Origin of the sequence: Bradyrhizobium sp. SZCCHNR1015 (assembly GCF_032489875.1) — a bacterium.
GTDB lineage: Bacteria > Pseudomonadota > Alphaproteobacteria > Rhizobiales > Xanthobacteraceae > Bradyrhizobium.
Genome location: NZ_JAUEYW010000001.1, coordinates 56402 through 171744, shown reverse-complemented (window position 1 = coordinate 171744; position 115343 = coordinate 56402). Strand labels below are relative to the sequence as shown.

Sequence of the window (115343 nt, the reverse complement as noted above, 5' to 3'; positions counted from 1 at the left end):
CAGGATCTCGCTGCCGAGCAGCGTCACCTCCTCCTGCGTGAGGATGCTCGCGACCGCGTGCACCGACCCCCAACCGCCAGCCGGAGATTTGTAGTCCTGGATTTTTGCCTTCTCGCTCACGACGCATCTCCGCGGCCTGGTCAAAAGCGGCAAACCCGGGATGAGCAGCGAAGTTCCGATTCCTCACTGAACCTTGCGAGGCTATCATCGACGTCACGCGGGCGAAGGGCCGAACATAGGAATTAGGAACGACCCAGCCCGCCGCGAGTCATGTCCGTGCCTCTGGCGGCGTTCCCCCATCTCGCTGGAGGCACTCCGTGTGGACTGCGGCCCAGCGTTCGACCCCTCGGGCGCTGGGCCTGTCCCTCCTGAGGTAGCCGGGATTTCTCCCGGCTTCCGATCTCAGCTTCAAGCCGCGCTGCGCTTGAGATGGCGGCCTTCCCTGACCTCCTCGATGATCTTGGCGCTGAAGGCTTCCAGATCGCCGGGATTGCGCGAGGTGATCACGCCTTGATCGACGACGACCTCCGCGTCCTGCCACTGCGCGCCGGCATTGGCAACGTCCGTCTTGATCGATTTGTACGACGTCATCTTGCGCCCCTTGGCGATGCCGGTCTCGATCAGGAGCCACGGCGCATGACAGACCGCCGCGACGATCTTCTTGGCTTCGAAGATCTCCTTGATGAACCGCAGCGCCTTCGGCTCGAGCCGCAACAGATCCGGATTGATCTGGCCGCCCGGCAGCACGACGGCGTCGTAGTCCGCAGCAGAAGCCTGGTCCAACGTCTTGTCGACCTTGACGGGCCGTCCCCAATCCTTCTCATTCCATCCCTTGATCTCGCCCAGCGCGAGCGAGACGATCTCGACGGTCGCGCCCGCCTGCTTGAGGCGATCGCGGGGCACTTCGAGCTCGGATTGCTCGAACCCGTTGGTTGCGAGGATCGCGATCTTCTTTCCCTTGATATCCATTGAACTCTCCTGGCCATTCGCACCGCGGGCAACCTCGCGCTGGCGTCCATGTTCCGCCTGAGCGGCCGGGCGCATCGTCACATCTGGTCGATCGGGTTCAGCACTCGCCTGAGTGGAACCAGCCTGCCCACAGCGCCGTTTGTCTGCACGTCCCTGCCTTGAATGGATGGGCGGCGTCGGGCGGCACGGCATCGCTGCGTCGGCGGATCGCAATCTGGAGGCGCTCGTGCCCTACGCATTGTTTGAGAATGACGAACAGATGACCCGCCCGTTTCGCACCGAGCGCGAGGTCTGGGAGGCTGCGGAGCAGGCCGATCTGATCACGCTCGGCACGCATGGCGAGAAGATCCTGGACAACAATTTCGAGATCAAATCATGCGAGGCCACTCCGGAAGAGCTGACGGCCGTACCGCCGGACATCGTATTGCCCGAAGCTCACACGCCCCATGTTGGCGAGCGGCACGGGACCGCCGACCCACCTTTGCCCTCGCTGCCCAAGCCAAGGACGCGGACCTCCTCATAACCGGGCGCGGACCCGCGATGGCCGTCTCGGCGAGCTGAATACCGACGAGCAGCGGATCGCTCGACCTTGTCGCCGGAATGTCATGCGTGCCGGGCCCCTCTCTGCCTGGGAGGCAGCCTGCTCGCCTCTTCCAGCTTGAGTTGCTCGCGTTGTTGCCGCAGTCCCTCGAGCGTTCCCAACATCCGCTGCAACAGCGCTTCGGCCGCCGCCGCCGGCACGCCGGCCCGCCGCAGTTGCACGATTTCGCGACGCTGCCGCCCGACCTGAAGGCGCAGACGGTCGATTTCGGCTCGAACCAGATCGAGATCGCGCATGGAGCCCCCCTCAGACGATGATCATTACACCATAGAACAAAATGGGAACATTCTGCAAGCTGGCGCATTGAGCCCGCCAAGACCGGCAGAGCCCCATGGCTGAACGGCTGCAGAAAGAATCCGAGGACTGGGGTTCCGGAGCCGATCCGATGACCGATGCCCAGGCGTCCTGCTTGAAGACGCTCAGCGAGCAGGCCGGTCGCCCTGCCCCCACGCAAGCGGAGATGACGAAGGCTGAAGCGTCCGAACTGATCGATGAGATGAGACGCGCCGCGAGGTTGGATTGAGCTGGCCAAGTTCAAGTCATCGAGACGATGATTCGGCAGATCGGTATTCCGATGTTGCCGATGCCGGGCCTAGGCTGTCGCGAATCAGAAATCGGTCGTTTAGTCTTCGCGGCATTTCGCGGGAGTCCACCATGGTTGCGGACAGTGACAGCAAGGTTGCCTGGCATCGCGCCCAGCTCAAAAAGAATCGTACTGCCTTGAAGCAGATTGAGACGGCGCGGTTCACGGTGGGCGAGAGCGCCGATGCGAAGGCGCTCGAACACACCAAGCGGCAGGTCGCGGAACTCCAGCTCAAGATACGCGAGTCCGAGCACCTCATTGCCCAGCACGACAAACAAGTACGACGCCCGCTGGCGACCGACCTGAGAAGCCTCTCGAACGTCGCCTGGCGCAACTGGACCGGCAACGGCCCGCGCTGAGGACTCGCGCTGTCCTGCCCTTCAGTCGACGATTTTCTGATGCTCGGCTCCAGTCTCTTGCAGAACCGTGGACACATTCGACGGCTCTGATCTGTCAACCGCCGGCGCCCAGCGCTTCAGCCGCTCATCGCTTCGGCTGAGGGCATCGAGGTCGATGCGTCCTTGCGCCAGAGCCTCCTTGGCGCAGGCCAGCACGCGATGAAACTGGGTGCCGTCATAGGCCACCAGCAACAGGTCGGCACCGCCGTTCAGAGCCTCCACGACAGCTTTGCAGAGATCGCGGCCGTAGATCGCCCCCATCACGAGATCATCCGTCACAATCACACCCTGATAGTTCCAGTGGCCGCGAATGAGTCCCTCGAGCACGGCTTTGGAATGTGAGGCAGGCCGCTCCGGATCGACCGCATCGACCGTCACGTGACCGACCATCATCGCCGCGTGCGAGCCCTGCAGCACCTGTCGAAATGGCCGCCAATCCGACCGTTCCAGGACATCTGCCGGTGTGCCGAGCTGTGCCGAGAAATGATGCGTATCGGCTGCGACGCGACCCAGACCAGGGAAATGCTTGATGGCCGCGCGGACACCGCTAGCTTCCAGGCCACGGACGTAGCCGAGCGCAATGTCGCCAACCACCGCGGGATCGTTGGAGATCGCGCGGCGGCCGATCAAGGTGTGAAAGTCCAGTCGGTTGCGTGTCCAGCTCGGGCGAAGGTCGACGACAGGCGCCAGGTTGAAGGTGATGCCGGCAGCCGCGAGCGCCTCACCTTGGGCGCGCCCCATCGCGAACGCATCCTGCGCGCGCCGCGAGGCCGGCAGATCGGCCAGCGTGGCGAGGCCGGGCATGTTCGGCAGTGTCGGAGACAGGTGCGCGACGGCGCCTCCCTCCTGATCCGCCGCGACCAGCAGGGACGGCAGCCCGGCACTCCGGCGCGCGTCCTGCAACCGCGCGATCTCGGCACGGAGTTGCGGCTCGGTCCGGCCACGGACGTTGTGGTGAGTAATATAGACGCCCGCGATCAACCCCTGCCGCGCCAACGCGGCTGCGTCGCCCACGGCCGTGTAGCCGACGATGAAATGCCGGCCGAGCAGACGCGCCACGTCGGGGGGCGTGCGGAACGTCTCGTACTTGCGCCAGGCAAACATGAACTGCGTCGACGTCAGCATGATCAGCGGAACGCACCATGCCAGCACGAGCGCGCGTCCGGCGGCCCCCTGCCGCCACCGGCCGCCGAGCATCAGCAGCAGCGGGACAGCAAGCCCGATGAGGAGCAGGGCCACATGGCCGCTGCCCCGCAGCCGAACCAGATAGGGCTCGTTGCTGTTCAGCGTGACGAAAATGAAGAGCAGAGCAAGGATCCAGAGAACCGCGGTCCTGATACGTCCAAGCATGTGTGCAGCCGATCATCCCAGGGGAAAGACGGCCATTGCGTAACAATCACGTTTCGCCCGCGCCAGCAGCAGAATCGCGTCTGCACCAAATCTGCAAACAAATCCTGAAATGCTGCAGATCCCCTCGTGAGCCGCTGCATGGGCAGGCGTCATGCTGGGCTCATCGGCTTGTGCCTTCCGGCCCGAGCGATGACCCAAACCAAGGATTCCTCCATGACCACCCTTGCCGAGCCGATGGCTGCACCCGTCGCGCCCGATTCCATGTGGCTCAAATTCGCCCTCGCTGCAGGCCTCGTCGGCCTCGCCGATCCGCTGCTGTACGACGGCCGGCCGATTGGCCTGGCATTCCCGCTGTTTTTCGCCGCGCTCGCCTCCGCCAGCGTTCTTGCCAACCTCGCCAAGACCAATCGAGGCCGTCTGGTCGGAGCCGCAGTTCTCTTCGGTGCCGGCCTGGCTCCCGCCATCGAGGAACTGAACCTGCTTTCTTTTCCTGTCCTGCTGCTCACGACGCTGTCGGCCGTCGCGCTGGCGACCAACCGATCCGCGCGCGGCTTCCGGCTTCCGCTGACCGCCGCACGGCAATTGCTGCTCATCGGACCGTTTCGGCTGATACCGGATGCGATCGTGACGCTACGCACGAACATGGTCATGCGAACTCTCCTTGTCTGGAGCATCCCGCTGGCACTCGGTTGCGTGTTCCTGGCTCTGTTCGCGGCAGCCAATCCGGTCATTGAGCGCTGGTTCGCCGTTCTCAGTCCCGAGCAGGTCGCTTCACAACTCACGATGGGGCGCGCGATCTTCTGGCTCGTCACGTTGTCCATGGTCTGGCCGTTCATCAATCTTCGCTGGCGCGAGCGGACCAAGACTTGGAGCCCGCCGATCGAAAGCGAACCCGATCAGCCGTCACTCCTGGCGACCGTGCTCGGCCCTGAAACGGTGCTTCGGGCGCTGATCCTGTTCAACATCCTGTTTGCTCTCCAGACGGCGCTCGACGGCGCCTATCTGTGGGGACATGCCGCGCTTCCGGACGGCATGACCTATGCGGCCTATGCGCACCGGGGCGCCTATCCCTTGATCGTCACAGCGCTGCTCGCGGCGGCCTTCGTCATCGTCGCCGTCCGCTCCGAGACCACGGCAAACGAGTCGCGATTGGTCCGGCCGCTGGTCTATCTCTGGGTGGCACAGAACGTGATGCTGGTCGTATCCTCGATCCAACGGCTTCACATGTATATCGAGACTTATGCTCTGACCTATTGGCGGATCGCGGCCTTGATATGGATGATCCTGGTTGCGATCGGCCTGATCCTCATCGTGCTCAGGATCGCTCTCGCCAAGTCCAACGCGTGGCTCGTCCGCATGAACATGCTGGTGCTCTCGGCGACCATTTACGGCTGTGCACTGATCAATTTCGACCGGCCGATCGCAGACTTCAATGTCTCCCATAGTCGTGAGGCGGGGCAGAGCGGCCCTCTCATCGACGGCTCCTATCTCGTCTGGCTCGGGCCAGAGGCGCTGCCGGCCATCGAGCGGGCGATGCTGTTGCGACCGACGGACCGGGGACTGGCGAGCGACCGCGATCGGCTCCTCGCGCAACAGCAAAGCAGCATGGCGTCCTGGCGATCCTGGAGTTTTCGCGGCTGGCGCCTGCAGCGCTATCTCGATACACATCCCGTGTCGCAGAAACCAAGCTGATGCCTCGCCGCGGAAGAAAGCACGTGTCTCCCCGAATCCTCATCGTCGACGACGACCCGCATATCCGCGAGGTCCTGCGCGTGGCCTTGAGCAAGGCCGGCATGGCGGTGAAGGAAGCCGCCGACGGCCGCGCCGCGCTGGCCAGGTTCGCCGAAGACCGTCCGGACCTGATCGTGCTCGACGTCGGCATGCCGGAGTACGACGGCCTCGAGGTCTGCCGGCGGATTCGCCGGACCTCGCAGGTGCCGATCCTGTTCCTGTCGGCGCGCGACGAGGAGATCGACCGTATTCTCGGGCTCGAGATCGGCGGCGACGACTACGTGACCAAGCCGTTCAGTCCGCGCGAGCTCGTCGCCCGCGTCAACGTCATTCTCCGCAGGGTCTCATCCGGTGGGGCGGATCGTGCGCCCGAACCGGAGGAGCTGGCGCATGGCAGGCTTCGTCTCGACCCGCAGCAGCATCTGGCGCGCTTCGGCGACGCGCCGCTGACACTTACCGCCCTGGAATTCAGCATCCTGCGCACGCTGATGACGCGCCCTGCCGTCGTGTTCAGCCGCGAGCAGATCATGAGCGCCGCCTATCAGCTCAACATCCAGGTTTCCGACCGCACCATCGACAGCCACATCCGCAACATCAGGGCCAAGCTGGCAGCCGCGCATTGCGAGGACGCCATCGAGACGGTGCATGGCGTCGGCTTCCGGCTCGGCCGCTGCGGCGCCCCATGATCGCGCCCAAGCCCAAGGCAAAATGGCGGCCGTCGCTGGGACAGATCGTCTTCGGCGTTCTGGCGCTGGTCGGCACCTTGCCGCTGGTCGGGCTGTTCTTCTTTCGCATCTATGACAACCAGCTGATCCGCCAGACCCAGGCGGAGCTGATCGCGCAGAGCCGCGTGCTGGCGGCGGTCTTTGCCGAGGAGGTTTCCGCGCGCCTTGCCGCCGGCGTGCCGCTCGGCGCCGAGATCCCGCCCGAGTCACGTCCGGATGCCTCCGACGAGGTGACGCCGATTCGCCCCCTGCTCGATCTCCTGGCCAACGATCTGTTCGTCCGCCGGCCCGACGCACGCGATGCGGTCCATCCAGCGGATCCGGCCTACGTCGCGATCGGCGCGCGCCTGCTGCCGATCGTCAGGGAGACGCAGAAGGTCACCTTGGCCGGGTATCGCGTACTCGATCCCCAGGGCGTCGTGATCGCCGGCCGCGACGAGATGGGCAAATCCCTCGCCCATATCGACGAGGTGGCCGCCGCCCTGAAGGGACGCTACAGCGCCGCGCTCCGCATCCGCATTCCCGACAAGGCCCCGCCACCGATCTATTCGATCAGCCGCGGCGTCGGCGTCCATGTGTTCTCGGCGATGCCCGTGATCGTCGACGATCACGTCGCCGGGGTCATCTATACCTCGCGCACGCCGCGCAACATCTTCGAGCATCTCTATCAGGAGCGCGGCAAGTTCATCGCGGCCGGCTCCACCATTGTCCTCACGACGCTGCTGGTCGGCCTCATCGTGGCGCGCACGATCACGCGCCCGATGCGCGAGCTGGTCGATCGCGCCGGCCGGATCGGACGCAACGATCCCGCAGGCTTCCGTCCGCTCGCCCATTACGGCACCCGCGACTTCGCGGAGCTCGCCGAGCACTTCTTCGCCATGGCCGAGCAACTGGCGCAACGCTCCAACTACATCAGGAGCTTTTCCGCGCATCTGACCCACGAACTCAAATCACCGCTCACCTCGATCAAGGGCGCAGCCGAGCTGCTGCTCGACTCTCTGGCCAGCCCTTCTGAGACCTTGACGCGCGCCGAGCAGGAGACGTTCCTCACCAACATCCTTGGCGACGCCGACCGCCTCGCGGCACTGGCCCAGCGCTTGCGCGAGCTGGCACGGGCGGAGACGGTGTCGGCGGTCGAGGCCGGTAGCATCGCCGAGGCCGTCGGCACGCTGCGATCGCGTTTCCCGTCGGTTGTCATCGAGACATCAGGGCCCGTCGAACGTAGCACGACATTGCCGAACGAAACCGTGCTCATCGTGCTCACGCATCTCGTCGACAACGCCGTCCGGCATGGCGCCCGGCGCATCCGCCTCGAGGCCGAGGAGAGCAAGGAGATGCTGATCGTCATCGCCAGCAATGACGGCGATCCGATCTCGCCTGACAACCGCGACCGCATCTTCGACGCCTTCTTCACGACCCGGCGCGACAGCGGCGGTACCGGCATGGGGCTGGCGATCGTGCGCGCCATCATGGCAAACCATGGCGGCGAGATCTCGCTGCGGCCGAGCCAGACCGGTGTCGCATTCGTGCTGCGGCTACCGATCGAATGCAGACGCGGGACGCCGACTTAAGATAGCGTGCTCTCTGCGGCGCCACGTCAAAGTTGCTTCCGGTCGCTCAATCGCCGCCGGCAATCCCCACCACATTCAGGGCCTTGTCGACGAAGGTCTTCTCCCATTCGTTCGTATACGAGCAATGTATGCCACGGTGCCGCCGGCTGCATGGGCCACACGAGAATGCCGCAGAACTGCATGGCAATTCGCAAATGACTTGGACCCGCGATCCGCGTAATCTTCGCCCCGATTGCACCATCGGCCAGCGTCCCGCTTGGCCTTCGGGAGACCTTGATGAATTCGAGCCGTTTCGAGATCAGCCGCCGGACCGCCCTCCTGACCTCCGCTGCCATCGCAGCGAACGTGGTCAATCCATTCCGCGCCTTCGCCCAGGAGACGCCGCGCAAGGGTGGCGTGTTCAACGTTCACTACGGCGCCGAGCAGCGCCAGCTCAATCCGAGCCTCCAGGCTTCGACCGGTGTCTACATCATCGGCGGCAAGATCCAGGAGAACCTCGTCGACCTCGACGCCAATGGCCAGCCGGTCGGCGTGCTGGCCGAGAGCTGGGAGGCGACGCCGGACGGCAAGACCGTCACTTTCAAGCTGCGCAAGGGCATCACCTGGCATGACGGCAAGCCGTTCACGTCGGAGGACGTTGCCTTCACCGCGATGAACATGTGGAAGAAGATCCTCAACTACGGATCGACCCTGCAGTTGTTCCTGACTGCGGTCGACACGCCAGATCCGCAAACCGCGATCTTCCGCTACGAGCGGCCGATGCCGCTCAACCTGCTGCTGCGCGCCCTGCCCGATCTCGGCTACGTCTCGGCCAAGCACATCTACGAGAGCGGCGACATCAGGCAGAACCCCGCCAACCTCGCCCCCATCGGCACTGGTCCGTTCAAATTCGTGAAGTACGAGCGCGGCCAGTATATCATCGCCGAGCGCAATGCCGACTACTGGCGGCCGAACGCACCCTATCTCGACCGCATCGTGTGGAAGGTGATTACCGACCGGGCCGCGGCGGCGGCGCAGATGGAGGCCGGCGAGCTGCACTACAGCCCGTTCTCGGGCCTGACGATCTCCGACATGGCGCGGCTCGGCAAGGACAAGCGTTTCATCGTGTCCACCAAGGGCAATGAGGGCAACGCGCGCACCAACACGCTCGAGTTCAACGTTCGCCGCAAGGAGCTGGCGGACGTGAAGGTCCGCCGTGCCATCGCGCATGCGATCAACGTTCCCTTCTTCATCGAGAACTTCCTCGGCGATTTCGCCAAGCTGGGCACCGGTCCGATCCCGTCGACCTCGACCGACTTCTACCCCGGCGCCAATACGCCGCAATATCCCTACGACAAGGCCAAGGCGGCGGCGCTCCTGGACGAAGCCGGCTACAAGCCCGGCGCCGGCGGAACCCGCTTCTCGCTGCGGCTGCTGCCTGCGCCGTGGGGTGAGGACATCTCGCTGTGGTCGACCTTCCTTCAGCAATCGCTGGGCGAGGTCGGCATCGCGATCGAGATCGTGCGCAACGATGGCGGCGGCTTTCTCAAGCAGGTCTATGACGAGCACGCCTTCGATCTCGCGACCGGCTGGCACCAGTACCGCAACGACCCCGCGGTTTCGACCACGGTCTGGTATCGCTCCGGCCAGCCCAAGGGCGCGCCGTGGACCAACCAGTGGGGTTGGGACGATCCCAAGATCGACAAGATCATTGATGACGCGGCGACCGAGGTCGATCCGGCCAAGCGCAAGGCGCTCTATGCCGATTTCGTGCGCGAGGCCAATACCGAGCTGCCGGTGTGGATGCCGATCGAGCAGATCTTCGTCACCGTGATCACGGCCAAGGCGCGCAACCACTCGAACACGCCGCGCTGGGGATCGTCGAGCTGGCACGATCTGTGGCTTTCCGCCTGAGCCGGAATCCGTCAGGATGAGGCCATGCGCATCTTGAGCCTTGCGGGGCGGCGGCTCGCCGCCTCGATCCCCACCCTGTTCCTGATCCTGATCGGCGTCTTCCTGCTGCTGCAACTCGCGCCCGGCGATACGGTCGACGCGATGATGGCGCAGATGGGCGGCGGCGATGCCGCCACCGCTCGCGAGTTGCGTCGCTTCTATGGACTGGACCTGTCGGTCCCGATGCAGCTCGCCAATTATCTGTGGCGGCTGGTGCGTCTCGATCTCGGGTTCTCCGCGATCTACGGCAAGCCCGTCGCTGCCGTGATCCTGGAGCGGCTGCCACCGACGCTGCTGCTGATGACATCGGCGCTGTCCTTTGCCTTCTTCTTCGGTCTTGTTTTCGGGGTGATCGCCGCGCGCGGCGTCAACCGCTGGCCGGATACGCTGATCTCCACGGTGGGCCTGATCTTCTATGCCACCCCGTCGTTCTGGTTCGGACTGATGGCCATCGTCGTGTTCTCGATCTACCTGCAGTGGCTGCCCGCCGGCGGCTTCGAGGATATCGGCGCGGTCACGACCGGCGTCTGGCGCGTGCTCGATATCGCACGACACTTGGTGTTGCCGTCCTTGACACTCGGCCTGATCTTCCTCGCCATCTATCTCCGCATCATGCGCGCCTCCATGCTCGAGGTCCTGAACCTCGATTTCGTCCGCACCGCGCGCGCCAAGGGCCTCGACGAGACCCACATCGTCACCCGCCACGTGCTGCGCAACGCGCTGCTGCCGATGGTGACGCTGATCGGACTCCAGGCCGGCACGATGCTCGGCGGCTCCGTGGTGGTCGAGACGGTGTTCTCGCTGCCCGGCCTCGGACGTCTCGCTTATGAGTCGGTCGTCCAGCGCGACCTCAACACCCTGCTCGGCATCGTCTTCGTCTCGGCGCTGCTCGTGATCGCCGTCAACTTCGTGACCGATCTGCTTTACGCGCGGCTCGATCCGCGCATCACGGCGGAGAGCTAGCGCATGGACGCGGTCAAACGCTATTTCCGCAGTCCCGCTGCCGTCCTGGGCCTCGTGCTCCTGCTGATCGTCATCGGCATGGCGCTCAGCGCCGGCTATTTCTATCCACGCGATCCGCTCGCGCTCGCCGGCCGGCCCCTGATCTGGCCGCTCGCCAATCCGCGCTTCCTGCTCGGCACCGACAATTCCGGCCGCGACATCGCCGCCCAGATCTTCTACGGCGCCCGCATCTCGCTCCTGATCGGCGGCGTCGCCACGCTCATTGCCGTGGCGATCGGCGTGTTGGTCGGTGCGCTCGCGGGCTACTACGGCGGCTGGGTCGACAACATCCTGATGCGCATCACCGAAGCCTTCCAGACGCTGCCGAACTTCGTCCTGCTGCTGGTCCTGGTCGCGGTGTTCGGCTCGACTTTGACGACGGTGACGATTGCCGTCGGCATCGTCTCCTGGCCGGCACCGGCCCGGCTGACACGGGCGGAGTTCCTGTCGCTGCGCAGCCGCGAATTCGTCCAGGCCGGCCGCACCCTTGGCATGCGCGACACCCAGCTGATCCTGCGCGAGATCCTGCCGAACGCGCTGCCGCCGGTGATCGTCTATGCCGGTGTCGTGATGGCGGTCGCGATCCTCTTGGAGAGCGCGCTCGCCTTCCTACGGCTGTCCGACGCCAATGTCGCCTCCTGGGGCAACCTGATCGGGCTCGGGCGCGACGTGCTGCGCGTGCAGTGGTACGTCTCCGCGATCCCGGGCGTCGCCATTCTCGTCACTGTGCTCGCGGTGTCGCTGGTCGGCCAGGGGCTCAATGACGCACTGAATCCCCGGCTGAAACAGCGATGAGTCCCGCACAGCCCATTCTGACCGTCGACCGCCTCAGCGTGCGTTTGCCGAAGGGCGCCGACCGCACGCATGCGATCTCCGAGGTCTCGCTTTCGGTCGCCGAGAACGAAATCGTCTGCATCGTCGGAGAATCCGGCTCCGGCAAGTCGATGATGGCCAATGCCGTCATGCGGCTGCTGCCCGACGGTGTGGGCACCGACGGCGGGCGCATCCTGTTTGCCGGGCGCGATCTCTGCACCGCCGCGGCGGCCGAGATGCGCAGCATTCGCGGCGCCGAGATCGCAATGGTGTTCCAGGAGCCGATGACCGCGCTCAATCCGTTGCGCACGATCGGCGACCAGATCGGCGAGGTCCTGGACATCCATACCGATCTCTCCAAGGCCGAGATCAGGTCGCGCGTGCTATCCCTGCTGTCCGACGTCAACATTCCCGATCCGCCGCGCGCGGCGAAGGCCTATCCGCACGAGCTGTCCGGCGGCCAACGCCAGCGCGCCATGATCGCGATGGCCTTGGCGCTTGATCCGAAGCTGCTGATCGCCGACGAGCCGACGACGGCGCTCGACGTCACGACGCAGGCCCAGATCCTCAAGCTTATCCGTGAGATGCAGCAGCGCCGCAGGACTGCGGTGCTGTTCATCACGCATGACTTCGGGGTCGTCGCCGAGATCGCCGACCGTGTCGTCGTGATGCAGCATGGCCGCGTGGTCGAACAGGGCGCGGCGGCGGATGTCCTGCAACGGCCGCAGCATGACTACACGAAGCAATTGATCGCCGCGGTGCCGCCGGTAGCGGCGCCCCCGTCACGCAAGCTGTCGGACCAGTTGATTCTCGCCATCTCCGGTGTCTCGAAGACCTATCGCACCGGCGGCTTCCTCGGGCGCGGCGAGCGCATTACCCATGCTGTCAGGGACGTCTCGCTTTCACTACCGAAGGGAGCAACGCTCGGCATCGTCGGCGAGTCCGGCTCCGGGAAATCCACCCTCGCCCGCTGCATCATTCGCCTGATCGATCCCGACAGAGGAACGATCCTGCTCGACGGCGAGGACTGGGCAAACCTCTCGCGCAGCGAGGTCAGAAACCGAACCCAGCAGATGCAGATGGTGTTTCAGGACCCGTTCGCCTCGTTGAATCCGCGGCGCAAGGCGGTCGAGCTGGTGGCGCAGGGACCGATCGTGCATGGCACTGCGCGAGACCAGGCGCTGACCGAGGCCCGCGAGCTGTTCAGCCTGGTGGGGCTCGACCCGTCGGCCGCCGATCGCTTCCCGCATGAGTTCTCCGGAGGTCAGCGTCAGCGCATCGGGCTGGCGCGCGCGCTGGCGCTGAAGCCCAAGGTGCTGGTCGCGGACGAGCCGGTGTCCGCGCTCGACGTCTCCGTTCAGGCGCAGGTGTTGAAGCTGCTGACCAGCCTGCGCGAACGGCTCGACCTGTCGATCATCTTCATCACGCACGACCTGCGGGTCGCAGCCCAGATCTGCGATCTGGTCGCGGTCATGAAGGACGGCGTCGTCGTCGAGCATGGGCCCACGCACGACGTGTTCGGCAACCCGCAGCATGCCTATACGCAGGCGCTGCTGGAGGCCATTCCGGGCGGCGACTTCGCCCGGACCCAACATCCCACGTCTTAGCCGATCTCGCGCGCGTCGCGGTACCGGTACAGGAGCAGCATCAGTGGCGCGAATGGACGCAGCAGGGCGTGCGCCGGAATGGTGACCGGCTCCGTGAACGGCAAGGCCAGCTCGTTCGCGGGCACGCCGCGCACCGCCTTCGCAAGCTCCGCACCGAGGGGGATCGTCAGTGCGACTGCCCGGCCGTTGCAACCGGTCCAGCCATAGGCATCGGGACCGAGGCGGTGAATTCGCGGCATGTAGTCCGTGGTCATGCCGACATAGCCATTCCAGACATAGTCGAACCGGACCTCGCCGATCTGCGGCCACAGGCGCTGCAGGCGCTCGGCGACCCTCGCCTTCAGCCGCTCGGACTTGTTGCCGGGACCGATCACGGCGCCGCCCGTTACCAGGCGGTTGCGCGCATCGTAGCGGGCGAAATAGAGCTCACCATGAGTATCGGACATCGCCTGCCGCGCCGGGATGATGGTCTTCCGCACATTGTCCGACAGCGGCTGCGTCGCCATCTGCCAGGACAGCACCGGCATCACCTCATGCGCGATCTCGGGTGCGAGAGCCTTGGAGAACTCGCCGCTATAGGCATTGCTCGCCAGCACCAGCGCGCGCGCCGACACCTCGCCTTGCGCGGTGCGGACGATCCAACGATTCCCGCGCCGCTCGAAATCGATCGCCGGCGAGCGCGCATAGATGCGGCCCCCCAGGCTCAGCACGGTTCGCGCCAGCCCGCGCGCGAGCGCCAGCGGATTGATGTGACCGCCGGTCCTGTTCCAGAAGCCCCCATACCATGCATCCGAGCCGAGCATGTCGCGCGTCTGGTCGCGTGACAGCAGCTCGACTTCCGCGCCGAACTTCGACCACTGCTTGAACCTGCGCTCGGCGATCTTGATGCGGCCGGGCGTATGCACCGGCTGGACCCAGCCGGCCTGCTCATGCTCGGCGTCGATGCCGTAGCGCCTGACGGTCTCGAACAGCGCTGAGGCACTGTCGCGCAGCATCGCAACGAAGCGCTCGCCGGCGGCGCCGTGACGGGCGATGAGATCCTCGGGATCCGGGCGCGACAGTGTCGGGATCACCTGGCCGTTGTTCCGACCCGAGGCGCCCCAGCCCGGCTCCATGGCTTCGACGATCGCGACATCGACACCGGCCTCGCGCAGATGCAGCGCCGTCGACAATCCGGTGAAGCCGCCGCCGATGATCACGACATCGGCCTGCACACTGCCCTGAAGCTCGGACAGGTCAGGTCCAGACGGGGTCTGCGCAGCCCACAAGGACGGCGGCCATTGAACGTTTTCCATCGTCATGCTCATCGTGAACAGCTCATCCCTGCTGATCAACCGCCCTCCAGGAAGACGGTCTTGCCTTGCGCCGAGCGCCCATCCGCGCCGGTTGCGGCGCATAGGTCGATTGGGCATAGTTCGGCCGCCAATATGCCAACTTCGCTGCAAGGAGACAAACGCGTGGCCCTCAAGAATGTCATCGGTATCGATCACGCGGTCGTCGTGGTGAAGGATCTCGACGCCGCGGCGGAGACCTGGAGGCGGCTGGGCTTCACGCTGTCTCCGCGCGGCACGCACAGCGCCAAGATGGGGTCCGGCAATTACACCATCATGCTCGATCCTGATTACATCGAGCTGCTCGGCATCCTCGCCGAGACCGACCACAACGTTCCGACCCGCAATTTCCTCGCCCAGCGCGGCGAAGGCATCGAGCGCATCGCCTTCACCGCGATCGACTCGGCGGCCGGCGCCGAAGAAATCCGCGCCAAGGGTTTTGAGCCGATTGGCCCGATCGATTTCGAACGGCCGGTGCCCCTGCCCGACGGCTCCATCTCGGCAGCGAAATTCCGGGTGTTTCAATGGCCGGTCGCGGAGGCTCCGGGCGGCCTGCGCATCTTCGCATGCCAGCACAAGACGCGCGAAACAGTCTGGATTCCTGAATTGATGCGCCATGCCAACGCCGCCAAGCAGCTGAAGCAGGCCCTGATCGTGACGCCGGATCCGACCAAGGACGCAGCCCATCTGTCGCGCCTGATCGATCGCGACGGGCGAGCCGAGGCCGACGGCGCCGTGACCGTGACCTCGGGCGGCGATCGCGCCGATTTCGTGTTCTTGACCCGGGAGCAGCTCGCAGCGCGTTATCCCGGCGTGTCGCTCGCCGGCCTGCCGGAGCGCGGCGGCGCCGGCCTGGTGCTGGCTTCACTTGATCTCGCAACGACGGAAAAGGCGCTTGGCGCGGCGGCGGTGCGCAGCGGCGCGAGCCTCGTTGTTCCGCCGGCGTCAGCGACGGGCACCCTGCTCAGCTTCGTGGCCGGCTAGACTTTCGCGCGGCGGCCACGGGCCGTGGCTGCCTCGATGTCATTCGGCCGGCTGGAACATCGCCGGCCGGCCGCGCTGGCTGTCGAGCCATCCGGCGAGACGATCCATGAGTCCGCCGCGGGTCTCCGAAGGTTGCGCCGACGACACGAACGGATCGCAATGACACTTCGCGCCGGCCGCGCGCGACATCTTCGCGACCGCCTCAGTCATGGCCGGCGCGCCGCAGGTATAGACGACGTCGTTGGGCGTGAGCTCCGGCATGTGTTCGGTCGGCCGGCCGCTGCGAATCGCGGGCGAGACGTTCTGCGGCTCCGACACGATCGGAATGATCTTCACGTTCGGGAAGCGCGCCAGGCGGCACAACGCCTGATGCATGTAGAACGACTGCAAGGTGCGCGACACGACGATGAAGACGATCTCGCGCTTCGGATTCTCGGTGATGGCGGCGACAGCGATCGCCCACATCGGCGCGAAGCCGGTGCCGCTCGCCACCAGGATGATCCGGCCGCGATGCTTCTGCCGGAAGAACGCGGTGCCCAGCGGCGCCGTCAGCTTGACGCGATGGCCGACCTGGATGTCGCGGCCGAGCGCCGACGACACCAGGCCATCCTTCAGGATGCGGATGTGCAGATACAGCAAATGGCTGTCGGGCGCGCCGACCATCGGATAGGTCGGGCTGTAGCAGCGCGTCGGAAAACCGCGGTACTGGACCTTGGCGTATTGCCCGGGGAAGAATCGCAGCGGCTTCGGCATCTCGAGGGTGACGCCGACGACGTCGGGCGCGAGCCGCACGAGATCGCCCACCTCGCAATTCATCGTCACCGTATCCGGCACGGGCTCGGTGATGATCTTGAGGTCGGACACGACACGCGCCTGGCACGCATGCGCCATGTCGCCTTCCATCCCGCCGAACAGCTTGCCGTCGACGACCGTTACCTTGCAGGAGCCGCAGATTCCGCTGCGGCAGTCATGGGGCAGATCCACGCCACTGTTGATGGCGCCGTCGAGCAGGATATCGCCCACATTCGCGTAGAACGTTTCCCTGTTGTACTGGATTTTGCAAATCTTACCCATCACTGCACCTCAAGTCGCATCGGCCGGATCTGCCTCGTATGTCGGATCTGGGTGTGGTCGAACGCAGCGACTCGCATGAAGACACCGTTCTTGATCGGGACGTCGTACTTGCTTTTCGTGTCCATTTTGCGGGCAATTTCGAGCGTCCAGTGGCCCGCGGCCCAACGCGCTGCGCAACGGATGTCCGCGCGATCGCCGGTGAACTCGCCGCTGACGAGCACACCGGGCACGACGGTCCCGATCGGCGTCTGGGCATCCGCCTCGGCCGAATACGGCACCGATTCGGCCTCGGTCATGAACCAGCGTGCGCCTTCGCTCTCGCCGATGTTCGGATCGAGATTGATCTCGCCCATCGCCGCGGTCATCGCGGCGACGTCCTTCGGAAGGCGCTTCGGTCTCACGCCCCGATTCCCCAGTCTTGCGGCCTCCCTGTCGATCACGAAATTGTCGGAATAGTTCGCGGTCCCCGGATCCGGTGCGAACCCGCCCTTGTAGGGCGTGAGTCCCTTGACCTGATCCGGCGTGGGTTCTGCAGGCGGACCGAAATGATCATCATCCATCCATCCGGTCGGGCCGCCGCTCGTCGCCTTCCACAGCCAGGCGTCGGCATAGAGATTCGGCGCCGGCGTGTAGTGGATGCCGCGACCCGACAGCGTCGGCGGCTTGTCCGGCATCGGCTGCGAACTCATGTGAAAGGTTCGGTCCGCGGCCAGGGTGATCGGCAGCGTCGTGAACAACAGCGAGAACTTGTCCTCGTTGAAGTCGTTCTCGTCGCCCTTGTCGAATCCGTTCTGCAGGAGATGCCAGCCGTCGGCCTTCTTGATCAGCGGCAACTGCTTCAGCGACCGCGTCGGGTCCTCCCAGATGACGAGGAAATACACCCACGTGCCGTCATGCGCGGCCTTGATCCAGACGCGCGATTCGCCGGTACCGTCGAAATTGTCGCCCTGGTTGGTCGTCACCATGTGCGGCTGGATGTTGCGCCAGACACGATCCGACGAATCGCCGTCAAGCGTCGGCGCATCCGATGTCGCGATTCGGTACACCGTGACGGTGTCCTCGGCGTAGTAGTCGGCGGCGAACATCGCCGAGCCGATCACGATGGCCGCGGCGATCGCGACCATGAACGGGTTGGACTGGAAGCTCGGATTGCGGCGACGGGAGTTGCCCTTGGCAGGTGCCGGCGGAGGACGCATGCGGCCTGGCGGCACCCGCGGTTCGGAGCGCGCCCGCAGCGGCTCCTCCATGCGCCGCGGCGCCGGCATCGGCTCACGCGCTGCAGGCCGCGCGGCCGGCGCAGGCCGCTTCGGAGGCGCCTCCGCCTCCTCCAGCTTTTCCGACTGCTCGACCAGCATCGTGAGCAGTTCGACGGGATCGAGCTTCGGCGGCGGCGGCGGCAAGGGCGCCGGTCGGAACACGCGATAGAGCTGCATCTTTCCGCCGATGCTGAAGTGAACCAGGACGTGCAGCACCACGAAGGCCGGGATCACCCACGTCGCGTACCAGTGGATCATCATGGTGACGTAGCCGGAGGCCACGCCGAAGAAGAGCATGCCTCCGGTGACGATCAGGATCGCCATGGAGATGAAAAGCACCCAGTGCAGCATCACACTGATCGAGCCCAGCCGCGCCGGCCGGCGGCCGAGCAGGCCCTTGAAGCGCATCTTGTCGATGGTGACGCGGCGACCGAGCCCCGACTTCGAGATATAGATCATGTAGGCGACGGCGACGCTCGCGAGCACGACCCCAGCCGGCATGTGCCAGGTCCAGGTCCGGTGCCGGGGCAGCAGCCAGTCGAGATTGTTGGCGATCCACGCGTGTCCAGGCGCTTCGGTCGCCATGCGAAGCCCCGTCAAGAACGCGATCACAGTGGCCCCAACCAGGGTCCAGTGCAGGATGATCGTTCCATAGTCGGTCTTGCGGATCTTCATGCGTGCGCCTCCAGAGCTGCGCGCACGCGATCGGCGCGATTTACCGCCGACCTGGCGACCGTATTTCGTCTCAGCGGACCGATCCGGCGCAGGATGATGAAGTATTCACTCCTGCGGGCCGCCCCTCGACCCGAATCCATTCCCGCATCACGCGTCTCGATGGTGATGTCGTTCAGCAACTTTGTCGTCCCCCGGATACGCTTTACTAAGTGAGCAACTTCGTCCGACTTCGGCGTTACGGCGCCGTTCTGCACCCAATCGTTGCCCCGCTACGCTTGAGCGTGACCGGTTGGATCACGCCTATGGTTGATCAACTGCCGTGACCCGAGCCGGTGACGAGTTGCTCGGATTGCACGCGGACTGATCTGCTTGGTCCTCCCTGGAGCTGATGTTGATCTCGTGCGCCCGATGCTTGACGGGTCACTGGTTCCACAGCGGCCGCACGTTCGATGATAGAACACATCGTCGGCCGCCATGCCTAGCCGAGCTGATTGCACGTCCTGGATTGGTGCGCGGGGCCGCATGTCCTTGTGTTGCCGCCGCCATCATGATCGTTCTCCGCACCATCATCGAATACCGCATGATCGAGATGACAACGCCTGTGCGTTGCACCGCAGGAAGATTTATTCGGCTTCGTGGCGTCATTCGGCCCGGACCGCGACCAATGAGTACGGAACCAAGGTGATAGACGGACGAATGTGTGACGCGCGTCGCGTGCCGATGGCTGTTATCACGCTGCAACCATCGACGATCGCGGACAGATTTCGCACAGACCCGATCGCTCCGAACGACGCGACACCTTTTCAGAGCCGACCCGGCGCATTGCGTCTCGCGCCGGTCGTGTGCCCGCGACGCTGCGACGGAATTGCCCACATGTCCAATTGTTGCCGGAAAATCGTCGGTATCGACTGTCAATAGCGCGGAGTGAAGCACTGTGTTTTGGGAGACGCGCCTGGATGAGTCTGGCTCAAGAGCGCCCGAGAACGAAAGCCGCGGCTGCCCTCAACGACCTTCTCTCGGGAAGCGACGATCCGGTGACGCGCGGGTTGCGCCAGGCTGTGAAGCGCATGGCCGGCATCGGCGTGTTCAGCGGCGTCATCAACATCCTGATGCTCTCGGGCTCGGTTTATATGATGCAGGTCAATGATCGCGTCGTTCCGAGCAAAAATCTCGCCACGCTCGTCGGCCTGTCGGTGATGATTCTGGCCGTCTATCTGATTCAGGGCTATTTCGACGCGTTGCGCACCCGCATGCTGTGCCGGGTGGCGACCGTGTTCGACGCGAGCCTGCAGGACGCGATTCATCACGCTCTGGCCACCCTGCCCCTGCGCGGCACCAAGCCGATGCTGATGCAGCAGCCGCTGCGCGATCTCGACCAGCTGCGCGCCTTCATGTCGAGCATGGGACCAACCGCCTTTCTCGACATGCCATGGATACCGATCTTCCTGATCGGGATGTTTCTGTTTCATCCGCTGATCGGCATCACGGCCGTCATCGGCACGGCCGGAATCATCTCGATGACGCTGGTGACCGACCGGTTGTCGCGTCAGGCGAGCAAATCCGCCAGCGACACGAGCGCCGCGCGGCAGGTTCTCGCCGATGCCACCCAGCGCAATGCCGAGGTGATTCGCGCGCTCGGAATGCTGGATCGCTTCTCGGCACGCTGGAACGCCGTCAACGAGCGCTATCTGAAGGACAATATTCGCGCCAGCGATGTCTACGCCAATCTCGGGGCCGCCGCGAAAGTGCTGCGCTTCATCCTGCAGTCGGGCATGCTCGGTATCGGCGCGGCGCTCGTCGTCTCCGAACAGGCGTCCGGCGGCGTGATGATGGCCTCGTCGATCCTGATGGGCCGCGCGCTCGCCCCGATCGAGATCGCACTTGGCAGCTGGAAACAGCTGGTCGCCGCGCGCCAGGGCATCGCGCGTTTGCGTGATATCTGCAAGGCCACGGCCAGGCCGGAAGCGCCGCCGGTCGCGTTGCCCCGCCCATTCCGCGAGCTGACCGTACAGGAGCTGACGGTCACCGCGCCGGGCACCGATCGGCCGATCGTTCAAAACGTGTCGTTCTCGATCAAGGCAGGCACGGGTCTGGCGCTGCTCGGCGCGAGTGCCTCCGGGAAGACCTCGCTCTCGAAGGCGCTGGTCGGCATCTGGCCTGCACAGCATGGATCCGTCCGCCTCGACGGCGCAGCGCTCGACCAATGGAGCAACGAGGATCTCGGCCGCCATATCGGCTACCTGCCGCAGGACGTTGCCCTGTTCGATGGCAGCATCGCCGACAACATCTGCCGCTTCGACGAGAATGCGAGCTCGGATGCGATCCTGAAGGCGGCGCAGATCGCCGGCGTGCACGACATCATCCTGCGGCTGCCGGAGGGCTATTCGACGCGAATCGGCCAAGGCGGCATGTCGCTGTCGGCCGGTCAGCGGCAGCGCGTCGGTCTGGCCCGCGCGGTGTATGGCGATCCGTTTCTCATCGTCCTCGACGAGCCGAATGCCAATCTGGACACCGACGGGGAGAACGCGCTCAGCCGCGCCATTCAGATCATGCGGCAGCAGAACCAGAGCATCGTGATCGTGATTTCGCACCGTCCCAGCGCGCTGAATGCGCTCAACATGGCGCTGGTGCTGTACGAGGGCAAGGCGATCGCATTCGGTCCCTGCCAGGAGATCTTTGCCCGAGTCGCCGGGGCCAACAAGGCCGCGGGACCTGCCGTCGCGCATGCCCCCGCTCCGCCCAGGGTTGCTGCTCCCGCAGCGGCGCCAAATCCGAACGCCCGCTCGCTTCGTCGCGCCGCCCCAGCAGAAAGCGCTTGATCAATGAAACACATCAACGACTTCAGGCCGTTCGACGACGACGACTATGTACGACCGAAGACTCGCGCGGTCGGTCCGCAGGGCGACGCATTGATCCTCGAGCTGCAGCGGCTGCAGGGCGCATTCGACGACGGCTCCGACGAGGACCCGCGACAACGCCGCGGTGCACGTGACGGCGGCAAGAAGCGCCGGCGTCCGCCGCCGTCGCAGGGCAGGCCGAAGCCGCGCTCGAAGAAAAAGGGCAGCACCATGGGCCGCGCCCTCGGTGCGTCGCTGTCGCTGTTCGGTCTCGGTGCCCAGGCGCCCCGGGCACGCCGCGGTGAAGGCATCCGCGAGATGGACTGGCAGCAGCCCGCACCGATGCGTGGCTACGAGCCGGAGCTATCGCCGCCGCCGCGCCATCCGCCTGCACGCGTGGCGGGCGGCAATTCGGCGCCCGTGCTCGACCTGCAGGATGCGCGGCGCGACGGCAATTTCGGCGTCGGTGCGCCGCGACCGATGGGACAGCAGAACCTCCCTGCCCGCCTGGCGCATGCGCCCGTCGTTCCGCAAACCCGGGTCGGTCGCCTGGTCGGCACCGCCGGCACGGCCTTGACCACCGGCATGACCTTCATTGCGACGCAAGGAACGGCGGCTGATCTCGACGACGGCTCGGACGAATCGCTGGTGCCGCGCGTCAGCCGCATGTTCGAGAACGAGCTGCGTCTCGGCTTGCGGGTGCTGCTTGTCGCCGCCGTTCTCGGCGGCGGCTGGCTGACCCTCGTGCCGCTCGCCGGCGCGATCGTGGTCCCCGGCAATCTCGTGGTGCAATCCAACGTGAAGGCCATTCAGCATCCGACAGGCGGCATTGTCGCGGAAATCAAGGTCGACAACGGCACGCGCGTCGCGGCGGGCGATCTGCTCGTGCGGCTCGACGCCACGCAGAGCCAAGCCCAGCTCCAGGCGATCACCAAGCAATTGAACGAGCAGCGCGCCAAGATTGCACGGCTCTCGGCCGAGCGTGACGGTCTCGATCAGCCGGACTATCCGTCCACTCTGACCTCACGTCAGGACGATCCGAATGTCCGCACCGTGATCGCGTCGGAGAACGCGCTGTTCAAGGCCCGTGCCACGACCCGCAAGAGCCAGAAGGAGCTGCTGCAGGGCCGCATCGTCCAGCTGAACAACGAGATCAGCGGCATGGAGTCCCAGCTCGAATCCAAGAACAAGCAGATCGAGTTGATCAAGGGCGAGCTGGCCGGCGTGCAGGAGCTCTATGACAAGCGGCTCGTTCCACTGACGCGACTGACCACGCTGCAGCGGGAAGCCGCTCGAATCGACGGTGAACGCGGCCAATTGGTGTCCAGCGTGGCGGAGACGAGGTCCAAGATCAGCGAAGCCGAGCTCCAGACCGTCAAGATCGATCAGGATTTCCGCAGCGAGGTGGTCAAGGATCTCAGCGAGTCACAGGCCAAGGAAGGCGATCTGGTCGAGAAGGGCGTCGCCGCGCGCGACCAGCTCGATCGCATCGAGATGCGCGCGCCGAACTCCGGCACCATCCACCAGCTCGCGATCCACACCATCGGCGGCGTCATCAAGCCGGGTGAGACCGTCATGGAGCTGGTCCCCGATTCGGACGAACTGCAGGTCGAAGGGCACGTCCAGCCCAAGGACATCGATCACGTCCACACCGGGCAGGATGCGATGGTCCACTTCAACGCCTTCAACCAGCGCACCACGCCGAAATTGAGCGGCCAAGTCTCGTTCGTGTCGCCTGACATCACCAATGACCCAAGAACCGGCTCTACCTTCTACACGGTCAGGATCACGCTGTCCGACGAGGAGCGCAAGCGGCTCGGCAACGTCAACCTGATGCCCGGCATGCAGGCCGAAGTCTACGTTCAAACCGGCAGCCGGACGATGCTCAGCTATCTGATGAAGCCGGTTCTCGATCAGTGGCGCCGCGCCTTCGTGGAGTAACAAGACCGAACAGCCGCGGTCGGCGCCATCGCTCACGAATGAACGCAGACCGCGTCGGCACCTCAACATGAACGTTGCAAATTTTCCCCGCACCTCGGACCCGGCGATGGTGCCGACGAGTGCGTTACCGTCCGCCCAGCCCGGCGCCCGCACCGAGGCGTCTGATCAGGCACGCAAGCCGCGACTGCCACCGCCAGCGGCCATGCCGACCCAGGAGGGTCCCCAAGGGCTGCGCTTCGATTTCAACGACGGCTGTCGTGTCATGCTGCCCGACACCGGACACGCCTGGCGCGTCCGGTTGAGCGATCTCGAGACCGCCAACGTCCTGTTCGACATCGACCTGCGCTCTGGGCACGTCAACAGCAGCAAGCGCTACTTCGTCCCGTTCAGGCTGGAAGTGTGGTCAGGGCCCGAGCTGCTGCTGTGCCACGACTATGACGCCACCGACCGCGACGTCCTGATCCAATTCCCGGTCGGCACGATCGGCGACATCATCGGATGGATGAGCTATGTGGTGAAGTTCAGGGACCTGCATCGATGCCGCCTGAGCTGTGCGATAGGCGAGCCGCTGATCCCGCTGTTCCGCGCCGCCTACCCAGACATCACGTTCCTCAGCCACGACACGGTCCAGGCGGAGCGATACTACGCGACCTACTCGGTCGCGCTGTTCTTCGACGATGCCGAGTTCGTGCATCATCCCTGTGATTTCCGGCAGGTCGGTCTGCATCGGACAGCAGCTCATATTCTCGGCGTCGATCCGGCCGAGCAGCCGCCACGCGTCGCGTTGAGCGAAGAGAGCCGTCCCATCGAGGACCCCTATGTCTGCATCGCCGTGCAGGCGACGACCGCATGCAAGCACTGGAACAATCCGGAGGGCTGGCAGAGCGTCGTGGCCTTCCTGCGCGCGACCGGCTATCGCGTGATCTGCGTCGATCAGACCGCGGAGCGCAGCCACGGCGCTTTCCGAACGCAGATTCCTGCCGAAGCCGAGGATCAGACCGGCGACCGGCCGCTGCCCGAGCGCGCCCGCTGGCTCAAGCACGCCGCGTTCTTCATCGGCCTTTCCTCGGGGCTGTCATGGCTGGCCTGGGCGGTCGGCACTCCGGTCGTGCTGATCAGCGGCTTCACCCACCCGACCAACGAGTTTGCGACCCCCTATCGGGTCATCAACCATCACGCCTGCAACAGTTGCTGGAATGATGCCCGTCATCGCTTCGACCATGAGGACTTTCTGTGGTGCCCGCGATGGCAGGGCACGTCCCGGCAGTTCGAATGCACGCGCCTGATCACGGCCGCGCAGGTCGAGGGCATGTTGCGCCGAATTCCCGGCTTCGGACGGGGATTGCGTCCGCAACCGCGCGCCTCTCAGCAGCAGGCGCCGCCTGCGCCCTTTGATCGGGATCGAGCCTCGAGAGCAGAGTCTGCGCCGGAATCCGTGGAGAGCGACGAGCCAGTCGCGCTCGCCGCGCTGCTGGAACGCCCGCGCGGCGATGTCGCCCGCGGGGGCCTTGCGGTCGGCGTCACGGTCGCCGCCGGCAGGCTGCTGGATCAGGCTGCCGCCGGGATCGCGGAAGGCGATCGCGCAGCCACCGCCAGCGATCTCATGGACGCGTTGCAGAACTACAAGCAGAGCATCGCCATCGTCAGGTACCTGACCGCAGCCAATCCGGACGACGCCGGGTTTCAACGCAACCTCTCGGTCGCCTTGAACCGCATCGGCGCCGTGTTGTTCGTTCAGCGAAACCTCGAGGCTGCGCATGCCGCCTATTCCGCCAGCCTCGCCATCATCCGGAAGCTGACCGCGGCCCATCGCGGCAATCTCAGCTTTCAGCGCGACCTCGCCTGGTGCCACGCTCTGCTGGCGGATGTGCTCACCGCCCAGGGCCGCCATGCCGAAGCCTTCGAGCAGCGTCGCGCCAACACCGCGCTGATCACCCATCTCGCCAACACGATCGCCAACGACCCGTCGCTGCAGCAGGCGCTTGCAAATTCCTATCAGAGTCTGGGCGATGCCTTCCTTCCGCTCGGCAACATCGACGGCGCCCTCGCCGTCTACCGGATCAGCCTGGGCCTGACCAAGCAAGGGCTCGACGCGAACGGGCAGAATGACCCGGCCTGGAATCAGCTCTACACCATACTGCTGCAGAAGATCAGGACTGCGCTCCTGGCGCAGCGCCAGGCCGCGCCGCCGTCCTGAACGGCGCACGGCGAGGTCGGCCGACACGCCCAGGCGCCTTTGCCTCTAACTCCCCCGACAGACAATCCATCGTGGCGTTTTTCCAGCGATGGCGCTGCGACAATGCCGCGCGCCCGCGTCGCCGGGCAGCCTTGACAGCATCAGACCAACCCTGCGTCTGATCGCTGGAGACCGGCCACTCACCGGCGAGATGCAGGCAGCATCTTGACGACAAGATGCAATTCGCGCCCGGTCGCCGCACCGCGCAGTTGCTGCTTGCCGCCAGAAATCAATCACTTGGCACGCGATCGCGGCGCATCTGTCACAGATCCGCGATGTCCCGAGAACAACATATTTGCGGACTCCCCCACGCCTTTTTTGGCCCGATTGCTCCGAGCATATAGCGAGGTGCGACAAAGTAGCGCGCGTCAGAAGAACGCGCGACACAGCGGCGCACGGGCGTGAGGCGCGGCGCATCACGTCCGACGCAGGGCCGATGCGCTTCCGCATCGTCCGGCCAGTTTCGGTACGGGGCCCTGCCGGGCGTCGGATGAACTTGGGGAGAGATGATCTATGGCGAATAACACCTTCAACCCGACGGCGCTGGCCAACGGAACGTCGAACCTGCTGGTGCGCGCCTCAGCGCTCAACATGTCGACCGACCTCGTCCAAGCCGGCGTGGTGTTCAACGATGCGGTGCGCGCCTCGCTCGGCCTGTTCTCGCAGGCCGGCAGCGGCAACTCGAACCCGTTCCTCGGCAGCTACACGACCGATCTCCACGCCGTGCAGAACGACATCGCGGCGATGCTCGCAAATCCCGGCCAGGTGACCCTGGGCGGCCAGGCCTTCACGCTGAACGCGACCGACACCGCCGTTCTCACCAACGTGCAGGCGCAGATCTCGACGCTGCTTACGGCCGCACCGCAGACCACGAATGCTGCGACGATCACAGCCGCGGATCAGACGCTGCACGCGGTCCAGCAGGAGATCCTGCAGGAGATCAACGGCGACGCGCATCTGTCCGGCGCGCTCAACAAGGTCAACTTCCTCGCCAACACCGGCGGCCAGGACGTCGGCTTCCAGAACACGCCGGCCGGTGCCGATGATGCGGCGACCCTGGCCGCAGCGACCGCAGGCAACACGCTGAAGGATGTCGGCCTCGTCTTCAACAAGGTCGTCGACCTCGCCTCCGGCGGCATCCACACCGGCAATCTTCAGGAGGTCACGACCGACCTCACCGCGATCTCGCAAGGTCTGACCAACATTCTCAACAACAAGACCCAGCTCGCACAGATCGAGAACGGCGAAACGGCGAACGCGGCCGCGCTCACGACCATCCATCTGCAGACGGTGCTCGGACAGGTCAACCTCGAGCTCAACCAGTATGCCAAGGCGGAAACGACCGGCAATCAGGCTGCGTTGCGCGGCACGGCCGACAACCTGCTCGACAGCATCGACATCATCCAGGGCGACGCCAACCTGAACATGGCAGCCGGCGGCAACGGCATGCCGGGCCATGCCGGAGGCTTCGCGGAGGATCCCGGCGGATTGACCGGCACGGTCACCAAGTTCCAGGACAATCAGGCGCAGACCAATTTCTGGGCCGCGTTCCTGGCCGAAGCGAACACCATCAACGCAACCCTGCAGAAGATCTCGACGGGCGGCGCGCAAGCCAGCGCGGCATTGATCACGCAGATCCAGAACTACCAGCAGTTCGGCGCCAATTTCGACGCCGCCCAGGGCAATGTCTTCCGTGGCCGCTTCGACAACGAGCTGCTCAGCGGCACGCTGGAAGCCGACTCGGCGGCCGCCGTGAAAGGCTTGCAGGGCATCCTGAACGGCGACACCGGCGCGGCTCTCGCGGCGGACAAGGCGGCGATCAACGCCGCCGGACAGGGCTTCGCCGCTGACGCCATGGACGTCTCCGGCAACAACATCGCGATTGGCGGCGCGACCTATGTCGGCACGGCCACCACGGTCTCGACGGCGACCTCGGTGCACGGCCTCGCCCACGGCACGATCCCGGTGACGGCGACCCCGAACATCGCCAACGGCACCGGCGGCACCACTTCGACGCCGCCGAGCAGCGGCGGTGGTGCCACGCCAGTCAACTTCAGTCCGACCGCGCTCGCCAACGGCACGTCGAACCTGCTGACTCGCGCCACTGCTATTCAGCATTCGACCGATCTGGTGCAGGCCGGCGTCGTCTTCAACGATGCGGTCCGCGCTTCGCTCGGCCTGTTCAGCCTCGCCAACAGCGGCAACTCGCCGACGTTCCTGAGCAGCTATCAGGCCGACATCACGGCGGTGCAGACCGATATCGCCGCCATGCTGGCCAATCCAGGTCAGGTCACGCTCGGCGGACACACCTTCGCACTGAACGCCACTGACACGGCAGTCCTCACCAACGTCGAGGGTCAGCTGGGGACGCTGCTGCAGGCGGCGGGGCAGTTCGCGAACGCCACCACCCAGGCTGCCGCCAGCCAGACCATTCATGCGCTCCAGCAGGAGATCCTGGGCGAGATCCACAACGACGCCCATCTGGCGAACGCGCTGAACAATGTGCCCTTCCTCGCCAACACAGGCGGCCAGGACATCGCCTTCCAGACCTCGCCCGCCGGCGCGGACGATCCGGCGAGCCTTGCTGCGGCGACCGCTGGCGCCAGCCTCAAGGACGTCGGCCTCGTCTTCAACAAGGTGGTCGAGCTCGCCTCCGGCGGCATCGACGCGGCGCACCTGCAGGAGGTCAACACCGATCTGACTGCGGTCTCGCAGGGCCTGACGGCCATCCTCAACAACAAGACTCAACTCGCGCAGATCGAGGCCGGCGAGACCGCCAACGCGGCGGCGCTGACAACGATCCACCTGCAGACCGCGCTCGGTCAGATCAACCTGCAGCTCAACAAATACGACGCGGCGGCGACCACGGGAAATCAGGCGGCGCTGCGCGGCACGGCCGACAATCTGCTCGACATCATCGACATCGTCCAGGGTGACACCAACCTCAACATGGCCGCGGGCGGCAACGGCAATGCCGGCCATTCCGGCGGCTTCGCCGAAGATCCGGGTGGACTGACCGGCACGGTCACCAAATTCCAGGACAATCAGGCGCAGACGAATTTCTGGGCTGCATTCCTGGCCGAGGCCAACACCATCAACGCGACCTTGCAGAAGATCTCGACCGGCGGTGCGCAGGCGAGCGCGGCCCTGATCACGCAGATCCAGAACTACCAGCAGTTCGGCGCCAATTTCGACGCCGCGCAGGGGGCCGTATTCCAGGGTCGGTTCGACAACGAGCTGCTCAGCGGCACGCTCGAAGCTGACACTGCCCATGCCGTCAAGGGCCTGCAAGGCATCCTCAACGGCGACACCGGCGCAGCACTTGCGGCAGACAAGGCGATGATCGCCGCGGCAGGCCAAGGCTTCGCGGCGGACGCCATGGACGTCTCAGGCAACAACATTCCCGTCAATGGCGGCACCTATGTCGGGACGGCCACGACGGTCTCGACGGCAACCTCCATCAAGGGCACCGCGCACGGCACCATTCCGGTCACCGCGACACCGAACCTGGCCAACGGCACTGGCGGCACAGCTGCGGCAGGAACCACCGCCGGCGGTGGCGCGGCAGCCGGTGGCACCGCGGCGAACGGAGGCACGTCGACCGGCGGAGCGGCGGCTGGCGGCACGTCGACAGGTACCACGGCCAACAACGGCAGCAACGCCGCGCATCACAGCGATCATCACCATCATCACGATCACAGCCAGGGCGCGCATACGAACCAGGCCGCGGCTGCCGGTCCCGACATGTCGCATCTCCACGCGATGCATCACATGTGGGGTTGATGAGGCAGCCGCAGCAGCTGCTGCGGATCGGATACCCGGGAGCAAGCAGATGAGGTCAACTCACGCAGTGCTCCCGGGGGAAATGAGAAGGACGATGAGCCGGGCGAGACGACACGCGTTGAAGAAAGGAAGCCTCTGAAGATCAGCAAAGATGCATGTTCCGTTCCGCACTGTGAACCCTCGTTACGCTGGAACTTTTCTAAGGAGAGATCGGCGACCAGCCGCAAGATCGGGGCAACTTCTTGTCTGGACCGTGCATCGAAGCTTCGCTGAGCGGTGATGTTGCAAGGATGCCACGACGGAATTCAAGGAGTTAGTACGCTTCCGAGCGCGGCCGTGACCCGGCTGCGACAATCGTCGTTTGCCCGAACAACATCATATTTGAGGACTCCGCGGCGCTTCTTTTGGCCCCATTGGAGCAAATAATTCCCAGGTGCTCTGAGGCTGCGACATTTCGCCCGCTCCGCGAGGAGGTGAACGAGATGTCTCAGCCCGATCAACGCCCGCGTGCTGCCGAACCGCCAAGCAGCAGACGCCGGGTTGAAACTTGGGGAGATGATCAATGGCAGCCAATACCTTCAACCCGACGGCGCTGGCGAATGGCACGTCCAACCTGCTGGTTCGCGCCTCGGCGCTCAACCTGTCGACCGACCTCGTGCAGGCCGGCGTCGTTTTCAACGACGCCGTTCGCATCTCGACCGGCCTGTGGTCGACGCCGCAGAACAGCGGCAACTCGAACCCGTTCCTCGGCAGCTACACCACCGACCTGCATGCCGTGCAGAACGACATCAACGCGATGCTGGCCAATCCCGGAGACGTCACGATCGGCGGCAAGGCCTTTACGCTCAACGCGACCGACACCGCGGTGCTCACCCAGGTCTCGAACGAGATCACGACGCTGATCAACGCGGCGCCGAACACAACCAATCCGGCGACCCTCGCCGAAGCCGACCAGACCATCCACAACGTGCAGATGCAGATCCTGGCGCAGATCCAGGGTGACGCGCATCTCTCGGCCGCGCTCAACAACGTTCCCTTCCTGGCCAACACGGGTGCCATGGATGTGGCGTTCCAGAGCCTTCCCGCCGGCAACGACAGCGCCACCAATCTCGCTGCAGCGGCCGCGGGCGACCTGACCGCCATCGGAACGGTGTTCAATGCCGTCGCTGACCTTTCGCTGGGCGGCATGAGCGCCAACAATATCAACCAGGTCCAAGCCGACTTCACGGCCGTGGCGCAGGGCCTCCAAGCGATCCTGAACGATCCCGCGAAGCTCGCTGCGATTGAAGCAGGTCAAACCGCTGTCGATGCCCAGACGACGACGCTGCATCTGATGACGCTGCTCAGCCAGGCAAACCTTCAAATCAACAACTACAACGTCGCCGAAACGATGGCCAGCCCGACGGCGCTGCGCGGCTCCGCCGACAACATCGTCGACATGATCGACGTGTTCCAGAACGACGCGGCCCTCAACGCCGCGGCGGGCGGCACCGGCATGCCGGGACACGGCGGCGGCTTCTCGGAGATGCCCGGCGGCCTGACCGGCACGGTCACGAAGTTCCAGGACAATCAGGCGCAGACCAATTTCTGGGCCAACTTCCTCGCCGAGGGCAACACGCTGGGTGCGAAGCTGGTTGCGGTCGCCAATGGAACGGGGACGGCGTCGCAGGCCCTGATCGACCAGATCACCAACTACCAGAACTTCGGTGCGGCATTCGATGCGGCGCAGGGCGCGGTGTTCAAGGGACGCTTCGACGACGAGCTCGCCGCCGGCGCTCTGCAGTCCGACACCACCATGGCCACGAAGGCCCTGATGGGCATCATGAACGGTGACACCGGTGCCGCCCTGGCGACCGATCAGGCGATGTTGAAGGCTGCCGCCGCGAACTACATCGGCAATGCCGGAGACATCGCGGGCAACAATATCGCGATCGGCGGATCGGCCTACGTCACGTCCGCGACGAGCTTCGTGACGGCGACGGCGGTCAATGGCATTGCCCAGGGCACCGGTATGCCGGCGGGCGCCACGCCGAACATCGCCAACGGCACGGGCGGAACGCCTGCGAGCACGACCACGCCCGGCGGCGGCATGGGCGGAGGTGGCACGACAGGTGGCGGCACCACCGGAGGCGGCACTGCCGGCGGAGGCACCACGGGTGGCGGGACGACCGGAGGCGGCACGACGGGCGGTGGAACGGCCGGCGGAGGAACCACCGGCGGCGACAACAACACCACCACGACCCATCACTGCGGCGGCCACCACAGCCATCACAGCAGCCACCACACGGCGGCGGCCGCGGCGGCGCCAGCCGCAACCGCTGCAGCCGCATCGAGCGGTCCGGACATGTCCCACCACCACGCGATGCATCACATGTGGGGCTGACGCCCTCGGCAACCTGACCAACATTGGCCGGCGCAGACCCTTGGGTCTACGCCGGCTCGTTGCGTTGTGGCAGCACCGGCCATCGACGCTGCACGTGGCCGGACAAATTCCATGCACTGCTCGAAGGGTTCTAGCCGACCGCTTGCGATCGGCCTCGTCTAAGCCTCCGTTTCGCTTCAATCCGCCTCGACAACGGCATTCGTCGAACATTCAGCAAGTTGCCATCATGAACGAGCACGCCGTCGCCTTCCGCCCCCGCCTCGTCCCCACAGCGTCGGACGGCGGACAGCCGTCGGCGGCCGCGCTCAGCGATCAAGCCTTGCGCATCGCTGAGCAGGCCTACCGGAAAGTTCTTTCGCTTCAGCCCCGTCATTTCCGCACCCTGTGCAGCCTCGCCGCGGTCCGCCTGCAGCTTGGCGATGCGCATGAGGCACGCGCCCTGCTCGACCAGGCCGCAGAGGAAGCCGGTGATGCCGCGGATCTGCACCTGTCGCTCGGCAAGACCTTCGCAGGCCTCGGCGATCTCGCCAAAGCGAGCGCGCATCTGCAGCGCGCCGTCGCGCTCGACGAGACCTCGACCGACGCCCGGCTGCTGCTCGGCAGCGTGCTCACCAGCCTTGGCGACCCCGGCGGCGCGGTTCGGCATCTGGAGCTGGTGCTGGCCGCGGACGCGACCAGCGCCGACGCGCACCAGGCGCTCGGCTTTGCCTTGCAGCGCCTCGACCAGTACGAGCGCGCGCTCGCGCATCACGAGGCCGCGCTCGACGCGCGGCCGGATTTCGCCGCGGCCGCCGCCAGCCTCGGCGACGCCTGCCGCATGCTCGGGCGGCATTCGGAAGCCATTGTCCATTACACGCGCGCGCTCGCGATCCAGCCCAATGCGCCGGTCGTGCTGCTCAACATCGGCGGCTGCCAGCAGGCCGCCGGCGAGCTCGATGCCGCGATCCGCACCTATCAGCAGGCCCTTGCCCTGAGCCCGCATCTCGCCGAGGCGCACTACAATCTCGGCAATCTGCACCTGGAGATGAAGAGCGTCCCTGCCGCCATCTTCCATTATGAGCGCGCCATCGCCGAACGGCCGGACTTCCCGGAGGCCCATAACAATCTCGCCAATGCCCTGCAATCGCGCGGCAAGCACGACCTGGCGCTCGCGCATTACGCCGAGGCGGTGCGCCGGCGCCCCGACTATGCCGTCGCCCACCGCAACCGCGGCGATGCGCTGCGCGACGTCAAGCGCTACGAGGACGCCGTCGCAAGCTATCGAACGGCCCTCGCCCACGATCCCCGCGACGCGACGACGATGAACCATCTCGCCGGCGTGCTGATGATCCTGGGACGGCTCGACGAGGCGGCGCTCGCGTATGAATCCGCCCTGGCTGTCAACCCGCGCAGTATCGGCACGCACCTCAACTACGGCGTGGTCAAGCCGTTCGCGGTCGACGACGCGCGCTGGGCGCCCTTGCAGGATCTGACCGCGAACTCGGAGACGCTCACCGAGGATGCGCGCATCGCCCTGCACTTCACCCTCGGGCGGGCTTATGCCGACATCAAGGACGGCGAACGGTCGCTGGTCCACCTCAACGCCGGCAATGCTCTCGAGCGCCGCCGCATCAACTATGACGAGAACCAGACGCTGCGCCAGATCGAGCGCATCCGCGCGGTGTTCTCCAAGGACATGCTGCAGGCGCGCGCCGGCCATGGCGATCCATCGCCGGCGCCGGTGTTCGTCATCGGCATGCCCCGGTCCGGCACCAGCCTGGTCGAGCAGCTCCTCGCCAGCCATTCCGCCGTGCACGGCGCCGGCGAGGTCAACTATTTCGCGGCCGCCGCGGGACTGTTCACCGACCGTGCCCGCGGCGACTATCCGGAGATGCTCGCCAAGCTGTCCGACGCCGACATTGAGGCCCTCGCGCGCGCCTATCTCGAGCGGTTCACCGACCTGCCGGCGGACACCAAGCGCATCGTCGACAAGATGCCGTCGAACTTCCTGTTCGCCGGGCTGATCCATCTCGCGCTACCGAATGCGCGCATCATTCACGTCCGGCGCAATCCGATCGACACCTGCCTGTCTTGCTACACGCAGCTGTTCGCCGAGCCGCAGCCCTTCGCCTACGACCTCGCCGAGCTCGGCCGCTACTACCGCGCCTACGATGCCCTGATGGGTCATTGGCGCAAGGTGCTGCCGGACGGCGTCATGCTGGAGGTGGCGTATGAGGACGTGGTGCGTGACTTCGATGCGCATGCGCGCAAGATCGTGGCGCATTGCGGGCTCGACTGGGATGACGCCTGCCTGTCGTTCCACGAGAACGAGCGTCCGGTGAACACGGCCAGCCTGGTCCAGGTCCGCAAGCCGCTGTTCTCCGGATCGGTCGGCCGCTGGCGGATGTATGGCGACCGGCTGAAGCCGCTGCTCGATGCGCTCGGCAGCGAAGCCGTGCGGCCGACCATTGCCGAGGCGATCGCGGGCGCCAAGCCGCCCCAGCCCGTGAACGTGGCCCCGCCCGTGGTGACGCCGACGACAGCATCGCTTTCCTTCGCTTCGCAGCAGGCCGGATCGTTGCAGACGTTGGTCGAAGGCGCCGCTGCCGTGGCAAAGAGGCTGCAAGGCCGCGGCGACTCCAAGGATGCCGAGACGATCTACAACCTGATCCTGGCGAGGCAGCCGAACCAGTTCGACGCGCTGGTCGGACTCGGCATGATCTGCACCACCGCCAACCGGCTCGACGAGGCCAAGGACTTCTTCGTGCGCGCGGTCGCGGTGAACGACAAATCCGCCGAGGCCCATGGCAGCATCGGAGCCGTCGAGGCCTCCGCCGGCCACTATGAGACGGCCGTACAGCATTACGAGACGGCACTCGCGCTGGCGCCGAGCCACCCCGGCATCCTCTACGCCTTCGCCATGGTTCGCCAGAACCAGGGGCTGATCGACGAGGCGATGGCCCTGCTCCGGCGGGCGATCGACAACAAGCCGCAGCACCTCGATGCGCATTTCGCACTCGGCAACCTGCTCTACACGACAGGAAAAGACATCGAGGCAGCGAAACACTACCTCAAGGTCCTCGACTTCAGCCCGGAGCATGCCGAGACCCACAACAACATCGCCAACGTGCTGCTGCGCCAGGGCCATCGCGAGCGCGCCATCGAGCACTACAAGCGGGCGATCGCGAGCCGGCCCGACTATGCCGACGCCTATGGCAATCTCGGCAACGCCTTCCTCGAGCTCAACCGGCTCGAGGAATCGATCGAGCAGAACCTGCTGGCCATCAAGATCAAGCCGGAACGCTTCGGCTCCTACAACAATCTCGGCGTCGCCTACCAGGCGCTCGGCCGTTTCGAGGAGGCAACGGCAGCGTTCCAGAAGGCCCTGGAGCTGGCGCCGGACGACGCGCCGATCCACCTCAATCTCGCGAACATGTCGAAGTTCAAGCCGGACGACAGCCGGCTTCCTGGTCTGCGGCAGCTGATCGAACGCGTCGACCAGCTCGATCAGGAGAAGCAGATCGCAGCCCATTTCGCGTTTGGCAAGGCGTTGTCCGACCTGAAGGACTACGACCTGGCCTTCTCGCATCTGCACAAGGCCAACACCCTCAAGCGCAAGACCTTCGACTACGACTCCGAGCAGCGGCTCGGCATGATGAAAAACGTCGCGACGCGCTTCACGCCCGAGTTCTTTCGCATGGTTGCAGGGCACGGCGACGATTCCTGGGCCCCGATCTTCATCGTTGGCATGCCGCGCTCCGGAACCACCCTGATGGAGCAGGTGCTGGCCAGCCATTCCAAGGTCTTCGGCGCGGGCGAGCTCGAGACCTTCAAGGATCTCGTCGGCGAATGCGCCAACCGCCAGAAGGTCGTTCCGGCGTATCCCGATCTGATCACGCTGCTGCCACCCGAGGAAATGACGAAGATCGGTCAGGAGTACACCGCCCGCGTTCGGACGCTAGCGCCCGAAGCCGAGCGCATCGTCGACAAGATGCCGCTGAACTTCCTGTTCGTCGGGATGATCCATGCGGCGTTCCCGCGCGCCAGGATCATCAACGCGCGGCGCGACCCGCTCGACAATTGCATTTCCTGCTACTCGCTGCTGTTCACAGGCTCACAGCCATTCGCCTACGACCTGACCGAACTCGGCCACTACTACCGGGGTTATGAGGGCGTGATGGAACACTGGCACAAGGTGCTACCGCCCGGCATCCTGATGGACGTTCAATACGAGGATCTGGTCGACGACCTCGACGGCGTGTCGCGCCGCGTGCTCGCCCATTGCGGGCTCGACTGGGAGGATGCCTGCCTCGACTTCCATCGCACCGAGCGCATGGTGCGCACGGCGAGCCTGATGCAGGTGCGCGAGCCGATCTACCGCCGCTCGATCGGAAGCTGGCGCCGCTACGAGAAACATCTTGGGCCGCTGTGCGCGGCGCTCGGCATCGACCTTCCGCCGCCGGAAACCACATGACCGCCGGCAAATAACCGGGTGCTGTTGCCCAGGGATCGGTGACAGGCGCGGCACCCGGCTATCCGGCCGCGCGGCGGAGCGGCTCGAGCATTGTGCTCCTGGGGCTTTAAGAAATTATATTCGTCATACGCAGAAGCGTCAGTTTTACTACGCAGACGCGCCAACTGATAACACAACCAGAAGTTAGATGACCTCTTCAGCCATGGGTCCAGTAAATTGCGTTCGAAGACCGACCAGATCGCGCCCGTTGAGCCGACAGGAGCGGCATCTTCGGTTGTCCTCATCAGTACAGTTGATAGCTCGGCGCCTTTAGTTGAGCTGTGTCGAGCAATATGCCGTGATGCAGCACCGGTCTATACACAACCTATAGGCGAATTTCCGGCACCTGTCCTGACGTCCCGGTTCATCTGAGGCCGCCGTCGGTACCGACGAGGGCGTGTCATCCGCCACGGTCGTCTCGGCCTGCATCTTGATGGCGGCCAGGTTGATGGCGACCATGGCGATCGGCGCGCCAATAGGCGTGAGGGGCCCCGCCAACTCCGGCTCGGAGCGGCCTTCCCCTTTCCCGTTTGGGTCCCACAGCGCCTCCGGCGGCCGGACGAAGCCAGACTGTGACGACGGCCCAGCAGGCGCTTGACCTGGAGGCCAAGGCTTGGTTTGACCCGTTTCGCCCGGTCAGAGCCTCCGACCGGATCCAGCCCCCAACCGTGGAAGATCCCTGGCCATGCGCATCACTCTCGTCGGCTCCCGCCATTTCGGTGTCGCCACACTGAACATGCTGCGCGAGAGAGGAATCGAGATCGCGCGGGTCGTCGTTCATGATGGCGAGGACCGGCTTGCAGCCGCGGCGCGGGCGGCCGGGATCGAGGTCGTGGTCCAGGCCAATCCGAAGGTCGTGCCCGCCGGCGAGATCGCCCCCGGCACGGACCTGATCGTCACGGCGCATAGCCACGCCCGCGTCACTCACGAGGCGGTGGCAGCCGCCCGGCTCGGCGGCATCGGCTACCATCCGTCGCTGCTGCCGCGTCACCGGGGCATCGCTGCGGTGGAGTGGACCATCAAGGAAGGCGATCCGATCGCCGGCGGCACCATCTATCACCTCGCCGACCGCATGGATGCGGGCGCCATCGCCGCCCAGGAATGGTGCTTCGTCAAGAAGGGAGAGACCGCGCGCGAGCTGTGGGAGCGCGCTCTCGCACCGCTCGGGCTCAAGCTGCTCGGCGATGTCGTCGAATCGGCCAAGGCGACCGGCGCGATTCCGGCCAAGCCGCAGGACGAGCAGTTCGCGACCAAGGCGCCCAGCCTCACCCCGCACTGACCATCTGATCGCATCGCCCTGATAAGTTGTGGACATCCTCCCCGCTGGCGCCCTCGCGGTGCCCTGCGAACGGCAGCATGGGCGGTCAGCGGAAAGATGTGGGCGTTCGCCCGCTTATGCCGTGGGCGAAGGCGCAGTTTGCGCACAATGCCGCCCGAATGCCTCCAAGCCGGGTTCCGCATTAATCGTTAATGGACTGAAATTGCTCGATAAAAATCCGTTGTGGCGCTGCGGCAAATTTTCGTCACAATTCTTCCAAATAAGGTCGTGATCAACGACATTTGAGGGACAACGATTCATGCGTCTCGACCGCATTGGAATGGCTTTCGCCGCGTCGATCCTGGTGGGCAGCTCGGCCGCCCCCGCATTCGCCCAGTCGCCCTATGACGGGCAGTGGCAGGTGACGATCGTCACCAACAGTGGCAGCTGCGAGCCCACGGCCAGCTCGACCTTGATCGTCGCAGACGGTAAGATTTCTGCGGCTGGCGCCAATGTGTCGGGTTCGATTGGACGCGAAGGCCTCGTCAAGGTCTCCATCAATGGCGCATATGCGAATGGGCAGCTCAACGGCAATTCTGGCTCGGGCAAGTGGAACGGCGCCTCGGCAGGCATCCCCTGCAGCGGCCGCTGGCAGGCTTCGCGCCTGTAACGGCGCGCACACGCTCCTGAAGATGGTGCGGCGGGTCGCGGCCACCGCCGTTGTTTTGACGGCGGGCGTGACCGCCTCGCCGGGGCATGCCGACCCTGGTCCCTTCACGGGCATGGCCGGAACATGGGGCGGCAGCGGCACGGTTGCCCTCGAGGACGGCTCAACCGAGCGCATCCGGTGCCGGGCCAATTACGGCGTCTCGGGACCGCGGATGACGCTCGTCCTGACCTGCGCCAGCGATGCCTACAAGTTCGGGCTGCAGGCCGAGGTGATCGCTGAGGGCTCGGCCATCTCGGGAACCTGGAGTGAGACCAGCCGCGGCATCAATGGCGTGCTGCAGGGCCGTGGCGGCGGCGGCAACTTCCAGCTGCTCGCGACCACCGCCGGCTTCAACGCCAACATCGCGCTCGCCACCCGCGGCAAGAGGCAGTCCGTGTCGATCCGGGCCGACAGCCAGTTCCGCGCAGCCAACATTTCACTGTCGCGGTGATCCCGATCAACTGCCGCGCCTGGCGCCGGGGACCGCACCTGCGGACGGCGGCGGAGCAAGCTGCGCGGCGGTGCGCTTGATGGTCTTGGCGACCAGCAGCGCCTGCTCCCGCGTCATGGCGAAGTCCTGAACACCTTTATGGGTGGTCAGCGACAGCACCATGAGATGAGGCTCCCGCTCCGGCCAGCCAGTGGCAAAGGCGGTCACGAAGTCGGCTGAAGCGGCGCGTTCGGTCATGTCTTGTCTCTGGCTGCCTTAGACTGTGTTGTGCTGTTCGCGGGCTGTATCGCGGCGGTCGCTTTAGGACGAAACACAGCCACACTCCACGTTTTTCTCGATGACGCGCGTCCGTCGCGAGCAAAGCCTGCAGCGGCGTTGGTGCGCTGCACCGTTGATTTCGTTTGCATTGCTCTGCGCGCGAGGTGATACAGCCCGCCTTCGCCGCCGTCCTCGCTCTCCCCGCCACCGCATGAATCGTCCCGCTTCGAAACTGATTGCCGCACTGTGGATGACGGGCTGGCTCAGCCTGATGCTGGTGATGGCGGTGGCCGGACGCGAAGCGATGCGCGAGCTCAACGTGTTCGAGCTGATGGAGCTGCGCTGCCTGATCGGCCTGGTGATGCTCTCGCCGGTCATCGCCCTCAGCGGAGGCTTTGCCACCTTGCGCACCTCGCGGCTCAAGCAGCACGCGGCGCGCAACCTCGTCCATTACGGCGCGCAGCTCGGCTGGTTCTTCGCGCTCACCTTGATCCCGATCGGCCAGGTGGTGGCGATCGAGTTCACGATGCCGATCTGGACGGCACTGCTGGCGGCGGCCTTCCTCGGCGAACGCATCACCCTGTTCAAGCTGGCGGCGATCGGGCTCGGCCTCGTCGGCGTCGTCGTGATCGTCCGCCCGGATACCGGGGCGATCAATCCGGGACAGCTCATCGCGCTGGCCGCCGCGGTCGGCTTCGGTATCTCGATCGCACTGGTCAAGCTGCTGACGCGCACCGAGCCCACCGTGTCGATCATCTTCTGGATGCTGGTGGTGCAATCCGTCGCCGGCCTCATCCCTTCGCTCGTATTCTGGACGGCGCCATCGGCCACCGCCTGGGGCTGGATCCTGCTCGTCGCCCTCTGCGGCACCTTCTCGCATTTCTGCATGGCGCGCGCGCTGCTCTACGCCGACGCCACCATCGTGGTGCCCATGGATTTCCTCCGCGTTCCGCTGACCGCCACTGTCGGCTGGCTGGTCTATGCGGAGCGTCTCGACGGATTGACCGTGGTCGGCGCGGCGTTGATTCTCGCCGGAAACCTGCTGAACCTGCGTCCGCCGCAGCCTCGGCCGGTGCCGATGGGCAGTTCGGCAGGGACCTGAGGCGCCGAGCATCCCCTCAAGCGGCGTGACCCGGATCACGGAACCGCCGCGCTACACGCGATCGTCGTGGATCTGGCGCAACACCCGCGAACTGGTTTATGGCGGAAGCGTGATTTTTTGACCGGGAACAAGACTTTTGGCGCCGATCCGCGACAAATGCTGCAGTGAACGCTTCGCTTGATCGTTGGGGGATCTCCTGATGCGCTATCTCACCGTCGCCCTGTCCCTGCTCTGCGTGGTGCTGACCGCTGAAGCCGCCAAGGCCGACCGCCGGGTCGCCTTTGTCGTTGGAAACGGCGCCTATAAGAGCGTGGCCCAACTGCCGAACCCGCCGGTCGATGCCAAGGCCATGGCGGCCACCCTGCGCAACGTCGGCTTCGACGTCGTCGAGGGCACCAATCTCACCCGTGACAAGATGACCGAGAAGCTGCTCGATTTCGGTCGCAAGGCGCAGGGCGCCGATATCGCGGTGTTCTATTACGCCGGACACGGCATTGCGATCGCCGGCACCAACTACCTGCTGCCGGTCGACGCCGACCTGAAATCGGAGATGGACGTCAAGCTGGGCTCGGCCATCAACATCGACGTGACGCTCGACCAGACGATGGGCGACGCCAAGGTCAAGCTCGTCTTCCTCGATGCCTGCCGCGACAATCCGTTCGCCGCCAAGATCAAGTCGAACTCGCCGACCCGCAGCGTGTCGGTGCAGACCGGCCTGGCCGAGATGAAGTCCGGCGAGGGTACGCTGATCGCGTTCGCCACCGGCCCGGGCCAGACCGCCCTCGACGGCGAGGCCGGCGCCAACAGCCCGTTCACCCGCGCGCTGATCTCGCACATCGCCCAGCCCGGCATCGAGATCCAGCAGGCCATGACCGCCGTGCGGGCCCAGGTCAATGAGGAGACCAGCAAGGGCCAATTGCCCTGGGGGCATACCAACCTGATCGGCGCCGTCTACCTCAACCCGGCGGCGGCCCCTGCTGCAACGGCCGCCACGGCCGGGACGACGCCGGCCGTCGCGACGGCCACCGTGACCGCAGGCGAAGCCGAGCTCGAATTCTGGCGCTCGGTGAAGGACTCCAACAAGCCGGAAGAGCTGAACGCCTATCTCTCGACCTACCCGAACGGGCAGTTCAAGTCGCTGGCGATGGCGCGCATCGCCGCGATCGAGAGCGGCGCCATCAACACCGCCACTCGCAACGTCGCCAAGGGCGTCGATCCCGCCACCTACACCGAGGAAGGCACTCAGGTCAGCGAGGATCAGATCGGCCTCGACAAGACCAAGCGCCGCGACGTGCAGCGGCGGCTGACCGGTCTTGGCTTCGACACCAGGATGACCGGCGTGTTCGACGACCAGACCCGCGGTGTCATGAAGCGCTGGCAGGCGGCCCGAGGCTATCCATCGACTGGATTCCTGACCAAGCTGCAGCACAAGGCGCTGCTGGCAGAGCCGCAGCCCGCGCCGGCGACCGCCGCAGTCGGCGACGAGGCCAGGCCGCGCCGTGCCAAGCCGGCCGGCAACGTGGCTGCCGGCGGCCCGCCGCCTCAGGGTGCGCCGGTCTATCGCAATCCGCCGCCGCAGGACAATTCGGGCAACGCCGCCGGCGCCGCCTTCATCGGTGGCATGATGGGCGGTGTGCTCGGCAGCGCGCTGCGCCGGTAAGCGACTTCGTCTTTCCCCCGTAAAAAAGCCCGGAGCACGAGCTCCGGGCTTGTTCGTTAGAATGCAGCCGCCCCTCAGAGCCCTGCCGCCTTGCGTAGCGCCGCGTTGATGCGGTCCTGCCAGCCCGGCCCTTGAGACTGAAAGTGCTCGAGAACGTCCTGGTCGATCCGCAACGTCACCTGCTCGCGCACACCAGGAACCGCCGCCTTCTTCGGCGGCGCCTCCACCGGCTTGGTGGTCACCTTCTTGAACGCGGCCTCGGCCTCGGTACGGGCGTCAGCGAGCGTGCGCGGACGCCGCGGCTGGTCGGCCATGATCAGATCCCCTCGAACAGCGCGGTGGACAGATAGCGCTCCGAGAACGACGGCACGATCGCCAGGATCGTCTTGCCCGCGCTCTCCGGCCGCTTGCCGATCTCGATCGCGGCTGCAATCGCCGCGCCCGAGGAGATCCCGCCGGGAATGCCCTCGGTGCGGGCCAACGCGCGCGAGGTCTCGATGGCGGTGGTGCTGTTGATCTTGACGATCTCGTCGATCACCGAGCGGTCGAGAATGTCCGGCACGAAGCCGGCGCCGATGCCCTGGATCTTGTGCGGCGAGTGCTGGCCGCCCGACAGCACCGGGCTCTCCTCCGGCTCGACCGCGACGACCTTGAGACCGGGCTTGCGCGACTTCAGCACCTGGCCGACGCCGGTGATGGTGCCGCCGGTGCCGACGCCGGCGACGAACACGTCGATATTGCCCGCCGTGTCGTTCCAGATCTCCTCGGCCGTGGTGCGGCGATGGATGTCCGGGTTTGCGAGGTTCTTGAACTGCTGGGGCATCACCGAGTTCGGCGTCGTCTGCAACAGCTCCTCGGCGGTGGCGATGGCGCCTTTCATGCCCTGCGACGCCGGCGTCAGCACGATCTCAGCACCGAGAAAGGCGAGCATCTTGCGCCGCTCCACCGACATCGATTCCGGCATCACCAGTTTGAGCTTGTAGCCACGCGCCGCCGCGACGAAGGCCAGCGCGATGCCGGTATTGCCCGAGGTCGGCTCGATCAGCACGGTGTCGGGCTTGATCACGCCGGCCTGCTCCATCGCCAGGATCATGCCGACGCCGATCCGATCCTTCACGCTCGCGGCGGGATTGAAGTATTCCAGCTTGGCGAGGATGGTCGCCTTGACTCCATGTTGCGCCGGCAGCTTTCGCAACCGCACAATCGGCGTATTGCCGAACGCGTCGACAATTGAATCAAATACGCGCCCGCGTCCGGGACGCTGTGCTGACGACTCCATGAAATCACTCCTCTGCGCGCCCCGCGCGACGTCGACAACGCTTCTGACCATCTTCAGCGAGCCTGTTGCGCTGCGCAAGCACGTTTGCGCGATCTTAGGACGATCGCGGCGCACAACAAGTCGTGGCTAAATTGCGAAAAACCAACGCATTTGTGTTGCGACAAGGTCAATAAACTCGGTGTATGCTTGATTTCAGCCGGATGAAGATTCACGGTGCAGGTCGACTGCAACCCGGGCGGACATCAGCAAGATGTCATCTTCGGAGTGATACAATCGGGGCGTTCGTGCCACACGACAGCGCCGTTGTAGAATAGATATAAGAACAGACCACCCAGACAAAACTCTTTGTGTGACGGATTTGATATCCGCGAAAGTTGGACTCGTCGGAAATAGACCCGTTCGAACGCGACTTGTTCGAAATCGACCCTTTTCGAAATTGACGTCGTTCAAGCAGAGATCGCCAACAAAGAGATCGTCCAGGAGGTCAATATGTCAGCACTCGCTGATCTCGTGTCGACCGCAACCGCCCGCCCGAATCCCCGCGGCTGCGATCTGCCGACATGCCCGGTCTGCGCCGACTCCATGATTGCCGCGGAGGCGTCGGCATATTTGGCTGACAATGCGATCAGCTATCTCTGGACCTGCGACACCTGCGGCTATGGCTTCGTGACCAAGCACTCCGTGAAAAGCCGCTTCGTCTGCAACTGAACGGCCCCAGGGCGAGAGAGTTCCGCGACGTGATGTCACGGCCGTTCGATGGCCGAGGATAACGCAACCGTCGGCCATCGAGCCGGTCGGCAGTGCATGATCAGCACAATTTCATGAGGGCCGGCGCACAGGGCCGGGCTCACAACAAGCTGACGGCCTTCACCTGAAGCGGCCGTCAGCCGGCGCGCGAGGCGATGTCGCCGCGCGCCCAATCGGCCTTGGTGCGCTCGTAGAATTCCGTGAACTGCCCCTGTGCAATCGCCTCGCGCATCCCGGCCATCAATTGCTGGAAATAGGCAATGTTGATTTCCGACAGCAGCGTCGCGCCGAGTGCCTCGCCCGCCTTGATCAGATGATGCAGATAGGCGCGGGCATAGCTGCGCGCCGCCGGCCACGGGCTCTCCTCATCCAGCGGCCTGTCATCGTCGGCATGACGCGCGTTGCGCAGGTTCACCGGCCCGAAGCGCGTGTAGGCGACGCCGTGGCGGCCGTTGCGGGTCGGCAGCACGCAGTCGAACATGTCGATGCCGCGCCGGACCGACTCCAGGAGATCGTCAGGCGTGCCGACGCCCATCAGGTAGCGCGGACGGTCGGCCGGCAGCGCCGGCGCGGTCGCCTCGATCATCTCGAGCATGACCGCCTGCGGCTCGCCGACGGCCAGGCCACCGATCGCATAGCCGTGGAATCCGATCTCGACCAGCGCCTGCGCGCTGGCGACGCGCAATGCGGGCACATCGCCGCCCTGCACGATGCCGAACAGCATGTAGCCTGCCGGCGCCTTCTCGAAGGCGCGGCGGCAGCGTTCGGCCCAGCGCAGCGACAGCCGCATCGCGCGCTCGATATCGTCGCGCTCGGCCGGCAGCCGCACGCATTCGTCGAGCTGCATCGCGATGTCGGAGTTGAGCAGGCGCTGCACCTCGATGGCGCGCTCCGGTGACAGCTCGATCTTCGCGCCGTCGATGTGCGAGCGGAACGTCACCGCCTGCTCGGTCACCTTGCGCAAGCCCGACAGCGACATCACCTGGAAGCCGCCGGAATCGGTCAGCATCGGACCGCCCCAGCCGGTGAAGCGCTGCAGGCCGCCAAGGGCGGCGATGCGCTCTGCCGTTGGCCGCAGCATCAGGTGATAGGTGTTGCCCAGCACGATGTCGGCGCCGGCCTCGCGGACGTCGCGCCAGTGGATGCCCTTCATGGCGCCGGCGGTGCCGACCGGCATGAAGGCCGGGGTGCGCACCACGCCGTGCGGAGTCATCAGCCGGCCGGTACGGGCCGCGCCGTCTGTGCCGAGCAGTTCGAAATGGTTGGGAAGGTCGCTGACCGAGGAGCTCATGGCCGGCTTATTGCGTCAGGACCGCCCCCGATTCAACCGCGATGGCGCTGTTTTGGTGCCTTTCGGCCGTTGACGGCGGTTCCGGCCGCCCCTATGGTCCGGCGCCATGTCGACCTCGACCAAACGCACGACGAAAACCACCAAGCCCTTGCGGGCCTCGGGAGGCGTGCGCGCGTAGTCGAACTCGATTGCGACCATCTTCGAACCGAAGCCCCGCCTGATGAAGGTCCGGGGCTTTTTTTATGTCCAGATTCCAACCGGAGACTTGAAGACGTGCCTCACGATCCCACCATTGCCATCGTCGGCGTCACCGGCGCCGTCGGCGCCGAGTTCATCGCCACCCTGGACCGCCGTAATGTCCGCGTCGGCAAGCTCAAGGCGCTGGCAAGCGCCCGCTCGGCCGGGCAGACCCTCACCTTCCGTGGCCAGACGATCGTGATCGAGGAGCTCAACGAGCGCTCGTTCGAAGGCGTCGACATCGCGCTGTTCTCGGCCGGCAGCGGCATCTCCAAGAAGTTTGCGCCGATTGCGGTCCGCTCCGGTGCCGTGGTGGTCGACAACTCCTCGGCCTTCCGGATGGACCCGAACGTTCCGCTGGTCATCCCGGAGATCAACGCCCGCCGCATCCGCGACCACAAGGGTATCATTGCCAACCCGAACTGCGCGGCCATCACGGCGCTGGTGCCGCTGTGGCCGATCCACCAGAAGAACCGCATCAAGCGCATGATCATCTCGACCTACCAGGCCGCCAGCGGCGCCGGTGCGGCGGCGATGGACGAGCTGGTGCAGTCGACCCGCGCGAGCCTCAACGGCCAGGTCTATGCGCCCAAGGTGATGCCGCACCCGTTCGCCTTCAACCTGTTCAGCCACAACACCGCCATCGATCCCGACACCGGCTACAACGACGAAGAGACCAAGGTCATCAACGAGACCCGCAAGATCTTCGAGGATGAAGGGATCGCCGTCGGCGTCACCTGCGTCCGCGTGCCGGTGCTGCGCGCGCATTGCGAGGCGATCACCTTCGAATGCGAGAAGCCGATCACCGAGGACGACGTCCGCCGCATCCTGGCGACCGCGCCCGGCGTGCGCGTGGTCGACGACCGCGCGAAGAACTACTTCCCGATGCCGGTCGACGCCTCCGGCCAGGACGACGTGCTGGTGGGCCGCATCAGGACGGATCTGTCCGATCCGTCAGGTCACTCGATCGCGATGTTCGTCGCGGCCGATCAGCTGCTCAAGGGCGCTGCGCTGAATGCGGTGCAGATCGCCGAGCTCTTGCCGGAGCAGGCCATGGCGTGAGGCGGCCACGCACCCTCCTCACCAACACTGTCATCACCCGCGAAAGCGGGTGATAGACGGTGGGCACGCATCGCCTTCGGCGCCGCTTTGCCCACCCTACGTTTCTGCGCTCTACGGCTCGACGACCCGCTCGTCCGGCTGGCGGAACAGCAGACACGCATCGCCGTAGGAATAGAACCGGTAGCCGCTTTGAATCGCATGCGCGTAAGCCGCCTGCATCGTCTCGAGCCCGGCGAAGGCCGAGACCAGCATGAACAGGGTCGAGCGCGGCAGATGGAAGTTGGTCATCAGGATGTCGACCGCGCGAAAGCGATAGCCGGGCGTGATGAAGATCGACGTCTCCGCCTCGAATGGTGCGATCGTGCCGTCGGGCTGCGCCGCGCTCTCGAGCAGCCGCAGCGACGTCGTTCCGACCGCGACGATGCGGCCGCCTTGGGCGCGGGCCTGGTTCAGTGCAGCGGCGGTCTCAGGCGTCAGACTGCCCCACTCCGCATGCATGCGGTGGCCTTCGGTGTCATCGGCCTTCACGGGCAGGAACGTGCCGGCGCCGACATGCAGGGTGACGCGCTGCAGCCCGACGCCGCGCTCGCGCAGCCGCCGTTCCAGCGTCGGCGTGAAATGCAGTCCGGCGGTGGGGGCCGCCACCGCGCCCTCCTTGGCCGCGAACATGGTCTGATAATCGGTCGCGTCCTGCTCGTCTGCGGGCCGCCTGCCGGCGATGTAGGGCGGCAGCGGCGGCCGGCCGAGATCGGCGATCGCCTGGTCGAGCGCGGGCCCATGAAACACAAAGGACAGCGTCAGCTCGCCCTCCTCGCCCTTGGCTTCGACGGTGGCGTCGAGATGGCCGAGCAGGCAGACCTTGCCCTCGTTGCCGAAACGGATCGTATCGCCTGGCGCGAGCTTCTTGGCGGGCCGCACCAGCGCCTGCCAGCGCGAGCCGTCGAGCCGCTTGATCAGGGTCGCCTCGATCTTCGCCTCGGTCTCGCGGCTGATGCGGCGTCCTGAGAGCTGAGCGGCGATGACCTTGGTGTCGTTGACGACGAGCTGATCGCCCGGCTCCAGCCAGTCCGGCAGGTCGGCGACCGTGCGGTCGCGCAGCACGCCATCGCCCTGCACCACCAGCATGCGCGCGGATTCACGCGGGCTCGCCGGCCGCAGCGCGATGTTTTCGGGGGGCAACTGAAAGTCGAAGAGGTCTGTGCGCATCGTCGTTCTGGAACGACCGTCGAAAACCTCATCCTGAGGAGCGCGTCAGCGCGTCTCGAAGGATGAGGCCCGACTGTGGCCTCATGGTTCGAGACGCGTGCTGCGCACGCTCCTCACCATGAGGGTCAAAAGCCGAGGGCGGTACTGCACACCGACCATGAACACGCCGAGAGGCGTGTTCATGGAGAGGGTCGTTGGTTACGCCGCGTCGGCGGCCATGTAGGCCTTCACGATCTTGTCCGGGTTCTGCACCGGCTCGCCGCGCTTGATCTTGTCGACGTTCTCCATGCCCTCGGTGACCTTGCCCCAGACCGTGTACTGCTTGTCCAGGAAGCGGGCGTCGTCGAAGCAGATGAAGAACTGGCTGTCGCCTGAATCTGGATTGGCCGCACGCGCCATCGAGGCGGTGCCGCGAACATGCGGCTCGGCGTTGAACTCGGCCTTCAGCTTCTTGCCGGAGCCGCCGGTGCCGGTGCCCTGCGGGCAGCCGGTCTGCGCCATGAAGCCGTCGATGACGCGGTGGAAGACGATGCCGTCGTAGAAGCCCTCGCGGACGAGCTCCTTGATGCGCGCGACATGGCCGGGCGCGAGATCGGGACGCATCTCGATGGTGACGGGGCCCTGGGTGGTCTCGAGGATCAAGGTATTTTCGGTCACAGCCATGCTGGTCTCTCGGTTTTGGTAGAATTGACGGGGGTCAGGACAAAGCAAATCCTGGGTCTGAAATGTCGCGGCGCCTTCCCATGTGCGGCCGTCACCCCTCCTGACGGCAATCCGAGCACGACGAGGCCCGCGATGCTGGTCCAGAATAGACCCAATGCGTTTAAAGCTGAAGCCACCGGCCCTGTCGATGTGGCGGGCCGGCAGAATCGGCATGCCGCCGCGACGTGGCAAAAGGTTCCTTAGGGCCCGAGGGAACCGGGCGCGAGACCCGGGTGTCCCCCTGCTCTGCCTCTACTTGATGTCCGAGGCGACCTGAACCTTCACCATCTTGTCCGGATCGGTGACGGCACCGCCCGAGGAGCCCGGAGGCGCCTTCTTGAGCTTGTCGACGACGTCCATGCCCTGCACGACCTCGCCAATCACGGTGTATTGGCCGTTGAGGAAGGAGGCATCGCCGAAGCAGATGAAGAACTGCGAGTTGGCGGAATCGACGCTATCGCCCCGGCGCGCCATGCCGACGGTGCCGCGCTTGAACGGCGTTGACGAAAACTCCTGCTTCAGGTTCGGGTACTTCGAGCCGCCGGTGCCATTGAAGTTCTGGCCGTCACCGGTCTGCGCCATGAAGCCGTCCATGACGCGGTGGAACGGCACGTTGTTGTAGAAGCCTTCGCGCGCCAGCGTCTTCAGCCGCTCGGCATGCTGTGGCGCCAGATCGGTGCGCAGCTTGATGATGATGCGGCCCTTGGTGGTGTCGATGACCAGGGCATTCTGCTTGTCGAGGCCGGCAGGCAGCGACTGGGCCAGCGCCGGCAATGCGAAGACGAGAGCGAAGACGAAAGCGAGCGCGCGGATCATGGCAACTCCGATGACATGAGACGATGTGGAGAGGAAGGCACCGCCGGAAGCGGCCGGTGCCTGAAGGATCACTTGAACTTGGCCTTGAGACTTTCGACCACCGACGGCGGCACGAAATGCGAGATCTCGCCGCCCATGGCGGCGATCTGGCGAACCAGCGTGGCTGCGATCGGACGGACACCCACCGAGGCTGGAACGAACACCGTCTGGACCTGCGGTGCCATGGTCTGGTTCATGCCGGCCAACTGCATCTCGTAGTCGAAATCGGTGCCGTCGCGCAGGCCCCGGATCATCATGATCGCACCGGCCTTCTGCGCGGCCGTGACCGTCAGATTGTCGTAGGTCGAAGCCTCGAAGCTGCAGCCCGCCGCGGCTGCCACGGGGCCGAAGATCTCATGCGCCATCGCCAGCCGCTCCTCGGTCGAGAACAGCGGCTTCTTGCCGTGATGCACGCCGACCGCGACGATCAGGCGGTCGCAGAGGTGGACGGCCTGCCGGACCACATCGAGATGGCCGTTGGTGACGGGATCAAACGAGCCCGGATAGAGCGCAATGCGTTGCATGCGCTCGTCCTATACCGCCCGGAACAGGCCGGCAAGCCGCCGTCAGGCGCGCTGGCGTGGCTGTGATGGGCAAAGAGCGGCCGAGAGACTGCATTGCGATGGAACGAGGTGCGACGCCGGTGGGCCGGAACCGTGGTCGGCTACCGCGATTGTTTCGTCGGAACATCCGACATGAAACACGCTCGCGCCGAGACGAAACCAATTCGCCCGTCCCGCGAAGACGTCTCGAAACCCGACCTGGTTATCAAATCGTTAACGAACACGGGCCGAACGGCCCAGACAGGGGACCGTCATGATCAAAGCGCTATCTGCAGTCGCAGCAGCCGGCTTGGTGGCTGCCGGCATCACCCTCCTGCCCGGCTTCGCTCCCCAGGTCGAAGCCAGCGTGCCGCGTCCGCTGGCCAAGGCGGACCGCCTGGACATCCGCCCGATCGGCCGCGACTGCTCGCAGCAGGCCTGGCCCAACTTCGAGGCGGGCTGCCTGCGCAGCGCCGGAACCCGGGGAACCATCCGCGAGGCCAGGATGGTCTCGGTCGAGCGGACGCAGTGAGGCGAACAGCGAAAGACCTGCGTCGTCCGCTATTCGCTACGCCCTATTCGCCATTCGCCTGGTCAGCGTTCCCGTTGCCGTTCTCGGCCTCCTCGCCGATATGCTCCACCGAAACGACGTGCTCATCATCGGCGGTGTCGAACACGATGACGCCCTGCGTCGAGCGTCCCGCGATGCGGATGCCGTCGACGGGGCAACGGATCAACTGCCCCTTGTCCGTCACCAGCATGATCTGATCGCCATCCTCGACCGGGAATGAGGCGACGAGCTTGCCGTTGCGGTTGTTGACCGACATCGCGACGATGCCTTTGCCGCCGCGGCCGGTGGTGCGGTACTCGTAGGACGAGGTGCGCTTGCCGTAGCCGTTGACCGAGACGGTCAGCACCACCTGCTCCTGCGCCGACATCTCGACATAGCGTTCCTGCGACAACTGGATCGCGCCAGCGGCCGCCTCCTCGCCCTCGGCCTCGACCGGCTCCTCGGTGGCAGCATCGCCCGACATCGCCCGGCGCATCTTCAAGTACGCCGTACGCTCGTCCGAGGTCGTCTCGACATGGCGCAGGATCGACAGCGAGATCACCTTGTCGCCGCCGGCGAGCGCGATGCCGCGCACGCCCATCGAGGTCCGACCGGTGAAGACGCGCACGTCGGTGACGGGGAAGCGGATGCACTGCCCGCCCGACGCCGTGAGCAGGACGTCGTCGCGCTCGGTGCAGATCTGAACGTTGACGATCTCTTCGCCCTCGTCGAGCTTCATCGCGATGATGCCGGAGCGGCGCACGTCGACGAAATCCGACAGCTTGTTGCGGCGGACGTTGCCGCCGGTGGTCGCGAACATCACGTCGAGATTGGCCCAGGAGGATTCATCCTCCGGCAGCGGCATGATGGTGGTGATGCGCTCGCCCTGCTCCAGCGGCAGGATGTTGATCAGCGCCTTGCCACGCCCGTTGGGCGCCGCGATCGGCAGCCGCCAGACCTTCTCCTTGTAGACCTGGCCGCGCGACGAGAAGAACAGCACCGGCGTGTGCGTGGAGGCCACGAACAGCCGGCTGACGAAATCCTCCTCGCGGGTCTGCATGCCCGAGCGGCCCTTGCCGCCGCGGCGCTGCGCCCGATACGCCGACAGCGGCACGCGCTTGGTGTAGCCGGCATGCGACACGGTCACGACCATGTCCTCGCGCTGGATCAGGTCCTCGTCCTCGACCTCGCCTTCCTGCTCGGCGATCACGGTGCGGCGCGGCGTGCCGAACTCCGCCTTAACAGCGGCGAGCTCGTCCTTGATGATCCCCTGTACCCGCGCCCGCGAGCGCAGGATGTCGAGATAGTCGTTGATCTCGACCTTGAGCTTGTCGAGCTCGTCGGAAATCTCCTCACGGCCGAGCGCGGTCAGGCGCTGCAGGCGCAGGTCGAGAATCGCCTTGGCCTGCTCGAACGACAGCCGGATGGTGCCGTCCTCGGAAAGACGGTGGCGCGGATCGTCGATCAGCGTGATGATGGCCTCGACGTCGCGCGCCGGCCAGTCGCGCGACATCAACGCCTCGCGCGCGGTCGCAGGATCGGGCGACGTCCTGATGACCCGGATGACCTCGTCGATATTGGCGACGGCCACGGCAAGGCCGACCAGGATATGAGCGCGGTCGCGCGCCTTGTTGAGCAGGAACTTGGTCCTGCGCGTGACGACACGCTCGCGGAACGCGACGAAGATCGTCAGCAGGTCCTTCAACGTCATCGTCTGCGGGCGGCCGCCGTCGAGCGCCAGCATGTTGGCGGCGAAGCTCGTCTGCAGCGGCGTGAACTTGTAGAGCTGGTTGAGCACGACGTCCGGCACGGCGTCGCGCTTCAGCTCGACGACGACGCGGTAGCCGTCGCGGTCGCTTTCGTCGCGCAGGTCGGCGACGCCTTCGATCTTCTTCTCGCGCACCAGTTCGGCGATGCGCTCGACCATCGTCGCCTTGTTCACCTGGTAGGGAATCTCGGAGATGATGATCGCCTCGCGATCCTTGCGGATCGTGTCGATCGTCACCTTGCCGCGCATCATGATCGAGCCGCGGCCCAGATGATAGGCCGAGCGGACGCCGGCGCGGCCGAGGATGATGCCGCCGGTGGGGAAATCCGGCCCCGGAATGATGTTGATGAGGTCGTCGATCGTGAGCGCGGGATTGTCGATCAGCGCGATGCAGGCATCGATCACCTCGCCGAGATTGTGCGGCGGGATGTTGGTGGCCATGCCGACCGCGATGCCGCCGGCGCCATTGACCAGCAGGTTCGGATATTTGGCCGGAAGAACCGACGGTTCCTTGTCGGAATTGTCGTAGTTGGCCTGGAAGTCGACGGTGTCCTTGTCGATGTCGTCGAGCAGCGGAATCGCCGACTTGGCGAGCTTCGCTTCGGTGTATCGATAGGCCGCGGGGGGATCGCCGTCGACGGAGCCGAAATTGCCCTGGCCGTCGATCAGCGGCACGCGCATCGAGAAGTCCTGCGCCATGCGCACCATGGCGTCGTAGATCGACTGGTCGCCATGCGGATGGTATTTACCGATGACGTCGCCGACCACGCGCGCGGACTTGACGTACTTCTTGTCGGGCGTGTGCCCCTGCTCGTACATCGAATACAGGATGCGCCGGTGCACGGGCTTGAGGCCGTCGCGCGCATCGGGCAGCGCTCGCGACACGATCACGCTCATCGCGTAATCGAGGTAGGAGCGCTTCATCTCGTCGAGGATGGAAACGGGACGAATGTCGGAAGGTCCGCCCGGCTCGCCGGGCTTCTCATCTTCTTTATCGGACAAAGGGGATACCGGTCGGTTTTGACACGCGAAAATCGCTTGGAATCATATAGCGCATGGCGCTGCCGCTAGCCACCCCCAAGGGGGTTCGGAGCGCGCTTTTTCTGCTCGCCTTTCCAGGGACTTAACCGGTTGCCGCGGCCGCCCATGGCAGGCTCCGGGAACCCTGTTTGGCTATGGGCCGAAGACCACCTTGTGCATGATCCGTCCAGGCATGAGCGTGAACAGTCCGGCAATCACGAGGGCGCCGGAGAACAGCGTGATCATGGCCCGGCGATGGGGCCCCACCCGATGGCGGTGCGCAGCCCACACCGCAACCGGCAGCACGGCCAGCGTATAGAGCGACAGCAGGTGAATCGGGCTGAAGGGACCGACCAGCCGGATGGTGTGAATCCAGAACGAGCTGGCCGCAACGGCGGCCATGAGAGTGACCCAGATCCAGCCGAGCGTTCGATGCGGCAAGGTCCCTTTCGGGGCTGCGAACTGGACCAGCCCCAGTGCGAACGCCGTCATCGCGGCGACAGCGTGCAGCAGGACGGCGGGCTCGGCGGCGAGCAGCGGTGCGAAGCTCATGCAACACCCCGGTGGTCAGGTTACGCACTGCTCAAGCGAACGAAACGTCAGACGCGCGCGATCGCCTGCAATGCGAGACCCGAGGTGATCGCCCCGGCTCCCGTCCCGACACGGACGGAAGCCACCTTGTATCGACCGAGGACGCAGGCGGCTCAGAACGGAATGTCGTCGTCCATGTCGCTGTTGCGTCCGCCACCGCCGGCCGAAGCGACCGCGCGGCGCGGCGGCGCCATCGACGGACCGCTGCTGCCGAAATCGCCGCCACCCATGTCATCGGAGAAGCTGCCGCCCCCGCCACCACGGCCATCGAGCATCGTCAGGGTCGAGTTGAAGCCCTGCAGGACGACCTCGGTCGAGTACTTCTCGACGCCGCTCTGGTCGGTCCATTTGCGGGTCTGCAGCGCGCCCTCGATGTAAACCTTGGCGCCCTTCTTCAGATACTGCTCGGCGACCTTGCAGAGACCTTCATTGAAGATCACCACACGGTGCCATTCGGTCTTTTCCTTGCGCTCGCCGGTCGCCTTGTCGCGCCACGTTTCCGACGTCGCAATGCTCAGATTGGCGATCGGCCGCCCATCCTGCGTACGCCGGATCTCGGGGTCCTTGCCGAGATTGCCGACCAGAATCACCTTGTTCACACTACCCGCCATCACCACTCTCCCGCGGTTCTCGATCATCGGACCGGCCGTCCACACCGGCCTCACGGCGTCCGGTGGCTAACCCTTCCTCTCGCGGCGGACCCTATACGGTTGCCGCGCGGTCCACCCGCCTCGTCCATTGTTTATCCACATATAGCAGGCGGACGGCCATTGTTCCAGTTTTGTTCGCGCGCCTGTGTCTACAACCGTGCGTCGAGTTCCAAGGAACCCGATGGAACCCGATGGAACCGCGAAAAAGTTCCGTCAATCACGAAAAAGCGATTAACTTTCATCAGCTTACATTGCCCCACTTCCTCCCCGCCTGTGGCTTTTGGGAGACGGTATCCAGGGTTGAATCGCGTATATTTGAGGACGGATTGGGGCCGCAAGCGTGGTCGCACCAACTTCACAGACGTGCGTCTCCGGGGACCATTTTGGAGACGCCCAAAGCGGGAGACTTGGGATGAAAAGAATTTTTCTTGGAGCTGTCAGCTTGATGGTTTTGGGGGCGCTGACGCCGGCGGGAGCCGCCGATCTCGCCGCCCGCCCGTACACGAAGGCCCCGGTGATGGCGCCCGCTCCGCTTCCGACCTGGGCCGGCTTCTATCTCGGTCTGCAGGGCGGTGGCGGCTGGGGCCGCAGCGATGAGACCTTCTTCGGTGCGCCGAATACGGCGATCTTTGCCGGCACGCAGCGTTACGACATCACCGGCGGCTTCGCCGGCGGCGTGATCGGCTACAATTGGCAGGTCGACAACATCGTGTTCGGCCTCGAGGGCGACTATCACTGGGCGGACATCGACGGCCGCTCGGCCGTGATCAACGCCGGCGTCGGTGACACCTACTTCACCAAGCTGCGCGGCTTCGGCGACATCAAGGGCCGGCTCGGCTGGGCCACGGGTCCGGCACTGCTCTTCGTCAGCGGCGGTGCCACGGTCGGCGATCTGCAGCACCGCTACGATGGCGTTCCCGGCAACGTGTTCGTGCAGAACGACTGGCGCTGGGGTTGGACGATCGGCGCCGGTGCCGAGTACATGTTCGCTCCGAACTGGTCGGCCAAGGTCGAGTACAACTATCTCGATTTCGGCAAGAGCTCGATCCAGTACTCCCCGGTCGCGACCAACCGCTCGGAGTGGAGCGACACCGTCCATACCGTCAAGGCCGGCATCTCCTACCACTTCGGTGGTCCGGGCATGTCGCGCTACTGATCGCACGCCAAAAGCGAATATGTCGAAAGGCCGGCCTCGCGCCGGCCTTTTTTTGCGTGCCAGAACCGGTACTTGCCGAGCCGTTGTGTCCTTTGGGTGACGGCTTTTTACGGCGGAAGGGGCTATCAAGGTCCGGCGGGTGGGCGTTGGTGAGAGCGTGCGTGCGGGCGTCGGACTTGGTTTGGGGAATGCGATGAGAAGGCTGTTGCTGGGGGCGACAACTTCGCTGGCGCTGGGGATTGCGCCGGCCATCGCTGCCGATCTGCCCGCGCGCACCTTCACCAAAGCGCCTGCGATGATCACAACGATCTATGATTGGAGTGGTTTCTATGTCGGCCTGAACGCCGGCGGCGCATCCTCCCGCACCTGCTGGACCAACAAGGTCAGCTTCGCAGGTGTCGCTGCGACCAACGCCGAGGGTTGCCACGATGCGACCGGCGCGCTGGCGGGCGGCCAGATCGGCTATCGCTGGCAGGCTGGCGGCTGGGTATTCGGCGTCGAAGGTCAGGGCAACTGGGCCAACCTCAAGGGCAGCAACACCAGCCAGTTCGCCCCGGCCGTGACCAACCAGACCAAGATCAACGGCATCGGCGTGTTCACGGGCCAGGTCGGCTATTCCTGGAACAACGTGCTCTGGTACGTCAAGGGCGGCGCCGCGGTCGCAAGCGAGAAGTACAACGGTCTCGCCACGGCAACGGGCGCGGCTCTCGACCAGTCCAGCGCCACGCGCTGGGGGGCTGCGGTCGGCACCGGTGTCGAGGTCGGCTTCGCCAAGAACTGGTCGGTCGCAGCCGAATACGAGCACCTGTTCATGGGCAACCGCACCCTGGGCTTCTCCGGTGTTCCCGGCGGAGCCGCGGGCCGGACCGATGCGGTCGGCCAGGACGTCGACATGGCGACGGTCCGCGTCAACTATCGCTGGGGCGGTCCCGTCGTCTCCAAGCACTGACCCTCGAGGACAGGCACTCGAAGACTGGCGCGCTCGAAGACTGGCACTCGAGGCCTGACGCGCCAGGCGCTCACCATGCGTGCCCTCGGGACAGCTCCACGATCGGCGCGACGGCCGCGATCTTTACCCGCGCTTAAGCACGTTCGACACATCCCGCCGCACGCCCGCTGCCGATCACGAGTTTAGAAAGCAGTCTCTCCTACAACCAGCCACAGGCCACCTTCGCGTGGGCCCGGATCGGAGGGATCCGGTGCGAGGACAGTTATGGGACTGGGGAGAGACGAATGCAGAAGACGACCTTGATCTTGACCGCTGGAGCCGCGGCGCTGGGACTGGCGCCGGCCTCCGCGGCCGACTTCGCGACGCGCCCTTACAGCAAGGCGCCGCCGCCGGCCTATGTCACGCCGCTGCCGAGCTGGGCCGGGTTCTACCTCGGCGTCAATGGCGGCGCCGACTGGAGCCACAACTGCTGGACGCTCAATCGCGTCGGCGGCGTGCCGGTCGTACCGACCCAGTCCGAAGGCTGCCACAATGCCTCGAGCGGACTCATCGGCGGCCAGGTCGGCTATCGCTGGCAGGCGGCGAGCTGGGTGTTCGGCGTCGAGGCCCAGGGCGACTGGACCGACCTGAAGTCGTCGAACGCGAGCACGGCTGCGCTGGCTGCAGGCATCACCAACACCACCAAGACCGATGCGATCGGCCTGTTCACCGGCCAGGTCGGCTATGCCTGGGGCAACGTGCTCTGGTACGTGAAGGGCGGCGCCGCCGTCACCCACAACAAATACACCGGCACGGCGAATGCGGCTGCGCCCTTCCCGGTCGGCACGCTGCTGGATTCCGCCAGCGAGACCCGCTGGGGCGGCACCGTCGGCACCGGCGTCGAGTTCGGCTTCGCGCCGAACTGGTCGGTCGCCGTCGAGTACGACCACCTGTTCATGGGCTCGCGCGACATCAGCTTCCCGGCCACCGCCACCGTGCTGTCGCGCGTCGACACCATCAAGCAGGACATCGACATGGCGACCGTCCGAGTGAACTATCGATTCGGAGCGCCGATGGGCACCCGCTACTGAAAAAAGCCGCCACTCGCACGCATTCGGAAAGGCCGGCCTCCACGCCGGCCTTTTTCGTGTCAACAGCCCGGCAGCGCCGCGGCGTTTTTGTGCTAAATATATGATTTATAACGCTTTTTCGTTTCTGTGGCGGGCGCGTTACAGCGTCTCCGGGATGCCCTGTGTATGACTTGCCCATCGCTTGTCATTCCAACCTCCCGGGGGAGAATTTGATGAAGAAGTTGCTTGTGATCACGACGGCCCTCGCCGGCGTCGCGGCCGCCACGTCTGCGTCGGCGGCCGACATGGCGGCACGGCCCTACACCAAGGCGCCGCCCATGGTCGCGCAGATCCTGAGCTGGTCGGGCCTCTACGCCGGCATCCAGGGCGGCGGCGGCTGGGGCACCAGCAAGGAAACCTTCCTTGGCCGCTTCAATGCGCCGGGCTTCCTGGGCACCCAGAACTACAACACCAATGGCGGCTTCGTCGGCGGCGTGCTCGGCTACAATTGGCAGGTCGACAACGTCGTGTTCGGCCTCGAAGGCGACTATCACTGGGCCGACATCAACGGCCGCTCCGCAGTGGTCAATGCCGGCGTGGGCGACACCTTCTTCACCAAGCTGACCAGCTTCGGCGACATCAAGGGCCGCCTCGGCTACGCCGCAGGTCCCGCTCTGTTCTTCGTGAGCGGCGGTGCCGCCGTGGGCCAACTGCAGCACCGCTACGACGGCGTGCCGGGCAACGTCTTCAGCCAGACCACCACCCGCTGGGGCTACACGGTCGGCGCCGGCGCGGAATACATGTTCGCCCCGAACTGGTCGGCCAAGCTCGAGTACAACTATCTCGACTTCGGCAAGAGCGCGATCCAGTACAGCGCTTTCGCGACCAACCGCTCCGAGTGGAAGGACACCGTCCACACCGTCAAGGTCGGCCTCAGCTACCATTTCGGCGGCCCGGTCATTGCCAAATACTGATACCTGCAACCGACAGGTTCCGAGAAAGGCCGGCGAAAGCCGGCCTTTTTTGTTGCATCGATACCACCGTGCCGGCTCGCCACACACGGAACCAAGCAATTGAGTAACATAGGCTTTCTGGAACTGGGCCGTAAAAACGCGGTTTGGCCGCGAGTGTGTCTTCAGGGTGACGGTAATCCGTACGGAACCGGGCTATAGGAACCTCGTCAACTTGAACGGGTGAGTCTGTTTCGTGCGTAAGCTTATCGGTGCGATGCGGACTTCGAGGAATAAACTGGAGACTGGAATGAAGAAGATCTTGCTCGCGACCGTGGCCCTGGCCGCCCTGGCCGCTCCCGCTGCCGCCGCTGATCTCGCCGCACGCCCGACCTACACCAAGGCCCCGGTTCTCGCGCCGGTGCAGACCTGGACCGGTTTCTACATCGGTGCGATGGGTGGCTACGCCAATGAGGATGCTGACTTTGCGGCCATGAAGGGCGGCTTCGCCGGTGGCACCGTCGGCTACAACTGGCAGCAGGGTGCTGTCGTGTTCGGCCTCGAGGCCGATGCTGCCTGGGCTGACATCAATGCCTCCGTCGGCGCGCTTGGCGTGACCGCCGAATCGAAGATCCGTGACTGGGGCACCGTCCGTGGCCGCATCGGTTACGCCTTCGGCCCGACCCTGCTGTACGCCACCGGCGGTTACGCCTGGGCGGACAACCGCATCTCGCTGACGGCTCCGGGCGTGGCCGTTTCGGACAGCAAGATCCACTCGGGCTGGACCGTCGGCGCAGGCGTCGAGTACATGTTCGCCCCGAACTGGTCGCTGAAGGGCGAGTACCTCTACAAGAGCTTCGGTGGCGAGAGCTACACCTTCACCGGCCTCGGCACGCTCGCGACCGGCACGCTCAACGTGCATTCCGGTCAGGTCGGCATCAACTACCACTTCTAAGAACGTCGCCTCCGGGCCAACGCACACAGCCTCCGCTCTGCCAGAGCGGAGGCTTTTTCTTTGCGGGATCGCGCACAGGGCCGGACGGAACCGGCAGCCTCCTGCCATTCGCTGCCATTCCCTGAGCGCATTGTTGATGATTCGCTGACGGTACTGGAAATCCGGCCACGTTCTTCCTACGTTCCGACGATACCTTTTCCCTCTGGCGTCCGATGGCCGGCTCCCGGCAGAACGCGCCTGCAACAATGGCGCGGTCTCGCGCCGTGGGACGATCGTCATGGATGAAGTGCTCAAGGCCAAGCAGCGCGCGCAAGCCAACCAGTCGAGCCTGCGGGCCATCACCATCCGCGGCGCCCGCGAGCACAATCTGAAAAACATCGACGTCGAGATCCCGCGCGACAGGCTGGTGGTGTTCACCGGGCTGTCCGGCTCCGGCAAATCCTCGCTCGCCTTCGACACCATCTATGCCGAGGGCCAGCGCCGCTACGTCGAATCGCTGTCGGCCTATGCACGCCAGTTCCTGGAGATGATGCAGAAGCCGGATGTCGACCAGATCGACGGCCTGTCGCCGGCGATCTCGATCGAGCAGAAGACGACCTCGAAGAATCCGCGCTCGACGGTGGGCACCGTCACCGAGATCTACGACTACATGCGCCTGCTGTGGGCGCGCGTCGGCGTGCCCTACTCGCCGGCGACCGGCCTGCCGATCGAAAGCCAGACCGTGTCGCAGATGGTCGACCGCGTGCTGGCGCTGCCCGAAGGCACCCGCCTCTATCTGCTGGCGCCGGTCGTGCGCGGCCGCAAGGGCGAGTACAAGAAGGAGCTCGCGGAATATCTCAAGAAGGGCTTTCAGCGCGTCAAGATCGACGGCACCTTCCATGAGCTGGCCGAGGCGCCCACGCTCGACAAGAAGTTCCCGCACGACATCGATGTCGTCGTCGACCGTATCGTCGTGCGCCCCGATATCGGCCAGCGCCTGGCGGAGAGCTTCGAGACCGCGCTGAAGCTCGCCGAGGGCTTGGCCGTGATCGAGTTCGCGGATGCAGCCCCTTCCCCGTCATCACCGGGCCGCGCCGAAGGCGCGAGACCCGGTGATCCATCCTCTTCGAAGGAGATGGATGGCCGGGTCAAGCCCGGCCATGACGAGAAGAAGAAGGTGGCCAAGATCCACGACAAGAGCGGGCCCGAGCGCATCCTGTTCTCCGAGAAGTTCGCCTGCCCGGTGTCCGGCTTCACCATCCCCGAGATCGAGCCGCGGCTGTTCTCGTTCAACAACCCCTATGGCGCGTGCCCCGAATGCGGCGGCCTCGGCGTCGAGCAGCACGTCGATGCCGACCTCGTGATCCCCGACAAGGACGTCACGCTGCGCAAGGGCGCGATCGCGCCCTGGGCCAAGTCGTCATCGCCCTACTACCTGCAGACGCTGACCGCGCTCGGCAAGTTCTACAAGTTCACGCTCGACACCAAGTGGAAGGATCTGCCGAAGAAGACGCAGAACGCGCTGCTGCACGGCTCCGGCGACGACGAGATCAAGTTCACCTATGAGGACGGCGTTCGCGCCTACGACACCAAGAAGCCGTTCGAGGGCGTGATCACCAACATCGAGCGCCGCTTCCGCGAGACCGAGAGCGAATGGGCGCGCGAGGAGCTCGGCAAGTACTTCAACGACGTGCCCTGCGCCGGCTGCAAAGGCTTCCGGCTGAAGCCCGAGGCGCTGTGCGTCAAGGTCGGCGGCAAGCACATCGGCGAAATCAGCGATCTCTCCGTCAAGGCTGCCGGCGAATGGTTTGCCGAGGTGCCGAAGGCCCTGAACGCGCAGCAGACCGAGATCGCCACCCGCATCCTCAAGGAGATCCGCGACCGCCTGACCTTCCTGCTCGACGTCGGCCTGAACTACCTGACCCTGGCGCGCTCCTCCGGCACCTTGTCCGGCGGCGAGAGCCAGCGCATCCGCCTGGCCTCGCAGATCGGCTCGGGGCTGACCGGTGTGCTCTACGTGCTGGACGAGCCGTCGATCGGCCTGCACCAGCGCGACAATGCCCGCCTGCTCGATACGCTGAAGCGGCTGCGCGACCTCGGCAACACCGTGATCGTCGTCGAGCATGACGAGGATGCCATTCGCCTCGCCGACTACGTGCTCGACATCGGCCCCGGCGCCGGCACCCATGGCGGCAACATCGTCGCCGAGGGCACGCCGGCCGAGATCATGCGCAATCCGGCGTCGCTGACCGGCAAATATCTCACCGGCGAGCTCGAGGTCGAGGTACCCGAGCGGCGGCCACCGAACCATCGCCGCACCATCAAGGTCGTCAACGCCCGCGGCAACAATCTGAAGAACGTCTCGGCCGAGATTCCGCTCGGCCTGTTCACGGCGATCACCGGCGTGTCCGGCGGCGGCAAGTCGACGCTGCTGATCGACACGCTGTACAAGGCGATCGCGCGCAAGCTCAACGGCGCCAACGAGGCGGCCGCGCCGCACGACCGCATCGAGGGCCTGGAGCATATCGACAAGATCATCGACATCGACCAGTCGCCGATCGGCCGCACGCCGCGCTCCAACCCCGCGACCTATACCGGCGCGTTCACGCCGATCCGCGAATGGTTCGCCGGCCTGCCGGAATCGAAGGCGCGCGGCTACGAGCCCGGCCGCTTCTCCTTCAACGTCAAGGGCGGCCGCTGCGAGGCCTGCCAGGGCGACGGCGTCATTAAGATCGAGATGCACTTTTTGCCCGACGTCTACGTCACCTGCGACGTCTGCAAGGGCAAGCGCTACAACCGCGAGACGCTCGACGTGCTGTTCAAGGGCAAGTCGATCGCCGACGTGCTCGACATGACCGTCGAGGAGGCCGCCGAATTCTTCAAGGCGGTGCCGCGCGTGCGCGACACGTTCGAGACGCTCCGCCGCGTCGGCCTCGATTACATCCATGTCGGCCAGCAGGCCACCACGCTGTCCGGCGGCGAGGCCCAGCGCGTCAAGCTCGCCAAGGAATTGTCCAAGCGCGCCACCGGCCGCACGCTCTACATCCTGGATGAGCCGACCACCGGCCTGCACTTCCACGACGTCAAGAAGCTTTTGGAGGTGCTGCACGAGCTGGTCGCGCAGGGCAACACGGTCGTCGTCATCGAGCACAATCTCGAGGTCATCAAGACCGCCGACTGGGTCATCGACCTCGGCCCCGAAGGCGGCGACGGCGGCGGCGAGATCGTCGCCTGGGGTCCGCCGGAGGACATCGTGAAAGCGTCGCGCAGCTACACCGGGCAGTTCCTGAAGCCGGTGCTGGAGAAGTCGGCCAAGCCGAAGAAGCGCAGCCGCGGCGCCGCGAGCGAGGCGGCGGAGTAGTTCCGTCGCGCCGTCATTGCGAGCGAAGCGAAGCAATCCAGGGCCGGGCGCGAGACTCTGGATCGCTTCGTCGCTCCGCTCCTCGCGATGACGGTCGGGACGACGGGCTCGTGCGCCATGCGAGAGGTCGCTGCTTGCACGGACCCTAGATCGTACATCAGTTCGACTGAACGAACGACTCCGACGCGTAGCAATCGAAGCACAGGAAGACGTAGATCATCCCGCAATCCGCGATACATATCTCGTCATTGATCGAATCGAGTTGACCGTAGAACGTCATCTTGACCCGGCAGGTCTTGCAGGTCGGCCATTCATCACCCTGGATGAAATCGGGGCTTCCACCGAGCCGGTGCCTGCGTCCGATCGGCTTTGGCGCCCATTTGAAAGGTGGCATTTCGCGCGCGACGTCATCCAACGGTTCAGGGACGAGCTGAAACGGCGGAATGACTTTCATGCGCGGGTCCGCTGGACTTCGAGGTTACAAGGCTTACCCAGCCTATCGTCTCCCCCCTGTAACGCAACGACAAAGCCCGCCGCTCAGCCAAGCGCGACGGGCCTCATCGTTGCTCTACCAACTCAACTCACCAGCGATAATACCCGCTGCGCGTGCCGTTGTTGTTGCCGCTTGGGCCGACGTCGCCCTGGGTCGAGCTCGGGGTCGGGTGGTTGGTGCCGTTGTAGCCGGCACCCCAGCCCGGGCCGTCATACTCGCCCGGCGCAACCGCGACGTAGCCTTCCTCATAGACCGGTCCGGGCGCCCAGGCGTAGGAATCGCGGTAGGCGTAGGTGCTGGTGACCTGGCCGCCATAGCCGTAGCCACCCGGGCCGTACTCGCCGGCTGAAGCGGCGGCGGTGCCGGCAACCAGCGTGACCGCGGTCAAGGCCGCCAAACCAAACATGCGCGTCATGAACTTGCTCCTTCGTTCCTAATTATCGCGGAGCAAACAACGTGAGGACCCTGCCGGTTCCGCGGCAGGTCACGACAATGCTGCGACACAACGCTTCGCTCACATTGCCGCGATTGAATGATCCAACGCGCGGCTGTCTCTCGGTAGCTCCTTGCGGAAGACAAGCCCGCCGCTCGTGTCCGGGCGGCGGGCTTGTCGACTGGACGCTGACTTATCTGACAGCGACTACCACTGACGATAGACGCCGGTCAGCGTGCCGTTGTTGTTGCCAGACGGACCGACATCGCCCTGGGTCGAGCCCGGTGTCGGATGGTTGGTGCCGTTGTAGCCGCCGCCCCAGGCCACTGGGCCAGCCACCGGACCCGGCGCGTAGGCCGCCCCCGGCGCTGCGCCATACACCGGCTCGGAATCCGTGGTCTGCGCCGGCGGCACCCAGGCCATGGAGTCACCGAAACGGGCATAGCCCTGCGCGGACGCAGCGGCGGTGCCGATCACCAGCGTGGCTCCGGCCAGCGCGGCCATCTTGATCGTGCGTTGCATGTCTCTCTCCTTGCTTCTGTGCGGGGTCAACCACCGCACCGCGCAAGGCGTTCCTGCAGCGCACACTCACAAAAATCGTGATCAAAGGTTGATTGGCCGCCGCACCGAGCCCCTTGCAGGACTGAGCGAACCCAGCCCCGCAAAAGCTCCCCTGCGACGCTCAGGCCGCGACCGCGACCGCCCGCGGCCGCGCCACGCCGGTCTTGGTGACTCCCGGCAGCGGCGGCGCCTTCGTGCCGGTCGCATGCGGGAAATACTGCAGCTGCATGGAATGCATGTAGCCGGCTTCCGCGGTCCAGGAGTCGTTCGCCTCGACGATCGGCGTGATCGTGAACAGGTCCGGATTGCTCGGCGCAATCGCCGTATAGGTCGGGATCGATGCGCTGAGCCACTCGAGCGGTTTGTAGATCGAGTAGTAGTTGGTGTCCTTCAGGACAGGCGCCGGCGGCGGATAGGTGCCGAGAATCCCGTTCAGGTTGGCCCACCCCATCGGCACGATGTCGTTGCTGTTGACCGCCGCGTAATAGGTGTAGCTCTTTGCGAAGGTCGCCGCGAATCCCGCGTTCCACATCGTCGGAGCAGCGAAGGTGTGCGGCCACAGCGTGAATTTCAGCGACGAGTTCAGCTTCGGCAGCTGATCCTGCAGCCATGCCGTCGCCGCCACGGCGAGCGCGCCGCCGAGGCTGTGCCCGGTCACCATCAGTTGCAGGTTCTGCTTGGCCGCGAGGCCGCGCAGATAGTCCAGCAGCGACAGGTCCGTCGTGGGATCGGTGAGCGCGATGACCAGCGCCAGCGCGTCGTTGATTCCGGCGCTGATCTGCAGCGGCGCGCCGGCCTGCTGCGGATACAGCCACGGCACCTGGAAAACCGCGTCGGCATCGGCGAGCACGTTCTCGAAGGCGCCGGCGATCGAGCCGTCGACATCGGTGCCGCGGAACGCCAGCGCGTAGCTGCCGTCGCTGCCTTGCGCGACATAGGCGAGCACGCCGTTGTTGACCGCCGGGCCCCAGACGAGCGACCACGGACCGTTCGCGGCGCCCGACGGGACGGACTTCAGCATCGTCACGAAATCGCTCGGCTGAACCGCATCGAGCGCATCGTCAATATAGGCGAAGTAGGACAGATAGGCTGCAGCAACCTTGTTGAGGGCCATGTGAAATCTCTCTGGCTTGAATGATGAAAACAATTTCGATCAAATCAGGCAGGCAGACCCCCTGATCCGCCGGCGCACCGCGATCATAGACCGCGTTATCTCCAGGTGCACATCACAACATGTTCAACCCCTGATCATCGAACGTCGCCATGGCGCTGCGACACGCAATGGTCGCGCCTCATTGCGCCCCGCCCCTCCCGTTGCTATGGCGCAGGGCTGTCGCAGGACGACACGCCTCGACGATCATAAGCCCCTCGCCACGCTCACCCCGCGCGATGCCATATTCTCTCGTCATCTTCGATCTCGACGGCACCCTCGCCGACAGCTTCCCGTGGTTTCGGGTCCACGTGAATGCAGTCGCCGCGCGCTTCGGCTTTCGCCAGGTGAAGGACGAGGACATCGACGGGCTGCGCCATGCCTCGACCCGCGAGATCCTCGATTTCCTCCAGGTGCCGCGCTGGAAGCTGCCCTTCATCGCGCGCCACGTGCGCCGCCTGAAGACGGCGCATGCCGCAAGCATTCCGCTGTTTGCAGGCGTCGACATCATGCTCGACACGCTTGCCGCGAACGGCACGACGCTCGCATTGGTCTCGTCGGACAGCGAGGCCAACGCGCGGCAGAAGCTCGGATTGCGCGCCGGCCTGTTCGCCGATTTCGATTGCTCGGCCTCGGTGTTCGGCAAGGCACGCAAGTTCCGCCGCGTGCTGAAGCGGCTGCGCGTCGACCCGGCCCGGGCCATCGCGATCGGCGACGAGACCCGCGACATCGAGGCGGCGCGCGCCGCCGGCATTGCCTTCGGCGCGGTGACATGGGGCTATGCCGCGGAGCAGGCGCTGCGCGACCAGCGACCGGAGATGCTGTTCACGCGGGTGGAGGAGATCGTGGAGCGGCTGGCCGTGCATGCCGGACGAGATCGGTAGCCTGCATCGGCGCCGGGATGCAGGGACAATGACGAACCTCGATACCTGCCCGCGTCTTTGCGAGCGCCTCGTCAAAGCCCGGATGAGCGCAGCGACATCCGGGGTCATCGCCGGCGTCGCAGAAGAACCCGGATATCGCTGCGCTCATCCGGGCTACAGTCCGTGCCCAGCGCCTCACCGCCGCAGGAACGCGCCGAAGGCGCGCGGACCGTCCCCGACCTTGATCTCTCCCGTGACCTTCAGCGCGGCCACGTCGATGACGCTCAGGATGTTGCTCTCCCAATTGGCGACGATGACGCGCTGGCCGTCGGCGGTCGCCTCGATGCCCTCCGGATAATCGCCGACACTGATGCGCTTGAGCGGCTGCAGGCTCGCCAGGTCGAATACGCTGACCGTGCCGTCATACTGGTCGGTGGCGAAGCCCCTGCCCTGCGCCAGCGCCACCGCATAGGGCCGCAAGCCGGTCTTGACCCGGCCGATCTCGCGGCGCTCGACGAGGTCGATCACCGAGACGTCGTTGGAGGCGACATTTGCCGTGTAGGCGCGCTTGCCCTCGGCGTCGATGGTGACACCGAACGGCCGCGTGCCGACCTTGATGGTCGCAAGGCGCTGGCGCGTCGCCGTGTCGATCACCGAGACCATGTCGTCGTCGCGGTCGGCGGAGAGCAGCAGCTTGCCGTCGGGTGTCACTGCAAGCCCCGACGGCGAGGCGCCGACCGTGATGCTGCCGCTCACGCTACGGGTCTTCGCATCGATCACGCGGATCGCGGCGTTGTACCAGTCGGCGACGTAGACCGTCGAACCGTCCGGCGTCACCGCTATGCCGAGCGGCCCGCCACCGACCTCGATGCGGCCGACGACTTTTCGCTCGGCAGCATCGACGACGCTGACGGTCTTGTCGTCCGGACTCGCGATATAGGCGAAGCGGCCGTCGGCGGCGACGGCAACTCCGGCCGGCTTGCCGCCGATCGGAATCGTCGCCACCGGCTTCGAGGTCGCGAGATCGACGATCGTCAGATCGTCGCTGAGCTGATTGGTGACGAAGGCTTCCTCGGCGTGAGCTGCGGTGCCAAGGGCGAGTACAACTGCGAACAGAAGGGCTCGGCCAAAATGAGAGAGAGGACTGGTGGCAGAGTAGCGGACTCGGTGCTTACCTCTCCCCGCTTGCGGGGAGAGGTCGGATTGCATCGCCAGATGCAATCCGGGTGAGGGGGTACAGGTCTCTCCACGAGCACTTCCCGTGCGTCTGCCCCTCACCCCAACCCTCTCCCCGTAAGAACGGGGAGAGGGAGCGCAGTGCCGGCTGGGCGACATCATCGATCCCTAACTACCAATCCGCCCCTTCAGCTACCGCCCTCCACCTTCTTCTTCAGGCCCTCGAGCCCGCCCTTGTAGAGCCCGCTGACCGCGTTGACCGCGGCCTCGTCGTTCAGCTCCGGCGGCGGGTCGTTGTTGGGGAAGCCGCGGTAGAACGCGCCGGTCCATTCGACCACGCTGCCCTTGCCGTCAGCGCTCGGCGTCACCGCGATGGTCGACGAGTAGTTCGTCACCGGCAACACCTTCACGTCGACGGCGGTGATGCGATACGAATAGCTCATCTTCTCGGCGTCGTATTTGTAGAGCTCCTCGTCGACGGTCGCGCCGCCCTTCAGGGTCAGCTTGCGCGTTGCGCCGATCTCGTTGCCCTTGTCGCCCGCGGTCTTGTCGACGATGCCGAGCCAGCTCATGTCCTGGAAGTTGCCGATCACGGCCCACACCTTGGCGGGCGCGGCGTTGATCTCCACGTGCTCCTGCACCTTGCGCCGGGTCGGCCCATGCGCTTCCGCCATCGTCAGGGTCGTGATTGTCAGGGCCGTCGTCGCGATCGCGAGCGCCGTCCTTGCGGTCAGCGCCTTGCCGAACACCATCCTCATCTCGTTTCCTCGGTCACTTTCATTGGCCCGCGCATCCGGCGCGGACAGGCCTATCTTTGCACCGCACCGGATTGTTGCAACAAAAAAGACCGTGTCGTGGCCGCCTCAATTCGCGCCGCAGCAGCGCTTGTATTTCTGGCCGGAACCACAGGGACAGGGGTCGTTGCGGCCGGTCTTGCCGAACGAGGCGAACGGATTGGGCTGCCGGGCAAAGTTGGTCGACGTGGGCACCGGCGGCCCGCTCTGCCGGTATTGATACAGCGTCAGCACCGCCTCGCGGATATCAGCCGGCGCCTCGCGGTCGAGCTTGGCGTTCTCGGCACGATCGTCGTCGAGCGCCAGCTCGATCGCCACCATCAGACGCAGCGCCGCCTCGCCCACCTCCCCGTCGACCTGCCGATAAGCCTTGAACCTCTCATGGCGAAGGTCCACGGCCGCCGCAAAACCGTCGATCCACAGCTCCCAGACGACGTCGCCGTTGAAGGCGTCGATTGGAAAACGCGGCTGGTACTGCTCCGGATGCTGCGCGAGCGTCAGCGCGATCTCCCGGTGATAGTCCATGACCAGCCCGAGCACCTCATTGGCATGGTCGATGCTGGAGAAGACGGAGCGATGCCCCTTGCCGAGCCCGAAGGCCGCCGCGAACCATTCGCCCGGCGGAATCGGCTCAGGCAGCACGAGCAGGCCGGCGATGAAGCCGTCGAGCTCCTCCAGCACCATGGCGCGATCATCCAGGGCCAGCAGCGCCCGTTCGAGCTTGTCGTGGCCGTGGGTCTGCTCCGGCATGCTGCCCCCCTCTTCCTTCGCTGCCGTCGCGCCCTGAGTCGCCCGACGGGCAGGCCGCGCACACGGTCGAGCTACGACGCGGCCTTTTTGACACCAAAACAGCCGTGCGCGCAAAAGCTAAATTTCCGAACGCGATCAGCGGCATCACGCTTGTCCAGTCCTGCCGTGAAAAACATTCTTCTTTTGTTTTTACGGAATTTCTGTTTTCCTGCATGCGTCCCGTCCTCACGAGAGGGGCGCTTCGCGGTCGTCACGGGCGTGGAGGGCGGGATGCGATGGACGTCACGGGCCCGGTGCTGATGCGCAAGACGACGGGTCGCGGGGCGGACGGCGAAATCGTGTGGTCCTGACCTCCCGACGCTGAGGTCAAATGGGTGTCGATGCCTTCTGGGCGTCGCGCCGATGACGGTGGCCAGAAAGCCCGGTGCACCGAGGAGAGCGCGTATAAGTCGTAAACCGTCGCGCAGGGAAGGCCGGTTGCTCGGCCAATCCTGTGGTTCCTGCCGCCTGCATTTTTTTCGCAGGCGGGCCATGGGTGCGGCCTGCACCCGGCCTTCCCTGCGCCCTCTCACCTTGGGAGGGCGGAATGAATGTCAAAGCTCGGATGCCAGGGCATCGCGAGATCGGTGTCACATGGCCAGTCGCGGCGAGCAATCCAGAGTCGTCTGGAGCCCTCACTCCGCGAACACCGCCTGCACGAACCCGTCCGGATCATTGCAGAACTCGCGCATGGCCTTGAAATGATCGGTGTCCTGCACGCGGACGGGCTCCAATCCGTATTTGGTCAGCCGCAGCAGCGTCGCGCCCGGATAGGCCATCAGCACCGGCGAATGCGTCGCCATCAGCACCTGGCAATGGCTGGAGTCATCCATCCGCCGCATCAGCTTCAAAAACTCGATCTGCCGCGCCGGCGACAGCGCCGATTCCGGCTCGTCGAAGATGTAGATGCCCTGGCGCTGGCAGCGCTCGTCGAAGAAGCGCAGGAAGCCCTCGCCGTGGGAGTGGGACAGGAAGTCCGGCGGCGGCCCGCCGAGCGGATCGTCCAGTGCGGCCTGGTCGAGATAGCGCGCCACCGAAAAGAAGCTCTCGGCGCGGAAGAACCAGCCCTGCGTGATCTTCGGCAGCCAGCTCGCCCGCAGCGCGGCAGCGAGTGCGCCGCCCATGCGCTCCACCGCGCGGCCATGATCAACCGGCATGTAACCCTTGCCGCCGCCGGCCTCGTCATAGCCGGCGAGCGCTGCGATGCCTTCGAGCAGGGTCGATTTGCCGGTGCCGTTCTCGCCGACGATGATCGTAATCGCACTCGTGAAGCTGAGCTCGAACTCATCCTGCAGGAACGGCAGGCAGAACGGATAGGCGGCGCGATCGGAGATCTTGGCCGGATCGAGCCACAGCCGCTTCAGATAAGGGGCTGGCAGCCGGATCTCGCGTTGCTTCCTCGCCATGACGCCTTCACAACCTCGGTGACATCCCCGGCAATCTCGCACATCGCGGCCGCATCGGCCACCGCCGCACCACCGCTACGCCACGACCTCCAGCACCAGCTCCATGGTCATCAGCACCGGATTGTCGCCGCGGACGAGGCGGCCTTGCGCGAGTGCTCCGGTGTAGTCGACCAGCGCGACGTCAACAGTGGCTTCAAGGCTGTCGTCACCGGGCGCGATCGTGCCGGCGGTGATCGTCAGCTCCGTCGCGAACGGCTCGACGACGCCGCCGTCCTCGAAGCGCGCCCCGATGGTCGAGCCGACGCCGCCGCGAATGCGCCCTTTGCTGATCCGCTGCGCCCGGCAGAACGCCTCGAGGCAGCCGGCGAAATCCTGGTTCGGCCGCAGCCGCAACGCGAACGCGCGGCGATCCGTCGTGGCGCCGCTTGGTGCGGCCGCCACCGGGCCGAACAGCTTGAAGCCGGTCTCGGGATCAGGCGCGGCCGTGAAGATCGCGCCATCGAGCCCGAAAGCCTCGACCTCGAACGGCTCGGCGACGATGGTCTCTTCCGGCAGGATGTGCCCTCCCCCGGCGCGGCCGCCCTGTTCCGTCCACAGCGCGTGGCAATGGAAGAATGGCGCGCCGTCGCGCACGCCCAGCGTCATCGTCGCGGTCGACAGCCGCGTCACACCGGCGGGCCGATAGGTCTCGCTGTAGAACGCGGCATGGTCCGCCGTCTTCGACAGCGCCGGCATCACATAGGCGAACGGTCCGAGCGCCCCGCCTTTGATGTCGAGCACGCCACCGGCAAAGCCATTGGCCGCGAAGCCGCGGCGCGCGGCTTCCAGCAGCGGCAGGCCTTTTTCGAGCGCGAACGTGAAAGCGCGGCCGCGCGCCGCGACCCACTGGATGCGGTCGGCCACGGGCGCGCCGGGCTGGATGATGGATCGCATCACGCGTCAGTCCTGCTTGCTGAGATCGAGCAGGCCGCGCGCCTCGAGCTCGTCGCGCACCAGACGCTTCGGAATCTTGCCATAGCCCGATTTTGGCAACGCGTCCCAGAAGAAGAACCGCTTCGGCATCTTGTAGCGCGGCAGCTTGGTCGCGAGATAGCCGGCGATGGCGCTCTCGCTCGGCGCCGCCGCGCCCTCGCGCGCGACGCAGACGGCGACGCCGACCTCGCCCCACACCGGATCGGGCACGCCAAGCACGGCGACCTCGCCGATATCCGGATGCGTCAGGATCTTTTCCTCGACCTCGCGCGGATAGATGTTGGAGCCGCCGGAGATGTACATGTCCGACGCGCGGCCGGTGATGTAGACGAAGCCGTGTTCGTCCATGTGGCCCAGATCGCCGGTGCGGAACCAGCCGTCGCGAAACGCCTTCGCGTTGGCCTCCGGATTGTCGTAGTAGCCCGCGAACACGGCCGGTCCGATGACGCAGATCTCGCCAGTCTCGCCGGGCTTGAGCTCACGCCCCTGATCGTCCTGGATCGAGACCTGCATGCCCGTGCGCTCATAGCCGCAGGTGCCGATCCGCGCCTCCGGTCCATCCTCTTCCTCATGCGCCGCGGCCGGCAACACCGTGATGTTGCCGGTGACCTCGCCGAGGCCGAAATACTGCACGATCACCTTGCCGAGCCGTGCCAGCGCGCGCTTCTGGTCCTCGCGATACATCGGCGCGCCGGCATAGATGACATGCCGCAGCGAAGAATGATCGAACTGGTCGACCGCGGGATGCTCGACCATCATCTTGAGGATGGTCGGGACCGTGAACAGGTTGCTGACGCGATGCCTCTCGATCAGGCGGAAGGCTTCGGTGATGTCGAACTTCTCGCTCGGCAGCAGCACCGTCCTGGCACCGCGCGCGCTCTGCATGAGCTGGTGAACGCCAGCGCCGTGCGACAGCGGCGCGACCACGAGCGAGGCATCGTGCTCGGTCGTCCCTGGTGTGAGATCGGCGAGATGATTGGTGATGACGAACGCCATCTGGCCATGCGTCAGCACCGCCGCCTTGGAGCGGCCCGTCGTGCCGGAGGTGAAGAAGAACCAGCAGGGATCGTCATGCTCGACGGCCGCGTTCGCGACGTGCGCGCCGACATGCGCCTTCATGGCGTCGGCCACGGTCCCCGTGCCGAAGCTGCCGCCTTCACCGATGCGCCAGGTGAAGTCAGCGGTCGTCACCGCGGCGGCGTGATCCGGAAAGTCGCCGTGGCAGAGAAACGCCTTCGCGCCCGAGGCGGTCGCGAGATAGGCGACCTCGTCCGGCATCAGTCGGAAATTGGTGGGCACCCAGACCGCGCCGAGCCGGAACGCGGCGAACATCGAGGCGAACATCTCCTCGCAGTTCTTGGAGTGCACCAGAATGCGATCGCCCTTGGCGATCCCCCGCTCGGCCAGCGCCGCCGCGAGCGCCGAGACCATCGCGTCGATTTCGCGCCAGGTCCACGACCTCTCGCCCCAGACGAAGCCGACGCGATCGCCAAGCCGGCGGCCATTTTGCGTAACGATATGCGCGAGGTTCATCACCCGGCGGGACATGCGCAGGGGTGCCGGTGTCATCGACAACCTCTCGCGCCGCTGCAGCTGACGAACAGACCCATGGAAGCGTCCCCTCGATCGATCCTTCAGGCGATCTCAGCCGCCCGATACCTTTGGGCCTGTTTATCCCGGTCCTGCTCGCCCTCGCAAGGCCGGCCTCCCCATCGCACCCATGCGGTGGCGTGTTTCGAACGGATGCAGATGCCGCGCGACAAACCGTGGCCGGCCGCGCATTTCTTCATATCACCGCGCGCCGAATCTGATTTGAGGACAACCATGATCGATCGTCGCTTCCTGCTTCTCGGCCTCGCTGGCGTGCTCGCCGCTTCTCCGCTGCATGCGCAGGCGCCTTCTTCCAACGAGCCCGTCGGCATCATGACCGCGATCTACACCCGCGTCGCCAAGGGCAAGGGCGAGGATGGCGGCACCTTCGTCATCGAGGACAAGGCGGCGCGCGCGAAATATCTGTCGAAGTCGCTGGCCGCCCAATGGGCGAAAATGGACGCCCGCACGCCCAAGGGTGAGGTCGGGGCGATCGATTTCGATCCCGTCACGAATTCGCAGGATCCCGATGTCGCCTCGTTCAAGGTGACGCCGGAAATGCAGGACGGCGACAAGGCAACCGTCGCGGTCAGCATTCGCGGCCACCGCACCGAGCGCAAGGAACAGGCCGACGACATCATCCGTTACGACCTCGTGCGCGAGGCCGGCCAATGGAAGATCGACGACATCCGGGGTGCGGCCGATGGCAAGCCATGGTCGATCCGCGCGATGCTGGCGGAGTTCCTCAAACTCACCGAGAAGCCCAAGCGAAAGTAGAGATGCATGACTGATGTCCGTGACAACAAGGCCGGCAGCCGCTTCGAGCTCGACATCGAGGGCCACGTCGCGTTTGCCGATTACCGGGCCACGCCGCAGGGGGTGATCATCACCCACACCGAGACCCCGCTATCGCTGCGAGGCCGCGGCATCGGTTCGCAGCTCGTGGAAGGCGCCCTCGCACTGATCCGCGCCGACGGCCGCAAGGTCATCGCGGGCTGCAGCTTCGTTGCCGATTACCTCCGCGACCATCCGGAGAACCGGGACATCATGGCCTGATGGGGCCGTGGAATTACCGGACGAGACGATTGGACGGTGCGCTTTAACGCAATGGCTACCTGGATGGATCAGCAATCCCCCGCCGAACAAGCAACCAGACCCATGGGGAGAGGCACATGTTCATCACAGCCATTTTCGACGTTCTCAAGCGCTACGTTCACTACCGCACCCAGCTCGCCTATCTCGACCAGCTCGACGAGCGCACGCTGCGCGACATCGGCTTCGAGCGCGACCAGCTGCACGCGGAGGCCTGGGAACGCGCCGGCTTCGTACACGTCTGAGGCGCTGGCGCAGCCTCACGCTCGACGCGATCCGAGACGACAAAGGCCCGCACGATGGCGGGCCTTTCGCTTTCTTGTTCTTGCCGTGAGCGGCGCACGCTCAGTGCTTGATCTCCGGCGGCAGCTTGCCGCCATTGGCGGCGAGCTTGCTCATCACCTGCTTGTGCAGCCACACGTTCATGCTGGCGGAATCGTTGGTGTCGCCGCTGTAGCCGAGCTCCTTGGCGAGCTCCTTGCGCGCAGCGAGACTGGAATCGATGTCGAGCGCCTTCATCAGGTCGACGATCGAGGTCCGCCACTCCAGCTTCTCGTGCTTGGCAGCCGCCGCCTTGTCGACGATCGCAGCCACATCGACATTTTGCGGCGCAGCAGCCGGGGCTGCCGTCGGGGACGCGGCCGCGCCGCCTGCCGGCGCGGTACCACCAGCGGCGGGCGTGCTGCCGCCGGCCGGTGCCGCCTCGGCATGATGGCCGAAAATCGCGCCCATGATCTTTCCGAAAACGCTCATCAATGGCTCCCAATGGATGGTGATCGTAAGAAGAACTCGGCCGGCGGCCTTCCGTTGCGGAGACGCCCGTCGGAGCCGCCCCGCCACCGCCGTGGCCTGCCAAACGCGAACACGGCGACCAATGTGAAGCTTACCCAAGGCGGAATGACGGCGGAACGACTTTATTGGACCATGCTCCAGCTTCTGCGTGAGCGTTCCAGTCTAATGCACTGCGACATTCACAGCCCTCACCGAGGCGTGAGTAGGCGCAGCCTGTTTTGGCACTATCCTGATGACTTCCGTTCGCGAATGGCCGCCCCGAGGTTCGTCGCGTCTGGCCATCCGCGAACTTGTTCCAACGAGAAGCGCAGCCCGCCTGCGTGGTTGGGAAGCGCCCTACGCAAGTTGAGGGAGCACACGACGATGGCCACCTACCACAGCAATGCTGCCTCCCACGTGCGGGCGGCAGACGAGGTCGCGGCTGAGCTGACGATTCGTACGATCGACATGTCGAGCCTGATGCGCGCGCTCCGGCTCGGCTGGGATGACTTCAAGGCGGTGCCGAGTCACGCCGTGATGCTATGTGCGATCTATCCCGTTCTCGGCCTGGTGCTGGCGCGCGCAGTGTTCGGCTATGCGGTGGTGCCGCTGTTGTTTCCGCTGGCGGCGGGCTTCGCCCTGCTCGGCCCGTTCGCCGCGCTCGGTCTCTATGAGCTCAGCAGCCGCCGTGACCGCGGCGAGGACACCAGTGCCTGGGACGCCCTGGAGGTGCTGCGGTCGCCGTCGTTCGGCTCGATGCTCGGACTGGGCACGCTGCTCCTCGCGCTGTTCGTCACCTGGGTCGCGACGGCGCAGGCGATCTACGTCGCAGTGTTCGGCTATGGCGGCGCGACCGGTGTGAGCGATTTCCTGCAGCGGGTCTTCACCACACCGCAAGGCTGGTGGCTGATCGCGGTCGGCTGTGGCGCAGGCTTCCTGTTCGCGCTGCTGGCGCTGTGCCTCAGCATCGTGTCCTTCCCATTGATGCTCGACCGTCACGCCGGCGCGCTCGAAGCGGTGGTCACCTCGCTGCGCGTAGCGGCCAAGAATCCAGTTCCGGTTGCGGCCTGGGGCCTCATCGTCGCAGTGCTCCTGGTGGCCGGCACGATCCCGTTCTTCCTCGGCCTCGCCGTCGTGATCCCGGTGCTCGGCCACGCCACCTGGCATCTCTACCGTGAGGCCATCGCGATCCATCCCGACGCCGCCCGGATCGTGCCGCCGGCCCCCCGCAGCTCCAAGCCCGCGGCGGATTTCCCGGCGAACCTGTTCCCGTGGCGCTCGCGTGACCAGATGTGAGGACGCCGCGATGAATCTTCACTGCCGCCGGCCTCCAGGCCGGCGGTCGCGTCGAGTGGCCGCAGAGTGTGGCGGCGCTCACGAAATCCGACGCCAATGTGATCGAAAGGCCTTGCTGCTGCCGCGGTTACGCCCGACATGGAGCACGCCCAGCAACGCCTTTTGAATCCATTGCCGTCCAGGTGTTTCGATGATTGCTCGCGTTCTCGCCGTTTCCGCTCTTGCCTGTCTCGCTGCCCTCACCCCCCTGTCAGCGCCAGCGCATGCCGCGGTACCCTGCGGCAACGGCAATTTCGACGGCTGGCTCGCCGAGTTCAAGACCGAAGCGGCGGCCAAAGGCATCTCGCAGAACACGATCAATGCGGCGCTGACGGGCGTGACGCCCGACCAGAGCGTGCTGAACCGCGACCGCGGTCAGAAGGTGTTCAGCCAGACCTTCGAGGAGTTCTCCGGGCGCATGGTGCCGCCGCGCCTGACCCGCGGCTCCAACATGCTGAAGCAATACGGCTCGGTGCTGTCGCGGATCGAGCAGAGCTACGGCGTGCCCGGCGAGGTGCTGGTCGCGATCTGGGGTCTCGAGACCGATTTCGGCGTCAACGTCGGCAAGTTCCCGACCATCCGCGCGCTCGCGACGCTGGCCCATGACTGCCGCCGCGCCGAGCAGTTCCGCGGCGAGTTGCTGGATGCGCTGCGCATCGTCGACCGCGGCGACCTTCAACCGGCCGAGATGCACGGCGCCTGGGCCGGCGAGATCGGGCAGACCCAATTCATGCCGTCGTCCTGGATCAAATATGCCGTGGATTTCGACGGCAATGGCCGGCGCGACCTGATCCGCAGCGCGCCCGACGTTCTCGCCTCCACCGCGAACTATTTGAAGGGCTATGGCTGGCAGAAGGGCAAGGACTGGGAGCCCGGCGGCCCGAATTTTGCGGTCATCCAGCAGTGGAACAAGAGCGAGGTCTATGCGCGGACGATCGCGACGTTCGCGACCCAGCTGGCGCGGGCGCCGTAGGAGGGAGAGTGAGGCCGATCGCGGCATCGCGACCGGCCGTTCGTTCGATGATGCTGTGATACGCCCGCTACTTGCTCATCCCGGCCTGCATCGCCCTGGTCAGGTGCATGCTGCAGGCACCCATCTTGCCGCTCAGAAGCGCGTCCTGCGCCGCCGCGATCTCTTTTTGCGCCGTGTATCGGGCGTCGCCGTCGGCCATGGCCTCGATCGCCGTCTCGGTCTTTTCCAGGTTGGCCCCGCTGCAGCCGGCGCCATGCATCCGCGCGGCCTGAGCCGGATCGAACGCCACGATTGCCGCAGTGATGAGCGCGGCCCCAAACAGTTTGTTCATTGTTCTTCCTCGCTGGTGCGGCGGCATCGGCATCATTGCCGGATACCGCGACACTTTGTCGCACCTTCCGCAAGATGGCACGAAATGAAATCGCCGCGAGCGATCCGTGATGGCGAGCCTTCCATTCGAGAGGTAAAGCCAAAATAATGAATTTATATTCATTCTATGAACCCATGCATTTCGCGAGGTACGGGCCGGGCGGGCACCTCCAAAACTTGTCCAGCATCGGAGTTGGCATTACGCGATCCGGCAATCCGAACGAGCGATTGAAAAACCGCATGAATACGTGGTTTTTTTGCAATTCGCTCAGCGGCTGGGCGCCCTGCCCGATTCTTACCCAAGCGTTACTCAAGCTATGCGCCGAGGGGTTAGCTGCATCGCAACATTCACGCTTCCGCATCGCAACATTCCCTTCTATGTTCATTTCAACGATGAAGTTCCAACGAAGAACTGAATCGCGAACTAGAGGAGATTTCTCATGTTGCTCTCGCTCATCCGCATGGTTCAGGCGTTCCGTGAGTATCAGCGCAACGTTGCCGAGCTGTCGCAGCTCAGCGATCGCGAACTCGCCGACATCGGTCTCGATCGCTCGGACATCCCGCGCGTTGCCGCCGGTCACTACAACGGCTGATCAGCCCTCTTCCGATATCTACCGGACATCGCCCGCCTCGCTGCGGGCGTTGCCGTTTTCGGGCGGTTCGCACACGGCGACACACGCGCCCGCTTTCTCGCGCCGAGCCTCACTGGCGCATTTGCAGCGCTCGGGAAAAGCGCTACCTGTCCCGCGCATGACAGGCTCCAAATCACCTTCGAAGACCGTCCACATTGTCGGTGCCGGCCTCGCCGGCTCGGAAGCCGCCTGGCAGCTCGCCGAGGCTGGAGTCGACGTCGTGCTGCACGAGATGCGGCCGGACCGCATGACCGAGGCGCACCGCACCGCGACGCCGGCCGAGCTCGTGTGCTCCAACTCGTTCCGCTCCGACGACGCGGCCAATAACGCGGTCGGCCTCCTGCATGCCGAGATGCGTCGGCTCGGCTCGCTGATCATGCGGGCCGCCGACGCCAACCAGGTCCCGGCCGGCGGTGCCTTGGCCGTCGACCGTGACGGGTTCTCGGCCGCCGTCGCAAGCGCGCTGGAAGGCCATCCGCGCATCGAGCTGCGCCGCGGCGAGATCACCGGCCTGCCGCCGGCGGACTGGGAGAAGGTGATCATCGCCACCGGTCCGCTCACCTCGCAGCCGCTGGCAGAGGCCGTCCGTGACCTGACCGACGAGACGGCGCTCGCCTTCTTCGACGCCATCGCGCCGATCGTGCACAAGGACACGATCGACATGTCCAAGGCCTGGTTCCAGTCGCGCTACGACAAGGTCGGTCCGGGCGGCACTGGCGCCGACTACATCAACTGTCCGATGACGAAGGAGCAGTACGACGCCTTCGTCGCGGCGCTGCTCGCCGGCGAGAAGACCGACTTCAAGGAGTGGGAGACCAACACGCCCTATTTCGACGGCTGCCTGCCGGTCGAAGTGATGGCCGAGCGCGGTCACGAGACGTTGCGCCATGGTCCGATGAAGCCGGTCGGCCTGACCAATCCGCACAATCCGACCGTCAAACCCTACGCGATCGTGCAACTGCGCCAGGACAACAAGCTCGGCACGCTCTACAACATGGTCGGGTTCCAGACGAAACTGAAATACGGCCCGCAGCAGCAGATCTTCCGCACGATCCCCGGTCTCGAGAACGCCGAATTCGCGCGGCTCGGCGGGCTGCATCGCAACACCTTCCTCAACTCGCCGAAGCTGCTCGATGCGCAGCTCCGTCTGCGCGCGCAACCTCGGCTTCGCTTTGCCGGCCAGATGACGGGATGCGAGGGCTATGTGGAGTCGGCGAGCATCGGCCTGATCGCAGGCCTCTACGCCGCCGCCGAGGTGCGCGGCGCCGATCTGCTGCCGCCACCGCCAACCACCGCGCTCGGCGCCCTGCTCGGCCATATCACCGGCGGCCACATCGAGACGATCGACGGCGCGACGCGCTCGTTCCAGCCCATGAACATCAATTTCGGCCTGTTCCCGCCGCTGGCGGCGGCCCCCACCCGCAAGCCGGACGGCACGCGGCTGAAGGGCAACGAGAAGACGGTGGCGAAGAAGCAGGCGATGAGCGCCCGCGCGCTGGCTGATCTCGACCGCTGGATCGCCGAGCACCTGCGCGTCGCGGCCGCTGCGTGAGAGCCCCATGAGTTTGCCGAAGACTGATTCCGCCGTGCTGGCGGCACGTTGGAGCGAAGGCGTGCTGCTCAAGCGCGACGTGTTCTCGACCGTCGAGCGCGGCCGCTTCAAGAGCGAGGCCGGCGAAGTCGATGCGGTGCTACGCCGGCTCGACGAGGTGCCGTGGTGGTCGTTCGTGCTGGCGCGGCATTTGTTCGCGCGCGAGCGCAAGGCGCTGACGCGCGCCAGGGGGCTCAACGCCGGCCCCGATCTGCTGTGGGCGGGCGATCGCGCGCTGGTCCGCGGCTTCATCAATGGCGTGGCGCTGCATCTGGCCAAGCCGCACGGCAACGTCGCCTATTTCCGCTCGGCCAAGCGGATGATGCGCCGGCTGCATCGCGCCGGAATCACGCACAACGATCTCGCCAAGGAGCAGAACTGGCTGGTCGGTCACGACGGCCATAGCTACGTGACGGACTTTCAGCTGGCCGCCTGCTTCGACAGCCGCAGCCGCCTGTTCCGGATCGCGGCCTATGAGGATTTGCGTCACCTGCTCAAGCACAAGCGGAGTTACGCGCCCGAGGCGCTGACGCCGAAGGAGCGCAAGATCCTGGCACGCAAATCGCTGTTCGCGCGCATCTGGCTGATGACCGGCAAGAAGGTGTATCGCGCGATCACGCGCGGCATCTTCAATTTCACCGACCGCGAGGGGGGTGGACGGCGCCTCGTCAACGATGCGCCGGTGCTGATGGATATGATCCGGAAGAACCCGGCCGTGCGCGATGCCGCGATCGTCGCCTTCGCCGACCGCCGAACCGGCGTCGGGCTGTATGCGTTCGTCGAGGGGGAGCAGCCTACGCTTGAAACCCAGTTGCAGAACGAGCTTGCTTCAGCCAAGGGCCCGAAGCCGCCGGAGCACATCCAGGTCGTGCATGCCCTGCCGCGCGACGCCAGCGGCAGGCCACGCACCGAGCTGTTGCAGCTGGTCGCGATGAACCAGATCGACCTGATCGAGCCGATGCTCACGAGCGACAGTGATCGCGCCTTCCTCAAGGACATCCTGGACTCGCGCAAGAACCTGCGCGACCGGTTCAATTTCGAGGCCGACCTGAAGCTGCCTTCGGCCTGAGCGGACGAGACTTCGCGGCCCGGCCATTGTATCCTGTGGTTGCAATGTCGTTTGGGAGGATTTGGCAATGAACGTCGAGACCCGCGCGGCGACAATCTCTCGGTCATCGAACATCGAGATCATCCCGACCGGCCGGCAACTCGGGGCCGAGATTCGGCATGCCGATCTCAGGCATCTCGACGATGCGGGCTTCGACGCCCTGCTCCGCGCCTTTCACACGCACTCCGTTTTGCTGGTGCGCGGCCAGGATCTGACGGACCAGGACCTGATCGCCTTCAGCCGCCGCTTCGGTGATCTCGACTGGGCGCCGGTGCAGGAGAACGGGCGCCGCTTCGTCGACGGTCTGCCCGAAATCTATATCGTCTCGAACGTGAAGGTGAATGGCGAGGCGATCGGCAGTCTCGGCGCGGGAGAAGCGGTGTGGCATACGGACATGTCGTATCTCGACACGCCGCCGATCGCGAGCGCGCTCTACGCGCTGGAAATTCCGCCCGCCGGCGGCAACACCTCGTTCTGCAGCATGTATGCCGTGTACGACGCGCTTCCGCTCGAACTGAAGCGCCGTGTCGCGGATCTGAAGATCAAGCACGACGGCACCTACAACAGCGGCGGCTTCGTACGTCAGGGCGTGACGCCGACCGATGATCCGCGCACCTCGCCGGGCGCGATCCATCCGCTGGTCTGCACGCATCCCGATTCCGGTCGGCAGATGCTTTATCTCGGCCGCCGGCGCAACGCCTATCTGGTCGGGCTCGAACTGGCGGAATCGGAGGCACTGCTCGACGAATTGTGGGCGTATGTAGCCCGTCCGGAATTCGCCTGGGAGCATGTCTGGAAGGTCGGCGATCTCGTCATCTGGGACAATCGCTGCACCATGCATCGGCGCGATCCGTTCGATGATCATGCGCGGCGAATCATGCATCGGACCCAGATCAAGGGAACGAATCGCCCGCACTGATTCGCTTGCGCGCGACATCCGCACGATCAAGCGCCAGATTGCCTGCGAATGAGTTGCAGGTTGCTGGATATTTCCTCGTGCGTCGCCTTGAAGCGTCCAATTTCCGACTCAGAGCGGCAGAGTGTGCCGACAATCGGCAGATCGTGCCGCGATCCTTCCGCGAATTGCCTCCGAGCCGAAACACCCGCGACAAATTACGATGGTTGATTTGCAGGCGCTGGTGAAACTTGGGAGATGACGCAAGTGAGTCTCAGAAGCAACGTTGCTCGAAGCGCCGAAAGCAGCCTCATCCAGGTCATCCCGACGGGAAAGACGCTCGGTGCCGAGGTCTGCAATGTCGATCTCGGATCCTTCGATGATTGGGCGTTCGCCTCGTTCATGCGCGCGCTGCTCAGGCACCAGGTCCTGCTCGTGCGCGGCCAGCGTCTTGGTGAACGTGACATCGCGGCTTTCAGCCGCCGCTTCGGTCACGCGGATCTATTTTACACCTCTCCCGGCGGCTTGCTGGGCGACAGACTGTCATTCTGCAGCCTCTACGCCGCTTATGACGCGCTCTCGCCGGCGCTGCGCAGCCGCGTCGCTCATCTGAAGGTTCGTCATCTCTCGACCGACACCGCCGATGACGGCCGTCGCACCGTCATCGCAGGCCCGGTGCACCCGCTGGTCGGCAATCATATCGATACCGGCCGCTCGATGCTCGCACTGGGGCAGCGCCGCCATTCCTACGTCGTCGGCCTCGAGCAGGACGAATCAGACGCGCTGCTCGACGATCTCTGGCAGCTTGCCGAACGGCCCGAGTTCAGTTGGACCCACACCTGCCGGCCCGGTGATCTCGTCGTCTGGGACACCCGCTGCACGATCCACCGGCACGAGCCGCCGGACATGCCGAGACTCCTGCACAGCCCGCCACTCTGGAACACGATGCCCTCGGCTTGAGCCCGCGACGGCGTCAGCGCGCGCGAAAACTCGCCGTCCCCGCGGCCCGCCACAGCGTCCACAGCGTCGCAAGGCGCGAGCGGGGGCGCGGTTGAAACGGATCGTCGCGGGGCCCGGCCCGCGCGAGGTCGCGCCGGACCAGCGCGAGCGGCAGCAGAACCGGCCGCACGGCCGGCGGCGCCTGACGCGCCAGTTCGAGGGTGTGATCGAGATGCTGCCGGGCCTGCCCGCGCAGGTCCATGATCACCTGCTGGATCGCCGGTGATGCCTTGCCGGAGAACATCTCCTCCTGGCCGACGGCATGCCGCGCGAGAAGATCGAGCGGAACGTAGAGCTGCCGGTGGGCGGCATCGCGCGGCAGCGACGCGATCACCTGGAGCAACCCTTGCGCGATGCCGGCATGGTGCGCGAGATGATCGGCGTCCGCAAACGGCGGCGCAATGATCTGCGCGGCCAGCGCGAACAGCGCGCCGCGCGTGTCGCCGAGATAGCCGTCCAGCGCCGCCATCGTCGGCATCGGATCGTTATAGAGATCGAACTGGTGCTCATCGACCAGGCGCGTCAGCCGCTCGACCGGAAGCGCGAAGCGCTGCACGGTGAGCAGCAATTCGGCCGCAACGGGATTTCCCTCGGCGCCGCCATGTTCGTGACCCGTCAGCGTGTCGTGCCACCACTGCAGCCGGACTTCGCCCGGCAGCGGCTGCGACACCAGATCTCGTATGCGGCTGACTTCGACGTTGAATGCGTACAGCGACAACAGCGCACGCCGGGGCTCGGGCGGCATGAACAGCGTCGAGGCGTAGCGGTCGAAATCGTGCTCGCGGACAAGGCCTGCACAGAACGCGGCGTCGCTGTTGGCGCTCGTCTCGCTCATGGGACGGCGATGAGCGCTGCCGCAACCCGGCGCCGCTCGCCGATCATGACGTTGTAGGTGCGAATCGCGGGGCCGGTCTGCATCGCATCGAGAACGACGTTCACGCCGCGCAGGGCCGCGCGCAGCGGTGCGGGCGGGATCCAGACTTCGTTTCCGGTGCCGATGATGAGCGTGTCGATTCTGTTCGCCGCGTCGAAAACGCGCTGCAGCGAATATCGGTCGATCTGGCCGGGCTGAGTGACATCCCAGGCCCAGATCGAGTCGGGCAGGCACAACAGCGAGCCGCGGTGCGACATGCCGGCAAAGGCAAAGCCGCCTTTGCCATAGCCGTCGATCGGCGCCGATCGCGGGAAGTGCGGAGTGTCGTTCGGAGTGGTCATGCCCGAGACCAGCTTGCTGCCTCCGGATCTGATCCGAAGGCAAGCTTCCTTCGAATCACGGCATCTTCTTCTTCGCCGCCGGCTTCTCCTCCTGCGCTTCGGCTCGGACCGAATGCACGCCAAGATAGATGAGGATCGGCGACGCGATGAAGATCGAGGTGTAGGTGCCGACCAGCACGACTCCGAACATCATCACCGCGGTGAAGCTGTGGATCGCCGGGCCGCCGAACAAGAGCAGCGCCAGCAGCGCCAGGGTCACCGTGACGTGCGTGATGATCGAGCGCGACAAGGTCGAGTTGATCGATTCGTTGAGCAGCTGCGGCATCGGCATCTTCTTGTAGCGCCGCAGCATCTCGCGGATACGGTCGTAGATGACGACGGTGTCGTTCAGCGAGTAGCCGAGAATGGTCAGCAGCGCCGCGATGCTGGTGAGGTCGAAGTCGACCTGGCTGATCGACATGAAGCCGATGGTCAGCACGATGTCGTGGACGTTGGCGATCATGGCGCCGAGCGCGAACTGCCACTCGAACCTGAACCAGAGATAGATCAGGATCGAGACGATCGCGAGCATCAGGCCAAGCAAGCCGACGGCGAGGAACTCGCCAGAGACGCGCGGACCCACGACCTCGACGCGGCGATATTCGACGGAATCACCGATCGCCGCCTTCACCTTGTTGGCGGCCTCCTGCTGCGCGGCATCACCGCCAGGCTGCTCGGCGATACGGATCAGAACCGATGCATCGGTATCAGCACCGAACTGCTGCAGCTGCACTTCGCCGAGGCCGAGCGTCGACAGCTTCGCACGCATCCCGGCGATGTCGGCGGTGCCCGACTTGGCCCGCACCTCGAGCAAGGTGCCACCGCGGAAGTCGATGCCGAGGTTCAGGCCGTGGGTGAAGAACAGCACGATCGCCAGGATCGACAGTGCCGCCGAGATCGGGAAGCTGATGCGGCGGAACTGCGTGAAATCGAAATGCGTGTCGTCGGGCACGATGCGCAGCGACGGTAGCAGGCCGAGCGCGCTGACCACCGTCAGCACCACGATCAGGATGCCAAGCCCGATGAGAACCCAGTGTGTCACAGTAGCTCCTAGATTGGCACGCTTTGCGGCCGCTTCCACCGCACCCACCCCGCCACGATCAGGCGGGTGAGCGTGAAGGCGGTGAAGACCGTGGTGAGGATGCCGATGCCCAGCGTCACGGCGAAGCCGCGCACCGGGCCGGTGCCGATGTAGAACAGCACGGCGGCGGCGATGAAGGTGGTGATGTTGGAGTCGAGAATGGTCGCCAGCGCGCGCTTGAAGCCGGCGTCGATCGCCGAGATCGCGTTGCGGCCGCCACGCAGCTCCTCGCGGATGCGCTCATAGATCAGCACGTTTGAGTCCACGGCGATGCCGACCGTCAGCACGATGCCGGCGATGCCCGGCAAGGTCAACGTGGCGTTGAGCAGCGACAGCACACCGAAGATCATGGCGACGTTCACGACCACCGCGATGTTGGCGAACACGCCGAACAGCCGGTAGGTCACCAGCATGAACACGATGACCAGGATCGAGCCGACATAGGAGGCGAGCTCGCCCTTGGCGATCGAATCGGCGCCGAGACCCGGACCGACGGTGCGCTCCTCGATGACCGTGAGCGGCGCCGGCAGCGCACCGGCGCGCAGCAGGATCGCGAGCTCGTTGGCAGACTGCACGGTGAAATTGCCCGAGATCTGGCCCGAGCCGCCGGTGATCGGCTCGCGGATGACCGGCGCCGAAATCACCTTGTTGTCGAGGACGATGGCGAACGGCTGCCCGACATTCTCGGTCGTGGCCTGCGCGAACTTGCGCGAGCCGGCCGAGTTGAAGCGGAAGGTGACGATCGGCTCGTTGGTGCGCTGGTCGAAGCCGGTCTGCGCGTCGGAGAGATCTCCGCCGGAGACCAGCACCTGCTTCTTGACGACATAGGGCTGGTTGGGCGGCGACGCGCTCTGCAGCACCTCGGAATCCGGCGGCACCCGCCCCTGCATCGCCTGATCCGCCGGCACCGAGGTGTCGACCATGCGGAATTCCATCTTGGCCGTGCGCCCGAGCAGGTTCTTGAGCTGCGTCGGATCCTGCAAGCCCGGCACCTGCACCAGGATGCGGTCGTTGCCCTGGCGCTGGATCACCGGCTCGACGGTGCCGAGCTCGTTGACGCGGCGCTCGACGATCTGCATCGACTGCTCGATGGTCTGGCGGATGCGTTCCGTGATGGCCGCCGGCGGGATCGTCAGCCGGACCAGTCCGCCGCCGGCATCGCTGACCTCAAGGCTGCGCTGGCCGCTGGAACCGAGCAGCCCACCGAGCGGCTGCGAGAGATCACGCAGCTTGGAGATCGCAGTTCCCGTGTCGCTTTCCTTGGTGATCCGGACCTCGACCCCATCACCCCGGCTCACCAATCCGGTGTAGCCGATCTTGGCATCGCGCAGCGTGCGGCGAACGTCGTCGCGCACGGCATCGAGCCGCTCCTTCTTGATGTAGTTGGAGTCGACCTCGAGCAGCAGATAGGAGCCACCCTGCAGGTCGAGGCCGAGCACCAGCCGGCGCTGCGCCCAGGCCGGCCAAGTCTTGACCGTCGCCTCGGAGAAGAAGTTGGGCACCGCGCACAGGCACACGACGAGCGCCGTGAGAATGATGCCCAGCGCCTTCCACCGCGTGAAATACAACATGGAGCTTGTCCGTAAGGGCCGTAGCCGGCCCGAAAAATCAGAACATCACTAGAGAGCGAAGGCCGGAGTTGATCTGGCCGGGCCGCAATCAGCTCGCGGCCTTCTCGTCCTTCTTGTCGTCCTTTGCGTCTGCCTTCGCGGGCTCGCCCTTGGTGCGGACGCCGGTGATCATCTGGCGCATCTGGCGCACGCGGATGCCGTCGGCGATCTCGAACTCGACCTGGTCGTCGTCGACGACCTTGGTCACCTTGCCGACCAGGCCGCCCTGGGTCACGATGGTGTCGCCGCGGCGGACGTTCTTGACCAGGTCGGCATGCTCTTTGACCTTCTTCTGCTGCGGCCGAAGGATCAGGAAATACATGATCACGAAGATCAGCGCGAACGGCAGCAGCGACATCAGCATGCTGTTGGTGTCGCCAGCGCCGGCGGCCTGGGCATAGGCAGGGGTGATCAGCATGTGGTCGATCCTCGTGGGCAGCGCCCGGTGAGACGGGAATAGCCGGCGAACCACGCATGTCTCGGCGCGGGCCGGCCTCTTGCGAATTTCGCGCGGAATATAGCGGCAGCAGTCCCAATAGCAAGGCGCCCCGCCCCTTCATTTCGCCCCGCTTGCGGCAGCCGGCGAGGCCCGATATGGCTGCCCCATCAGGAACTTGCAGCATGTCGAAAAAACCAGCCAAAGCCCCGTCCCGTAGCCCCGCCAAAAACGCCCTCGGACCGCTCGCCAAAGGCACCCGGCCTGCAGCGCAAAAGCCACCAGAGATCGCGGCAAAACGTCCTGCCCGCCCCGCCTCCGACGATACGGCTGACCGGATTGCCCGTGCGCTGGAAGCCATTGCCACGCATCTGGCGGCAACCCATGCGGGTGCCACGCCCGCGCTTGACCTCAACGCGGCCGACGCCTTCGTCTGGCATCCGAACGGCCGGCTCTCGACGGTGCCGCGCGTCAGCCGTGTCGAGATCGACCTGCTCAAGGGCATCGACCGGATGCGCGACATCCTGATCGAGAACACCGAGCGCTTCGCCAACGGCCTGCCGGCCAACAACGCCTTGTTGTGGGGCGCGCGCGGCATGGGCAAATCATCGCTGGTGAAGGCCGCCCATGCCAGCATCAACGTCACGCGCAAGCCGGCCGACCGGCTGAAGCTGATCGAGATTCACCGCGAGGACATCGAGAGCCTGCCGGCGCTGATGGACATCCTGCGTGCCGCGCCGTTCCACTTCATCGTGTTCTGCGACGACCTGTCGTTCGACGGCAATGATGCGTCCTACAAATCGCTGAAGGCCGTGCTCGAAGGCGGCATCGAGGGACGGCCCGAGAACGTCATTCTCTACGCCACCTCGAACCGACGCCATCTGTTGGCCCGCGATATGATCGAGAACGAGCGCTCCACCGCGATCAATCCGGGCGAAGCGGTCGAGGAGAAGGTCTCGCTGTCCGACCGTTTCGGCCTGTGGCTCGGCTTCCACCGCTGCAGCCAGGACGAATATCTCGCGATGGTCAAAGGCTATTGCGGTCATTTCGACATCGCAGTCGCCGCGGATCAGTTGGAGCGCGAGGCGCTGGAATGGGCCACGACGCGCGGCTCGCGCTCCGGCCGCGTCGCCTGGCAGTTCACGCAGGATCTGGCGGGCCGCCTCGGCGTGCGGCTGAGCGCGAAGTAATCCGACCTTCCGCGCCCCATCGCAGGCGATGACAGTCGCCTGCGTGGCACGCAACCAGTCTCAGCCTCCGTCATTGCGAGCGCAGCGAAGCAATCCGGAGTCCCGCACACCACCCTGGATTGCTTCGCTGCGCTCGCAATGACGCCTTTGGCTGATATCCCGCCTCAAACGACAAGGGTTCGCCCAGAGGCGAGCCCTTGCATGTGAGGGCGGCAGGCGTCGCGGCTCACGCCCCGTTGAGGAATTGCAGCGGGTCAACCGGAGACGATCCCTTGCGGATCTCGAAGTGGAGCTGCGGCGATCCGACTTCTCCCGATTGACCCGACTTGGCAATGACCTGGCCGCGCTTGATCGGATCACCGCGCTTCACCATCAGCTCACTCGCATGGGCATATGCGGTGACATAGCCGTTGGAATGCCGCACCAGGACCAGGTTGCCATAACCCTTCAATTCATTGCCTGCGTAAGCGACGACGCCATCTTCGGCCGCCTTCACCGGGGTGCCCTCGGGGACGGCGATGTTGATGCCGTCGTTGGACTTGCCGTTGGTCTTGGCGCCGTAGCTCGTGATCACCTTGCCGCGCGCCGGCCAGCGGAAGGTCGGCAGCGAGCTGGTGGTTTCGGCCGGCCGCGCCGGCTCCTCCTCCTTCTCGGGCGCCGGATTGGCCTGGGCCAGGCGGGCGCTCTGGACCGGACCTGCCGCCGCAACCCGCGTCGTCGGCGCTGGCGCCGGCACGGTCGCAACCGCCTGGGGAACGGTTGCGACCGGGGCCACCGGCGCGGCTGCCGCTACGGCCCTGCCAGGGACGGTCAGCCTGGTCCCGAGCTTCAGCGGCGATGCCTGATCGATGTTGTTGGCGCGGGCGAGCTCAGCCGCCGTCAGATGATTCTGGCGGGCGATGCTGGCGAGTGTCTCGCCGCGGTTGACGAAGTGGACGGTGGACGGTGCTGCGGCCGCCACCGGCTTCGGCGCGATCATTGGCGCCGCAGCAACGGGCTGGGCCGCGGGCGCAGCCGCCACCGCGCCAGGATGCGGAATGATCAGCTGCTGGCCCGGCGACAACGCGCGCGGCCCCTTGTAGCCGTTGGCAGCCAGGATCTCAGCCGGCGTCACGCGGTAGCGCTTGGCGAGGATGTCGAGCGTATCGCTGGTGCCGACGATGATCTTGGTGCCACTGGCAGGACGCGCGGCCGCGACCGAACGCGGCGGCACGGTGCCGGTGGTCTCGAGCCGCGGCTGGGCCGGCGGAGCATAGGAATGCGCCGGCTGTGCATAGGCCTGGGGTGCGGCGACGGCGGGCGCTGCGACGGGGACCGCAGCGGGTGGCGCATAGGATGCGACGCCGCGCCCACCCGACGACATGCCTCCGGCACCGCCGCCCGTCGGATAGGATTGCGGAGCCCCGACCGCCGGGGGCGGCAGCGCCGCGGACGAATAGGCTGGCGCCGGCGCGGGAGCCGGCGTGTAGGACTGGCTATATTGCTGGTGCTGCCGGGGCGGCTGCGCCTGCACCGACCCGGTGGAATCGGATGCAAACGGGTTTGAAAACGGATTTTGCGTCTGCGACAGCCGCGTCGACATGTCGGCGCTGCAGCCGGCGACGCCGAATGACATCAGCGCCAACGCCGCAACCTGCGGCAGGCGGCGCGAGCGAAGCAACTCGACAGTGGCGGGCATGGTTACTCACTCGTACGCAACAAACAACGAATTCGAGTAAACACAGCCGCGGTAAATAAGCGCTTAAGCCGCGAATAAAGCGTTGTGCGGCCTGCTGATCCGTCTCTTTAGAGTTCGCGCGCAATTCCCGGAATTGCCGGCACAAATCGCACGTCGACGAGCTCTTTTCGGTCGAGACGATCACCCGTCCGCGTGATCCTGACGAGCGTCTGCACCCCGTGTTGCGGCCCGACCGGCGCGATCAGGATACCGTCCGGCTCCAGCCGGTCGAGCAGGCTCTGGGGAATCTCATCCATCGCCGCCGTTACGATGATGCGGTCGAACTGGCCGCCCCCCGGCGGCAGCGCGTAGCCATCGCCGAGCATGACCTCGACATTGAAGCAGCCGAGCTTCTCCAACCGCTCCCTGGCCTTGTCGGCCAATGTCCGGAAGCGCTCCACCGTCAGGACGTTGGTGACCAGCCTGGACAGAATCGCGGCCTGGTACCCCGACCCCGTCCCGATTTCGAGGACACGATGGGACTTCTGCAGCTTGAGCTGCTCGGTCATGTAGGCGACGACGAAGGGCTGGCTGATGGTCTGCCCACAGGCGATCGCCATCGCGCTGTCGCGATAGGCGTCCGGGCGGTCGGCCGGCAGAACGAACTCCTCCCGCGGCACCTCTTCCATCGCACGCAACACCGCCTGATCGCTGATCCCGCGCCGACGCAGGGTCAGCTGAAACATCATTTTCTCGGGAGGAGCAGCTGGGGGCATCGGGATGTCGGTTGGTGGGCTCCTGCGCAATTTACCTGCCGGGCGAGGGTTGCGCACCGATTTTCCGCGCGCCCGTCGCAACCAGGATGCACCGTCATGTTCCCGACGACGACCGCGTTCCGCACGAGGAACCAAGTCGGGTCCAGTTCGTTCACCTTATGGGCGATCGTGCCCACGCCGCACGGCCATGAAAGACGACATTGTTGACGTTGCGCCATAAGCCGTTATTTGCGAGCGTCAAATCGGATATGGGCAAGGACTGACATCATGACTGCACCGCGGCCGCCGCGCGGCTCTGTGTTTTTGGTTGAAGACGAAGTCATGATCCGAATGATGGTGGCCGACATGCTGGAAGAGCTCGGCTACACCGTCGCGGCCGAGGCCGGCGAAATCGGCGAAGCGATGCGGCTGGCCGAGAGCACCTATTTCGACGTTGCCATTCTCGACGTCAACGTCAACGGCAAGGTCATCTCGCCGGTGGCCGATCTCATCAAGGCGCGCAACCGGCCCTTCATCTTCGCAACCGGCTACGGCTCGTCGGGGTTGCCGGAAGAATATCGCGACCGGCCAGCCCTGCAGAAGCCGTTCCAGCTCGAGACGCTCGGAAAGGCGATCGACCATGCCCTGCGTGGCGCTGAGCCGCAGGGGTAGAAGGCGCTTCAGCCGAGAATGTCGCTGAGCTTGCCGGAGAACGCCTCGTCCGTGCGATCCAGGCGAAGCGGAGTCACTGACACGTAGTGCGCCGCGAGAGCTGCGAGGTCCGTCCCCTCGTCGGGCAAATCGAGCGAAGCTGCCCGGTCGAAGCCGATCCAGAAATAGGGGTTGCCGCGGCCGTCGCGCCGCTCATCGACCTTCAAGAAGCCGAGATTGCGCTTGCCCTGGCGGGTGACCACGACGCCCCTGACCTCTTCCGGTGCACAGGCGGGGAAGTTGACGTTGATCACTGTATTCCTCGGCACGCCGGCTTCGAGCACCTTGCGCACGATCTGCGGGCCGAATTTGAGCGCGGTGTCCCAGGACGGCTTGTCGCGAGTGGCGATGCTGAATTCCTGCGACAGGGCGAACGACGGCAAGCCGAGAATGGTGCCTTCGAGCGCGCCGGCGATGGTGCCCGAATAGACCACGTCCTCGGCAACGTTGCGGCCCTTGTTGACGCCGGACAGCACCACGTCGGGCAGCTTCGCCCCCAGGATATGCCGGGCCCCCATGATGACGCAGTCGGTCGGCGTGCCGCGCACGGCAAAGTGGCGCGGGCCGACCTCGCGCAGCCGCAACGGATCATTGAGCGAGAGCGAATGCGACACGCCGCTCTGGTCGAGCTCGGGCGCCACGATCCAGACGTCGTCGGACAGGGCCCGTGCGATCTCCTCGATCACCTTGAGACCCGGCGCATGGATCCCATCGTCATTGGTGCAGAGAATCCGCATGGCCAACCTTCCGTCTCTTCGAAAGCATCGTTCGGGGGTGTCTTATCTGCTGTGCAGCAGCGAGGCAAACCCGAGCGCTCGCCGGCATCACCCGGTCAATGCCGGATCCGCCACTGCGGCAGGAACCTGGCGAACTGCCCTCGTATGCCCAGCCTCAACGGTAGGCTGGACGTGCCGGATACGCCGGCTGCCTGCTGAGCAGGAGGCGCCGGCACTGCTGAAGGCTCGGTCGGCGGCACTGCTGCAAACCGGGCCCGCGCGACACTCAACGCCTTCTCGAAGTCGACCGGGTTGAACCAGGGCTGATCGCGCAGCGAGTCGTGCAGACCCTCGTCCCAGACCCTCGAGCAATCGACGTCGAACGCTCCCTTCAGGCGCTGATCGACCGCCTGGATGCCGGAGCCGGTGACGGCCCATTGCCGCCCGATCCAGAAAATATCCCGATGCAGGACCATGTTGCCGGTTTCTGAAAAGCAATTGCTGAACAGAACCGGAGGATACGACCCGCCGGCCGCCACGCAATGGCGGCGACCGGGGCGGATGCAATTTGCCGCGGCGCTATGGCTCGGCGGCCACCACCTTGAGGCCGCCCATATAGGGCTGCAGCACGTCGGGGACCGCGATCGAGCCGTCGGCCTGCTGATAGGTCTCCATGACCGCGATCAGCGCACGGCCGACAGCCGTGCCCGAGCCGTTCAATGTGTGCACGAAGCGCGGCTTGCCGTCACTTCCGCGATAGCGTGCATCCATGCGGCGCGCCTGGAAGTCGCCGCACACCGAACAGCTGGAGATCTCGCGGAAGGCGCCGCCATCGCCTTGCCCCGGCATCCAGACCTCGATGTCGTAGGTCTTCTGCGAGGAGAAGCCCATGTCGCCGGTGCACAGCGTGATGACGCGATAGTGCAGATCGAGCCGGCGCAGCACCTCCTCGGCGCAGGCCAGCATGCGCTCATGCTCGTCCTTGCTGGCTTCCGGCGTCGTGATCGAGACCAGCTCGACCTTGGTGAACTGATGCTGACGGATCATGCCGCGGGTGTCGCGGCCGGCCGCGCCTGCCTCGGCGCGGAAGCACGGCGTCAGCGCCGTGAGCCGCATCGGCAGCTCCTTCTCGTCGACGATGGACTCGCGCACGAGGTTGGTCAGGGCAACCTCAGCAGTTGGAATGAGTCCGAGCCGCTCGGTCTTGAGGCGATCATCCGGCTCCGCAATCAGCTCGCCCTTCACGGCCCAGAACTGGTCGTCCTCGAACTTCGGCAATTGTCCCGTGCCGAACATGACGTCGTTACGCACCAGCAGCGGCGGGTTGATCTCGGTGTAGCCGTGCTCGGTCGTGTGCAGGTCGAGCATGAATTGCCCAAGCGCGCGCTCCAGCCGCGCCAGTCCCTTCTTCAGGACGACGAAGCGCGCGCCCGACAGTTTTGCGGCCGCCTCGAAGTCCATGCCGAGCGGTGAACCAATGTCGTCATGCGGCTTGGGCGCGAACGCGTAGTTGCGCCTGGCGCCGAACACATGGCGCTCGACATTGTCGTGCTCGTCCTTGCCGTCGGGCACTTCGTCGAGCGGCAGATTCGGAATCGCTGACAGCTCGCGCGCCAGCTCCTGGTCGGCCTGCTTCGCTGCGGCCTCGAGCTCCGGCATCGTGGTCTTGAGCCTCGCGACCTCCTCCATCAACGCGCTCGCACGCGCCTCGTCCTTGGCCTTCTTGGCCTCGCCGATTTCCTTGGAAGCGGCGTTGCGCCGGGCCTGCGCCTGCTCGGACGCCAGGATCGCCGCGCGACGCCGCTCGTCGATGCCCAGCAGTTGCGACGACTGGGGCGACAGACCCCGGCGCGTCAGCGCCGCATCGAAACCTTGCGGGTTGTCACGGATCGATCTGATGTCGTGCATGGTCGTTCGGTCCTGGGAACGAAAGATGTCGGCGAGTCGCCGTGGATCACGGGCCGGCCTGCACTACCGCGAAAGGCGGCGGATGGGAACAGGCAACGCCCGGGATGGAGCCCGGGCTTGCGGGCCTGCCCTATTCCGCTGGCGTGGTCGGCAAGTTGCCGGAGCCCGACGAAGAGCCCGCCTTGGCCGCAGCCGCCTGCTTCTCGACGATGCCGACCGCGATGATCGCGCCCTCGTAGAGGGCCAGCAGCGGCAATGCCAGCGAGGCCTGGCTGAGCACGTCGGGCGGCGTCAGGACGGCCGCGATGATGAAGGCGATCACGATGAAATAGCGCCGCTTCTCCTTCAGCATCTGCGAGGTGACGATGCCGATCCTCCCAAGCAGGGTCAGGATGACCGGGAGCTGGAATGCGATGCCGAAGGCGAAGATCAGCGACATCATCAGCGACAGATATTCGCCGACCTTTGGCATCAACGCGATTTGCGCCGTCTCGGGGCCGCCGAGCTGCTGCATGCCGAGTGAGAAGCGCACGATCATCGGCCACACCGCAAAATAGACCAGCATGGCGCCGAGCACGAAGAAGACGGGGGTCGCTATCAGGTAAGGGAGGAAAGCATTGCGCTCGTGGCGGTAGAGGCCGGGCGCCACGAACTTGTAGATCTGCGTCGCAATGATCGGAAAGGAGATGAAGCCGGCGCCGAACATCGCCAGCTTGAGCTGCGTGATGAAATATTCGAGCAGCTGGGTGTAGATGAACTTGCTGTTCTCGGCACCTGCCACCCAGACGAACGGCAGCACTAGGATGTTGTAGATCTGCTTGGCGAAGAAGAAGCAGAAGATGAAGGCCACGCCGAAGCCGAGCAGCGCCTTGATCAGCCGCGACCGCAGCTCGATCAGGTGGTCCATCAACGGGGCCTTGCTGGCCTCGATATCTTCGACGGTCATGACGCTTTGGCGTCCTTCAGGCGTTCAGCTTCTGCTGACGCAGACATTTCGGGCTGCGGCTCGGGCTTGATTTCACGTACGATCGCCAGCGGCTCGCCCACCGGTTGATGAGCTTCAGCCTCCACGAAGGTCTCGGCCTGTGGCGGTTCGGGGGTCGTCAAAGGAGGCTCGGACGAAGCAGCGGCCGCGTCCGGTGCGGGCGCCGGCTCAGTAGGCTTGTCGATCCCCTCGATATCGAGAGCCTTGTCGACGTCGCGCTGCAACGAGGAGATCACGCCGGTCGGGGTGAAACCGCTGGCGGCCTCACGGACCTCGTCGAAACTCTTCTTGAGGTCGGCCATTTCCGCTTCGCGCATCGCCTCCTGGAATTGGCCCTGGAACTCCGAGGCCATCCGGCGCGCCTTGCCGATCCATTGCCCGACCATGCGCAGGACGCCCGGAAGCTCCTTGGGACCGATCGCGATCAACGCGACGACCCCAATGACGAGCAGCTCACTCCAGCCGATATCGAACATGAAACAATCCGCCTACGCGACGACGCCTCTGATCCCGCCTGCCCGGGCCTGCCTGAACAGGTCCCGGTGCCGTCCCTGCGGGGGCGCGCCGCCCGCGCCTTTCACGCGCAGATCAAACGGCTTTGCTGCCGACATCCGTGCGGGTGGCCGAAGGCGTGGCGCCATGATCGATCGACTTGACGGGCTCGGTCTTCTCCGGCGCCTTGTCGTCGTCCTGCATGCCCTTCTTGAACGCCTTGATGCCCTGCGCGACGTCGCCCATCAGATCGGAAATCTTGCCGCGCCCGAACAACAGCAGGACGACCGCGATCACGACGATCCAGTGCCAAATGCTAAGCGAACCCATCCTGCAACCCTCCAAACACCGGCGCAGCCTTCACCCGACTGCCCGTCGACGCTACCGCCGAAACCGCGTCATATCCATGGACTTGACCGCGACACTTCGCTTCTAGCATTCGATTGCGAAACAGCAACACGAACGCGGCCTAGCACCGGCCGAAAATAGCGCGCGGACAGCCCGATCTGGGCGGAAGGTAGGCGCCAACGCCTCCAAAAACAAGCACTTAAGGTCCGACAATTCGCGGCGGGACCTACGTAATAACGCGAGTGTTAACAGCTCCGACCACTAGTTTTGGTGCGGCGAGCCGTCCTCGTCGGTATCGCGGTCGTGCTCGTCATCGGCTGCGTCGATCTCATGGTCTGCCGCGTCGATCTCGGCCTCTGCTTCTGCCTCGTCCTCCACCTGAGCCTGAGCCTCGGCAGAAGGTTCGACGAGCTCGGTCACGGCCTCGTCCTCCTGCTCGAGCTCGGTCTCCTCGACGGCGAAGTCCACTTCCGTCGTGTCGGTTTCTACATCGGTGCCGGGCAGTTCCAGATCGCCAACGGCGACCTGCGACGAGGCGTCGTCCTGAACCGCGGTCTCGGCGGTTCCCATCTCGCCCTCGGCAGCCGCCGTCTCGGCTGCGACTGTTTCCATCTCCGCCGTTTCGGCCTCTGCCGCCTCAGCTTCGCCAGGTTCGGTCTCGACCGCGGGCGCAAGCGCCAGATCGAGATCGCCCGGATCCAGCGGCTCCTCGTCCTCCCGGAGCGTCGGATCGTCCGATGGCGTCGGGACGGTGAAGCCGGTCGGCAGACGGGAATCCAGCAGGCCCGTGCCCTTCAGCTCTTCCAGGCCTGGCAGATCGCCCAGGGTCTCCAGGCTGAACTGGGCCAGGAACGCATCGGTGGTGCCGAAGGTCAGCGGACGGCCTGGGGTCTTGCGGCGCCCGCGCGGCTTGATCCAGCCGGTCTCCAGCAGAACGTCCAGCGTTCCCTTGGAGGTGACGACGCCGCGGATCTCTTCGATCTCGGCGCGCGTCACCGGTTGATGATAGGCGACAATGGCCAGCACCTCGATCGCCGCACGCGACAGCTTGCGCGTCTCGGTGCTCTCGCGCGTCATCAGCCAGGCGAGATCGCCGGCGGTGCGGAAGGTCCATTTGTTGGCAACGCGCACGAGATTGACGCCGCGATTGGCGTACTCCGCCTGCAGCTGCGCCAGTGCGGCCTTGATGTCGACACCTTCAGGCATACGCTTGGCGAGCGCGGCCTGCTCGAGCGGCTCGGCCGAGGCAAACAGGAGAGCCTCGAGGATGCGCAACTCTTCGGGGCGCGCCGCGGGCTCGATCGCGATCTCGTCGGGCTCTTCCATGCGCAGTTCCGCCAAGCTTGCCATGGCAGGGTCTCCTTGTTCGTTACTCAACCGTCAAGTCCGGCGCAGCCATGGCGCCGGGCTGGATCGGTGGACGCTTACGAAAATACAGCGGCGCGAACGCCTGCTTCTGGTTCAGCTCGAGCTTGCCTTCGCGGACCAGTTCGAGGACGGCCGCAAAGCTCGATGCGAAGACGGTGGCCTTCTGTGCAGGCTCGACGACGTAGTCCAGCAGGTAGTCGTCGAGGCATCCCCAGTCGTCCGACACCTCCGTCATGCCGACGAGCCGTTCGAGCGACGCGCGCGCCTCGGCGAGCGACCAGACGGTGCGCTTGGCCATATGAACGGACGTGACGACGCGCGACTGCCGCTGGATGGCATAGGCCGACAGCAGGTCGAACAGGGTCGCGGTGAATTTGGGACGACGGACCTCCGCGATGGCCTCCGGGTTACCGCGCGGGAACACGTCACGCTGGAACTGCGGCCGGTTCATCAGGCGATTGGCGGCCTCGCGGATCGCCTCCAGCCGGCGCAGCCGGTTGGCAAGTGCCGTGGCCATCTCCTCGGCGCTCGGACCTTCCTGCGCCGGCGGCTCGGGCAGCAGCAGGCGCGACTTCAGAAAGGCGAGCCAGGCCGCCATCACGAGATAGTCGGCGGCGAGCTCCAGCCGGATCTTGCGGGCGGCCTCGATGAACTGAAGATATTGGTCGGCGAGCGCCAGGATCGAGATCTTGGCGAGGTCGACCTTCTGCTGCCGCGCCAGCGCGAGCAGCAGGTCGAGCGGGCCCTCGTAGCCCTCGACGTCGACGACCAACGCCGGCTCGGCCTCGGCCAGCTCCGTCGTGGGACGGCCGGTTTCAAACGACAGAATTTCAGCGGTCATGCGCTCGCGGGTCCCAGCCGGTTGATCAGGGCGTCGAGCTCGCCGCGCGCGGCGTCACGATCGAAGCCCGTGGGCGCCTTGCGCGCCGCAAGTGCACGATCGGCGCGGATCAGGGCTTGGCCGGCCAGCTCCGGCGTCTCGGCGGCCACGGCCTGCATCTCGTCGAGCTTGCCGTTGCAATGCAGAACCATGTCGCAGCCGGCCGCCACGATCGCACGCGTGCGCTCGGCGATCGATCCGGCCAATGCGTTCATGGAAACGTCATCACTCATCAACAAACCCTGGAACCCGATCCGTTTGCGAATCACCCGTTCGATCATTGTCGCAGAAGTCGTGGCCGGATGGGCGGCGTCGATCGCGCTAAACACAACATGTGCAGTCATCGCCATCGGGAGGTCGGCCAGCAGCCCGAAGGCGGCGAAATCGGTGGCGTCGAGTTCCGCTTCTGGCGCGTCCACGGTCGGCAGGCGGAAATGGGTGTCGGCGGTGGCCCGGCCATGCCCCGGAATGTGCTTCAGGACCGGCAGCACGCCGCCCTGCTCCAGCCCCTCCGTCACCGCCCGGGCAATTGCAGCGACCTTCGTTGGCGTCGTGCCATAGGCCCGATCCCCGATCACGGCATCGGCACCGGCGACGGGGACGTCGGCGAGCGGCAGGCAATCCACGGTGATGCCGAGCGCGATCAGGTCATCGGCGATCAGGCGGGCGCTGAGCCAGGCGGCACGGAGGCCTGCGGCCGAATCAAGGTCGTAGAGACGGTCGAACACCACGCCGGCGGGATAGGCCGGCCAATGCGGCGGCCCCAGGCGCTGCACCCGGCCACCCTCTTGGTCGATCAGGACGGGAGCGTCGGCGCGGCCGACGCAGGCCCTCAATTCCTCAACCAGTTCAGTTACTTGGGCGGGTGACTGGACGTTGCGTTTGAACAGGATGAAACCCCAGGGCCTGAACTCGCGGATGAACGCGCGCTCGGCGTCGCTGAGATCAGGTCCGGAGATGCCGGTAATGAAAGCCCGCATGGTCATGCGGGCCGCATAGACCCCGCCTCGGAGGCGGTCAAGCGAGCCTTAATTGTTGCTAAACGGGAAACACTGTCCGCCGGCAGTTTTCAACGATCCGCACATCTTGTTGGCCTCTTCCTTCGTCGCGAAGGGCCCGACGGCCGCGCGGTACCTGACGCCACCCTTCTCACCCAGATCCATCCGCTTGATGATCGGCTCGTATTTGCCCAGCACGGCGCCGTACTTGTCCTGCACCGCCTTGTACGATGTCATCGCCTCGGCCTCGCTGGCCTGCGACGAGATCGAGACCAGATAACCGCCGGTCCGATCGTTCTGGGTCTGCTCGGTGACCGGCACGGCGGCGGCGATCCGGGCCGGCGCGCTCGCCGGCGCGGCCGGCTGCGGTGTCAGCGGCATCGGGCTGTCGTTGGCGGCCGACGCGTTGGCGTTGGCCGGCGATTTACGGCCCTTCGGCGTCGCCGCCGGTTTGGTTGCAGGCGTCGCAGGCATCGGCGGATCGACCGCGGCGGCCTGATTGCCTCCCGTCACGGACAGCGTCTTGATCGGACGCGGATCACTGTTGGGCAAAATGCCATTGGCATTGGCCATCTGCGACATCGGGGCCGCCCCGGCGCTGACCGGCGGCGGAGCCGCATTCTGGTTCATCTGCGGGAACACCACGCGCGGATTGCCGCCGCGGGTGTTCAGATCCATCGGCGTTTCCTCGCGGGACACCAGCTTCTCGCCGCCGTCATTGCCGAGCAGCCGATCCGGCACCTTCGGCGTCGGATCCTGCTGGGCCATGATCTTGGTCGGACTGTTGTCAGCGCGGATGATCGGCGGCTCGCCGGTCCGGCCGGACGAGATGTAGGTCTTGTAGCCGTAGGCGCCGCCGGTGCCGACCACCGCAAGGGTCAGCACCGCGAGCACGGTGCTCATGCCGCTGCGCCGCCGCGGCCGCTCCTCTTCCTCGCCTTCGTCGTAACCGTCCTGATAGCCGTATTGGCTGTCCTGGAAATCGTTGTCGCCCTGAAACCCCTGCTGTCCCGAGCCCATCTGCCCGAACAGCGCATCGTCATAGCGCGAGGAGTCCGGCTCGTTGTCATCGAAGCCATTGTCGCGGTTGTAGTCGCGATCATTCTCGGCGAACCCGTGGCGCGACTCGCCGACGCTGTAGTCGAGCTTGGACAACTGATCGGCGAACTCCGCGTTCGGATAACCCTGCTGCTGCCGGGGAGCGGGCGCGGGCGCGAAATCCTGATCAGGAAAGCCTGGCTGGCCGCGCGGATCCTGATAGCCCGCCGGAAAGGCCGGCGGTGCGGGCGCCGGCTGCGGCGGCTCGCGGCCCATGTCGGCGAAGGGGTTGGCGGCGGCAGGCTGAGCTCGCTGCATCCAGGCCGGAGCCCCGGCCGAAGGCATGCCGGGGACCGGCTGTTCCGGCGCGGGCGCCGCGGGGCGCGCCATCGGCCGCGGCTGAGACTGCGGGGTGGCCCGGCCCGAGGCGGCAAAAGGATCGTTCTGCCCGATCAGGCGAGCGAGTTCGGCGAGCGGATCGGCATCGGCCTGCTGGTTTCCACCACGGCCAAAACCATCAGCGGGAAAGGGTCTGTCCTGGTAACGATCAGCCATCGTGATGAAGCGTCCCTGCGGGTGAGCCGCATATGCGTCCTAAGGCGGACCCTGCCAGATTGAGGCCCCCAACTGAAGTCGCGTGTTTCCCCCAATCAGCGCATTGCATCAGGAGCATTAACGCCCAAGATGGCAAGTCCCGACGCCAGAACCGAGACGACGCCCTGAACCATGGCCAAACGTGCCTTGGTCAATTCTGCATCATCATCGATAATGAAGCGTAAATAGGGCAAATCCCGCCCCCGCGTCCAGAGGGCGTGAAATTCGCTTGCAAGTTCATACAGGTAGAAGGCGATCCGGTGCGGCTCATGCGCCAGGGCCGCGCTCTCCACCGTACGTGGGTACAGTGCCAGGCGTTTCAAGAGGTCGTGTTCGGCCGAGTCGGAGAGTTTTTCGAGCTTGGCCTCGCGGAGGAACGCCAGCCGTGCCCCCTCCTCCTCCGGCAGCTCGGGCACGCTCTCCCGCGCATTGCGGAAGATCGAATGCCCCCGCGCGTGACCGTACTGGACGTAGAACACCGGATTGTCGCGCGACTGCTCGATCACCTTGGCCAGGTCGAAATCGAGCACAGCGTCGTTCTTGCGATAGAGCATCATGAAACGGACAGCATCGCGCCCCACTTCATCAACAACTTCCCGCAAGGTGACGAAGTCGCCGGAGCGCTTCGACATCTTCACCGGCTCGCCATTGCGCAACAGCTTGACGAGCTGCACGACCTTGACGTCGAGCACCGCCTGTCCGGCGGTCACCGCTTTCACCGCCGCCTGCATGCGCTTGATGTAGCCGCCGTGATCGGCGCCGAACACGTCGATCAGGTCGGCGAATCCGCGCTCGAACTTGTGCCGGTGATTGGCAATGTCGGAGGCGAAATAGGTGTAGCTGCCGTCCGACTTGATCAGTGGACGATCGACGTCATCGCCATAGGCGGTAGCGCGGAACAGCAGTTGCTCGCGATCCTCCCAGTCCTCGGGCGGCGCGCCCTTCGGCGGCGGCAGACGACCTTCATACACGTCGCCCCGCTCGCGCAGGAACTCGATCGTGTCGGCAACCTTGTTGGTCGCACCGGCGATCAGCGAGCGCTCCGAAAAGAACACGTCATGACGAATGTTGAGCGCGGCGAGATCGTCCTTGATCTCGGCCATCATCATCGTGATCGCCTTGTCGCGTACGATCGGCAGCCACTCGGTCTCAGGCATGGCCTTGAGCTTGTCGCCGTGCTCGGCCGCCAGCGCCTGCCCGACCGGCTTCAGATAGTCGCCGGGATAGAGCCCATCCGGAATCGCGCCGATGTCTTCGCCGAGCGCCTCGCGATAGCGGAGGAAGGCGGAACGCGCGAGCACGTCCACCTGGGCGCCGGCGTCGTTGATGTAGTACTCGCGCGTGACGTCGCGCCCGGCGAACTGCAGCAGGCTGCATAGCGCATCGCCGAACACGGCGCCGCGGCAGTGGCCGACATGCATCGGCCCGGTCGGATTGGCCGAGACGTACTCGACGTTGACCTTCGGCGCGCCGGACACCGGCGCGACGCGGCCGTAGGCAGCGCCTTCGCGCAGGATCGTGCCGAGCGCTTGCGCCCAGACGGTCGGCTGCAGGGTCAGGTTGATGAAGCCCGGTCCGGCGACGTCGACCTTGGCGACCAGCTCGTCGGCGCGCAGGCGCTCGGCAATCTGTTCGGCGAGCTCGCGCGGCTTGGCCTTCGCCTCCTTGGCGAGCACCATCGCGGCATTGGTGGCCATGTCGCCATGGCTCGGATCGCGCGGCGGCTCGACCACCACGCGCGAGAAATCGATGCCCTCGGGCCAGCCGCCCTGCTTGGCGATGATGGCGCAGATGGCGTGGACACGCGCGAGCATGTCGGCAAAAAGGTACGGGGTGGAAGCTTGTTCGACCATGCCGCCGCCTAACGCAAATCCGGAGTCGAGTCAAAAAGCCGGTGGTGCTCGGTTAAGGCGAAACGGTCCGTCATTCCGGCGATAAAATGGCCGATGCGGCGAGCCCGATCGCCCTCGCCGTCGCAACCGTCCAGCCAGCCTGCGGGCAGTGTCGAACCGTCCTCATGGTAGCGGCCATAGAGGTCGGCGACGATGCGCTCGGCGTCGCGCATCACCCGCATCACCCGCTCATGGCGGTACATCCGCTGCCAGAGAAACCCCTTGATCGTCGCCTCGTGCTCGGCGACATCGGCCGGAAATGCCACCAGCGGCCCGCTGTGCCGCCTGATGTCGTGCGGCGACATCGGCTGCGCCCGCGTGATCCGGCGCTCGGCTTCGGCCGCTACGGCGGCGATCAGGTAGGAGATCAGCTCGCGCACCAGCTCGGCGCCGCGCCGGATCGGATCGAGCGCCGGATATTGCCGGTCGATCTCGGCGATCATCGCCGCGAGCAGCGGAATCTCCTGGAGGTCATCGACCGTGAACAGGCCGGCCCGCAGCCCGTCGTCGATGTCGTGGGCGTCATAGGCGATGTCGTCCGCGAGCGCGGCGACCTGGGCCTCGAGCGAGGCGTAGCTCCACAGCTCCAGGTCAAACCGGGCATTGAACTCGGCGATTCCCGGCGGGATCGGCGCCTGCAACGGCCCGTTGTGCTTGACGATGCCTTCGAGCGATTCCCAGGTCAGGTTGAGGCCATCGAAATCGGGGTAGCGCTGCTCGAACGAGGTGACGATGCGCAATGTCTGGGCATTGTGGTCGAAGCCACCATGCTCCGCCATGCAGCGGTTCAGCGCGCGCTCGCCGGCGTGGCCGAACGGCGGATGTCCCAGATCATGCGCCAAGGCCAGCGTCTCCGTCAGGTCCTCGTCGAGGCCGAACTGGCGGGCCAGCGCGCGGGCGATCTGGGCGACTTCCAAAGAATGGGTCAGGCGGGTGCGGTAATGGTCGCCTTCGTGGAAGACGAACACCTGGGTCTTGTGCTTCAGCCGACGGAAGGCGGTCGAATGGATCACCCGGTCGCAATCCCTGCGGAACGGGCTGCGGGTGCGCGACGGCGGCTCGGCGAACAGGCGACCCCGGCTGCGATCGGGATCGCAGGAATAGGGAGCGCGGGGGGCAGCCATTCCGACCGACACGGGCGATTGTTCCTTTTGCGATTTGATTCCTCGGCGGAGCCCACTTAACTATGGGGAGTGCCCGCGACCAAATGAATAGGGCATGACGCACTGCTCTCGGAGACCTCCTGCCATGACTGATGCCTCGACCGGCCCCGTCACCATCAGCGAACGCGCAGCCCGCCGCATCGGCGAGATCCTCGGCAAGGAGAGCGCCGGCGCGATGCTGCGCATCTCGGTCGAAGGCGGCGGCTGCTCCGGCTTCCAGTACAAGTTCGACATCGACCGTGCCAAGGCCGACGACGACCTCGTCATCGAGCGCGATCGCGCCGTGGTGCTGGTCGATCCCGCCTCGGTGCCGTTTCTCGCCGGCTCGGAGGTCGATTTCGTCGACGACCTGATGGGCGCCTCGTTCCGGGTCAATAATCCCAACGCCACCGCCTCCTGCGGCTGCGGCACCAGCTTCTCGGTCTAGCTCCCCTCGTTATCGGCTCAGGCCTCCGCCGTCGCAGCCGGGACATCAGACGGCGCCAGTGCCGGCGCCTCGACGCTGGGCGCGGGCGTGCCGATTGCCTTCAGCATCGCCGCCACCATCGCCGGCTTGCGCAACGGCTTGGCCAGAAAGTCGGTCATGCCGGCCTCGCGGCACTGCTTGATATCGTCGGGGAAGGCATTCGCGGTCAGCGCGATGATCGGCAGCCCGGCCAGCCGTCCACCCTTGGCCCGAATGGCCCGGGTCGCGGTGATGCCGTCCATCTCCGGCATGCGAACGTCCATCAGCACCAGGTCGAACGCCTGTTCGTCGGCCGCCTTCACCGCCTGCAAGCCATCCGGGACGATGCATTTGTCGACCGGGAACTCCTGCAGCATCTTCGACACCACCATGCGGTTGGTGGCGTCGTCCTCGGCGATCAGCACGCGCAAGGGACGGCCGAGCGCCTCGATCCGCGCCTTGAGGTCGCCGGCACCGACCCGGTCGGCGCGCTGATCGGACACCTGCTTGTCACTCCACGGCAAGGTCAGGCTGAAGCGGAAGGTCGAGCCTTCGCCCTGCACCGACGACACCGCGATAACCCCGCCCATCTGCTCGATGATCCGCCGGGAGATCGCCAGACCGAGCCCGGTGCCGCCGAAGCGGCGGTTGATCGAGGCATCGGCCTGGGCGAAATCCGTGAACAGCTTGCCGACCCGATCGGCGGGAATGCCGATGCCGGTGTCGGAGACGCGCCACTCGATGGTCGCCTTCTGATCGTCGCGCGCGCGGCAGGCCACGGCGATGGTGATGCCTCCCTGCTCGGTAAACTTCACCGCATTGGAGGCGAGATTGATCAGCACCTGACGAATGCGCGCCACGTCGCCCTTGAGCGCCGGCGGCAGCTTCGGATCGATATCCGCGTTGACCAGCAGGCTCTTCGATTTCGCGTTGACGCCCATGATGGCGGTGACCGCCTCGACCAGCGCCGCCGGCGAAAAATCCACCGTCTCGAATTCGAGCTTGCCGGCGTTGAGCTTGGACAGATCGAGGATGTCGTTGAGGATGCGCTGCAGGTTGTCGCCGGACTCGCGGATCGTCATGACCGCATGACGCTGCTCGTCGTCGAGCTTGGTCTCCAGCAAGGTCGAGGCGAGCCCGAGCACGCCGTTCATCGGCGTGCGGATCTCGTGGCTCATCATCGCCAGGAAGTCGGACTTGGCGCGGCTTTCGGCTTCCGCCTGCTCGGCGCGCCAGCGCTCGGTGACGTCGCGGCCGAAGCCGCGATAGCCTGCGAACTTGCCCTCGTGATCCCGCGCCGGCCGCGCCGTCAGCGCCCAGCGGCGGCGCTCGCCGCCGGCGACCACGACGTGGATCAGGATCTCCGGGATCGACAGCCGCTGCGCCATCCGATCGGCGAACGTCTTTAGCGTCGCCGTATCCGTCGGGCAGAGATATTTCAGCGTATCGATCAGCCGCTCGCCCTTGAGCTGGTCGAGCGGAAGCTGGGCCACGTCGGCGAAGCGCTGCGGCGCGTCGATCAGACGGCCCTCGGCATCGGTCTGCCACAGCCAGCTCGCGGCGTTCTCCTGGAATTCCTTCAGAAGCAGCGAGATCGTCTCGTTCTGGCGCTCGTGCCGGATCTGCGCCTTCAGGTTTTCCAGGAACACGTTGCCGTGCGACACCAGGTGCCGGACCATGAACGAGGTGTAGAGCAGCAGGAACACGACGAGTACGAGATAGGTCGCGCCGCCGCAAAGAAACAGCGAGCCCACCGAGGCGAGCATCAGGGTCCAGGTGTAGGCGAGACCAGCCCGCGGCACGCTCGACATCGCGAACGCGCCACCGGAGATCATCCCGGTCATCAGCGAGCCCACGATGATCTGCAGATGCGGATCGACCTGCGGCATCACGATCAGCGGCAGCGATCCCCAGATGGTCGCCAGGAAAAACGCCTGCAGCGTCATCCGGGAGATGGCGCGTTCGGACGCCTCCTGCGGCCGCGACTTGCGCGCGCGCCACCAGCCGCGCAGCGCCATGCCGCCGGCCACGGCGATCGCGGCGCCCCACGCGAAGAGAAAGAGATTGGAGACGGTGTTCCAGAACACGCCGAGGATGATGGCGGCGTTGGCGAAGTTGATGCCGATGGTCACGGGGACGAGGCGCGCGACGGCATCGACCTGCCGCGCGCGGATGCGCCGGCGATCGCGCTCGGTCAGCGCTTCGTCGTCGAGACCTTCGATGGCCCCGAAGCCGCCGATCCAAAGGAAGAAGGCCCCCAGCGGGCTGCCGCCGGCCGTTCGCTTCGAGCGCGTGGGATCCCCAGGCCAATTCATGAGCGCGCAGAACCTTCCTTGTGATCCCTTGCCATGCCCGATCGGCTGCTTCAGCCGCGTTAATTGTCCCGCCCGTAGAATTACGGAACCTCCGAATGCGCGCGCTGACAGGGCTGGATGCAACTCGTCGTTCCCGCGGCACGATGTGCCCGAGTCATGATCGTCCATGTCCCCCTCGTTCAGGTCGAGGGCGCAGGGAATGCCGGGTGCTGGCCGCAACCCATGGCCCGCCTGCAGAAAGAAAGCAGGCGGCAGTCACCACAGGTCCAGCCGGTCAACCGGCATTCCCTGCACGACGGCTCTACGCCTTATACGCACTCTCCCCGGGGACCGGCTGTCTTGCCCCCGTCACCGGCGGATCATCGTCCCCACCGGCTTGGCCTCAGCGTCGGGAGGCCAGGACCATGCGATTTCGGCGTGCGCCAAGGCTGTTCGTCCGCACGGCATCAGCCATGCTGCAGCCCCAAGCGCCCATCGCATCCCACCCCGCGTGTCGTGACGATCGCGATACGCCCCTCGTGCCGGGGCGGGACGGCGGGATGAAAGCACGATTTCTGACAAAGCGAAACAAGAGAATTTTTCGCGGCGAGACTGGACAGGGCAAATCAGCTTGAAGGCGTTGGAGAAATGAATTTCTGCGCGCAGGCAGATTTAAAGCCGATGTCGCCCGTTGCATCGCGCACAACAGCGATGAAGCGGCCTTGATTTGCCCGACGGGCATGGCCGATCGCATAGCGCCTCGCCAAATACCTCGCCAAGCACCGCGTCGTCGTACCCTGTCAGATCACCGCGCCCGAGGCGTAGGCGCCGGCCCAATGCGGAAAGCCGTTTTCGGCGGCGCGCGCCGCCGCGCGATCCCAGTCATAGGTCAGCGCCAGCAGCTCGGCCTGCCAATGTCCGCGGCGCTCCGTCAGCACGGCGTAGCGGGCGTGCGGCGAGCGATATTCGAGCTGTGCCGCAATAGGAATGTCGCCGAACACCGGACAGCCGACGCTGCCGGGATTGACCACCAGGGGTCCGCGCGGCACCTGCACCATCGCCTGCCGATGACTGTGGCCGCACAGCACGAGCGTGGCACCGCCGAGATTGACGAGGCGCGAGGCCAGCACGTCGCGGCGCGCCGGCACGTAGCGGCCGTCATCGAGCATCTCCTCGAGCAGAAGCGCGCAGTCATCGTCTGGCGTGCCGTGGACGGCGAGGATGCCATGGTCCAGCGCGATCCGTGGCGGAAGCGCGTGCAACACCCGGCGCTGCTCGGCGGTCAGCGCCGCGCGAGCGAAGCGACCGGCGGGAGAGAGCTTCTCCTCCGGCAACTCCTCGATCCAGCGGTCGTGATTGCCACGCACGGTCGGCAACTCCAGCGACTGCAGCAGGTCGAATGTCTCGCGCGGCCACAACGGGCTGGTCACGCAGTCGCCGAGATTGACGGTGGCATCGACGCCGCGTGTCTCGATGTCCGCGAGCACCGCCTCCAGCGCCGGCAGATTGCCATGCACATCGGAAATCACTGCCAGCCGCATCGTCGTCTCCTTCGTCACGCGCTTCGATCGGTCCGTTCAAGGCAAAGCCTTAGCATCTTCGTCATTGCGAGCGAAGCGAAGCAATCCAGGACCGCGCGTGGCACTCTGGATTGCTTCGCTCGCAATGACGGCGGAGAGGCCGGTGTCCGAAGCGACGCCAGCCGGCGGCGCGTGCCGACGATCCTCAAAGAGACGCGCGGATCACAACCTTACAGGAACAACCGTCAACATCGGCACGCGGCCTGCATAGCGCAGCAGCAGTCGGTGGGTCGGATAGAAGATCACGAGCGGCAGGCCGATCAGGAGCATCCCGAACCACGCCGGTCCTGGCATGAAGCTCTGCGCCACGGCGTCGCTGAGACCGTAGACGTAGTTGATGTTGACCGGCAGGTCGCTGGTCGCGGGTGGCGGCGGCATCAGGAAGTAGCACACCGACAACAGCGCCCAGGCGGCGACGGTCCAGACCGCGAAGGCGCGGCGGTCGTAGCCGAGCCGCCATACCAGCCAGGCCAGCACGAAGGGCAGCCAGAAATGGAAGAACGACAGGCTGCGGGTGAACAGCGGCAGCTTGGCGTCGAACATGTAGGCCGTCATGCCCGTCAACGGCACGCCTGCAGCGGTGCCGAGGAAGTCGACGACCCACAACGCCTGCGGCAGGAGGATGCCGACCGCCGGCGCCGAGGCGAGCAGCGGGCTCTCCAGCCAGACCGCGGCCAGCGTCGTCAACAGCGCGACGTCGCAGAAATACAGGAAGTTGGTCGGGCCGTAGGCCATCAGATAGGTCGGCACCAGCACCGCGCAGAACGCGCTATAGGCAAGCTTGAACCACAGCGGAATGCCTGGCTTCGCGGCCTCGTTCATCGATCCCCTGCCCCTGCAATATGACTGCTTGCGAAATCGCGCGGAGATTGCGGGCAGATGAGACGGCGCGTCAATCAGAGCGCCGGTGATGTTCATCCTCAGCGTTAACAAGCGTTTGCGCTGACCGGATCTGCAGAGGAAATCGATGGCGCAGCAGCGTGCGCTGCCTGATACAGCGCCCTCTCCCCTTGCGGGAGAGGGCTGCACCGGCTTCTCGACGCACTCATTCGGGTGAGGGGTATCTCTCCGCGATCGCGGCTTGTGGAGACATCCCCTCACCCAACCGAGCTTGCCGCGCTGTCCTCCATGCCCTCTCCCGCAAGGGGAGAGGGCGCATTCACGGGCACCGCGCTCATTCTGACCTCACCTACAATGAGTTCAAACATCGCTACACTCTTGTGGCCATTGCCGCACCAATCGCGAACACGTCCGCGCGCTCGATGATCAGGTCGCGGAACAGGCGGGCGCGGTGCGACATCCATTGCGGGTCGGGATAGACGACGTGGAGCGGCAGCGACGGCACATCGTAGTCCGGCAGCAGGTGGACGAGCTTGCCGGAGGCGATGTGGCCCACCGCGCACCAGTCCGGCAGCACGGCGGCGCCGAGGCCCTCCAGTGCGGCCTGGGTCATGATGTCGGCGTCGTCGCAGGTGAGCGAGGGCGCAATGCCGACGACGTGGCGGCCGGTCTCGGATTCGAAGCTCCACTCGTTCTTCGGCGACAGCCGCGAATAGGTCACGCAGGGCAGCTGGCGCAGATCGTTGGGCAGGCGCGGCGGGCGGTGTCTCGCGAGCAGCGATGGCGCCGCGACCAGCAGCCGCTTGACCGTGCCGACGCGTCGCGCGACCAGCGAGCTGGAGCTGAGCACGCCGATGCGGACGGCGAGCTCGGTGCCGGTCTCGACGAGATCGACGAACTGCTCGGTGAAGCGGATGTCGAGCCGCACCTCTGGATAGCGGCGGCCGTATTCAGCAAAGATGTCGCGGAAGAAATAGCGGCCGAACGAGGTCGGCACCGTCATGCGCAGGGTGCCGGAGGGCGCGCCGACGCGCTTCGGCGATGGCACGCCGGCGCTCTCGAACAAGGTGACGATGTCCTTGGCGAGCTTGAGCACCCGGTCGGCCTCGGGCGTCGGCCGCAGCTTACGCGTGGTGCGTACGAACAGCCTGCAGCCGAACTGCTCCTCCAGGAGCGCGATGCGCTTGGTGATCGCCGGCTGTCCCAGGCCGAGATCGGCCGCAGCCTGGGTGAAGCTGCCGGCCTCCATGACGCGGATGAAGGTCTGCAGCGCGTCGATCCGGTCCATCCATTCCTCCCCGGAATGAGTTTTATTCTTGTCATTCCGTATACGGCATCCGGAGGACTGGTCTAGCCTCCAAAAAAATCAAACGGAGGGAGAGCCATGGAGAAGTCGATCGGCATCGTCGGCGCCGGCATCGGAGGGCTGCATCTGGCGCTGTATCTGCAGAAGCACGGCATCCAGGCGACCGTCCTGACGGATCGCGCGCCCGAGCAGTATGCTGCGACGCGGCTGATGAACACGGTGGCGCATCACGGCATCACGGTCGCGCGCGAGAACGAGCTCGGCGTGAACCACTGGGACGATCCCGGTGTCGTCTACCACCACCATGATCACTTCTTCAATTTTCCGGGCAGCCCCCTGCTCTTTCGCGGCGCATTCAAGCAGCCGAGCCGCGCGGTCGACTACCGGATCTACCTGCCGGCGCTGATGAAGGATTTCGAGGATCGCGGCGGCGCGATCGAATATGCCAGCATTCAGGACGACGACATTCCGGCGCTGGTGGCGCGCTTCGACCTGCTGGTGGTGTCCACCGGGAAGGGCGCGCTCGGGCGGATGTTCAGCCACCGGCCGGAGCTGTCGCCCTACAACCAGCCGCAGCGCCTGCTCTGCGTCGGGCTTTATGACGGTGTCGATCATGGCAGCCCCGATGGCGACGATCCGCGCGGCGTCACGCTGTCGGTCTCGCCGGGCCATGGCGAGATGATCGTGATCCCGACGCTGACTTTCGGCGGCATGAAGACGGCGCTGCTGATGGAGAACATTCCCGGCGGCGACATGGCCGAGCTGGTGTCGCTCAACTACGACGCCGATCCCTCAGCCTTCCGGCAGACGATGCTCGACAAGCTGGAGAAGCACCATCCGCACACCTACAACCGGATCGACACGCACCGCTTCGATCTGCAGCCGCTGGACCTCCTGCAGGGCGCCGTGGTGCCGACCGTGCGGCGCTCCTCGGTCAGCTTCGACGACGGCAAGATCGCGATCGCGCTCGGCGACGTGCACTCCGTGGTCGATCCGATGATGGGCCAGGGCGCCAACATGGCCTCCTATGCGGCGTTCGAGCTGGGCAAGGCGATCGTTGACGCCGTGGCGTTCGACGACCGCTTCGTCGAGACGGTCGATCGCGCCCGGGAGAACCGCGTGCTCGCCGCGGCGCGCTGGACCAATCTGATGCTGCAGCCGCCGTCGGAGGCGATGGGCCGGCTGATTGTCACCATGGCGCAGGATCGCGCGCTCTGCGACGAGTTCACCGACAATTTCAACTATCCGGAGCGGCAGTGGGACCGGCTGGCGAGCGACCGGCGCATTCATGCCTGGATCGATGACCGGGCAAGGCTCGCAGCGTGATGACGGAGAGAAGCCGATGAGCCATCATCCGGACCCGGCCAGCTTTCGCGCTGCCGCGTCGCGATTCTCGACAGGCGTGACTGTCGTGGCGAGCCGCGACGCCCAGGGCGCACCGGTCGGGATGACTGCGAACAGCTTCACCACGGTCTCGATGCAGCCGCCGACGGTGCTGGTCTCGCTGAAGCACGGCCGCACCTGGCAGGCGGTGAGCACCTCCGGCCGCTATGCAGTCAACGTGCTCGCGGCGGATGACGTCGCGGTCGGCCGGCATTTCGCCGGCGCACCGCTGGCGCAGGGCGCACCAAGCTTCGACGAACGCGATGGCTTCTTCCTATTGCCGCAGGCGATCGCGCAGTTCGGCTGCGAGGTCGTCAACGCGATCGAGATCGCCGACCATACGCTGTTCATCGGCGAGGTCCGCTGGTGCCGCCACCAGGAGGGCCTGCCCCTGGCCTTCTACGCCAGCCGGTTTCGCAATGGACTGGGCGCGGAGATACTGCCAAGCGACGGGCTGGCGTATCCGACGGAGGGGTGGACGATCTGATCGTTATGTGCGCGGTGGTCACGGCGCTGCGCGCCTTTGCCCACCCTCCACGTCGGCAAGAAATCTGATGCGGTTCGCCGGGACGACTTAGTGAGCCAAACATCGTCACATTGAAGACTGCGGGTCCGGCACAGTCGTGAGGCTCAACCGCCGATCGGTCCGGGGTCGATGCCCCCCGTTGTGGCGGCTCCAGAATGACCGGAGCGCGGCCACGTGACGATCGAAGCAAGATTCTACTGCCGTCCGGGCGACGTCGTCAAATGCATCGCCGCCGCAGGCACGAGGTCTGCGGCTGATGATCCACAGCAGTTCCGCCGGCCCGAGATCAGCGCCGCTCGTTCAGCATCGGGAAGCCGCGCTGATGCCAGACCGGATAGGCGGCGGGAATGTCGCTGGCCGCATCGAGCGTCGCCACCTGCTCCGTCGTCAGGCTCCAGCCGACCGCGCCGATGTTCTCCATGAGCTGGCTTTCGTTGCGGGCGCCGACGATGATGGTCGCGACCGTCGGGCGCTGCAGCAGCCAGTTCAGCGCCACCTGCGGAATGGTCTTGCCGGTCTCCTTGGCGACGCCGTCGAGCGCATCGACGACGCGATACAGCCGCTCCTCCTCGTAATGCGGTCCCGTGCCGGCGATGTCGTGGGCGCGGGTGCCGGGCTTGGCCGGCTGTCCGCGGCGGATCTTGCCGGTCAGCTTGCCCCATCCGAGCGGGCTCCAGATCACGGCGCCGACGCCCTGGTCGACGCCGAGCGGCATCAGCTCCCACTCATAGTCGCGGTTGAGCAGCGAGTAGTAGGCCTGATGCGCGACATAGCGCGGATAGCCGTAGCGGTCGGAGGCGGCCAGCGACTTCATCAGGTGCCAGCCGGAGAAGTTGGAGCAGCCGATGTAGCGGATCTTGCCGGCGCGCACGAGCTGGTCGAGCGTGGACAGCGTCTCCTCCACCGGCGTGTTGTAGTCCTGGCCGTGCAGCTGGAACAGGTCGATGTGGTCGACGCCGAGCCGCGCGAGCGAGCCGTCGATCGCCTCGATCAGATGCTGGCGCGAGGAGCCATAGTCGTTCGGGCCACTGCCTTTCGGGAACGTCGCCTTGGTCGAGATCAGCAGGCGGTTGCGCTTGCCTTTGATGGCCTGGCCGAGAATGCTCTCGGCCAGGCCGTCCGAATAGACGTCGGCGCTGTCGAACATCGAGAGGCCATGATCGAGGCAGACGTCGATCAGCCGGGAGGCGCCGTCAGCGTCGGTCCCGCCCCAGGCCTTGAAGAAGTCGTTGCTGCCGCCAAAGGTCGCGGTGCCGAAGCTGAGCGCGGGCACGCGGAGGCCGGAATGGCCGAGACGTCGATGGTCCATCATGATCTCCCTGGGTGTTGGCCGCATGAATACGCGCAGCGCGCGCCCCCGACCATGCCGCACCGTGCATGGCATTGTTGCACCGCCTGTGATTCCGACGCCATTCGCCTTGACCGGAGTGGTCGCGGCTTGATCTAACCGGGGCCGTTTCTCTTTCCCCCCGGGAACCTCAGGCCATGCGTATCGCCACTTGGAACGTCAATTCGGTCCGGCAGCGGATCGATCACCTTCTGACCTGGCTCAAGGAATGCTCCCCGGACATCGTCTGCCTGCAGGAGATCAAGTGCACGGACGACGCATTCCCGCGGCTGGAGATCGAGGCGCTCGGCTACAACGTCGTGACCCACGGTCAGAAGACCTTCAACGGCGTCGCGCTGCTGTCGAAGCTGCCGTTCGATGAAACCAAATCGGGTCTGGATGGCGACGCCGAGGACGTGCATGCGCGCTTCCTGGAGGGCGTGGTCAGCCTCAAGAGCGGGGTGGTGCGCATCGCCTGCCTCTATCTGCCCAACGGCAACCCGCCGAACACGGAAAAATATCCCTACAAGCTCAAATGGATATCGCGGCTTCGTGACTACGCGCGTGAACGGCTGAAGACCGAGGAGCCGCTGATCCTCGCAGGCGACTTCAACGTCATTCCGGCCGCCGCCGACGTCTCCAACCCCGAAGCCTGGGTCGAGGACGCGCTATTCCGTCCCGAGACGCGGGAGAGCTTCCAGTCGCTGCTCGGCCTCGGGCTCACCGACGCGCTGCGCGCCGTCACCGACGCGCCGGGGCAGTACACGTTCTGGGACTATCAGGCCGGCGCCTGGCAGAAGAACATGGGGATCCGGATCGATCACCTGCTGCTGTCGCCGCAGGCCAGCGACCGGCTGGTCGAGGTCGGCGTCGACAGCTATGTCAGGGCCTGGGAGAAGCCGTCGGATCACGTGCCGGTGTGGGCCGATTTCGATCTCGAGACGGCGTAACTCGAGGACGCTCGATGACGATCTACACACGGCGGCAATTGTTTCCGCTCGCACTCGTGCCGCTGCTGGTGGCGAAGCCGGCGCTCGCCGCCGACCTGCAGGCGACAATCGCCGGCATCGAAGCCGACAGCGGCGGGCGGCTCGGCGTGGCCCTGCTGGACACCGCGAGCGGCGCGCTCGGCGGCCATCGGCTCGACGATCGATTCCCGATGTGCAGCACCTTCAAGGCGCTGCTGGCGGGCGCGATCCTCACCAAGGTCGATTCCGGCACCGAGCAGCTGGCACGCCGCATTCCGATCGCGCAAGGAGACATCCTGTCCTATGCGCCGGTCACCAAGGCCTATGTGGGGACGTCGGGCCTGTCGGTCGGCGAATTGTGCGAGGCGACCGTGACGCTCAGCGACAACACCGCGGCGAATCTGCTGCTGGCGACGCTCGGCGGCCCCGCCGGCTTGACCCGCGCCATCCGCGGCTTCGGCGACGCCATCACCCGGCTCGACCGCATCGAGCCCGCGCTCAATGAAAGCGTGCCCGGCGATCCGAGGGACACCACCACGCCCGCGGCGATGGCCCAGACCTTGGCGAAGCTGACCACCGGCACTGCGCTGTCGGCGGCGTCGCGCGATGTCCTGAATGGCTGGCTGATCGCCTGCAAGACCGGTGGCGCCAAGCTGCGCGCCGGCCTGCCCGGCGAATGGCGCATCGGCGACAAGACCGGCGCGGGCGACAACGGCAGCAGCAACGATGTCGCCGTGATCTGGCCGACAGGGCGCGCGCCGGTCCTCGTGAGCAGCTATCTCACCGAGACCAAGGCCAGCGACGACAAGCGCAACGCGGTTCACGCAGCGGTCGGCCGCGCCGTCGCCGCCGCGCTCGGGGCCTGAGCCGCCGCCTCGCGATAGATCGCGGCGATCGCGTCGACTCCGGTGCGCAGGTGGCGCATCTGGCGGCCCGCGAGGCGCACGCCGAGACCGGCGCTCACCGGCAGCAGGCTTGCCGCGGCGTAGAGGCCG

General features: G+C 65.6%; 105 protein-coding genes (2 of these 105 running past the window's edge). 49 read left to right on the top strand and 56 right to left on the bottom strand.

Annotated elements, in window-relative coordinates; all coding sequences use genetic code 11:
* Both QX128_RS00790 and QX128_RS00785 read right to left on the bottom strand, forming a co-directional pair.
* Positions 1-120 carry the 5' portion of an FdhF/YdeP family oxidoreductase gene (locus QX128_RS00790; protein ID WP_316236441.1) on the bottom strand. 2163 nt of this gene lie to the left of the window's left edge, so the window shows 120 of its 2283 coding nt (coding positions 1-120); it begins with the start codon at positions 118-120; its stop codon lies off the left edge, out of view.
* 288 nt (positions 121-408) lie between these two features.
* A complete protein-coding gene (locus tag QX128_RS00785) occupies positions 409-969 on the bottom strand; it encodes a type 1 glutamine amidotransferase domain-containing protein (RefSeq protein WP_315799894.1) in 561 nt (186 codons plus the stop codon).
* Between the two features lie 166 nt (positions 970-1135).
* On the opposite strand from QX128_RS00785, the gene QX128_RS00780 reads away from it, so the two are divergent.
* On the top strand, positions 1136-1492 hold the full coding sequence (locus QX128_RS00780) for a hypothetical protein (protein WP_316236440.1): 357 nt from the start codon (positions 1136-1138) through the stop codon (positions 1490-1492).
* An 80-nt stretch (positions 1493-1572) separates the two neighbouring features.
* Here QX128_RS00780 and QX128_RS00775 read toward each other — a convergent pair whose 3' ends face one another.
* A complete protein-coding gene (locus tag QX128_RS00775) occupies positions 1573-1806 on the bottom strand; it encodes a hypothetical protein (RefSeq protein ID WP_315799892.1) in 234 nt (77 codons plus the stop codon).
* A 95-nt stretch (positions 1807-1901) separates the two neighbouring features.
* On the opposite strand from QX128_RS00775, the gene QX128_RS00770 reads away from it, so the two are divergent.
* Positions 1902-2093: a DUF3072 domain-containing protein gene (locus tag QX128_RS00770; RefSeq protein WP_316236439.1), complete on the top strand. Its 192-nt coding sequence runs from the start codon at positions 1902-1904 to the stop codon at positions 2091-2093.
* 131 nt (positions 2094-2224) lie between these two features.
* Entirely contained in the window at positions 2225-2512 is a 288-nt protein-coding gene (locus QX128_RS00765) for a hypothetical protein (RefSeq protein WP_316236438.1), read from the top strand.
* Between the two features lie 21 nt (positions 2513-2533).
* Here the strand turns inward: QX128_RS00765 and QX128_RS00760 are convergent, their stop codons facing one another.
* Positions 2534-3901, bottom strand: coding sequence for a glycoside hydrolase family 3 N-terminal domain-containing protein (locus tag QX128_RS00760; protein ID WP_316236437.1), 1368 nt, complete (start codon positions 3899-3901; stop codon positions 2534-2536).
* A gap of 213 nt (positions 3902-4114) precedes the next feature.
* On the opposite strand from QX128_RS00760, the gene QX128_RS00755 reads away from it, so the two are divergent.
* From QX128_RS00755 to QX128_RS00725, 7 genes are all read left to right on the top strand, one after another.
* Complete coding sequence (locus QX128_RS00755) at positions 4115-5593, top strand: DUF4173 domain-containing protein (RefSeq protein WP_316236698.1); 1479 nt, start codon at positions 4115-4117, stop codon at positions 5591-5593.
* A gap of 23 nt (positions 5594-5616) precedes the next feature.
* Positions 5617-6318: a response regulator transcription factor gene (locus tag QX128_RS00750; protein WP_315799887.1), complete on the top strand. Its 702-nt coding sequence runs from the start codon at positions 5617-5619 to the stop codon at positions 6316-6318.
* On the top strand, positions 6315-7928 hold the full coding sequence (locus QX128_RS00745) for an ATP-binding protein (RefSeq protein ID WP_316236436.1): 1614 nt from the start codon (positions 6315-6317) through the stop codon (positions 7926-7928). The genes QX128_RS00750 and QX128_RS00745 overlap by 4 nt, the downstream gene beginning before the upstream one ends.
* 276 nt (positions 7929-8204) lie before the next feature.
* Positions 8205-9821, top strand: coding sequence for an ABC transporter substrate-binding protein (locus QX128_RS00740; RefSeq protein ID WP_316178640.1), 1617 nt, complete (start codon positions 8205-8207; stop codon positions 9819-9821).
* A gap of 24 nt (positions 9822-9845) precedes the next feature.
* Positions 9846-10823 (top strand): ABC transporter permease, encoded by a 978-nt coding sequence (locus tag QX128_RS00735; protein ID WP_316236435.1) that lies wholly within the window; start codon positions 9846-9848, stop codon positions 10821-10823.
* A gap of 3 nt (positions 10824-10826) precedes the next feature.
* Positions 10827-11657, top strand: a complete 831-nt coding sequence (locus tag QX128_RS00730) for an ABC transporter permease (protein ID WP_315799883.1) — start codon at positions 10827-10829, stop codon at positions 11655-11657.
* The gene (locus tag QX128_RS00725) at positions 11654-13282 is read left to right on the top strand and encodes an ABC transporter ATP-binding protein (protein ID WP_316236434.1); all 1629 of its coding nucleotides are present in this window, start codon (positions 11654-11656) and stop codon (positions 13280-13282) included. Before QX128_RS00730 ends, QX128_RS00725 begins: the two co-directional genes overlap by 4 nt.
* On the opposite strand, the gene QX128_RS00720 is transcribed toward QX128_RS00725, so the two are convergent.
* Positions 13279-14589 carry an FAD-dependent oxidoreductase gene (locus tag QX128_RS00720; protein WP_316178633.1) on the bottom strand — a complete coding sequence of 437 codons (1311 nt, stop codon included), beginning with the start codon at positions 14587-14589 and terminating at the stop codon, positions 13279-13281. The two genes, QX128_RS00725 and QX128_RS00720, sit on opposite strands and share 4 nt — an antisense overlap.
* Before the next feature lie 150 nt (positions 14590-14739).
* Between QX128_RS00720 and QX128_RS00715 the strand changes: the two genes are divergently transcribed.
* Positions 14740-15597 (top strand): VOC family protein, encoded by an 858-nt coding sequence (locus tag QX128_RS00715; protein WP_316178631.1) that lies wholly within the window; start codon positions 14740-14742, stop codon positions 15595-15597.
* A 39-nt stretch (positions 15598-15636) separates the two neighbouring features.
* Here QX128_RS00715 and QX128_RS00710 read toward each other — a convergent pair whose 3' ends face one another.
* From QX128_RS00710 to QX128_RS00700, 3 genes are read right to left on the bottom strand one after another with little or no spacing between them, the layout of a single operon-like run.
* The gene (locus QX128_RS00710; protein ID WP_315799879.1) at positions 15637-16671 is read right to left on the bottom strand and encodes a 2Fe-2S iron-sulfur cluster-binding protein; all 1035 of its coding nucleotides are present in this window, start codon (positions 16669-16671) and stop codon (positions 15637-15639) included.
* Positions 16671-18602 carry an ethylbenzene dehydrogenase-related protein gene (locus QX128_RS00705; protein ID WP_315799878.1) on the bottom strand — a complete coding sequence of 644 codons (1932 nt, stop codon included), beginning with the start codon at positions 18600-18602 and terminating at the stop codon, positions 16671-16673. Before QX128_RS00705 ends, QX128_RS00710 begins: the two co-directional genes overlap by 1 nt.
* On the bottom strand, positions 18599-18781 hold the full coding sequence (locus QX128_RS00700) for a hypothetical protein (protein WP_315799877.1): 183 nt from the start codon (positions 18779-18781) through the stop codon (positions 18599-18601). The genes QX128_RS00705 and QX128_RS00700 overlap by 4 nt, the downstream gene beginning before the upstream one ends.
* Positions 18782-19558: 777 nt before the next feature.
* Here QX128_RS00700 and QX128_RS00695 point away from each other — a divergent pair.
* The 9 genes from QX128_RS00695 (at position 19559) to QX128_RS00655 (ending at position 38692) form a co-directional block, all read left to right on the top strand.
* Positions 19559-21421 (top strand): type I secretion system permease/ATPase, encoded by a 1863-nt coding sequence (locus tag QX128_RS00695; protein ID WP_316178628.1) that lies wholly within the window; start codon positions 19559-19561, stop codon positions 21419-21421.
* Between the two features lie 3 nt (positions 21422-21424).
* Positions 21425-23380: an HlyD family type I secretion periplasmic adaptor subunit gene (locus QX128_RS00690; RefSeq protein ID WP_316236433.1), complete on the top strand. Its 1956-nt coding sequence runs from the start codon at positions 21425-21427 to the stop codon at positions 23378-23380.
* A 67-nt stretch (positions 23381-23447) separates the two neighbouring features.
* Positions 23448-25577: an autotransporter strand-loop-strand O-heptosyltransferase gene (locus QX128_RS00685; protein ID WP_410053118.1), complete on the top strand. Its 2130-nt coding sequence runs from the start codon at positions 23448-23450 to the stop codon at positions 25575-25577.
* Between the two features lie 552 nt (positions 25578-26129).
* Entirely contained in the window at positions 26130-29399 is a 3270-nt protein-coding gene (locus QX128_RS00680) for a hypothetical protein (RefSeq protein WP_316215866.1), read from the top strand.
* A 562-nt stretch (positions 29400-29961) separates the two neighbouring features.
* On the top strand, positions 29962-31782 hold the full coding sequence (locus QX128_RS00675; RefSeq protein WP_316215867.1) for a hypothetical protein: 1821 nt from the start codon (positions 29962-29964) through the stop codon (positions 31780-31782).
* Between the two features lie 226 nt (positions 31783-32008).
* Positions 32009-36235 (top strand): sulfotransferase, encoded by a 4227-nt coding sequence (locus QX128_RS00670; RefSeq protein ID WP_316236431.1) that lies wholly within the window; start codon positions 32009-32011, stop codon positions 36233-36235.
* A 724-nt stretch (positions 36236-36959) separates the two neighbouring features.
* On the top strand, positions 36960-37553 hold the full coding sequence (locus QX128_RS00665; protein ID WP_315799870.1) for a formyltransferase family protein: 594 nt from the start codon (positions 36960-36962) through the stop codon (positions 37551-37553).
* Between the two features lie 298 nt (positions 37554-37851).
* Complete coding sequence (locus tag QX128_RS00660) at positions 37852-38202, top strand: hypothetical protein (RefSeq protein ID WP_315751045.1); 351 nt, start codon at positions 37852-37854, stop codon at positions 38200-38202.
* A gap of 22 nt (positions 38203-38224) precedes the next feature.
* Positions 38225-38692: a hypothetical protein gene (locus QX128_RS00655; protein WP_315799869.1), complete on the top strand. Its 468-nt coding sequence runs from the start codon at positions 38225-38227 to the stop codon at positions 38690-38692.
* Between the two features lie 6 nt (positions 38693-38698).
* On the opposite strand, the gene QX128_RS00650 is transcribed toward QX128_RS00655, so the two are convergent.
* Positions 38699-38929, bottom strand: a complete 231-nt coding sequence (locus tag QX128_RS00650; RefSeq protein ID WP_315799868.1) for a hypothetical protein — start codon at positions 38927-38929, stop codon at positions 38699-38701.
* 232 nt (positions 38930-39161) lie between these two features.
* Between QX128_RS00650 and QX128_RS00645 the strand changes: the two genes are divergently transcribed.
* Positions 39162-40052, top strand: a complete 891-nt coding sequence (locus QX128_RS00645; RefSeq protein WP_316236430.1) for a DMT family transporter — start codon at positions 39162-39164, stop codon at positions 40050-40052.
* A gap of 199 nt (positions 40053-40251) precedes the next feature.
* Complete coding sequence (locus tag QX128_RS00640) at positions 40252-41712, top strand: caspase family protein (RefSeq protein WP_315799866.1); 1461 nt, start codon at positions 40252-40254, stop codon at positions 41710-41712.
* 74 nt (positions 41713-41786) lie between these two features.
* On the opposite strand, the gene QX128_RS00635 is transcribed toward QX128_RS00640, so the two are convergent.
* Both QX128_RS00635 and cysK read right to left on the bottom strand, forming a co-directional pair.
* Positions 41787-42026 (bottom strand): BrnA antitoxin family protein, encoded by a 240-nt coding sequence (locus QX128_RS00635; protein ID WP_315799865.1) that lies wholly within the window; start codon positions 42024-42026, stop codon positions 41787-41789.
* 2 nt (positions 42027-42028) lie between these two features.
* Complete coding sequence (gene cysK / locus QX128_RS00630; RefSeq protein ID WP_316236429.1) at positions 42029-42991, bottom strand: cysteine synthase A; 963 nt, start codon at positions 42989-42991, stop codon at positions 42029-42031.
* A gap of 489 nt (positions 42992-43480) precedes the next feature.
* On the opposite strand from cysK, the gene QX128_RS00625 reads away from it, so the two are divergent.
* Positions 43481-43699: a hypothetical protein gene (locus tag QX128_RS00625; protein ID WP_315711782.1), complete on the top strand. Its 219-nt coding sequence runs from the start codon at positions 43481-43483 to the stop codon at positions 43697-43699.
* Positions 43700-43874: 175 nt separating this feature from the next.
* Here QX128_RS00625 and tgt read toward each other — a convergent pair whose 3' ends face one another.
* Entirely contained in the window at positions 43875-45029 is a 1155-nt protein-coding gene (gene tgt / locus QX128_RS00620; RefSeq protein ID WP_316236428.1) for a tRNA guanosine(34) transglycosylase Tgt, read from the bottom strand.
* 273 nt (positions 45030-45302) lie between these two features.
* Here tgt and QX128_RS00615 point away from each other — a divergent pair, with 273 nt between their 5' ends.
* On the top strand, positions 45303-46328 hold the full coding sequence (locus QX128_RS00615; protein ID WP_315799862.1) for an aspartate-semialdehyde dehydrogenase: 1026 nt from the start codon (positions 45303-45305) through the stop codon (positions 46326-46328).
* A 111-nt stretch (positions 46329-46439) separates the two neighbouring features.
* Here QX128_RS00615 and queA read toward each other — a convergent pair whose 3' ends face one another.
* The 4 genes from queA to coaD form a co-directional block, all read right to left on the bottom strand.
* Positions 46440-47534 carry a tRNA preQ1(34) S-adenosylmethionine ribosyltransferase-isomerase QueA gene (queA, locus tag QX128_RS00610; RefSeq protein ID WP_316236427.1) on the bottom strand — a complete coding sequence of 365 codons (1095 nt, stop codon included), beginning with the start codon at positions 47532-47534 and terminating at the stop codon, positions 46440-46442.
* A gap of 198 nt (positions 47535-47732) precedes the next feature.
* Entirely contained in the window at positions 47733-48197 is a 465-nt protein-coding gene (locus tag QX128_RS00605; protein ID WP_315799860.1) for a peptidylprolyl isomerase, read from the bottom strand.
* Between the two features lie 291 nt (positions 48198-48488).
* Positions 48489-49052, bottom strand: coding sequence for a peptidylprolyl isomerase (locus QX128_RS00600; RefSeq protein WP_315711771.1), 564 nt, complete (start codon positions 49050-49052; stop codon positions 48489-48491).
* Between the two features lie 68 nt (positions 49053-49120).
* Complete coding sequence (gene coaD, locus QX128_RS00595) at positions 49121-49615, bottom strand: pantetheine-phosphate adenylyltransferase (protein WP_316178610.1); 495 nt, start codon at positions 49613-49615, stop codon at positions 49121-49123.
* Between the two features lie 292 nt (positions 49616-49907).
* Between coaD and QX128_RS00590 the strand changes: the two genes are divergently transcribed.
* Positions 49908-50165, top strand: coding sequence for a hypothetical protein (locus QX128_RS00590; protein WP_315799858.1), 258 nt, complete (start codon positions 49908-49910; stop codon positions 50163-50165).
* A 43-nt stretch (positions 50166-50208) separates the two neighbouring features.
* Here QX128_RS00590 and gyrA read toward each other — a convergent pair whose 3' ends face one another.
* The 3 genes from gyrA to QX128_RS00575 all read right to left on the bottom strand — a co-directional run bounded on the left by gyrA (position 50209) and on the right by QX128_RS00575 (position 54173).
* Positions 50209-52953, bottom strand: a complete 2745-nt coding sequence (gene gyrA, locus QX128_RS00585) for a DNA gyrase subunit A (protein WP_315799857.1) — start codon at positions 52951-52953, stop codon at positions 50209-50211.
* Positions 52954-53124: 171 nt separating this feature from the next.
* Positions 53125-53523, bottom strand: a complete 399-nt coding sequence (locus QX128_RS00580; protein WP_316178607.1) for a DUF2306 domain-containing protein — start codon at positions 53521-53523, stop codon at positions 53125-53127.
* A 152-nt stretch (positions 53524-53675) separates the two neighbouring features.
* Positions 53676-54173 carry a single-stranded DNA-binding protein gene (locus QX128_RS00575; protein WP_315711764.1) on the bottom strand — a complete coding sequence of 166 codons (498 nt, stop codon included), beginning with the start codon at positions 54171-54173 and terminating at the stop codon, positions 53676-53678.
* Positions 54174-54624: 451 nt separating this feature from the next.
* On the opposite strand from QX128_RS00575, the gene QX128_RS00570 reads away from it, so the two are divergent.
* From QX128_RS00570 to uvrA, 6 genes are all read left to right on the top strand, one after another.
* Positions 54625-55368 (top strand): porin family protein, encoded by a 744-nt coding sequence (locus tag QX128_RS00570; protein WP_315799855.1) that lies wholly within the window; start codon positions 54625-54627, stop codon positions 55366-55368.
* A 193-nt stretch (positions 55369-55561) separates the two neighbouring features.
* Positions 55562-56317, top strand: coding sequence for an outer membrane protein (locus QX128_RS00565; protein WP_316215877.1), 756 nt, complete (start codon positions 55562-55564; stop codon positions 56315-56317).
* 284 nt (positions 56318-56601) lie between these two features.
* Positions 56602-57387, top strand: coding sequence for an outer membrane protein (locus QX128_RS00560; RefSeq protein WP_316215878.1), 786 nt, complete (start codon positions 56602-56604; stop codon positions 57385-57387).
* Positions 57388-57599: 212 nt separating this feature from the next.
* Entirely contained in the window at positions 57600-58340 is a 741-nt protein-coding gene (locus tag QX128_RS00555; RefSeq protein WP_315799852.1) for an outer membrane protein, read from the top strand.
* A gap of 286 nt (positions 58341-58626) precedes the next feature.
* Positions 58627-59271: a porin family protein gene (locus QX128_RS00550; protein ID WP_315799851.1), complete on the top strand. Its 645-nt coding sequence runs from the start codon at positions 58627-58629 to the stop codon at positions 59269-59271.
* A 277-nt stretch (positions 59272-59548) separates the two neighbouring features.
* On the top strand, positions 59549-62611 hold the full coding sequence (gene uvrA / locus QX128_RS00545; RefSeq protein ID WP_316236426.1) for an excinuclease ABC subunit UvrA: 3063 nt from the start codon (positions 59549-59551) through the stop codon (positions 62609-62611).
* 157 nt (positions 62612-62768) lie between these two features.
* Here uvrA and QX128_RS00540 read toward each other — a convergent pair whose 3' ends face one another.
* The 4 genes from QX128_RS00540 to QX128_RS00525 all read right to left on the bottom strand — a co-directional run bounded on the left by QX128_RS00540 (position 62769) and on the right by QX128_RS00525 (position 65212).
* Entirely contained in the window at positions 62769-63065 is a 297-nt protein-coding gene (locus tag QX128_RS00540) for a DUF1963 domain-containing protein (protein WP_316236425.1), read from the bottom strand.
* Positions 63066-63192: 127 nt separating this feature from the next.
* Positions 63193-63519 (bottom strand): hypothetical protein, encoded by a 327-nt coding sequence (locus tag QX128_RS00535; protein WP_316236424.1) that lies wholly within the window; start codon positions 63517-63519, stop codon positions 63193-63195.
* Between the two features lie 225 nt (positions 63520-63744).
* Positions 63745-64059, bottom strand: coding sequence for a hypothetical protein (locus QX128_RS00530; RefSeq protein ID WP_316236423.1), 315 nt, complete (start codon positions 64057-64059; stop codon positions 63745-63747).
* A 160-nt stretch (positions 64060-64219) separates the two neighbouring features.
* Complete coding sequence (locus tag QX128_RS00525) at positions 64220-65212, bottom strand: lipase family protein (protein ID WP_316236422.1); 993 nt, start codon at positions 65210-65212, stop codon at positions 64220-64222.
* Positions 65213-65487: 275 nt separating this feature from the next.
* Between QX128_RS00525 and QX128_RS00520 the strand changes: the two genes are divergently transcribed.
* Complete coding sequence (locus QX128_RS00520; RefSeq protein WP_316236421.1) at positions 65488-66132, top strand: HAD hydrolase-like protein; 645 nt, start codon at positions 65488-65490, stop codon at positions 66130-66132.
* Between the two features lie 174 nt (positions 66133-66306).
* Here QX128_RS00520 and QX128_RS00515 read toward each other — a convergent pair whose 3' ends face one another.
* From QX128_RS00515 to QX128_RS00490, 6 genes are all read right to left on the bottom strand, one after another.
* Positions 66307-67320, bottom strand: coding sequence for a cytochrome D1 domain-containing protein (locus QX128_RS00515; RefSeq protein ID WP_316178596.1), 1014 nt, complete (start codon positions 67318-67320; stop codon positions 66307-66309).
* A 155-nt stretch (positions 67321-67475) separates the two neighbouring features.
* Positions 67476-68045, bottom strand: coding sequence for an SRPBCC family protein (locus QX128_RS00510; RefSeq protein ID WP_316215881.1), 570 nt, complete (start codon positions 68043-68045; stop codon positions 67476-67478).
* 105 nt (positions 68046-68150) lie between these two features.
* Complete coding sequence (locus tag QX128_RS00505; protein ID WP_316215882.1) at positions 68151-68831, bottom strand: UPF0149 family protein; 681 nt, start codon at positions 68829-68831, stop codon at positions 68151-68153.
* 674 nt (positions 68832-69505) lie between these two features.
* Positions 69506-70276, bottom strand: a complete 771-nt coding sequence (locus tag QX128_RS00500) for an AAA family ATPase (protein WP_316236420.1) — start codon at positions 70274-70276, stop codon at positions 69506-69508.
* A gap of 75 nt (positions 70277-70351) precedes the next feature.
* On the bottom strand, positions 70352-71209 hold the full coding sequence (locus QX128_RS00495; RefSeq protein WP_315799842.1) for a PCC domain-containing protein: 858 nt from the start codon (positions 71207-71209) through the stop codon (positions 70352-70354).
* A gap of 6 nt (positions 71210-71215) precedes the next feature.
* On the bottom strand, positions 71216-72817 hold the full coding sequence (locus tag QX128_RS00490) for an acyl-CoA synthetase (RefSeq protein WP_316236419.1): 1602 nt from the start codon (positions 72815-72817) through the stop codon (positions 71216-71218).
* 255 nt (positions 72818-73072) lie between these two features.
* Here QX128_RS00490 and QX128_RS00485 point away from each other — a divergent pair, with 255 nt between their 5' ends.
* The 3 genes from QX128_RS00485 (at position 73073) to QX128_RS00475 (ending at position 74175) form a co-directional block, all read left to right on the top strand.
* A complete protein-coding gene (locus QX128_RS00485) occupies positions 73073-73615 on the top strand; it encodes a DUF3828 domain-containing protein (RefSeq protein ID WP_316236418.1) in 543 nt (180 codons plus the stop codon).
* A 6-nt stretch (positions 73616-73621) separates the two neighbouring features.
* On the top strand, positions 73622-73894 hold the full coding sequence (locus tag QX128_RS00480; protein WP_316236417.1) for a GNAT family N-acetyltransferase: 273 nt from the start codon (positions 73622-73624) through the stop codon (positions 73892-73894).
* A 116-nt stretch (positions 73895-74010) separates the two neighbouring features.
* Complete coding sequence (locus QX128_RS00475; protein WP_315799839.1) at positions 74011-74175, top strand: DUF1127 domain-containing protein; 165 nt, start codon at positions 74011-74013, stop codon at positions 74173-74175.
* Between the two features lie 100 nt (positions 74176-74275).
* On the opposite strand, the gene QX128_RS00470 is transcribed toward QX128_RS00475, so the two are convergent.
* Positions 74276-74683 (bottom strand): DUF3597 domain-containing protein, encoded by a 408-nt coding sequence (locus tag QX128_RS00470; RefSeq protein ID WP_316178580.1) that lies wholly within the window; start codon positions 74681-74683, stop codon positions 74276-74278.
* Positions 74684-75085: 402 nt separating this feature from the next.
* On the opposite strand from QX128_RS00470, the gene QX128_RS00465 reads away from it, so the two are divergent.
* Both QX128_RS00465 and QX128_RS00460 read left to right on the top strand, forming a co-directional pair.
* Positions 75086-75997: a DUF2189 domain-containing protein gene (locus tag QX128_RS00465; RefSeq protein ID WP_316178578.1), complete on the top strand. Its 912-nt coding sequence runs from the start codon at positions 75086-75088 to the stop codon at positions 75995-75997.
* 190 nt (positions 75998-76187) lie between these two features.
* Entirely contained in the window at positions 76188-77009 is an 822-nt protein-coding gene (locus tag QX128_RS00460; RefSeq protein WP_315799836.1) for a lytic murein transglycosylase, read from the top strand.
* Positions 77010-77076: 67 nt separating this feature from the next.
* Here the strand turns inward: QX128_RS00460 and QX128_RS00455 are convergent, their stop codons facing one another.
* On the bottom strand, positions 77077-77340 hold the full coding sequence (locus QX128_RS00455) for a hypothetical protein (RefSeq protein ID WP_315799835.1): 264 nt from the start codon (positions 77338-77340) through the stop codon (positions 77077-77079).
* A 478-nt stretch (positions 77341-77818) separates the two neighbouring features.
* On the opposite strand from QX128_RS00455, the gene QX128_RS00450 reads away from it, so the two are divergent.
* The 5 genes from QX128_RS00450 to QX128_RS00430 all read left to right on the top strand — a co-directional run bounded on the left by QX128_RS00450 (position 77819) and on the right by QX128_RS00430 (position 82564).
* The gene (locus tag QX128_RS00450; protein ID WP_006614327.1) at positions 77819-77971 is read left to right on the top strand and encodes a DUF1127 domain-containing protein; all 153 of its coding nucleotides are present in this window, start codon (positions 77819-77821) and stop codon (positions 77969-77971) included.
* Between the two features lie 157 nt (positions 77972-78128).
* Positions 78129-79562: a methylenetetrahydrofolate--tRNA-(uracil(54)-C(5))-methyltransferase (FADH(2)-oxidizing) TrmFO gene (gene trmFO / locus QX128_RS00445; RefSeq protein WP_315799834.1), complete on the top strand. Its 1434-nt coding sequence runs from the start codon at positions 78129-78131 to the stop codon at positions 79560-79562.
* Positions 79563-79569: 7 nt separating this feature from the next.
* Positions 79570-80670, top strand: coding sequence for a serine/threonine protein kinase (locus QX128_RS00440; RefSeq protein ID WP_316178574.1), 1101 nt, complete (start codon positions 79570-79572; stop codon positions 80668-80670).
* Positions 80671-80737: 67 nt separating this feature from the next.
* Positions 80738-81628: a TauD/TfdA family dioxygenase gene (locus QX128_RS00435; protein ID WP_316236416.1), complete on the top strand. Its 891-nt coding sequence runs from the start codon at positions 80738-80740 to the stop codon at positions 81626-81628.
* Between the two features lie 243 nt (positions 81629-81871).
* Positions 81872-82564: a TauD/TfdA family dioxygenase gene (locus QX128_RS00430; protein WP_316236415.1), complete on the top strand. Its 693-nt coding sequence runs from the start codon at positions 81872-81874 to the stop codon at positions 82562-82564.
* A 13-nt stretch (positions 82565-82577) separates the two neighbouring features.
* Here QX128_RS00430 and QX128_RS00425 read toward each other — a convergent pair whose 3' ends face one another.
* The 5 genes from QX128_RS00425 to yajC all read right to left on the bottom strand — a co-directional run bounded on the left by QX128_RS00425 (position 82578) and on the right by yajC (position 86966).
* Complete coding sequence (locus QX128_RS00425; protein ID WP_316236414.1) at positions 82578-83438, bottom strand: phytoene/squalene synthase family protein; 861 nt, start codon at positions 83436-83438, stop codon at positions 82578-82580.
* On the bottom strand, positions 83435-83818 hold the full coding sequence (locus tag QX128_RS00420; RefSeq protein WP_315799829.1) for an Mth938-like domain-containing protein: 384 nt from the start codon (positions 83816-83818) through the stop codon (positions 83435-83437). The genes QX128_RS00425 and QX128_RS00420 overlap by 4 nt, the downstream gene beginning before the upstream one ends.
* A 55-nt stretch (positions 83819-83873) precedes the next feature.
* Positions 83874-84899, bottom strand: a complete 1026-nt coding sequence (secF, locus tag QX128_RS00415) for a protein translocase subunit SecF (RefSeq protein ID WP_315799828.1) — start codon at positions 84897-84899, stop codon at positions 83874-83876.
* An 8-nt stretch (positions 84900-84907) separates the two neighbouring features.
* Positions 84908-86509: a protein translocase subunit SecD gene (gene secD, locus QX128_RS00410; protein ID WP_316236413.1), complete on the bottom strand. Its 1602-nt coding sequence runs from the start codon at positions 86507-86509 to the stop codon at positions 84908-84910.
* Positions 86510-86597: 88 nt separating this feature from the next.
* A complete protein-coding gene (yajC, locus tag QX128_RS00405) occupies positions 86598-86966 on the bottom strand; it encodes a preprotein translocase subunit YajC (protein WP_172108587.1) in 369 nt (122 codons plus the stop codon).
* A gap of 203 nt (positions 86967-87169) precedes the next feature.
* Here yajC and QX128_RS00400 point away from each other — a divergent pair, with 203 nt between their 5' ends.
* Positions 87170-88174, top strand: a complete 1005-nt coding sequence (locus QX128_RS00400) for an ATP-binding protein (protein ID WP_316236412.1) — start codon at positions 87170-87172, stop codon at positions 88172-88174.
* Positions 88175-88400: 226 nt separating this feature from the next.
* Here the strand turns inward: QX128_RS00400 and QX128_RS00395 are convergent, their stop codons facing one another.
* Positions 88401-89852 carry a LysM peptidoglycan-binding domain-containing M23 family metallopeptidase gene (locus QX128_RS00395; protein WP_315799825.1) on the bottom strand — a complete coding sequence of 484 codons (1452 nt, stop codon included), beginning with the start codon at positions 89850-89852 and terminating at the stop codon, positions 88401-88403.
* Positions 89853-89959: 107 nt separating this feature from the next.
* Positions 89960-90607, bottom strand: a complete 648-nt coding sequence (locus QX128_RS00390; RefSeq protein ID WP_316236697.1) for a protein-L-isoaspartate(D-aspartate) O-methyltransferase — start codon at positions 90605-90607, stop codon at positions 89960-89962.
* A gap of 267 nt (positions 90608-90874) precedes the next feature.
* Here QX128_RS00390 and QX128_RS00385 point away from each other — a divergent pair, with 267 nt between their 5' ends.
* The gene (locus QX128_RS00385) at positions 90875-91258 is read left to right on the top strand and encodes a response regulator (protein ID WP_315799824.1); all 384 of its coding nucleotides are present in this window, start codon (positions 90875-90877) and stop codon (positions 91256-91258) included.
* A gap of 8 nt (positions 91259-91266) precedes the next feature.
* Here QX128_RS00385 and surE read toward each other — a convergent pair whose 3' ends face one another.
* From surE to QX128_RS00325, 12 genes are all read right to left on the bottom strand, one after another.
* Positions 91267-92034, bottom strand: coding sequence for a 5'/3'-nucleotidase SurE (gene surE / locus QX128_RS00380; RefSeq protein ID WP_315799823.1), 768 nt, complete (start codon positions 92032-92034; stop codon positions 91267-91269).
* A gap of 95 nt (positions 92035-92129) precedes the next feature.
* Positions 92130-92489: a hypothetical protein gene (locus QX128_RS00375; RefSeq protein WP_316236411.1), complete on the bottom strand. Its 360-nt coding sequence runs from the start codon at positions 92487-92489 to the stop codon at positions 92130-92132.
* Positions 92490-92592: 103 nt separating this feature from the next.
* The gene (serS, locus tag QX128_RS00370) at positions 92593-93921 is read right to left on the bottom strand and encodes a serine--tRNA ligase (protein ID WP_315799821.1); all 1329 of its coding nucleotides are present in this window, start codon (positions 93919-93921) and stop codon (positions 92593-92595) included.
* A 130-nt stretch (positions 93922-94051) separates the two neighbouring features.
* On the bottom strand, positions 94052-94867 hold the full coding sequence (tatC, locus tag QX128_RS00365; RefSeq protein WP_316178562.1) for a twin-arginine translocase subunit TatC: 816 nt from the start codon (positions 94865-94867) through the stop codon (positions 94052-94054).
* Complete coding sequence (gene tatB, locus QX128_RS00360) at positions 94864-95382, bottom strand: Sec-independent protein translocase protein TatB (RefSeq protein WP_316236410.1); 519 nt, start codon at positions 95380-95382, stop codon at positions 94864-94866. The genes tatC and tatB overlap by 4 nt, the downstream gene beginning before the upstream one ends.
* 112 nt (positions 95383-95494) lie before the next feature.
* On the bottom strand, positions 95495-95728 hold the full coding sequence (locus tag QX128_RS00355) for a twin-arginine translocase TatA/TatE family subunit (protein ID WP_006614346.1): 234 nt from the start codon (positions 95726-95728) through the stop codon (positions 95495-95497).
* 279 nt (positions 95729-96007) lie between these two features.
* On the bottom strand, positions 96008-97096 hold the full coding sequence (gene scpB / locus QX128_RS00350) for an SMC-Scp complex subunit ScpB (RefSeq protein ID WP_316236409.1): 1089 nt from the start codon (positions 97094-97096) through the stop codon (positions 96008-96010).
* Positions 97097-97115: 19 nt separating this feature from the next.
* Positions 97116-97955, bottom strand: coding sequence for a ScpA family protein (locus tag QX128_RS00345; protein ID WP_315751001.1), 840 nt, complete (start codon positions 97953-97955; stop codon positions 97116-97118).
* Positions 97952-98980 carry a beta-N-acetylhexosaminidase gene (gene nagZ, locus QX128_RS00340; protein WP_316218772.1) on the bottom strand — a complete coding sequence of 343 codons (1029 nt, stop codon included), beginning with the start codon at positions 98978-98980 and terminating at the stop codon, positions 97952-97954. Before nagZ ends, QX128_RS00345 begins: the two co-directional genes overlap by 4 nt.
* A 42-nt stretch (positions 98981-99022) precedes the next feature.
* Entirely contained in the window at positions 99023-100585 is a 1563-nt protein-coding gene (locus tag QX128_RS00335) for an SPOR domain-containing protein (RefSeq protein WP_315799816.1), read from the bottom strand.
* Positions 100586-100680: 95 nt separating this feature from the next.
* Entirely contained in the window at positions 100681-102477 is a 1797-nt protein-coding gene (argS, locus tag QX128_RS00330) for an arginine--tRNA ligase (RefSeq protein WP_316236408.1), read from the bottom strand.
* A gap of 8 nt (positions 102478-102485) precedes the next feature.
* Complete coding sequence (locus QX128_RS00325) at positions 102486-103652, bottom strand: deoxyguanosinetriphosphate triphosphohydrolase (RefSeq protein WP_315799814.1); 1167 nt, start codon at positions 103650-103652, stop codon at positions 102486-102488.
* A 112-nt stretch (positions 103653-103764) separates the two neighbouring features.
* Between QX128_RS00325 and erpA the strand changes: the two genes are divergently transcribed.
* On the top strand, positions 103765-104106 hold the full coding sequence (erpA, locus tag QX128_RS00320; RefSeq protein WP_315711699.1) for an iron-sulfur cluster insertion protein ErpA: 342 nt from the start codon (positions 103765-103767) through the stop codon (positions 104104-104106).
* 17 nt (positions 104107-104123) lie between these two features.
* Here erpA and QX128_RS00315 read toward each other — a convergent pair whose 3' ends face one another.
* The 4 genes from QX128_RS00315 to QX128_RS00300 form a co-directional block, all read right to left on the bottom strand.
* The gene (locus QX128_RS00315) at positions 104124-106439 is read right to left on the bottom strand and encodes an ATP-binding protein (protein WP_316236407.1); all 2316 of its coding nucleotides are present in this window, start codon (positions 106437-106439) and stop codon (positions 104124-104126) included.
* A gap of 779 nt (positions 106440-107218) precedes the next feature.
* Positions 107219-107959, bottom strand: a complete 741-nt coding sequence (locus QX128_RS00310; protein WP_316178549.1) for a metallophosphoesterase family protein — start codon at positions 107957-107959, stop codon at positions 107219-107221.
* Positions 107960-108160: 201 nt separating this feature from the next.
* A complete protein-coding gene (locus tag QX128_RS00305; protein ID WP_316236406.1) occupies positions 108161-108820 on the bottom strand; it encodes a hypothetical protein in 660 nt (219 codons plus the stop codon).
* Positions 108821-109208: 388 nt separating this feature from the next.
* A complete protein-coding gene (locus QX128_RS00300) occupies positions 109209-110126 on the bottom strand; it encodes a LysR family transcriptional regulator (protein ID WP_316236405.1) in 918 nt (305 codons plus the stop codon).
* Between the two features lie 96 nt (positions 110127-110222).
* Here QX128_RS00300 and styA point away from each other — a divergent pair, with 96 nt between their 5' ends.
* Positions 110223-111470: a styrene monooxygenase subunit StyA gene (styA, locus tag QX128_RS00295; protein ID WP_316236404.1), complete on the top strand. Its 1248-nt coding sequence runs from the start codon at positions 110223-110225 to the stop codon at positions 111468-111470.
* A gap of 16 nt (positions 111471-111486) precedes the next feature.
* Positions 111487-112014 carry a flavin reductase family protein gene (locus tag QX128_RS00290; RefSeq protein WP_316236403.1) on the top strand — a complete coding sequence of 176 codons (528 nt, stop codon included), beginning with the start codon at positions 111487-111489 and terminating at the stop codon, positions 112012-112014.
* 325 nt (positions 112015-112339) lie between these two features.
* On the opposite strand, the gene QX128_RS00285 is transcribed toward QX128_RS00290, so the two are convergent.
* The gene (locus tag QX128_RS00285) at positions 112340-113362 is read right to left on the bottom strand and encodes an aldo/keto reductase (RefSeq protein ID WP_316236402.1); all 1023 of its coding nucleotides are present in this window, start codon (positions 113360-113362) and stop codon (positions 112340-112342) included.
* 176 nt (positions 113363-113538) lie between these two features.
* On the opposite strand from QX128_RS00285, the gene xth reads away from it, so the two are divergent.
* A complete protein-coding gene (gene xth / locus QX128_RS00280; protein WP_316236401.1) occupies positions 113539-114330 on the top strand; it encodes an exodeoxyribonuclease III in 792 nt (263 codons plus the stop codon).
* A gap of 14 nt (positions 114331-114344) precedes the next feature.
* Positions 114345-115214 carry a class A beta-lactamase gene (bla, locus tag QX128_RS00275; RefSeq protein WP_316236400.1) on the top strand — a complete coding sequence of 290 codons (870 nt, stop codon included), beginning with the start codon at positions 114345-114347 and terminating at the stop codon, positions 115212-115214.
* Here the strand turns inward: bla and QX128_RS00270 are convergent.
* Positions 115169-115343: the final stretch of an urease accessory protein UreD gene (locus QX128_RS00270; RefSeq protein ID WP_316236399.1), read on the bottom strand. 671 nt of this gene lie beyond the right edge of the window; the window shows 175 of its 846 coding nt (coding positions 672-846); its start codon lies off the right edge, out of view; its stop codon occupies positions 115169-115171. The two genes, bla and QX128_RS00270, sit on opposite strands and share 46 nt — an antisense overlap.

Coding starts and splice junctions, on each gene's coding strand:
- QX128_RS00785 (WP_315799894.1), bottom strand. CDS start 969: ATGGATATCAAGGGAAAGAAGATCGCGATCCTCGCAACCAACGGGTTC.
- QX128_RS00780 (WP_316236440.1), top strand. CDS start 1,136: ATGGGCGGCGTCGGGCGGCACGGCATCGCTGCGTCGGCGGATCGCAAT.
- QX128_RS00775 (WP_315799892.1), bottom strand. CDS start 1,806: ATGCGCGATCTCGATCTGGTTCGAGCCGAAATCGACCGTCTGCGCCTT.
- QX128_RS00770 (WP_316236439.1), top strand. CDS start 1,902: ATGGCTGAACGGCTGCAGAAAGAATCCGAGGACTGGGGTTCCGGAGCC.
- QX128_RS00765 (WP_316236438.1), top strand. CDS start 2,225: ATGGTTGCGGACAGTGACAGCAAGGTTGCCTGGCATCGCGCCCAGCTC.
- QX128_RS00760 (WP_316236437.1), bottom strand. CDS start 3,901: ATGCTTGGACGTATCAGGACCGCGGTTCTCTGGATCCTTGCTCTGCTC.
- QX128_RS00755 (WP_316236698.1), top strand. CDS start 4,115: ATGACCACCCTTGCCGAGCCGATGGCTGCACCCGTCGCGCCCGATTCC.
- QX128_RS00745 (WP_316236436.1), top strand. CDS start 6,315: ATGATCGCGCCCAAGCCCAAGGCAAAATGGCGGCCGTCGCTGGGACAG.
- QX128_RS00740 (WP_316178640.1), top strand. CDS start 8,205: ATGAATTCGAGCCGTTTCGAGATCAGCCGCCGGACCGCCCTCCTGACC.
- QX128_RS00735 (WP_316236435.1), top strand. CDS start 9,846: ATGCGCATCTTGAGCCTTGCGGGGCGGCGGCTCGCCGCCTCGATCCCC.
- QX128_RS00730 (WP_315799883.1), top strand. CDS start 10,827: ATGGACGCGGTCAAACGCTATTTCCGCAGTCCCGCTGCCGTCCTGGGC.
- QX128_RS00725 (WP_316236434.1), top strand. CDS start 11,654: ATGAGTCCCGCACAGCCCATTCTGACCGTCGACCGCCTCAGCGTGCGT.
- QX128_RS00720 (WP_316178633.1), bottom strand. CDS start 14,589: ATGAGCATGACGATGGAAAACGTTCAATGGCCGCCGTCCTTGTGGGCT.
- QX128_RS00710 (WP_315799879.1), bottom strand. CDS start 16,671: ATGGGTAAGATTTGCAAAATCCAGTACAACAGGGAAACGTTCTACGCG.
- QX128_RS00705 (WP_315799878.1), bottom strand. CDS start 18,602: ATGAAGATCCGCAAGACCGACTATGGAACGATCATCCTGCACTGGACC.
- QX128_RS00695 (WP_316178628.1), top strand. CDS start 19,559: ATGAGTCTGGCTCAAGAGCGCCCGAGAACGAAAGCCGCGGCTGCCCTC.
- QX128_RS00690 (WP_316236433.1), top strand. CDS start 21,425: ATGAAACACATCAACGACTTCAGGCCGTTCGACGACGACGACTATGTA.
- QX128_RS00685 (WP_410053118.1), top strand. CDS start 23,448: ATGAACGTTGCAAATTTTCCCCGCACCTCGGACCCGGCGATGGTGCCG.
- QX128_RS00680 (WP_316215866.1), top strand. CDS start 26,130: ATGGCGAATAACACCTTCAACCCGACGGCGCTGGCCAACGGAACGTCG.
- QX128_RS00675 (WP_316215867.1), top strand. CDS start 29,962: ATGGCAGCCAATACCTTCAACCCGACGGCGCTGGCGAATGGCACGTCC.
- QX128_RS00670 (WP_316236431.1), top strand. CDS start 32,009: ATGAACGAGCACGCCGTCGCCTTCCGCCCCCGCCTCGTCCCCACAGCG.
- QX128_RS00665 (WP_315799870.1), top strand. CDS start 36,960: ATGCGCATCACTCTCGTCGGCTCCCGCCATTTCGGTGTCGCCACACTG.
- QX128_RS00660 (WP_315751045.1), top strand. CDS start 37,852: ATGCGTCTCGACCGCATTGGAATGGCTTTCGCCGCGTCGATCCTGGTG.
- QX128_RS00655 (WP_315799869.1), top strand. CDS start 38,225: ATGGTGCGGCGGGTCGCGGCCACCGCCGTTGTTTTGACGGCGGGCGTG.
- QX128_RS00650 (WP_315799868.1), bottom strand. CDS start 38,929: ATGACCGAACGCGCCGCTTCAGCCGACTTCGTGACCGCCTTTGCCACT.
- QX128_RS00645 (WP_316236430.1), top strand. CDS start 39,162: ATGAATCGTCCCGCTTCGAAACTGATTGCCGCACTGTGGATGACGGGC.
- QX128_RS00640 (WP_315799866.1), top strand. CDS start 40,252: ATGCGCTATCTCACCGTCGCCCTGTCCCTGCTCTGCGTGGTGCTGACC.
- QX128_RS00635 (WP_315799865.1), bottom strand. CDS start 42,026: ATGGCCGACCAGCCGCGGCGTCCGCGCACGCTCGCTGACGCCCGTACC.
- cysK (WP_316236429.1), bottom strand. CDS start 42,991: ATGGAGTCGTCAGCACAGCGTCCCGGACGCGGGCGCGTATTTGATTCA.
- QX128_RS00625 (WP_315711782.1), top strand. CDS start 43,481: ATGTCAGCACTCGCTGATCTCGTGTCGACCGCAACCGCCCGCCCGAAT.
- tgt (WP_316236428.1), bottom strand. CDS start 45,029: ATGAGCTCCTCGGTCAGCGACCTTCCCAACCATTTCGAACTGCTCGGC.
- queA (WP_316236427.1), bottom strand. CDS start 47,534: ATGCGCACAGACCTCTTCGACTTTCAGTTGCCCCCCGAAAACATCGCG.
- QX128_RS00605 (WP_315799860.1), bottom strand. CDS start 48,197: ATGGCTGTGACCGAAAATACCTTGATCCTCGAGACCACCCAGGGCCCC.
- QX128_RS00600 (WP_315711771.1), bottom strand. CDS start 49,052: ATGATCCGCGCGCTCGCTTTCGTCTTCGCTCTCGTCTTCGCATTGCCG.
- coaD (WP_316178610.1), bottom strand. CDS start 49,615: ATGCAACGCATTGCGCTCTATCCGGGCTCGTTTGATCCCGTCACCAAC.
- QX128_RS00590 (WP_315799858.1), top strand. CDS start 49,908: ATGATCAAAGCGCTATCTGCAGTCGCAGCAGCCGGCTTGGTGGCTGCC.
- QX128_RS00580 (WP_316178607.1), bottom strand. CDS start 53,523: ATGAGCTTCGCACCGCTGCTCGCCGCCGAGCCCGCCGTCCTGCTGCAC.
- QX128_RS00575 (WP_315711764.1), bottom strand. CDS start 54,173: ATGGCGGGTAGTGTGAACAAGGTGATTCTGGTCGGCAATCTCGGCAAG.
- QX128_RS00570 (WP_315799855.1), top strand. CDS start 54,625: ATGAAAAGAATTTTTCTTGGAGCTGTCAGCTTGATGGTTTTGGGGGCG.
- QX128_RS00565 (WP_316215877.1), top strand. CDS start 55,562: ATGAGAAGGCTGTTGCTGGGGGCGACAACTTCGCTGGCGCTGGGGATT.
- QX128_RS00560 (WP_316215878.1), top strand. CDS start 56,602: ATGCAGAAGACGACCTTGATCTTGACCGCTGGAGCCGCGGCGCTGGGA.
- QX128_RS00555 (WP_315799852.1), top strand. CDS start 57,600: ATGAAGAAGTTGCTTGTGATCACGACGGCCCTCGCCGGCGTCGCGGCC.
- QX128_RS00550 (WP_315799851.1), top strand. CDS start 58,627: ATGAAGAAGATCTTGCTCGCGACCGTGGCCCTGGCCGCCCTGGCCGCT.
- uvrA (WP_316236426.1), top strand. CDS start 59,549: ATGGATGAAGTGCTCAAGGCCAAGCAGCGCGCGCAAGCCAACCAGTCG.
- QX128_RS00540 (WP_316236425.1), bottom strand. CDS start 63,065: ATGAAAGTCATTCCGCCGTTTCAGCTCGTCCCTGAACCGTTGGATGAC.
- QX128_RS00535 (WP_316236424.1), bottom strand. CDS start 63,519: ATGACGCGCATGTTTGGTTTGGCGGCCTTGACCGCGGTCACGCTGGTT.
- QX128_RS00530 (WP_316236423.1), bottom strand. CDS start 64,059: ATGCAACGCACGATCAAGATGGCCGCGCTGGCCGGAGCCACGCTGGTG.
- QX128_RS00525 (WP_316236422.1), bottom strand. CDS start 65,212: ATGGCCCTCAACAAGGTTGCTGCAGCCTATCTGTCCTACTTCGCCTAT.
- QX128_RS00520 (WP_316236421.1), top strand. CDS start 65,488: ATGCCATATTCTCTCGTCATCTTCGATCTCGACGGCACCCTCGCCGAC.
- QX128_RS00515 (WP_316178596.1), bottom strand. CDS start 67,320: ATGCAATCCGACCTCTCCCCGCAAGCGGGGAGAGGTAAGCACCGAGTC.
- QX128_RS00510 (WP_316215881.1), bottom strand. CDS start 68,045: ATGAGGATGGTGTTCGGCAAGGCGCTGACCGCAAGGACGGCGCTCGCG.
- QX128_RS00505 (WP_316215882.1), bottom strand. CDS start 68,831: ATGCCGGAGCAGACCCACGGCCACGACAAGCTCGAACGGGCGCTGCTG.
- QX128_RS00500 (WP_316236420.1), bottom strand. CDS start 70,276: ATGGCGAGGAAGCAACGCGAGATCCGGCTGCCAGCCCCTTATCTGAAG.
- QX128_RS00495 (WP_315799842.1), bottom strand. CDS start 71,209: ATGCGATCCATCATCCAGCCCGGCGCGCCCGTGGCCGACCGCATCCAG.
- QX128_RS00490 (WP_316236419.1), bottom strand. CDS start 72,817: ATGACACCGGCACCCCTGCGCATGTCCCGCCGGGTGATGAACCTCGCG.
- QX128_RS00485 (WP_316236418.1), top strand. CDS start 73,073: ATGATCGATCGTCGCTTCCTGCTTCTCGGCCTCGCTGGCGTGCTCGCC.
- QX128_RS00480 (WP_316236417.1), top strand. CDS start 73,622: ATGACTGATGTCCGTGACAACAAGGCCGGCAGCCGCTTCGAGCTCGAC.
- QX128_RS00475 (WP_315799839.1), top strand. CDS start 74,011: ATGTTCATCACAGCCATTTTCGACGTTCTCAAGCGCTACGTTCACTAC.
- QX128_RS00470 (WP_316178580.1), bottom strand. CDS start 74,683: ATGAGCGTTTTCGGAAAGATCATGGGCGCGATTTTCGGCCATCATGCC.
- QX128_RS00465 (WP_316178578.1), top strand. CDS start 75,086: ATGGCCACCTACCACAGCAATGCTGCCTCCCACGTGCGGGCGGCAGAC.
- QX128_RS00460 (WP_315799836.1), top strand. CDS start 76,188: ATGATTGCTCGCGTTCTCGCCGTTTCCGCTCTTGCCTGTCTCGCTGCC.
- QX128_RS00455 (WP_315799835.1), bottom strand. CDS start 77,340: ATGAACAAACTGTTTGGGGCCGCGCTCATCACTGCGGCAATCGTGGCG.
- QX128_RS00450 (WP_006614327.1), top strand. CDS start 77,819: ATGTTGCTCTCGCTCATCCGCATGGTTCAGGCGTTCCGTGAGTATCAG.
- trmFO (WP_315799834.1), top strand. CDS start 78,129: ATGACAGGCTCCAAATCACCTTCGAAGACCGTCCACATTGTCGGTGCC.
- QX128_RS00440 (WP_316178574.1), top strand. CDS start 79,570: ATGAGTTTGCCGAAGACTGATTCCGCCGTGCTGGCGGCACGTTGGAGC.
- QX128_RS00435 (WP_316236416.1), top strand. CDS start 80,738: ATGAACGTCGAGACCCGCGCGGCGACAATCTCTCGGTCATCGAACATC.
- QX128_RS00425 (WP_316236414.1), bottom strand. CDS start 83,438: ATGAGCGAGACGAGCGCCAACAGCGACGCCGCGTTCTGTGCAGGCCTT.
- QX128_RS00420 (WP_315799829.1), bottom strand. CDS start 83,818: ATGACCACTCCGAACGACACTCCGCACTTCCCGCGATCGGCGCCGATC.
- secD (WP_316236413.1), bottom strand. CDS start 86,509: ATGTTGTATTTCACGCGGTGGAAGGCGCTGGGCATCATTCTCACGGCG.
- yajC (WP_172108587.1), bottom strand. CDS start 86,966: ATGCTGATCACCCCTGCCTATGCCCAGGCCGCCGGCGCTGGCGACACC.
- QX128_RS00400 (WP_316236412.1), top strand. CDS start 87,170: ATGTCGAAAAAACCAGCCAAAGCCCCGTCCCGTAGCCCCGCCAAAAAC.
- QX128_RS00395 (WP_315799825.1), bottom strand. CDS start 89,852: ATGCCCGCCACTGTCGAGTTGCTTCGCTCGCGCCGCCTGCCGCAGGTT.
- QX128_RS00390 (WP_316236697.1), bottom strand. CDS start 90,607: ATGCCCCCAGCTGCTCCTCCCGAGAAAATGATGTTTCAGCTGACCCTG.
- QX128_RS00385 (WP_315799824.1), top strand. CDS start 90,875: ATGACTGCACCGCGGCCGCCGCGCGGCTCTGTGTTTTTGGTTGAAGAC.
- surE (WP_315799823.1), bottom strand. CDS start 92,034: ATGCGGATTCTCTGCACCAATGACGATGGGATCCATGCGCCGGGTCTC.
- QX128_RS00375 (WP_316236411.1), bottom strand. CDS start 92,489: ATGGTCCTGCATCGGGATATTTTCTGGATCGGGCGGCAATGGGCCGTC.
- serS (WP_315799821.1), bottom strand. CDS start 93,921: ATGCACGACATCAGATCGATCCGTGACAACCCGCAAGGTTTCGATGCG.
- tatC (WP_316178562.1), bottom strand. CDS start 94,867: ATGACCGTCGAAGATATCGAGGCCAGCAAGGCCCCGTTGATGGACCAC.
- tatB (WP_316236410.1), bottom strand. CDS start 95,382: ATGTTCGATATCGGCTGGAGTGAGCTGCTCGTCATTGGGGTCGTCGCG.
- QX128_RS00355 (WP_006614346.1), bottom strand. CDS start 95,728: ATGGGTTCGCTTAGCATTTGGCACTGGATCGTCGTGATCGCGGTCGTC.
- scpB (WP_316236409.1), bottom strand. CDS start 97,096: ATGGCAAGCTTGGCGGAACTGCGCATGGAAGAGCCCGACGAGATCGCG.
- QX128_RS00345 (WP_315751001.1), bottom strand. CDS start 97,955: ATGACCGCTGAAATTCTGTCGTTTGAAACCGGCCGTCCCACGACGGAG.
- nagZ (WP_316218772.1), bottom strand. CDS start 98,980: ATGACCATGCGGGCTTTCATTACCGGCATCTCCGGACCTGATCTCAGC.
- QX128_RS00335 (WP_315799816.1), bottom strand. CDS start 100,585: ATGGCTGATCGTTACCAGGACAGACCCTTTCCCGCTGATGGTTTTGGC.
- argS (WP_316236408.1), bottom strand. CDS start 102,477: ATGGTCGAACAAGCTTCCACCCCGTACCTTTTTGCCGACATGCTCGCG.
- erpA (WP_315711699.1), top strand. CDS start 103,765: ATGACTGATGCCTCGACCGGCCCCGTCACCATCAGCGAACGCGCAGCC.
- QX128_RS00315 (WP_316236407.1), bottom strand. CDS start 106,439: ATGAATTGGCCTGGGGATCCCACGCGCTCGAAGCGAACGGCCGGCGGC.
- QX128_RS00310 (WP_316178549.1), bottom strand. CDS start 107,959: ATGCGGCTGGCAGTGATTTCCGATGTGCATGGCAATCTGCCGGCGCTG.
- QX128_RS00305 (WP_316236406.1), bottom strand. CDS start 108,820: ATGAACGAGGCCGCGAAGCCAGGCATTCCGCTGTGGTTCAAGCTTGCC.
- QX128_RS00300 (WP_316236405.1), bottom strand. CDS start 110,126: ATGGACCGGATCGACGCGCTGCAGACCTTCATCCGCGTCATGGAGGCC.
- styA (WP_316236404.1), top strand. CDS start 110,223: ATGGAGAAGTCGATCGGCATCGTCGGCGCCGGCATCGGAGGGCTGCAT.
- QX128_RS00290 (WP_316236403.1), top strand. CDS start 111,487: ATGAGCCATCATCCGGACCCGGCCAGCTTTCGCGCTGCCGCGTCGCGA.
- QX128_RS00285 (WP_316236402.1), bottom strand. CDS start 113,362: ATGGACCATCGACGTCTCGGCCATTCCGGCCTCCGCGTGCCCGCGCTC.
- xth (WP_316236401.1), top strand. CDS start 113,539: ATGCGTATCGCCACTTGGAACGTCAATTCGGTCCGGCAGCGGATCGAT.
- bla (WP_316236400.1), top strand. CDS start 114,345: ATGACGATCTACACACGGCGGCAATTGTTTCCGCTCGCACTCGTGCCG.